Raw genomic sequence first — 115343 nt, 5'->3', positions numbered from 1 at the left:
TGACGCATCGACAGGCCGTCGCCGGTAAAGGCGTACACCGAGCCGAATACGTCACCGAACTCATCGTTGAACGATGGCCCCTGCAAGCCTTGTGGGAAGGTGCCACGGATGTCGTCGATCTTCTTGCGGACCTGGTACCAGATCTCCGGGATGGCCTTGGCGCTGGTGGTGTCCTTAAGGAACACGAACACCGTGGACTCGCCTGGCCGGGTGTAGCTTTTCACGTAGTCGAGAGCGTCGAGTTCTTCGAGTTTTTTCTCAATGCGGTCGGTGACCTGCTTGAGGGTTTCTTCCTGGGTCGCGCCCGGCCACCGGGTCTGGATCACCATGGTCTTGATGGTGAACGAAGGGTCTTCCTCACGGCCCAGGTTCATGTAGGAAAACACGCCCATCAGCAGCGCGACGAACATCAGGTACCAGACGAAGGACTGATGCTTGAGGGCCCAGTCGGATAAGTTGAAGCTCCCTTTCATCGCGGGCTGTCCTCGTCGATTTTGACTTTTTGCCCAGGCTTCAGGCTGTTCACGCCGGCGATAACAATGCGCTCGCCAGGTTTGACGCCGTCATTGAGCAAGGCGCTGTCGGCGTCACGGCTGATCACGCTGATGTCGCGCGTTTGCACGGTCTGGCTGTGAGTGTCGAGCAGCCAGATGCGGGTCTTGCCGTCGACCTCCTGCAAAGCACTCAGGGGGACTTCGATGCGTGGCGCGATGGCCGTGCTCAAGGTCACACTGATCGCCGTGCCGAGGCGGAAAGCGGGCGGCGTTTCCGTCAAGGTCAGGCGTGCGCGACGGGTGCGCGTGGCGCTTTGGGCCTGGGGTTCGGTCTCGCGCACGATGGCGGTGGTGTTCACGCTCGGATCGAGTTGCCCCGCGACCAGAAACACCACATCCGGCGGCAAACGCTCGGCAAGGCCGGCCGGCAGATCGATCACCGCTTCCTTGATATCCGGGCGCGCCAGGGTCACCACTTGCTGGCCGGCACTGACCACCTGGCCGGCCTCGGCATTCCAGGCGGTGACGATACCGGCGTGGTCGGTGCGCAATTCGGCATAGCGGAGTTGATCGTTGGCCTGATTGACTGAGGCTTTCGCCTGGTCGAGTGTGGCCTGGGTGGTTTTCAGGTCAGTCTGGGCGATGTCCAGTTGGGCCTGGGCGCCAACGCCCCGGTTGAACAGCTCCTGCTGGCGGCGGGCGTTGGCCTGGGCGTTGATGTATTGCGCCTGCACGCGGGCCAGGTCGCCCTGGGCCGAACGCAATTGGTTCTGCTGGTCAGTGGGATCCAGGACAGCAAGCAAGGCGCCCTTCTCCACCTCGGCGCCCACATCCACGACGCGGCGGGCAATGCGACCGGGCACGCGGAAGCCCAGGTTACTTTCATAGCGCGCCTGGATGGTGCCGGCGAAGCGGCCGAGGTTTTCCTGATCCTCGGCTTTCACTTCCATGGACAGCACCGGCCGCACGGGCTCCGGCGGCGCGTCTTCCTTGGAGCAGGCCACCAGCAACAGGCTGGCGGCGAGTATCCCCGTCAGGCGCTTCATGGCTGGGCTCCTTGCTGGGCGATCTCGACCCGCATGCCGGGGTGCAGCAATTGCCCGCCGGCCACCACGACTTTTTCGCCGCCCTTGAGGCCGTCGCCAATGATGACTTTGCCGGTGAGGTAACGCGCCACGGTGACCTTGTGCAGTTGCGCCTTGCCGTCGCCGTCGATCAGCCACACGGCGGGCTCACTGAGGTCTTTCGTCAGCGCAGCCCAAGGCAATTCGATACTGGCCTTGGCCGGGCCATTGGCAGTGGCGCTCACCACCGAGCCCAGCTCCATCCCTTTGGGCAACGCTTGCAGGGCGATTTTCACCTGCACGGTGCCGGTATTGGCGGCCACGGCAGGCGTGACCTCACGCACTTTGCCCACAGCCTTGATGCTCGGGTTATCCAACAGGCTGACGGTGATCGGCGCATCCGGTGGCGGTTCCACCAGCAGGGATTCATACACATTGAACACCGCGTCGCGCTCGCCATCGCGGGCCAGGCTGAAAATCGGCACGGTAGCCTGTACCACCTGGCCCACCTCGGCCTGGCGTGCGGTGATCACACCAGGTGCGTCGGCGATCAGCGAGGTGTAGCCGAGTTGCTCGCGGGCATTGGCCAGTTGGGCCTGGGCGGCGGCCAGTGCGCTTTGACTGCTGCGCAGCGCGGCCTGGGCGGAATCGTATTCGCTGCGACTGGTGTAGCCCTTGGGCAGGAGTTTTTCCTGGCGTACGAAGGCGGCGGCGGTTTGCTTGACCCGTGCCTGCTCGGCCACGACCTGGGCCTGAGCGGAGTCGACGTTGGTCTGCAGGTCCTTGGGATCGAGCTTGGCCAGCACTTGCTTGGCGGTCACACGGTCACCCACGTCCACCATGCGCTGGATGATCTTGCCACCCACGCGAAAGGACAGATCGGTTTGCATCCGAGCCTGAATATCGCCGGTGAGCGTGACCGCCGCAGCAAAGTCCGCTGGCTGCACGGTCTGCACAAATACCCGCGAATGCTGTTTGGGTTCAGCCTTCTCCTCGCCACAGCCACTCAGTAGCGTCAGCAGGCCAAGTCCGAAAATACAGGTGAAAATGCGACCGCCCATGCAGGCTCCTTGTGCGTGATGCCGACGTGCCAGTGTGTATGCGACTGTGAGCTTAGTTCAGGGTTCCTTATCTGCATGGAGGCTCCCATACTCCAATGGTTCCCACGCCGACTGAATGCCCATGCTCAAGCCCCTCGCGAGGGACCTGGGCTTTGCTGGCTACGCCATCTACCTGGGGCTGCCGGAAAAGACCCTGTCCTGTTTTGCCCTGGAGCCGGCATTGGCGCGCTTGATCATCCAGGCGTCCCAGCAGTGCCAGGTGTGGGTGGTGTCCCATGCCAGCCGCTTGATTGCGGCGTTGCAGCAGGATGAGGGGTGTAATTCGATTGTGTTGGAGAAGGTGCTGGGGGAGACGCGGATCGTGGGGCAAGGGATTCTGGATGGGCCGGCCTGGCATTGGCCGGAGTAGGTGGTGACTGTACCGGCCTCATCGGGGGCAAGCCCCCTCCCACATTTTGACCTGTGAATACATTCAAATGTGGGAGCTGGCTTGCCTGCGATAGCTCTATCAGCCCTGCCACTTCCCACCTTCGACAATCACACTTTCAGGCTTGGTGTCGTCGCTCAGCTCTTTACGCACATATTGGTCGTACAGCTTGAGCAGGAACTTCTCCTCACCCAACTTCGCCAATTCGGCGTTCACCCAGTCGCGCAGTTCGATGTTGCCCTTCTTAACGGCTGGTGCAATCGGCGCTTCATCACCGAGTTTTTCCTCCAGCACACGGTAGCCCGGGTTCTGCTTGGCCCAGCTGAACAGCACCAGGTTGTCCTGGGCATAGGCATCGCCACGGCCGGCGGACAGCGCCTGCAGCGATTCGGAGTTTTTCTCGAACTTGAGCAGCTTCCAGTCCGGGTGGTTCTTGGTCAGCCAGATATCAGCGGTGGTGCCGGTGGTGACGATGGTGGTGCGGGTGGCCAGGTCATTCAGGCTTTTTACCGCGCTGTCGTTTGGCACCAGGGCTTGCACCGCGACCTTCAGGTTGGGGTTGGTAAAGTCGACTGCTTCCTTGCGCTCAGGCGTCACGGTCATGTTGGCGAGGATCAGGTCGACCTTGTCGCTTTGCAGGAATGGAATGCGGCTGGCCGGTTCGACAGCCACGAACTCGACCTTGTTTTCATCGCCCAGCAGATCTTTGGCGAATTGGCGGCCGATGTCGGTATCGAAGCCGACATAGCGCCCCGCTTCGTTGACGAAACCGAACGGCGGTTTGTCGGTGAAGACGCCAACGATCAACTTGTCCCGCGCCTTGATCCTATCGATAGCGCTGACGGCGGCAGCCGCAGGTTTGGTGGGCTCTTCGGCCTTCTTATCGCAGCCGGCCAGTAACGCAACAGCAAACAGTGGCAGCAGTAACTTTTTCATATCAGCTCCAGTTCCTTGGTTTTTTTGGGCAGTGTTGAAACAAAGGAGAACTTCTCCAGGAACTGCTGCGCGCGTGCGGTTTGCGGGTTCGTAAAGAATGCCTCGGGGGTGTTCTGTTCGAGGATGCGACCGGCCTCCATAAACACCACGCGGTCGGCGACGGCACGGGCGAAGGCCATTTCGTGGGTGACGATCAGCAGGGTCATGCCATCGCGGGCCAGGCCCTGGATCACTTCCAGCACTTCCTTGACCATTTCCGGGTCGAGGGCGGCGGTGACTTCATCAAACAGCATGACCTGGGGGTTCATGCACAACGAGCGGACGATGGCGATGCGTTGCTGCTGCCCACCGGAGAGCTGGCGCGGGAAGGCGTCGCGTTTCTCGGCCAGGCCTACGCGCTCCAGCAGTTTCTCCGCTTGCTCACGGGCTTCGCGCGGATCGCGTTGCTGTACTTTCAGCGGGCCGAGCAGGATGTTGTCGAGCACGCTCATGTGCGGGAACAGGTGATAACTCTGGAACACCATGCCGATGTCCTGGCGCACCTGGCGCCAGTCGGTTTGCTTGTCCAACAGCTCATTGCCGGCAAACCGCAGGCTGCCGCTGTGGGCCACTTCCAGGCCGTTGAGGCAACGCAGCAAGGTGCTTTTGCCGCAGCCACTGGGGCCGAGGATCACCACCACTTCGCCGCGTTGCACGCTCAGGTCGATGCCCTTGAGCACCTGCGCTTCGCCGAAGAATTTGTTGAAACCCTGAAACTCGATCAATGCGCTCATGCTTGCGTCCAGCGCCGTTCCAGCACCTTGGAGGCGGCCGACAACGGGTAGCAGATAAAGAAGAAAAACAGGAACAGCACGCCGTAGATCAACACCGACTCATAGGTGCGCTCGATGATTTGCTGGCCGACCTTGATCACATCCACGACACCGATCAGCACCGCCAGCGAGCTGGTCTTGATGATGCGCGTGTAGACGTTGAGGGTCGGCGGGGTCATGCGTTTCAGGGCTTGAGGCAGCAGCACATAGCCGTAGAGTTGCGGGTCGGAAAGGCCAATCGACAACCCCGCTTCGCGCTGGCCACGGGGCAGCGAATGCAAGGCGCCGCGCACCACCTCGCCCACTTCGCTGGCGCCCCACAGCGACAGCACCAGCACCGCGCACCAGAAGCTCGGAAGGCTCAGACCGAAGAAAATCGGCAGGCCGAAAAACAGCAGGTACAGCCACACCAGCACCGGGATCGCACGGAACAGCTCCAGGTACACCCGCAGCACCGCGTTGATCAGCCGGTTGTTCAAGGTGCGAAGCACGCCGTACAGCACGCCGCCGACGGTGCTGAAAGCGATGCTCAAGAATGAAATAGACAGGGTTTGCGCAGCGCCCTTGCCCAGTTGCGGCAACGACACCCACAACAACTCAAGACCCGAACTGGCCATGCTGGAGCCTCCTTTCCAGGCGGCTGAGCAGCAGCGACAGCGGCAAGAACAGCAGCACGCAGATCAGTGTCAGCACGGCGAGCATTTCATAGGTCTTGTAGTAGAGGGCGATGTAGCTCTTGGTGGTGTAGAGGATCTCCGGCACCGCCACGGCGGAGACCACGGTGGTCTCCTTGAGCAGGAAGATGAAATTGGCGAACAGCGCCGGCAGGCTGAGGATGCCGGCCTGGGGCAGGATCACATGACGCAGCAGCTGCCAGTCCGACAGGCCGATGGACTTGCCCGACTCGACCTGCGCCAACGGCACCGCTTCCACCCCCGCGCGCAGCACTTCGGTGAGGTAGGCGCCGCCGAGGAAAGTCAGGGTGATGATCGCCGCCCAGAACCCGGAGATATTGAAGCCCAGGGCCGGCAGCGCGAAGTACACGAAGAACAGTTGGATCAGCAGCGGCGTGTTTCGCGCCAGCTCCACATAGAGCGCCACCAGGCGCGACAGGTAGGGCGTTCGAAACACCAGCAGCGCCGCGTTGATCAGCGCCACCAACAACGAGGTGGCAATGGCGATCAAGCCCACTTGCAGCGTCACGCCCACCGCTTTGAGAAAGGCCGGCAGGGTGCTGAGGATAAATGCGAAATCGAAGGTCATTTCCAGTCCATGAGCCGCACGGGTAATGCAGCAAGCGCAATCCGATCCGGCGTGGGTAACGCCGGGTAGCGCGAACTTTAAAGGTATAAAAAAGAAAATTTAAATACCCAAATAGCATATTGATATCACCCAAAAAGATAACCCCCGAATTCGCGGGTTTGGCGGGTGGCAGCTATGGTTGGGGGGTCTGAGATTCGAGGGATTGAACCATGAAGGAAGTGAAACCGATGGATCCGCAGGAGTTGATGAAGTGGTTGGTGGCGTTGCGCAGGGCGCTCAATAGCCGCGCTCTGTAATCCAATGGAGATCCAAATGTGGGAGCGGGCTTGCTCGCGAAGGCGGTGGATCAGTCAACCCATCCGTTACTGACAGACCGCTTTCGCGAGCAAGCCCGCTCCCACCGTTTTGATGGTGTTCCAACCATAAAAAACGCCGACGCTAAATAAGCCGTCGGCGTCAAACCTTGAAGGGGGGTTGGGTTACATCAGAACGCAGGCACTACCGCGCCGTTGTACTTCTTCTCGATGAACGCTTTGACTTCCGGGCTGGTCAGGGCCTTGGACAGTTTCTGGATAGCGTCGCTGTCCTTGTTGTCCGGGCGAGCCACCAGGAAGTTCACGTACGGCGACTTGGCATCTTCGATGATCAGCGCGTCTTTGGCGGGGTTGAGGCCCGCTTCCAGGGCGTAGTTGGTGTTGATCACGTCAAGGTCCACCTGATCCAGCACGCGTGGCAGCAGCGCCGATTCCAGCTCTTTGAATTTGAGGTTTTTCGGGTTGCTGGCAATGTCTTTCGGCGTGGACAGGGCATTGTTCGGGTCTTTGAGCGTGATCAGACCATTCTTTTGCAGCAGCAAGAGCGCACGGCCACTGTTGGAGCCTTCGTTCGGGATGGCCACGGTGGCGCCATCTTTGAGCTCGGAAATGTTCTTGATCTTTTTCGAGTAACCACCGATGGGTTCAACATGCACACCGACCACTGTCACCAGGTTGGTGCCCTTGCCCTTGTTGAAGTTTTCCAGGTACGGCAGGGTCTGGAAGTAGTTGGCGTCCAGGCGCTTCTCGGCAACCTGCGTGTTGGGTTGCACGTAGTCGGTGAAGACTTTGATCTGCAGGTCCACGCCTTCTTTGGCGAGGGTCGGCTTGATCAGCTCCAGAATCTCGGCGTGCGGGATCGGGGTCGCGGCAACCACCAGTTTCTCGTTGGCTTGGGCGAAGCTTGCAGTCAGGGCAGCCGCCAGTGCGGTAAACAACAGAACCTTTTTCATGCAGTGTCCTTATCGGAATTCCGGGGCGTCTCTGACGACCGTTTTTATGAGCGGTACCAGCGAAGTGCTATCGCGGCGTGAACGGGACAATACCTAGATTTTTTATTCCCGAACAATATCTTTTATTCACGTTGATATTCCATTTTGTTCATGCAGGAATTTACGCAGCGTTTCCTGCTCGGCGGGGCTGGCACTGTGGAAAATCCGCTGCACCTGTTCCAACGGCGAACCCGCGACCGGCAAGTTCAAATGCTCGGGCAAGATTTCATCGCCGCTGCTCACCAGCAACGCAAAGTGAATGACGTTTTCCAGCTCACGGGTATTACCCGGCCAACTGTGGTGTTCAAGCACCCGCTGGGCGGCGTCGCTGATCAGCGGCACCGGCAGGTCCAGGCGCTGGCTGTAGATACCCAGGAAGTACTCGGCCAGTGACAGGATATCCCCCACGCGCTCGCGCAGTGCGGGCAAGTCCAGCCGCCCTTCGCTCAAGTAATGGAACAAGCGCTCATGGAACTTGCCGGCCGCCACCGCCTGGGCAAGGTCGATGCTGGTGGCGGCGACAAGGCGCACATCCACCGGGCTGGGCTGATGGGCGCCGACGCGGGTGACTTCGTGGTTTTCCAGGGCTGCCAGCAGTTTTACCTGGATCGGCAATGGCAAGTCGCCGATCTCGTCCAGGTACAAGGTGCCGCCATTCGCCGAACCGAACCAACCGGCCCGGCTGCTGGCCGTGCCACTGTGGCTACCGGCCGCGTAGCCGAACAATTCGGCATCGGCGTAGGTCGGGCTGATGGCACCGCAATTGACCGAAACAAACAAGCCGGTGCGGTCGCTGCCGCGGTGGATGTGCCGCGCCAGCAGTTCCTTGCCGCTGCCGGTCTCGCCGCGAATCAACACGGGCAAGGCGCGCGGCGCGAGGCTTTCGAGCTCTTCGCGCAGTTGCCGCGAACGGGGATCGACAAATACCAGCGCCTTGGCGCGGATGCTCAGCGGGCTTTTTTCCGCGTCGGGAAAGGTCAGCAACGGCTGGCCGTAGGTTTCATGCAGACTCATGGCAGGCTCCCGCCCCCAATCCACTTAAGGGACGGGGCGTTGAAAAATGTTCAGGCAGTGCGCCGGGCGTGATGCTCAAGGCGGCTTTGCAGACGATAGAGGTAGGCGAAACCCTGCTCCCAACGCCGGTGGCCGGACTTCACATTGATATGCCCGGCACCGGACAAAATCCCGGCTTCGGCCCCCCAATGGCGTGCCAGCTCCAGAGCCCGAGGCGCGCTGACGGCACTGTCGTTGTCGGAACTGACCACCTGGCTCGGGAACGGCAACAGGTCGGTAGGGATGGGCGCGAAATTACGCAAGGCGGGGGCACACGCCGGGCGTTCGACATCGGCCGGGGCCACCAGCAAAGCGCCGCGTACCTGGCGCAGGAAGTGCACCGGCGCGGTGGCCGCCCAATGCGCCACGGTGATGCAGCCCAGGCTATGGGCGATCAGGATCACTGGCGTGCTGTCGGCGGCGATGGCCTCGGCCAGCGCGGCGACCCAGTCTTCACGGCGTGGGGTCAGCCAGTCGGCCTGCTCCACGCGGGAGCTGTTGGGCAGGCTGTTCTGCCAATGACTTTGCCAATGATCTTCTGGCGATCCTTGCCAGCCCGGCACGATCAGATAACGAATCGACTCGCTGTGCATGGGTGTGCCCTCCTGCAGCGTTTAACGTTGCTGAACAGTATAGGGACGGGAGTTACATTCTTTAAGGAATAAGAAGCTATTTATTAATAACCAAAATCTCATTAACACCAAAGTCCGCTCCAGCGCTTCACCGTTGCCAGGGCGGAAACAACACAACCGATACGCCTGCATGGGAGGCCGTTTTTGAATGCCTTTCCGGCGTAAAAAATTCAGAAAAAGCCATCGCTCAGACAGGGCTGTTCGCACACAAATCAAGCAGCTGGCGTTGCAGGCTCTGCCCCGCCGCACCTAAGCCACTACGGCCATACAGCGCCAGCCGCACGCCTTGCACCCTGGGCAAACCGCTGTCCGGGCCCAGTACGCTATGCCCAGCCTGTACGACCCGACGGGGCAGCAAACTAATACCCAACCCCGCCGCCACCGCTGAACACACACTCGCCAGGCTCGCGCTGGAATACCCGATGCGCCAGCGCCACCCCCCACCTCCAGGTGTTGCAGCATTTCATTGCGGTACAGCCCCCCCACGGGAAATGCCACCAACGGCAAAGGGTCACGTCCCAAGGATGGCGTGTTGCGGCTGTCCACCCAACACAAAGGCTCCGGCCACGAAGCCAGGCAGTCATCACTCTCGCCCATCTGCTTGACCAGCAACACATCGAACTCGCCGCTGCGGTATTGGCGCTGCAACTCGGGGCCAAGGCCGCTGGTGACTTCCAGGCGCACCCTTGGAAAGGCCAGCACAAAGGCCGACAGCAGCGGCATGAGCCGTTCCGACGCAAAGTCCTCAGGTACACCGAGGCGCAGCACGCCGTCGCTTTGCTGGCTGATCAACACGTCGGCGGCTTCTTCATGCAGCGCGAGGATGCGTCGCGCATAGGCCAGCAGGCGCTCGCCTTCTGCTGTCGCCACCACGCGGCGCTGGTCGCGGTTCAGTAGCTGGCACGCCACCGCCTCTTCCAGGCGGCGGATCTGCTGGCTGACCGTGGATTGGGTCAGGTGCAGGCGCTCGGCGGCGCGGGTGAAATTGCCGCAATCCACCACGGCGACAAAGCTGCGCAACAACACGGGATCGAACATGGCAGTCACCATTGCGTTTGCCACTGATTGGCATGGTTATATTTAATTTCAGAATACCTCGACCACTGCCCATACTTCACCCTCCATCCTGCCCAGAGGGGTCTCCATGAGCGACGCTCAACAGCACCTGCCCGACGCGGCCATGACCACGCTGTATCACCCGTGGAAAAACCTGCATGACCCTGAATAAATCCCTCGCCGGCTGGGGGCTGCTGGTGGTCCTGGGCCTTAATCTGCGGCCGATTCTCAGCTCCATCAGCCCGTTGCTCGGCGAGATTCGCCTGGCCACCGGTTTGAGCTTCCAGAGCAGCGCCCTGCTCACCAGCCTGCCCGTGGTGTGCATGGGCCTGGTGGCACTGGTAGGCGTGCGCGTTGAAGCGCAACTTGGAGAGCGGCGTGGCATCGCCCTGGGCCTGATGATGATCCTGCTGGCCTGCCTGGCCCGCTGGTTGATGGGCCAGGGCTCGACGTTGCTGGTGACCGCGTTGCTCGGCGGTGCCGGTGTCGCGTTGATCCAGGCGTTGGTGCCGGCGATGATCAAGCGCGAGTTTCATCACCGCGTGCCGGTGGCGATGGGCGTTTATTCGGCGTCGCTGATGGCCGGTGGCGGGCTGGCGGCGCTGCTCAGTCCGGTGGTGGCCACGCATTTCCAGCAATGGCAGGCCGGGCTCGGTGTGTGGCTGTTGCCGGCACTGGCCGCGCTGCTGTTGTGGGCCTGGTTGCCGCTGGGCGCGGCAAAAAGCGCAAAGGTCATCCCCGCCTTCAAGGGCCTGCGTAACCGCCGTGCCTGGCTGCTGGCGCTGTATTTCGGCTTGGTGAACTGCGGTTACATGAGCATGGTGGCGTGGCTGCCGGCCTACTATCAGCAACTGGGCTGGGACGTGCTGCCCAGTGGCTCGCTGCTGGCCTTCATGACCATCTTCCAGGTGATCGCCGCGCTGTTGATGCCGGTGCTGGCGCAACGCGGGATCGATCGTCGGCCACTGCTGTGGATCAGCCTGCTGGCCCAGACCCTCGGCTATCTCGGCCTGTTAATGGCGCCGCTGCAGTTTCCTCATCTGTGGGTGGCGCTGTGTGGCTTCGGCCTGGGCGCGTGTTTTGCCCTGAGCCTGTTGCTGACCCTCGATCACCACCGCGACCCGCGCCAGGCCGGGCAACTGGCGGCGTTCGTGCAAGGCGTGGGCTTTTTGATCAATGCAATTTCGCCATGGTTGACCGGATGGCTGCGCGAACTCACCGGCAGCTTTGTCAGTGCCTGGGTGGTGCTGACCGTAACGGCGGTGGCGATGCTGGTGGTGACGCGGGTGTTCAGTCCCGCGACCTACCGCACGGCCCCCGCTCTATAACCCCGCTCTATAAATAGGCATTCAAGATCGGCAGTCCGGCGCCATCGACCTGGCTGCCGAAAATGCCTTCGCCAATGGCCAATTGCAGGGGTTGCACGGGCGCAATCTGCCTCATGCAGTGGAGCGCCTCAGCAACCGTTGCGGGATGATCAGCCGCGCTGGGGTGCGTTTGTCGCCTGCGGCGAAGGTGCTGATCGAAACCCTGCTGACGGTGGAAAGCCAAGCCGATTAGCCCGCGCAAACGTCCCGAAATCATTGAAGCGCACCCCCATCTCAGCCATCACCTTGTGGGCCACCTTGGCGGTCATCTGACGGATGTAAAACGGTTCCTTCACCACAAAATGATGGATGCCGTGGGTGCTGCCGAAGTTGAAGCAGAACGCCTGCAACGGCCACATCCACCAGGGGTTCAACACCTGGGTCTGCTGGATCACATTGCCCAGCTCCACATCGCCGTAGTAGTGCATGTTGGAGCTGACAAAGTGCAGGCAAAAGGTGCGCAACACGTTAGGGCCGATGATCACCACGGCAGCGATATCGATCACCTGCATCACCTGCAAAGTGTCGGCGGACCACGCGATGGGGGCGCCGAGCAGACTGGCAATGCCATTGGCGGCATGAAAGCCGAGGAACACGTACCACGCGCCCCAATGCAGCAGCGCCAGCGGTGCATAGACCAGCAGCGAGCGCTTGAGGATGGCCAGTTTGTGCGTCCAGGTCTTGGCCCGCAGGATGCGGATGAAGGCCGACATGACGTTATCACCGACCATCAGCAACCGCGCAACCCCCCAGGGTTCTCCGTTGGTGATGGCGCGCTCTTCCATATCGGTTTCGGTGCCGGAGACCTTGTGATGGTTGAGGTGCAGGTGCCGGCGCACCCACGGGTTGATGGTGCTCGGCCGCGCCAGCCACACCAGGCCCATCATCAGGTTATGGGGCAGGCGCTGCTTGCGAAAGTACATGCTGTGGATCAGGTCGTGTTCCAGCTCGTGGGTCAGCGAGGCCAGGAACGCGTTCAGCAGCAAGCACACCCACCACGCCATATGACCCGTGATGTAGAGCGCCGCCGAGCCCACCATGCCGAGCAGCGCAAACGCCAGAATGCTCGCGCCCAGCGCGTCCTGATGCAGCAGCCAGGGGTGCTGCCGGCGCAGGCGCACGCCTTCGGCCAGCACCACTTCACGGATATGCGCCGAGCGCTGTTGTGCGTTCATCTGCTGGGGACTTGCAGAAGTACCGTCCATGCTTCCATCCTCTGGTGATTGATAGCTGCATCCTGGCTTAAGCGGTCCGCCAGGGCATCAGCTCCACACGCCAACCTGTTGACCGCAAGCGCCAATCGCCATGACCGAACCCACTTCCCTCGCCAGCTGGACCCGCGCCCTGCGCAAGCAGCTCGACGCCCTGGGCCTCGACAGCGGCGCCTTGTGCCTGCAAGCCGGGCTCGACCCGCAGAAGATGGATGATCCCAACGCGCGCTACCCGCTGTCGGCCACCACGCGTCTGTGGGAATTGGCGGTACAGGCCAGTGGTGATCCGGCGATTGGCTTGCGAGTGTCGCGGTTTGTCAGCGCCACCACTTTTCATGCATTGGGGTATGCGCTGGTGGCCAGTGGGAGCTTGCGCGAAGTGTTCGAGCGCATCGTGCGATATCACCAGGTGGTCAGCGATGCCTTGAGCCTGGAGCTGAGCGGCGATGGCGAACGTTATCGGTTCCGCCTGCTGCAACTACCGGGCAGCCCGGCGCCGGCGTTCGAGGCCATCGATGCATTTGCGGCGATCTATGTGCGTACCTGTCGCAACCGTCTGGGCCGCGAGTACGCGCCGCTGGCGGTGTACCTGCGAAGGCCGGAACCTGTTGACCCGAAGCCTTGGCACACGGTGTTTCGCGCGCCGGTATTTTTCGATGCCGAGGAGGACCGTCTGGAGTTCGCCGCCGCGGATTTCGACAGCCACCTGGACGACGCCAATCCCGAACTGGCCGAGCACAACGAAACCGTGCTCAAGCGCACCCTCGCCCAACTGCAACCGCTGACCTGGGAGCGCAAGGTGCGCGCGGCCATCGAGGCGCAATTGCCGGATGGCGAGCCGAGTGCCGAGCGCATCGCCCAGGCCCTGCACCTGAGCCTGCGCAGTTTGCAGCGGCACTTGGCGGATGAGGGCTGTCGGTTCGATGCGTTGCTCAGCGAGTGCCGGGAAAACCTGGCGTTGCTGCACTTGCGCGATCCGCACTGTTCATTGGCCGAGATCAGCCATTTGCTCGGCTTTGCCGATACCAGCAGCTTCAACCGTGCGTTCAAGCGTTGGACGGGGATGACACCGGGGCAGTTTCGGGATGGATTGCGGTAGGCAGATTGGTGCTGGATAGGGAGGCCTCTTCGCGAGCAAGCCCGCTCCCACAGGGGAACGTATTCCATGTGTGGGAACGGGCGTGCGCGCGAAAGCGCAGGTTCAAGCACTGGGCATTTCAGCTCAATCAACGCCCGCGATCGCGCCGCAACACCTTCTTCACCCGCGCCACCAGCGTCTTGGCCTCAAACGGCTTGAGCAAATAGTCATCCTCATGCAACTCCAACCCGCGCAGGCGATCTTCAATCCCGCCCGGCGTGGTCAGGAACAGCAGCGGCGTCTCGCCCTTCTGCCGGATCGCCTGCTGCAGTTTCCAGGCATTGAGCCCCGGCAGCATCACATCCAGGATCACCAGGTCGTACTCGACGCCCTCGACAAACCGCTGCGCCGCCATGCCATTGGCCGCGACTTCCACGCTGTAGCCGGCCTCGTTCAGGCCCTGGGCCATCCGCTGTGCTTCTTCGGATTCATGTTCCACTAACAGCACACGCATAACACACCTCGTTTGATAGGCCTGCAGGCTAACACCCTCAGGTGTGCGCCGCCTGCCGTAGCCGCGGTACGTCGAGGATTTCAATCTCGCCATAGCCCAGACGCACAAGGCCCTGGGCTTGCAGATCCTTGAGCAGCGCGTTGGTGGTCTGGCGCGACAGGCTCAACATCGCTGCCAGGTCTTCCTGGGGTAGATGCAGTACACGCTTTGAATGCTCGGTATCGCCATAACCTTCAACAATCATCAACAAACGATGAGCCAACCGAACCGAGGCCGGCATCAGGCTGAGCTGTTCAAGGCCGATAAAACTCAGGCGCAGCTTCTGGCTCATCAGCAGCGCCAGGTCGCGCCAGTACCGGGGGCTGTCATCGAGTATGTTCAGCAGCGCCTGTTGTGGGACCTGCAGCAACGTGCAAGGCCCGACAGCGCAGGCATCGTGGGTACGTGGCAAGCCATCGAACAGGCAGATCTCGCCGAACCAAAAGGGTGACTCCACCAGGCTGAGAATCGCTTCCTTGCCCTGCTCGTTCACCGCACTGACCCGCAGGGTGCCGTCGAGTACCGCATACAAGCCACAGGGTGGGTCGCCGCGCTTGAACAAGTACTGTCCCGCCGTGAGCGGCCTCAATCGGGCGTGAGCCAGCAAGCTATGCTGAAAAGGCAAGGGCAGGTGACTGAACCAGTGACCGGTGGCCAACCGGGAGCGCCATTGGTCTGCATCCATGTGAGCTCCGAAGATTGTCGCCCAGTTGACAGTACGCCACCGGCTGACAGGGCATGATCAAACATCCTACAGGAGGAATAACAATGAAAAGCCTCGTCGACCATCTCAGTCAATACGCCGCCTACCACCGAGACCCGCGCAACATCGCCAGCCACTTTATCGGCATCCCGCTGATTGTCGTCGCGGTCGCCGTGCTGCTGTCACGTCCGGAATGGGATGTCGGTGGGTTGTGGATCTCACCGGCCGTTCTGCTCGCGCTGTTTTGCGCGTGGTTTTACTTGCGCCTGGAGCTGGCGCTGGGTGTGCTGATGACGGTGCTGATCGGCTTGTCGGTGTGGGCCGGGCATGTGCTGGCGGCGCAGAGCACAATGGTGTGGCTCAGCAGCGGCGTGGGGATGTTTGTGGTGGGTTGGGTGATTCAGTTTGTCGGCCACTATTACGAAGGCAGGAAGCCGGCGTTTGTGGATGACGTGTCGGGGCTGATTGTAGGGCCGTTGTTTGTGGTGGCGGAGCTGGCGTTTCTGCTGGGGTTGCGGCAGGGGCTCAAGCAGCAGATCGAACAGCGGTCGGGGCCTGTGGCGGTGCGCGCGAAAAACGCCACGGTCTGACAGCCCCTAGAGATCAAATGTGGGAGCCGGGCCTGCCCGTCTCCCACAGGGTTTTGCGCTGTCTGGAGGCTTAGGCTTTTTGCCAGACCTTGGGCTTGAAGAACAGGGTCTCGCCGCGCGCCAAACCGGTCAGGCTATCGTGGTCTTTCACCACTTCGGCTTCGATCAGTTCGCTCTGGCCTTCAACTTTCAACGTCACACGCGTGGTCGCGCCCAGCGGGCGAATATCCCGCACTTCGGCGGCGTGATGGTCTTCCAGCTCATGGCGCGACAGCGACACTTCATGGGGACGGAACAGCACGTGTTTGTCTTCACCCAAGTGCAGGCGGTTCGAATCACCCAGGAAGTGGTAGACGAAGTCGCTGGCCGGGTTTTCGTAGACGTCACCCGGTGAGCCGATCTGCTCGATCACCCCCTTGTTCATCACCACGATGCGGTCGGCGACTTCCATGGCCTCTTCCTGGTCGTGGGTCACGAACACCGAGGTCAGGTTGATGTCTTCGTGCAGGCGCGCCAGCCAGCGGCGCAATTCTTTTCGCACCTTGGCGTCGAGGGCGCCGAAGGGCTCGTCAAGCAGCAGCACCTTGGGTTCCACCGCCAGGGCGCGGGCCAGGGCGATACGTTGACGCTGGCCACCGGACAGCTGCTCCGGGTAGCGATCCGACAACCAATCCAGCTGCACCATGTTCAGCAGCTCATGCACCTTGACTGCGATCTGGCTCTCGCTCGGACGCTGGTTCTTCGGTTTCATGCGCAGGCCGAAGGCGACGTTGTCGAACACGGTCATGTGGCGGAACAACGCATAGTGCTGGAATACGAAGCCCACGTTGCGATCACGCACGTCATGGCCGGACACGTCTTCACCGTGGAACACGATGCTGCCGTCATCCGGGGTTTCGAGGCCGGCGATGATGCGCAGCAAGGTGGTCTTGCCGCAACCGGACGGGCCAAGCAACGCCACCAGCTCGCCACTCTGGATGTCCAGATTGATGCTGTTCAGGGCCTTGAAGGCGTTGAAGTTCTTGCTGACATTACGGACTTCGATCGACATGACTTATTCCTCAGCCGCACCGGCGCGCAGGCGGTTAATACGGTTCTCGCTCCACTGCTTGAGCAGCAGGATAAAGAGCGCCAGGATCAGCAACAGACTCGCCACCGCAAACGCGGCAACATGGTTGTATTCGTTGTAGAGAATCTCGACGTGCAGCGGCAGGGTGTTGGTCACGCCGCGAATGTGGCCAGACACCACCGACACCGCGCCGAACTCACCCATGGCCCGTGCGGTACACAGCACCACGCCGTAGATCAGACCCCATTTGATATTCGGCACGGTCACATGCCAGAACATCTGCCAGCCATTGGCGCCGAGCAGACGCGCAGCCTCTTCTTCCTGGGTGCCCTGCTCCTGCATCAGCGGGATCAGTTCACGGGCCACAAAGGGCACGGTGACGAAGATGGTCGCCAGCACGATGCCGGGCAAGGCGAACACAATCTGGATGTCATGGTCCTGCAACCACGGGCCAAAGAAGCCCTGGGCCCCGAACATCAGCACATAGACCAGGCCGGCGATGACCGGCGACACCGAGAACGGCAAATCGATGAGCGTCACCAGGATGCTTTTGCCACGGAACGAATACTTGCTCACGCACCACGCGGCGCTGACGCCGAACACCAGGTTGAGCGGCACCGAAATCACCACGGCGATCACCGTGAGTTTCAGCGCCGACAACGCATCGGGTTCGAGGATCGCGGTGAAGAACGCACCGAGGCCGTTCTTCAGGCCTTGGGTGACCACGATAAACAGCGGCAACAGCAGGAACAGCGCGAACACCAGCCAGCCGAGGCCGATCAGGATACGTCGGGACGCAGCGCTGCCACGGCGGGCGGCGTTGGCCGAGGACGCGGCGGAAATAGACGATTGGGACATGTTCCGCGCCTCCTTATGGACGTTCGATGCGCCGCTGCAACAAGTTGATCAGCAGCAGCAGGACAAAGGAAACCACCAGCATCAGCACGCCGATGGACGTGGCGCCGCGGTAGTCGTATTGGTCGAGCTTGACCATGATCAGCAAGGGCAGGATCTCGGTTTTCATCGGCATGTTGCCGGCGATGAAAATCACCGAGCCGTATTCACCGACGCCACGGGCAAACGCCAGGGCGAAACCGGTCAACCACGCTGGCAGCAACGCGGGTACGAGGATGTGCCGGAACACCTGCAACGGCTTGGCACCCAGGCAGGCGGCGGCTTCTTCGACTTCCCGAGGGATATCGGCGAGTACCGGCTGCACCGTGCGCACCACGAACGGCAGGGTGACGAAGGTCAGCGCCAGGGTGATGCCCAAGGGGGTATAGGCGATCTTGAAGCCCAGGTCGGCGGCGAACTGGCCGACCAGGCCGTTAGGCGTGTACAGCGCGGTCAGCGCGATACCGGCGACGGCGGTGGGCAAAGCGAACGGCAGGTCGATCATCGCATCGATGATCTTGCGGCCGGGGAAGGTGTAACGCACCAGCACCCAGGCGAGCAGCGTACCGATCACGCCGTTGATCAGCGCGGCGTACAGCGCGGTGCTGAAGCTCAGTTGCAACGCCGCCAACACGCGCGGTGCGGAGATGATGTTCCAGAACTGATCCCAGGTGAGTTGAGCGGCGTGTACAAACATCGCCGCGAGGGGGATGAGTACGATCAGGCTGAGGTACACCACGGTGTAGCCCAGCGTCAGCCCGAAGCCGGGTATGACGGGGGAGATACGACGCGACATAAGAGTCCTTGGTTAAGGGAAAACCACTGAAGGCACACACGTCCTGTGGGAGCTGGCTTGCCTGCGATGCAAGCGCCTCGGTATGTCAGTCACACCGCGGTGATGCTATCGCAGGCAAGCCAGCTCCCACAGGGCAAAGCGTGCGCCGCCAGATTGCGTTATTGCGCGGTGTAAATCTGGTCGAACACGCCACCGTCATTAAAGAATTTCGGTTGGGCAGTTTTCCAGCCGCCGAAGTCTTTGTCGATAGTCACCAGGTCCAGTTTCGGGAACTGCTGGGCGTATTTGGCGGCCACTTTTGCATCGCGTGGGCGGTAGAAGTTCTTGGCCGCAATCTCCTGGCCAGCCGGGCTGTACAGGTGCTTCAGGTATTCAGTGGCGATTTCGGTGTTGCCCTTTTTCTCGGCGTTCTTGTCGACCACGGCCACCGGCGGCTCCGCGAGGATCGACAGGGAAGGCACGACGATATCGAACTTATCAGCACCGCCATCTTCTTTCAGGGCCAGGAAGGCTTCGTTTTCCCAAGCCAGCAACACATCACCCTGACCGTTGTTGACGAAGGTGATGGTCGAACCGCGAGCGCCGGTGTCCAGTACGGGGACGTGTTTGAACAGCTCTTTCACGTATTCCTGGGCCTTGGCTTCGCTGCCGCCGGTTTTCAGGCCATAGGCCCAAGCGGCGAGGAAGTTCCAGCGGGCGCCGCCGGAGGTTTTCGGGTTCGGGGTGATCACGGACACGTCTTTCTTGATCAGGTCGCCCCAATCCTTGATGCCTTTAGGGTTGCCCTTGCGCACCAGGAACACGATGGTCGAGGTGTACGGGGTGCTGGCGTCCGGCAGGCGGGTCTGCCAGTTCTCCGGCAGGGTCTTGCCCAGCTTGGCGATTTCGTCGATGTCACCGGCCAGGGCCAAGGTGACCACGTCGGCGCGCAGGCCGTCGATCACGGCACGGCCTTGCTTGCCCGAACCACCGTGGGATTGCTGGATCTTGACGTTGTCACCTGGGTGGGACTGTTTCCAGAACTGGGTGAACTCCGCGTTGTAGTCCTGGTACAGCTCACGGGTCGGGTCGTACGAGACGTTGAGCAACTCGTAGTCCTTGGCAACGGCGGAACCTGCAAACACGGCGCTGGCCAGTGCGGCCAGGGCATAACGGCGAATCGACGACATAGAAGCTCCTGAAATTCTGGGTGTTGGCTTTTTCTTATAGTTGCGGGTCTAGCATGCGAATCGCCGTTCTTGCCTAGCTCGGCTTGTTGCCCGGGTTCTGCAGTCGGAATTTTTCCTTGCGTTCAATCTGTACCACTTGCGCGTTATGCACGGTGATTTCCACCGCACCAAACCGCAGATCGCGCAACGCGCTCTGGATCTCACGCAAAATGGCTGCTTCGTCCTGGCCGTCGACGCTACGTAGAGAGGCGCTCATGGTCTCGCTCCTTAAATGAATAGTGCCTTGCAGTGGCGGCACTGCTTGCGGCGTGAGAGCGATAGTAGATAAGCGCAGATATTCTTAAAAATACTATTTAAGAATGTTTATATAACCAGAAAGAATTTTCTGGTGTGACGTGGGGTTGCGCGCGGGTTCGGTGCCCGAGCACCGAAAATAAAGCCTTGAGAAGATCCATTTTGGCCGCCTTTCACTCTCGAATGGCGGGTGCTTTCGACCAATCGATCTCGCCCGCTGGCACTGGTCGACCAAACCAATACCCCTGCCCCAGGTCGCACTGCTGGTCGAGCAGGAAACGCGCCTGCTCCAGTTGCTCGATCCCTTCGGCGTGCACCTGCATGCCCATGCTTTTTGCCAGGGCGATCACCACGCGCACGATCGCCGCGTCGTCTTCATCCCAAGGCAACCCGGCGACGAAGCCTTGGTCGATCTTGAGCTTCTGCACCGGCAGGCGCTTGAGGCGCAACAGCGACGAGTAACCGGTACCAAAATCATCGATGGCCAGGCGCAGGCCCAGCTCGCGCAGGCGGTGCAGTTGCTCCAGCGCCACCTCCGGGTCCTCCATCACGGCGCTTTCGGTGACTTCCAACTCCAGGAAAGCCGGATCCAGGCCGGTGTCGTGCAGCACCTGGGCCACCTGCTCGTACAACTCGCGCCGGGCAAACAGGCGGCTGGAGACGTTGATGGCGATAAAACTCAGCGGCGTACCCTGCGCCAGCCAATCACACATCTGTCGGCAGGCCTGGTTCATCACCCAGGCGTCGATATCGGCAATCAACCCGGTGCGTTCGGCAATCGGGATAAATTCCCCAGGCGGCACCAGGCCACGCTCCGGGTGTTGCCAGCGCACCAGCGCTTCGACGCCGATCAGGCGGCTGTCGTTGAGGTCATGCACCGGTTGGTAGTAGACGCACAGCTCTTGCTGCTCAAGGGCACGGCGCAGCTCACTGGCGATTTCCACGCGGTTCTGCGCATGGGCGGTCAGCTCTTCGGTGTACAGGGCGTAGCCTTCACGGCCAGCGCTCTTGGCCTTGAACAGCGCTGAGTCGGCATTACGCAGCAATTGCTCCGCGCTCAGGGCGTCGCTGGGGAACAGGCTGATACCAATACTGGCGCTGATAAACAGCTGGTGGCCGTCAAAGATGAAGGGCTGCTTCATCGCGTCCAGCATGCGCTGCGCCAGGCCCGCGGCCTGAGCCACCTGTGGACAACTTTCCGCCAGCACCGCGAACTCATCCCCCCCCAGGCGCGCCAAGGTCACGCCAGGGCCGAACAGCGCCTTGAGCCGTTCGCCGACGAGCTTGAGCAACTGATCGCCGACGTTATGGCCGAGGCTGTCGTTGATGATCTTGAAGTGGTCCAGGTCCAGCAACAACAAGGCGCAGCCACGCTTGTGGGTTTGCGCCGAGGCCAGCGCCTGTTCGGCGCGGTCGGTGAACAACAGGCGGTTGGGCAGGTCGGTCAGCGGGTCATGATGGGCCAGGTGAGCCAGTTCGTGCTCGGAGTCCTTGATGGCGCTGATATCGGAAAACACTGCGACGTAATGGCTGACCTGACCCTGATCATCGTGAATCACGCGAATGGTCTGCCACTGGGGATAAATTTCACCGCTTTTGCGTCGGTTCCAGATCTCACCGCTCCACTCGCCGGTGCGCTCCAGGCTCTGGAACATCTGCTGATAGAAATTCGACGAATGGCGACCGGACTTGAACAGGCTGGGCTGTCGGCCCATGACGTCTTCGCGGCTGTAGCCGGTGATTTCCATGAAGGCCCGGTTGACGTGCACGATCAGCCCCTTTGTGTCAGTGACCAACACCCCTTCACGGGTGCAATCGAACACAGCGGCAGCCTGGCGCAAGCGTTCGCGGTTTTCTTTCAAAGGCTGTTGCAGCTGGTTGGCCCGGGCAAACCGGGCGCAGATCAGGTAGATCGCCAAGGCGCTCAGCGTCACCCACACGTAGCCGCGCACCTGCAGCCACTGGTTCAACTCACTCTGGTTATCGAGAAACTCGATCAATACGCGCTGAGTGACGCCAATCCACAGAACGGAAATCAACAGGTATACCAGCCCCGCACGTAGGGCACCCCGGTATGAAAACGGCATATGGTCAGTAATCCTTACCAAAAAGACAGAGTCGCCCTACAAAGACTGCGGATTATAGAATAAGAAACATCCAGTCACTCCTATCTGAAAGCGCGGCTGGTTTTCTCTGTAGGCTGAGTGATAATGCGTGAGCTGTTCTTTTCTTTATCTGAGGGCCATACAGCCTATGTGGTACAACGGTTTTCTTGACCTGTCAGCCTGGCAACTGGTGGCGGTCACTCTGTTGATGACCCACGTGACCATCGTTGCGGTCACAGTCTATCTGCATCGCTATTCCGCCCATCGCTCCCTGGAGCTCAATGCCGGTCTTAAACACTTCTTCCGCTTCTGGCTGTGGCTGACCACGGCGCAGAACACCCGCGAGTGGACCGCCATCCACCGCAAGCACCACGCCAAGTGCGAAACGGTCGACGACCCGCACAGCCCCGTCATCAAAGGCTTGTCCACCGTGATACGCAAAGGCGCCGAGCTGTACCGCGCCGAGGCCGAAAACCCCGAGACCCTGCGCATCTACGGCAAGAACTGCCCGGATGACTGGATCGAACGCAAAATCTACACCCCCTATCCGCTGCTGGGCGTGGCGATCATGGGTGTGATCGACCTGCTGCTGTTCGGTACCATCGGCATTACCATCTGGGCCATCCAGATGATGTGGATTCCGTTCTGGGCCGCTGGCGTGATCAATGGCCTGGGGCATGCCGTGGGCTATCGCAACTTCGAATGCCGTGACGCGGCGACCAACCTGGTGCCGTGGGGCATCATCGTTGGCGGCGAAGAGCTGCATAACAACCACCACACCTACCCCAACTCGGCCAAGCTGTCGGTGAAGAAGTGGGAGTTCGACCTGGGCTGGGCCTGGATCAAGGTGTTCAGCTTCCTGCGCCTGGCCAAGGTGCAGCGTGTCGCGCCCATCGCCCACCGCGTGGAAGGCAAGGGCCACCTGGACATGGACACCGCCATGGCGATCCTCAACAACCGCTTCCAGATCATGGCCCAGTACCGCAAGCTGGTGATTGGCCCGTTGGTCAAGCAGGAGCTGGAAAAGGTCGATCACTCGGTGCGTCACCAGTTCCATCGTGCCAAGCGCTTGCTGTCGCGGGAAACCAGCTTGCTCGATGACCGCCATCACCTGCGTATCCAGAACATGCTGGAACACAGCCACGCGCTGAAAGTGATCTACGAAAAGCGCCTGGCGCTGCAGCAGATCTGGCTCAAGACCAGTTCCAATGGCCACGATATGCTGGCGGCCATCAAGGAATGGGTGCATGAAGCCGAGGCCAGCGGCATCCAGTCCCTGCGGGATTTCGCTCACCAATTGAAGACTTATTCGCTGCGTCCTGCGGCAGTCTGATGGTGCGGTGGGAGGGCTTGCTCTCCCACCTACCAGCTTTTTGGCGTCATTTACCGGGCACCGGCAATCGGCACTATTGACGGAACTTCACCGCAATTACCCTCTCTCAATGAACACTTCGCCATCATGGTGGCCCCTTGTAGCGACCGCTGCTCCAGCCTGCGGCGCGCCCAGAGAGAGTTGTGCCGATGGTTCACGAAAATCCTTATTTGCCCGATCCTCCCACCGCTGAACATCCGCGTCCGGCTGCGGCTGCGACCCTGTTGGCGCTGGTGCATGCCCAGGGTGAAGTCGAGCGGTTGAGCGAGCGGGAACAACTGCTGAGTTCGATGTTGGTGAGTGTCAACGCCGTGCTCTGGGCCATGGATTGGGAAACGCGCCGGGTGCTCTACGTAAGCCCGGCCTACGAGCGCGTGTTCGGACGCTCTGCCGGCCTGCTGCTGGCCGATCATCGGGAATGGCGCAACAGCATTCACCCCGAAGACCTCGACTATGCCGAACACAGCCTGGCCCGCGTGCTGGAACGGGGCGCCGTGGAGGACCGTGAGTACCGCATCATCACCGCTGACGGGCAGATCCGCTGGTTGAGCGACAAATGCTACATCAACCAGCGGGTCGAGCCCGGAGAACCGTTGATCGTGGTGGGCATGGCCGAAGACATCACCGAAAAGAAACAGATGGAGCTGGAGCTGCATCGCCTGGCCACCACCGATGTGCTGACCCAGAGCAGTAACCGCCGGCACTTCTTCGAGTGCGCCAACCTGGCCTTCGACACGGCCTGTGCCAAAGGAGAACCGCTGGCCTTCCTGCTGCTGGACATCGATGACTTCAAAGACGTCAACGACAGCTACGGCCACCTGGAGGGTGATCAAGTGTTGCGGCGTATCGCCGAGAGCGGTCGCGGGGTATTGCGCCGTGGTGATCTGTTCGGACGCATTGGCGGCGAAGAGTTCGCCGCCGTCCTGCCCGGCTGCGCGCCGGAGATGGCCTTGCAAGTGGCTGAGCGGTTGGGCCGGGAGATTCAGGAACTGAGCTTCAGCTATGAGGGCCAGGCGTTCAGCGTGACCATCAGTCAGGGCCTGGCCAGCCTCACCGAGGCAGATTCGACCCTGGACAGCCTGTTCGCCCGCGCCGATGCCGCCATGTACGAGGCCAAACGCTTGGGCAAGAACCGCGTGGTGGCCGGCTGACGCTAAGCCTTGCGGATCCGCGTCAATTCCGCCAACCCGACCCTGAGCAATCGCGCAGTCTTGCTTCTGGCCAGCTCCTCCAAGCCTTCATGCTCAGTCAAACGCGCCATCTGCGCCGCCAGGTTCACTACCAGCGCTTCCCGGGCATACACGCCGCCCTCCAACGCATAAATCGCCGCGATCAACTGGCGCAGTTCCAGTGGCAAACGCCAACGCGTGCGCAGCGCTGAACCATAGGCCGCGCCAAAGGTGTAGAGAGACTCACCAATCGCTTCGTCATCCAGCGCACCACCGCCCTGGCGCCAGTTTTCCAGGCAGCGCAATAGCGCCAGGTCGCCGAGCCGATGGAGGATGCCGGCGCTGTAACAGCGTTCGTGGTCCAGCTCCAGCATGCGCGCCAGCCGCCGAGCGTAGTCGGCGGTGTCCAGGGACAATTGCCAGTGGCGCTCGGCATAGGCCACCAAAGCCGGGTCCCCCAGCACCACGTTGTGTTTGAGCGCCAGGCCGAGGATCAGGTTCATGCTTTGCCCCGGCACCAGCTTATGCAGGGCAGCGGGCAAGGTTTGCACGGGTGTGCCGTGATGGCCGGCGCTGTTGGCGGCGGCGATCAGCACGGCGGTGATTTGCGGGTCCATGCGCACCTGGTCCTCCAGGCGCTTGAGATCCAGGCCATCGGGGCCGAGGCTGTGTTGCACGGCGGCTTTCACATCGACTCGCAAGGGTGCGCCATCGGACGCTTCGCGGCGGCGCTCCAGGAACACAGGCAAGGTCATGCCGGGCGCCAGCGGCGGAACCTCGCAGTACACCGTTTCGCCTTCGTTGAGCAGCAGGTCTTGCAGGCGCTGGGTCAGGCCTTCCATGTTCAGCGGTTTGGTCAGGTACGCCGTGGGCGCCAGGGGCAAGGCTTCGCGCACGCTGGCGCTGTCATTGCGGCTGCTCAGCAGAATGAACGGCAACGCCGGCGAGCGGCGCTGCTGGCGCACGTTGCGCAGCAGGCTCAGACCATCGACGCCCGGAAGCTCCCAATCGGCCAGGATCAGATCGTAGTTTTTTTCTCGCAGCAACGTCACCGCGTGCTGCCCATCGGCACACACATCCAGCCGCGCGTCGCAGCGCACATTCAACAACACCTGCTTGAGCAGGTCCCGCGACCAGGGGTCCGCCTCGGCAATCAACACGCGGGGTACAGCGGGTAAATCAACAGCAGTCATCCAGCACGCTCCATCGGCAATGCTGCAACCTTAGACAATGCAGACGCCCAGGTACAATGAACACGGCCTGAATGTGCGGCAATGGGCATAAAAAAACCCGCCGAAGCGGGTTTTTTCTGTCGATCAGGTCAATTTCCGCTTACAGCTCGAAGAAGCACTCTTCGATGATCGCCAAGCCTTTGTCCAACTGCTCGTCCGGCGAGGTCAGCGGGACCAGTACGCGCAACACGTTGCCGTAGGTGCCGCAGCTCAACAGGATCAGGCCCTTTTCACGCGCCTTGGCCACCACGGAGGCAACGGCAGCGGCGTTTGGCTTATGGGTGTCGCCGTCGTCAAACAGCTCAACCGCGATCATTGCGCCCAGAGCGCGCACTTCGCCGATCACCGGGTACTTGGCCTGGATCGCTTTCAGACCGGTCACCAGACGCTCGCCGACAGCCTTGCAGCGGTCCAGCAGGTGCTCTTCTTCGAACACTTCCATCACGGCCAGGGCCGCAGCGCAGGCGATCGGGCTACCCGCGTAGGTGCCGCCCAGGCCGCCTGGCGCGATAGCGTCCATGTACTCGGCCTTGCCGCACACACCGGCCAGCGGGAAACCGCCAGCGATGGATTTGGCGAAGGTGGTCAGGTCGGCAGCAACGCCCATCTGCTCCATGGCGAAGAAGGTGCCGGTACGGCCGGCACCGGTTTGCACTTCGTCGGCGATCAGCAGGATGCCGTGCTTGTCGCACAGTTCGCGCAGGCGCTTCATGAAGGATTTGGGCGCGACGTAGAAACCGCCTTCACCCTGCACCGGTTCGATGATGATGGCGGCGATGTCACGCGGCTCGGCATCGTTCTTGAAGATGCGTTCGATGCTGGCGATGGCGTCGTCGTCGCTCACACCGTGCAGTTCGTTCGGGAACAGCGCGCGGAACACGCCACCTGGCATCAGGCCCATGCCTGCCGAGTAAGGCACGACTTTACCGGTGAGGCCCAGGGTCATCATGGTGCGGCCGTGGTAGGCCCCGGTGAAGGCGATCACGCCAGCACGGCCGGTGGCAGCACGGGCGATTTTCACGGCGTTTTCGACAGCTTCGGAACCGGTGGTGACCAGCAGGGTTTTCTTGGCGAAATCACCGGGGACCTTGGCGTTGATTTTCTCGCACAGCTCCACGTAAGGCTCGTAGGCCAGAACCTGGAAGCAGGTGTGAGTCAGCTTGTTCAGTTGCTCGGTCACGGCCGCGATGATTTTCGGGTGCACGTGGCCGGTGTTCAGCACGGCAATACCGCCGGCGAAGTCGATGAACTCGCGACCTTCAACGTCGGTCACGGTGGCGTTCTTCGCGGATTCGGCGAAGATCGGGTGAATCTGGCCAACACCGCGTGGTACAGCGGCTTCGCGGCGCTTCATCAGGGATGCGTTGGTCTTGCTCATAAAGTCCTCATTCGCCACTCATCGGGTGGCGTGGTCCAAGGAATACGTGGCGGGGAGGCAACTACGGCAGCATGCGATGATCGACTGCCACAGCTTTCCCGGCCACTACGAATTACGCGGTGAAACACGCAAAGGGACAGCGCTCTCGTGCCCTCTGCGTTTGCGGCAAACTCGTGCTGGTCAGATGCCCAGGCAGAGGTATTTGATTTCCAGGTAATCCTCGATCCCGTATTTGGAGCCTTCACGGCCCAGGCCCGAAGCCTTGATACCGCCGAACGGCGCCACTTCGTTGGAGATCAACCCGGTGTTGACGCCGACCATGCCGTATTCCAGGGCTTCAGCCACACGGAACACACGGCCCAGGTCGCGGGCATAGAAATAAGAGGCCAGGCCGAACTCGGTGTCGTTGGACATCGCGATCACTTCGGCTTCGTCCTTGAAGCGGAACAGCGGTGCCAGCGGACCAAAGGTTTCTTCCTTGGCGACGGCAGCGTCTTTCGGCACGTTGGTGAGGATGGTCGGCTCAAAGAAGTTGCCTTCCATCACCTTGCCACCGGCCAGCAACGTGGCGCCTTTTTTCAGGGCGTCGGCGATGTGTTCCTGCACCTTGGCCACCGCTTTTTCGTCGATCAGCGGGCCGGTGGTGGTGCCTTCTTCCAGGCCGTTGCCGATCTTCAGCTTGGCCACGGCCACTTTGAGTTTTTCGGCAAAGGCGTCGTACACCGAATCCTGGATGTACAGGCGGTTGGCACAGACGCACGTCTGGCCGTTGTTGCGGTACTTGGAGATGATCGCGCCTTCGACGGCCTTATCCAGGTCCGCGTCGTCGAACACGATGAACGGCGCGTTGCCGCCCAGTTCCAGGGAGACTTTCTTGATGTCCTTGGCGCATTCGGCCATCAGCTGGCGACCGATTTCGGTCGAGCCGGTGAAGGACAATTTGCGCACGATCGGGTTGCTGGTCAGCTCGCCGCCGATGTCGCCGGCACTGCCAGTGACCACACTCAGCACGCCTTTCGGGATACCGGCACGGTGCGCCAATTCAACCAGGGCCAGTGCCGAGAACGGCGTTTGCGAAGCAGGCTTGATCACCATGGTGCAACCGGCGGCCAGGGCCGGGCCGGCTTTACGGGTGATCATCGCCGCCGGGAAGTTCCACGGGGTGATCGCCGCGGTCACGCCGATCGGCTGCTTGATCACGATCAGGCGCTTGTCAGGCTGGTGGCCAGGGATCACGTCGCCGTAGATGCGCTTGGCTTCTTCGGCAAACCATTCGATAAAGGAAGCGGCGTAAACGATCTCGCCCTTGGCTTCGGCCAGCGGCTTGCCTTGTTCCAGGGTCATCAGGCGGCCGAGGTCGTCCTGGTTCTCGATCAGCAGTTCGAACCAGCGGCGCAGCTTGTTCGCGCGCTCCTTGGCGGTCAGTGCACGCCAGGCCGGTAGCGCCTTGTCAGCGGCTTCGATAGCGCGGCGGGTTTCAGCGGCGCCCATCTTTGGCACAGTACCGAGAATCTCGCCCGTGGCAGGGTTATTGACCTTGAGGGTCTGACCGTTGTCCGCATCGACCCAAGCGCCATCGATAAAGGCTTGCTGGCGGAACAACTGGGCATCTTTAAGCTGCATGTCGGCTTTCCTTAACAGCACCGCGCGCACGCGGAGCGAATTAGAGTTGTTGAAAGGCGCCTTGTGGGCTGCCGTCAGGGAAATCAGCCCCAGCGCGCAAGAAAAGTGAAGGAGCGCACGGGAGACAGAGCGTTTGAAATCTCAAACGAATCCTAGGATCAATGGGGGTACAGGGCAATAGTCTGTTCGAAAAAAAGAACGAAAACGGCGCATTTAGCAGATTTATCTGATCAGCGTCGCCGAGCCGGGTTCCCCCGCCCTGATCGGTAGCGCCCGGCTTAGGGCCTCTGTACGGCAAATGCCTACACATGAACGCCCAAAGACCAGCATGGACGCCCAAGGTCGACATGGGTATGATGTCGCCCGCACAAGCATCCGTAGCTCAGCTGGATAGAGTACTGCCCTCCGAAGGCAGGGGTCGTGGGTTCGAATCCCGCCGGGTGCACCATATAGCAGTCTCGGGCTGTCTCAGACAGTCTACAAAACGCCCCAAGAAGCCCGCCCCGTGCGGGCTTTCTTGTTTCTGGCTATCCATCCCTGTCTACCCCTATAACTTCCCGCCGTGTATGCCCACGTGTATGCTTTGAGATTCCTATAACTGGAGGCATACATGCAGTGAAGCGCACTGAAATCAAACGCCGCCCCTTAGCAGACACCACACTTGCAGGGCTGGAGCCGGAGAACGCTACGTATCGTGAGCAGGACGGGAATGGCCTGTACTTCCGAGTGAAACCTAACGGGCAAAAATCGTGGGAGCTGCGCTACAAAAAGCCAGACGGGAAATGGTCGTGGCTGGGCCTCGGCGGCTACCCCGATATCAGTGGCTCATTGGCGAGACAGAAAGCAGCTCAACTGCGGGAAGACGCATCGACCGGCAAAAACCCATTAGTGAGCAAGCAAGCTCGCAAGGTTGCCGACCAGGTTGCTGCCAACAACACTTTTGAGGCGTTAGGCCGTGAGTGGTTTGAAGCCAGACGCACAAGCTGGGAAGCAGGTACGTCCCGACGAGTACTGGGAGCACTGGAGCTTCATGTGTTCCCTGTCTTCGGCAAGCGCGTGTACACGGAAATATTGCCCCTGGAATGGATGGAGTTTCTACGTAGCATGGAGCAGAAGGGGATCATTGAACAAATGGGCCGAGTTCGCGCCTTTTGCAAAGAGATCTATGACCTGGCCCGCGTAACAGGACGAGCCGTCCACAACCCCCTTGAAGGTCTCAGCAAATTCCTGCAATCACGTAGCGCTGAAAACTATGCACACGTTTCGATTGAAGAACTGCCTGCACTACTTCGGGCGATCAACTCCTACCCTCACGCAAAGGACGTTCGCATAGGGCTTCGCTTGCTTTCCTTATTAGCATCGCGCCCGAGCGAGATCCGAGAAGCACGCTGGTCAGAAATTGATCTCTCCAAAAAGCTATGGACGATCCCAGCCGAGCGAATGAAACGTCGTCGCGAACATGTGGTGCCCCTCTCTCGACAGGCGATCGAAGCGCTCACTGAATTACGAACACTTACAGGTGCGTACCCTCTCCTATTTCCAGGCAGGAAAGACAGGACAATCCCTCGTAGTAACACCGTCTTTCTAATGGCGCTCCGCAGACTGGGATATGCCGGTCGGCAAACAGGCCACGGCTTTCGTCACATCGCGAGCACCATACTCAATGAGCAGGGTTTCGATGAGAATCACATTGAGGCCCAGCTCTCTCATGCAAAAGAGGGTATTGCCGGGGTCTATAACAAAGCGGTGTACCTGCCTCAGCGTAGAGTGATGATGCAGTGGTACGCCGATCATCTTGATGCCCTATTGAGTGGAAATGTGGTGCAGGGCCAATTTGGAAAGGCAGTATGAGAGCACATACCCAGCCCCCCTACAAAACCGGTGTAACGGGTGTTACTCGTGTAACGCCACTCGCCAAGCACCCGATTTCATTGGCTTTCACACCCGTTACACAGTTGAGCGACATAGCGTACATCCGATGTAACGCAGCCCCAACGTGTAACGCAAAAGTCAGCGCTCGGGTGCTGCGGGCAGCCGCTTTTCACCCGAGCCTACCAAGCTACCTTCGCTGGCTCCGCCCTTCAAGCGCAGGGCGTGGGACTTTCGGTTACACAGCGCAGGAGACACTTGGCAATGACTGATCGCCAAACCCTACTGCATTCGGCGCTAACCACCGGTCTGCTCAAATCTCTCTCAGCGCAACCGCTCTATGATCTCTGCCGTGGACAGGTCGCTGACGCCTGCCACCTGATCGAACAGTGCTAGCTGCGCAATTACTAAACCGCCGCGTTCACCCTACGTTGCCCCCATATTGAATACACATTGATCGGTCTAGGGGAAAAGTGGTTTTCTTCGTCTAGATAAATGTATAGATAGATACCCCTGTATCCATAACCAGGGGTTATCCATGAAAGACCATACCCGCAAGTACGCAAATCCCACCGAAATCCGCTCTTACGAAACGAGCGATCTGAGCGCCAAGCGAACCAGTCACCCTGCTGCAGATCCTTCAGCGATTCTGATCCGTATGCCGGAAGTAATGGGCATAGTCGGGTTAGCACGTCCAACGATTTACAAACTTATGCAGCAAGCGGATAGCGGCTTCCCAATTCCAGTAAAACTAAGCGGTAGTAGCGCACGTAGCGCTCCCGTCGCATGGGTACTGGCTGAAGTTTTAGATTGGACGCGTGCACGAATCGCAGCTCGAGACAGGGTGGCGGCATGAAAAATCGAGCCGCTAACAACGCCATTTTGCAGCCCTTTTCTGTACTCAGAACTGTCGGATTCTCATCACGCGGTATGCAGCGTTTTGAACGTTACCGCACAGAGCAAAAACGCCTGAACCGGGACGTGATGGTTATGCGATGGAGAGATGGCATCTGGTGCGCATTGTCAGTTCCCTGCCAAGCCCCTCAAGCAATCATCGTCGACGAAGGCCAACAAATCGATGCCTACGAGGATGCGCGCGCGTGCCTCGAAGACGACCTGTTGCCCTTTGTCTCCCTGCGCTGGGACATCCATGCCTGAAACGAAAACGCCCCCGGCGGCAACCGGAGGCGTTGAGGTAAATCTACATGCCTGATCAATTTATGCCGCATCGAAAAAATCCGCAAGTGATCTGCACAGTTGCACTTTCAAAAAACGGGCGTTACTCTCTGGCTGTCGCTGCAAATTCAGCGACCGGGCTTGGTAACCCGACGAAATCAAGGCGCAACAGCGCCCCCATTACGATTGCAGGCGCTTTTTTTGTGCCCGCAGTTACGTGTTATGGCGGCTGTGCGTGGGAGGCATTCGTGCCTGCCGGGTTCCTTGATTCCCGGTTTACCAACCTGCGCACAGCTGCCACCCATTCGCTTGGTAACGAACGTGGCAGCTCCTCAAATCAAGGAGCTACACAGATGAAACACGCCTTCAATCCGTCCAAAATTCGCGCTGCTGCTCATCGAGCAATGGCTCTCGCCGCTTTACACGCCAACTCCAGCCTCGCAACACGCCTTTCACGTTACAACGCCCATATGTCCAAGGCTCGCGCCCTGGAAGCCGCAGGGGGTGCTCAATGAGCATGCTCCCAGGCTTTGCACTGCCCGAGGATCTCCTCTGCGTCAGCCAGGACGCCGAAGCCGGTTTGCCTATCGACGCGATCACCTGTGCGCTCGACCGTGCCGACTCAGTTCTAATGCTGCTGGAAGACCACTTAGACGGAGATAAACCCCTACTCTCCAACCGCGTGCTGTCGTCCGTTATTTGGGACGTGCGCGGCACCTTGGGCTTAATCAAAACACTCACCATGTACGGTGATGCCTCCTCTGTGCCGATGGGCCAGAAAGGCGGTGCGCTGTGACTCACTCCAACACGCTTGGGCACCCCGAGTTTTCCCCAGCCAACGGTAACGGCCAAAACTTATTTCGGGTGAATGCCGGTATCCCGCTGGAAGACGCACTTGAGGCCGTCTCCCAGATTCTGCACCACGCCAATCAACTGATCCTCGACGCCGCCATCAGCGATGCAGGCGAGCGTTTTAGTTGGCCTGCGTTCTACCTCGGCGAGATGGCTAAGGCACTGATCGACGACGTGAACGAGGCATTGCTTGAGTCGAGGAGTACACCATGACTCCGCGCACCGGCAACACCTCAAAACACCCCAGCTTTGCCGACGTAAAAAGCGCTGCGCTGAAGAACATCGACCGTGTGCTTGCTCACTGGCTGCCAAACGGGAAACGTGTTGATGGCGGCAAGGAATACACCGCACCGAATCCCACGCGCACGGACAAACGTGCGGGCTCACTCAAGGTCAATTTGAGCAAAGGCACCTGGGCAGATTTTGCAACTGGCGATAAGGGCGGCGACCTGATCGATTTGGTGCGCTACATCGACGGCGGCACCGACGTTGAGGCCTGTAAAAAGCTGGCGGATCTGCTCAGCGTTTCCGCAGGTTCTGCGACTACCAAAAACGCACCGTCCAAGAGCGCAACGCCGGAGTGGATCGCGATTCAGCCGATCCCGGCCGAGGCCATGAACAAGTGCCCAGCCAGACACCGGCAACACGGTGTTCCGTCCAAAGTGTGGATCTATCGCGATGCACAGGGCCAACCGGTCATGGCGCTGTATCGCTTCGACCTGGGCCCAGATGAAGACGGCAAGCCGCAAAAGGTCTTTGCACCGCTGACTTGGTGCCAGCGCTCCGATGGGCAAACCACACAATGGCGCTGGCAAGGGTTGCCGGAGCCTCGGCCATTACTGCGCCTGGATGAACTGGTACAGCGGGCCGATGCGCCAGTGGTGTTATGTGAAGGCGAAAAGGCTGCTGACGCTGCCGCTGAACTGATGCCCGACCACGTAGCCACGTGCTGGCCGAACGGCTCCAATTCTTGGCACAAAGCCGACCTGACGCCACTCAAAGGGCGAACGGTGCTGCTATGGCCGGATAACGATGCCAGCGGCAAGACCTGCATGGACGCCGTTGAGCTTAAGCTGATTGAGCTGGGCGCCGCGTCAGTGCAACGAATCTCGCTCGACGTTTTCAAGCTCAAACCCAGCAGCAAAGGAGGCAAGCCGACACTCGTCAAAGGTGGAAAATGGGCTGACGGCGACGATGCAGCAGACGCATTAGCGAAAGGCTGGACCGCTGGGCACGTCGCCGAGCTGGTGCGCAGCGGTGAGTTTTTCGGCAGTGCCGCTGAGCCAACTGAACCCCGAGAACAGGCGGCCAAGGCGCCCGCCAAACGCCCCGCGAAATCGAAAAATGATCTGTTGCCAGGCGGCTTTCGCCTGACGCCTGAAGGGGTGTTTTATTCCGGTGACGATGGCGAGGCGCGCCCCGTCTGTTCGCCTCTGGAAATCATCGCTCGCACTCGCGACGACAAGGGCCACAACTGGGGCTTGTTGGTTGAGTTCGATGACCCGGACGGCGCCAAAAAGCGCTGGAACATTCCAGCCCGAACCATGACCGGTGACTTCGGCAAGGACGTACTAGGTCCACTGGTAGACATGGGTTTGCGCCTTGCAGGAAGTCGATCCGGGCGTAACGCACGCAATGATCTGCAGAGTTATCTCGGCGGCTTCGACAGCGCCCAGCGCGCACGCTTGGTAACGCGCTTGGGCTGGCACGACAAGGCGTTTCTATTGCCCGAACAACAGATCGGCTCGCACGCCGAACACCTGCATTTTTATGAGGCCGGTGCGCAGTTGCCACCGATCAGCGAGGCGGGCTCTCTGGAGCAGTGGCAGCAGCAAATCGGCGCGCTGTGCGTTGGCAACCACCGCTTGGCATTTGTCGTTTCTGTGGCGTTTGCAGGGCCTTTGCTGAACCTGCTCGGACATGAGTCGGGCGGTTTCCACCTGTATGGCGACAGCTCTGGCGGCAAGACCACCCACTTGCAGGTCGCTGCTTCGGTCTATGGAGGGCCGCGTCTGGTGCGTTCGTGGCGCTCGACCGATAACGCCTTGGAGTCCATCGCCGCTGCACACTCAGACGGCCTCCTGGTGCTGGATGAAATCGGCATGTGCGACCCTCGCATTATTGGCGAAACGGTCTACATGCTCGGCAATGGCACGGGTAAAGCACGGGCGAATGATCGAGGACAAGCGGGCCGACAGGTGCAGGAGTGGCGCTTGCTGTTTCTCTCGACCGGCGAGAAGACGTTGGCGCAGCACATGGCGGACGCAAACAAGGAGCTGAAAGCCGGTATGGAGGTGCGCATGCTCGCCGTGCCAGCGGATGCCAGCAAAGGCCTCGGCATGTTCGATGTGCTGAATGGTTTTGAGGACGCTGCCGCCCTCTCCGATGCGCTCAAAGCGCGTGTCGCCAAATACTACGGCACACCCCTCACCGCCTTCTTGCACGCTCTGTGTGCGCCTGGGGAAATGCTCAGGTGGTCGGTGATCATTCGCCGCACGGTGGAGCAATTCATCACGCAAAACCTGCCCGCATCAGCCAGTGGGCAAGCCCAACGTGCCGCCCTTCGATTCGGGCTCGCGGCAGCGGCCGGAGAGTTGGCCACAGCCTTCGGCGTCACCGGCTGGCCCGATGGCACGGCCACGACCGCCGCACGGGTGTGCCTGCATGCGTGGCTAGCCGAGCGTGGCGGCGCCGGTAACTTCGAGGGTGATGCGATTTTGGCGCGGCTGAGACAGGTCATCGAACGCTTTGGAGAAAGCCGCTTTACCCGCTGGGAATCCGCCGCCGCCAAGATCGATGAGCACGGTCCACGCACGATTGATCGGTTGGGCTTTCGCAAGACGATGGAACACGGCATGGGTGATGCCCTGCACACCACCAACACCTACTACGTCCTGCCGGAAGCATGGCGCTCCGAGATCTTCCGAGGCATGAACCTAAGTGCGGTCAACAAAGAGCTTTTGCGAAGGGGTGTTCTAGAGCCAGGAAAGGACGGCAAAGCTTCAACCGCAGTACGGCTACCCGGACTGGGCTTGCAACGCTGCTATGTGGTTATCGCAGTGCCCGAACAAGGTGATCACGGCGCCCAGGCGGCCTAAGAACGGCACCGCAATGAGGAGTGCAGGCTCACCTTGGCCTGGCCCGCCAGCGGAAAAAAATCAATCAACCTCTCACCTTTAGGAACTCAACATGAACCAGCTAAAACAGCAACAAGCCGCCCTGATTCAAGAGCTGGAAGCCCTGGAACAAAGCCTTCCACAACTAGAAACCGAGTGGCGTAATGCGCCGCGTGGTTTCAGTGCTATTGGCAACCCAATTGGAAGCCCGGAAGCCAGCGAAGCTGCGGATAAAATATCCAGTGCCGAAGCTCGTATACGAGCGATACCTCACGACTTGGCAGCAATTGACCGGAAGATTCAACACCTAGAACGCCTGGAAAAAAACGATCAAATCAAAGTCGAATCCATCCAAGCAATGACCGATGCAACAGCTGAAACAGAAGCGTTGGGGCGAAAAAGAGCGCACTTGAGTGAGCGGTTTAAGGCGATTCAATCTGAAGCCGATCAAGCACTAGAAAAGGCGCAACAAGCCGAGCGCGACGCTGCAACGTCCTACGCCAAAAGTCTCGCAAGCGGTGATACGGAAGGAGAAAAATCAGCAAGCGGCGAAATGCAAAAGGCCGCTAAGCACCTGGCCACAACGGACGAGCAGGTCAGAAGGCAAGACCTGATACTGGGTGCCTTGCAAGTCGAGCTTGATACTATTGAGGCTCAAATCACGAGTGCCCGCCAACGTTGCGATGAAGCTAAGGCCACAGCATTGAGTGCAGTAGGATTTGCGTTGAACGAGGAGTGGAATGCCGCAACCGAACGTCTGATGGCTTTGGGCGCGCGTATAGTTGCCGTCAGCTACGAAAAAGGGGGAATGGGCGATGCCTTGTCCGGATTGAATTTGCCTCGCTTCGGCCCCTTCCATTCCAAACTTGATCGTTCCGATTTGGCCGCAGTCGCCCGTAACATCTCCCTGGACGACCTGCTCGCCGCCTAGCCAAGAATCAGCCCGCTATCGCGGGCTGTTTACTCCTTCTAGCATTCCACACCTGGTCGAGGTACATAACGAATCATCGTGCGAATACATGGTTTGGGACAATGTTCAACGAGCTAAGCACGACAATGTGTCAAATTTTATTGGTCAATGAACTTGCCAAGACACTTTTGAAAAGCGGTGAAACCCATGGATCATCATCAATTCTGGCGAACGCTGGATCCAAAACGCTACCAAGCTCACGACTCACATCTGAAAGCCTTTGAGCTATCATAAATAAGTCTTGCGACCACTCGGGAATTAAAATTCCTCCTTCGCTGTATTTTACTGAAACAACACTCGACCGCATTAACCGCCCTACCCAATGAATGTAATCGGCAGCTAGTCCTTCTCTGCTTTGCAATGAGCCGGCAGTCGGACTGGCCGCGACATCTAAGGCAATAATTGCCAACATTAAACCGGCTTCGTGCGCATCAAACTCATAACCGTACCGTTGTGTTTCAATCAACGATATTAGTTGGCGCATCCTAGGATTGAATGACCGCAGTAAAAAATTGGTCGCATTGGGCTTCCTAAGTATTGTTGAACTTAGGTTACTAAAAACGGAAGAGCGAGACTCGCTAGGGATAAATGATATTCTTCTTTCGTCCGGCCGAGGCAGACTTTCCAGAAATTGATCAAGCATTTTTTCATCTAGAATACTTGCCACTCTGATTTGGCCTGCACGTCTAAACAAGCTCGAAACTAGTGCGAGGACCGCATCCCTATGACTAGACACCTTAAATAGGGCATCCCCGAATACATCTGTATCGACCCCATCAGGCAAATCGGCTAAAAAGCCCATAACATATTCGTTAATTCTACCCTGGGCCGTGGAGTTCCTTACAACTATTTCCCTAAGCCCCTGTAGAAATTTATTTATTTTCATTATCTGCGGCGGCCTCACTTCGGGCTGAAGCTCTGAAGCCGAAACCTTTACAGCTACCGAATTCAAACTAGTGTTATCCCATACAAGCTCGGAGCTATACTCATTTGAGGTTGAGTTGCTGCGAACAAGCTCAAGAATATACGCGTACACACGCCAAGAGTTAACTTGATTTAGTGCACAAATGGCGAAAGGCCAAACCCCAGCCGCTTTACTTAGGCTATTGGACAGTAGATATACGGACGGGAGACCTTTATTACTGACGATACATATATAGCGATCATGAAAGGCTTGCTTAGTTCCTCCCCCACGCTTTATATGGAAGATAGAAATCTTCCCCGCTAGTTTTTCGCACAGTTCAGAAGCGGTAGACTTTAATTTTTCGAGATAGTCAGAAACCCCATTAGTATCAGTATCATCGGCGGAGTTAGAGTCTGGATTTTTTTGGCCTGGAGAGATAATAATATTAAGTATTGCTGATTGATTTCCCTGTCGAGCAACGACACGACTGAACGCCTCGCTACCTAGAAAGGGATCGACTAGGTATGCTTCGGAGACGCTAGGCTGTTCTAGTTTCTTTTTGATCCAACGAATTACCGCAAGCTGTCCTTCCATACCGCGCTCGAACCATATGTTTTCCAAAACCGCAATTCGAGTGCCTATCAATGAAACAATTTCTGCAGCTTGCTTTCTAAGAGTATCCAGCGCACCTGATCGATTCGCAATAGACGCCGCTTCAAATGAAGATGTCACGATTTTGCTTCTAGCTTCCAAATCAGCAGAGTTTTTCGCTCCGCGAAAAGGTGGCGGCATCAAATCATGCCCACCAAGAACTGAGAGTCCAACATCTATACTCTGAGGAAACTGATTTTTGATTTTATCAACTAGCTCGCCCGACAAATCAAATACGGAAACCTCTATATCCGTAACATGAGCGAACGCAGAAATTTTAGCCTCTTGCTGATCCTCAGCAAAATGAACAAGTTGAGACTTTAGCAATTCATCATAATTTGAAAGCGCAACATGCAGCGTATAACCTTTACTTACCCCCTGATTGCAACGCTTAATTTCAAATTCAATCATTGGATCTCTCGTTCGGAGGCTTGGCCTGTTTGACAATATCTCGAAAAGAGGTCCATCCAATCCATCTACGAAGGTTCTACGGTAAAAAAAGTCTACAACGCCTATTACTTGTCGCGACTCCAGTACTTCCCCAAGCCCTGATAATTCACCAATTTTTAGGATGATTGCCTGCAGAACCTTAGGTAAGGTCCCTTGGACTAGCTGCTCGTTTAGCTCTTTCAATACTTCATTAAATATCTGTTCTCCAGCGATACCTTTCCTGCAAAGACTCCCTACGCCAGTAACACTCGTGCGCTGCGCCCCCTCATCTATAACAAGCGGCCCAAATGGCGCTCCAGTTATAGTATTACCTCCAGCAATAGGGCATTCGTCAGGTATTGATATCTGCCCGCAGCCCATGTCGCTTAAGATGAAAACCTCTTCTTCGCTGGATAATATTTTTTCCCAAACCAAGAGCGTCGCAGAACTATCTGGTAAAGCTGTACTATATGCCTCATTATCTCCAAGCTTTGACGGTAAATGTGGCTTTGGATAAGCACCAGAACCGCGCACGCTTCTCAGCAAAACATAACAAACGATTGGATTTTGTAAGTTTATAGAAACACCAAATACGGTTATTGCGACCGACATACTCTCACGCTCCTTGAGATATTCGCTGCGGAATAAAATGGTAGCTATTGGGAATTACGGCCTGGCACAAAAGTCAGCAACCCGCTAATTAAACACATTGAGATTAGGGGCTAGCTAACTTTCGTCAAGCCGACAGGCCTATCGCAGCTGCTTAATACGTTCTTGGAGAGCCAGGGCGACAGGAATGTTAATGGCAGCAAGTGCTGCCGCTACCTGGATAAGCGCATGCCGCGCCTCAGCATGTTTTGACAGGGCCTGGGCGTCGGAGGTCAATGCAGTCGCCACCAGTCTCACTAATGCCTCGCTCGTATCCTCGCGGTACCAGCGACCTGGAGGCTCGCGCTCCTTCAACATGGCGGCCAGCCAAGTTAGCCCGTCGAGCCGAAGTGGAGCTCCGAACTCTGTCGTCAAGAAGTGGCAGAAACGGGTCACGCATTCTTCGTTGCGAGTCAGGTGTGTAGCGGCCCAGCGATTATAGAAGTCTTTCATTCGCAAAGCCGCGCCTGGGCGCAGCCGGGACAGGGCGTCTTCGTTTCCGAAGCCAAGCAGGTCGCAAGTCAAACGCTCTCCATAGTACCAGAGGCCAGGTTGGGACCAATCGGCTGAGAGGCCGTACTCCGCAATAGCTCGCCAGACACGCTCAAACGCTACCGGGTCATCGCCTTTTCCGAGGCGCAGGAACAAGCTGCGAATGAAGTGCTGCAGTGCGACGTGTGCGGCCGGGCCGTGGACGAGAACTGGCTCCCAAACCGCGCGGTCTTCCCCTTCTGGCGAAGCAAGCGAGAGGGCGCCGAGCTTCTGAAGGATGTCGTAGCCGAGGTCCTGGCTTGGCAAGTCGTACTCGCCATGCTCCTTCGAGCGCGACTTTGCACGCGTGCTGTCGTAATTCCAGATGCGCAGCGCCAAACGCGTATCGAGAGCGTGGTCGCCAGTGCCGTTACCCTCGATGAGCCAGTTAAACAGAACTTCTAGGGTCTGACCATCCAGCGAACCACCTAGTACACGCTCTGGCTTTCCGCGCCAAGTTTGGGAACCCGCATTATAGAGCCGCGTCTGGCGCTGAAAGTCCAAACGTTCTCGGCCCTCGACAACCCGCTTGAAATCGAGCTCATCCGGAGTCGCTTTCGGTCCACGAAGCGGAAAACGCCTCAGCCGCGCGAGCCAAACCTTCCAGACGTGCCCAGCATTGTCGGATTCACCATGACGCGGAGCTAGCAGGATGAGACCAGCCCAAAGGAGCCCGGCTCGGAGCAGCCGCCACCAAGTGGTACCTAGCTGCTCTCGATTGGCGTAGGCGACATCGATCACAACGGCGGTCGCTTTCGTGTTGCAGCTTGTCAGAAGACGCAGGACGGCGGTCTCCCATTCCCGAGCGTTATCTCCACCTGCGAGCCACAGGTGCATGACTGCATAGGTGACGAACTTCAACTCATCATTGGCACTCCCAGAGCGTTGACTGCGAATCTCTTCTACTGTGGACGCGACAGACTCCGTACAGGCGCGCACCACTTCAAGTACGTGCTTCTGTGCTTCGGGGTTCCGGATGAGCCAAACGCCACCCAATACTACGAGTGTAGCGGCAGCAGCGAGACGGCATTTCGACTTCGCGCTCTCCCCTTCATCTTCCGCTCTGGTCTCACACTCCTGAAAAAGATTAAAGAGGTATGCTGCGTCGACGTCGGTGAGCAACTGGCCTCCCCGAAGCAGCTTCTCACAGCGATCCGGTAGTAACAGATATTCAAGAGTTGACGCGCCCTCAGCCTGCCACAACTGCACTGCGAGTCGTAATTCCTCTGGGTAAACAAGCTCCTCACTCTGAGCGCCCGTCGCAGGGTCGGTGATGGTCTGGTAGTTGGCCCGGTCGAGCGCAGCGAATATCAGCTTGAATTCCAACGCCTCCTTCGGATCTTCAGGATGCCCCCAGGTCGGCAACAGCGCTAGAAGACGCTGCGCGACGTCGTCGTGGGTCCGTAGAAGCTCGACAACGACATGGAGGAACATTTTCTGACGATGAGGAGCAAGAATCCAATCACGGGCGAAGTCAAATATCGTCTTGCCGTCCCTGAGCCAGCCCCAGTCAATAAAGTTATGGCCAACCTGTTTCACTCGAATACTGTCCCAATAGAACAGGTCAGGGAACGTAATCAGAGGTGCGAGCGACCCTGTAAGTAGAGACGGCCGATACTTAGCGATGTTGAGGAGCACGCTGACGAGCGCTGCAGAGTTTCCTTCGCGGAATATTTTCTCGATATAAAAGGAAATGTCGGCTCCCTCGTCGAGCCTCATCGTAAGCCAGCGCTCCAATGCATCGAGAGCACAAAACAGCTGTCCACTATGCATCGACTCATTGGACTGCGGCCAGCCGAAAACCTGCCGCCAGCCAGAAAAGGTCTTCTCAGACCTGTCCGCAAATAGCAGCGTAACTCCAGGGGCCTCGTCGGTTTGCCCCCTCATATATTCGGCGCACCAGCGCTCGGTGCAGAAGTTCACCAACGCGATGAGCGAGGTGAGCGCCATTTCAGGAGCCAGATTGAGGAAGTGGAAGAATGGGCTTTTCCAGAAGGCAGTCGGGTAAGCATCCTGGGAGTATTCGAGACCGAGATTCATCCGGAACCGCCCAGAGACGTACTCCTCTTCCGGCCGGTCTTCGATGATAAGTGCAAGCAGTATTTCGGCCGCCAACTTAGGCTGTGTACGCATCAGAGGCTGGAGACCTTTCTCTTTGATGCAGGCTGTCCGAAAATCTATATCTACCTTTTCGCTAGCACCTAGCGGCCAAGGCGGCAATCGCTCGCGACGCGATCCCAGAGCACGCGGCATCTGCTTTCGTTCTATGTATCGAGCCTTATATCCAGCATCTGTCTTCAGGCGCGCAGAGTGTTTCATCGTCTTCTGTAGCAGACCATCGGCAATGCGGCGCGTGACCTCAGCGTCGACTTCTCGACGTCCTGAGAGTTCAAGTGCCCAGTTTCCGACCTCGGTTGGCAAATCGGCCGCTCCAGCCAGTGACGCGGTATACAGCGTCGGCTCATGCGTCAAATACATCACGCCGCACCCCTTCTCAACCTGCACGGTCCGAGCCATGGCCAGCGCCATCTCCGCCATCTCCAGACGAAAAGGCATCAGATTGCCATTACTCAGTCTAAGTGGAGTCTTCGTCAACCAGGTCTCAATAACCTTCGCTAGAGCTGATGAAACCAGCCCCGCCAGACGCTCTCGCTGCACAATGAGGAAGCGTAGAACGGGCAGCCAACGGCCGAGAACAATAGATCGGTACTGCGCTTCAATGTACAAGCCGGCTGAAGCATTCAGTTTCATTCCGCCGCCGGCAGGCACCGTCGCGATGTGGTGGAAGCGCTGGAGCAGCTTGGTGAAGTATTTCGCCCCATCGTCGAGCAGGAGATCGACGTGTTCGGTCAGGAAACGTTCGGCGTCAGAATCCAAGCAGAGCGCATCAAGAAGGATGTTACCTGCTAGGTCGTTCCCCGCGGCTTCCGCAGCCCCAAAAGCGAGGTCCCAGGCGGTGCCAATCTCGGCAGGCTGTCGAAGTAAAAACTGGCCCAGCATCCTGAGTGCGTTCGTCCAGAGCGGATTAGCGGCAAAGGCGGACCACTTCGACGTGTCTGTCCAAATCTGCTTCAAGAACTGGAAGCGCGCCCAATCCGCCGCGAGATCGTGCTCGAACTCGATGCGGTTGGTCCGCGCGTTTAGGCGAAGCGGGAGCTCGTCTGGGCAGGGCGTGAGAGTCGCCGTGTCCGCCGGTTCCAGGTCAGTTAGCGCGAAGCTTCGCTCGAACGATGCTTCTCGCTGGGCGAGCCGCATCATCAAAGCCTTCACATCGGAGCGGTCATTCGTCCAATACTTCCAGAGGCGATCGGCGATGGCAGTGTGAGACGCCAATCCATCAGCGTTACCCCCCAGCGCCGCACCCGCCTTGATGACCCACGCCAATGCCCGCAAGTTCGTCAGCGCCGCGATGGTCTCGTCATGCCCGGCCAACCAGCTCAAGGTGAGTGAAGGCAAAAGCGCTAGCTTTACTGCATCGTGCTTGAGCGTTTCTACCTCAAAAGGATGCGCTTTCCGACCGTCGAGTATCGTCTCTTCGCCCTCGACCCAACTCTGAGTCTGCATGACGATAATGACACGCCACGGCCCCTCGGTCTCTGCGCTATCACTTGGTAAAATAACTCTAAGCAGTTGGCGGATGACAACGAACTCGCGGGCCTCGATACGCTCCGCAGAGTCGATGACCAACACATTATGCGGCTTCACCGTTGCGTTTAGCACCAGCGAGAGTTCGTGCCTCAGAGGAAGAGTGCCGCGGCGCGCAGCACTAAGCGCTGTCTTCAGTTCTTCCGGACCGAACCACACTTGGCTCCAAGACAGATACTCGTCGTCCAACACAGATTTGACCAGTGCTGACTTGCCTGAGCCCGACTCTCCGAACACCACAGTGATTGGCTGTTCGGCGATAGCGGACTGGAGCGACGCCTTCTCCGCTGTTCGTGGGACTGCGTAGCCAGACGGTAACTGCGTCTCTATGCGAGCCTTGTGATCTGCGGTGATGCTGAAGAGTGTCTCCCAATCGCGTTCGAAGTCAGGATGATGACGGAGGCCGAACTGGCCTCGGAGCGAGGACAAAAGGTCCAGGACGGTAATAGTCCCGCTGCGAAGGCGAACCTCCTTCGCGACGTCAACGAGTCCATTCCAAAGAGCCTGCGCTTCGTCATCGCTGCCGGACTCAAGCAAGCGCCGGCATTGCGCTATGGCCTGGAGCTTGTTCTCGGAGTGTGCAAGCTGCAAGTCGGTGGGCAGCACGTGTATGCGGCGAATAAGCTCAATCGTTTCCTCGTCGGACGCGCCGCCCGGTTTTTGGACGCTGTTGAAGACACCCGACTGATTCCTGTTACTGCGGATACGGCTCATAGCAAGCGAAATATCTGTGCCGCTGCACGCGTTCTTCACTTCACGCCAAGCAGGGTCGAATGTCTTTTGGGTGCCTAGAGTGACCAAGGCCAGACCGTCGAATGCGCGGTTGAACAATCCCTGCGGATCACGCCACAGTTCCCAAGCGCGCGTCACGAAGTCAGATGGGAGGCCAGCCGCGGTCACCTGCAAATTACCCTTCGCCGAGATCGCAAGGCGCCGGAGCGCGGTGGTGCCTTGAACAGTCAGCAGCAGATCGTCAATGCCCCACCCTAAGGCAGAGACTTGGGCCTGAACCTGCGTGACCACCCCACCGATACCTGGTGCCTGCTCACCTGACAGGGCCTTCACCAACTGCCATGCGCTTATCAGATCCTCGAACTCGAACCCGGCGCCGCTTGTCGATCGCAGCGTCGCGTAAGAGGGGGTAGCGCTGCCACTGCGAGGTACTTTCGACGTTGATGTCTTCTTAGATGAGGCCATTAGCTTCCGATTGCTTATAGCTGTGCCATATTTGCTGGCAATAACAGGGGTGCAAGCTCGACACAGCTTTAAGTTGAGCTGGAAGCGCCTCGCAGGTAACCGATTGATCGCTCATCAACACTGAGTTTCACTCGCAAAGTGTACAGCCGAGGAGGTACCGAAGCCACCGCGCTGGCAACACCCGGGACAGTCCTCAGGAAAGCCTCCAAAAAGAAAGCGGACGATGCCGAATATCCTTTAGCTCCCCGTCGCAGATGAAAACGAATGGACTGAGAGCGTGCTCATATAGAGATGCGCCAATACTGGGAGCTGTGAGTTCAAATATCCCCTAGTGATGTAACCTCCGCACCGCTTGTAGCACCCTATTGAGATCGAACATCACAGAAACGTAACAATTAAAAGTATATTAATCATATACATAGATTAAATTTTGGCACCTGTAACACCAACTTTTACCCCCCAGCCCCGCTGGTGGATAAACCTTCAGCGATGGACGTCACGGGTGTGCGGTTCCTATTTCAAAATCTCAGGCCCCCCGAGAGAGTTGACTAGGTATAAGGTAGGAACCCGCATTACCGTTTCAGCGGAAAGGTGCCCAACTTAGTGTGCTGTTCACCAGTGCATTTTCATATGACGAGAAACCTTGCTGGGGACCCTAGGTAATTCGGAAAGACACGGGGCATAGAACCCGCGTGATCGTGTCAGCGGAAAGGTGCCCAGCTTAGTGAACAGGTGAACCAGGTGAACTGCTGTTCACCAGTGCATTTGCCCTATGAATCGGAAAGCCGCTGGGGACCCTGGGAATTTCGGATAGACACGGGGCATAGAACCCGCGCGTTCGTGTTAGCGGCTGGATTTTTTAAGTTGGTTGACAGGTTGACGTGGTTGACACCCGTCACCATGGTTGACGCAATGGAGGTGTTCACTATCCGCAACAAATACAGCCACCTTTACCGAAGCTGTAACGATGGCCCTTTTTCTTCAAGATCCTTTCAATTTCAACGATTGAAATTTCAGTAACTTCCGGCACCTCCCACTAACTCGATCCCGCGGGTTTCATGCCCCGTGTGAAGCTAAAGCTCACAGGGTCCCCAGCGTGATTTCCTCTCATCGAAAGGCGGAGCCCGCGAAATTCGCTTGGTAGGCTCGAGCACAACGCGCCTGCCCACAACACCCGGATGCTGACTTTAGCGTTACACGCAGGGGCAGCGTTACATCGGGGGTACGCTATGTCGCTCAACTGTGTAACAGGCATGAAAGCCAATGAAAACGGGCGTTTGGTGAAGGGCGTTACACTCGTAACACCGGTTACACCAGTTTTGGAGGGGGGCTGGATATGTGCTCTCATGCTGCCTTTCCAAAGTGGCCCTACGCCACATTGTTGGTGGCCTCTAGGGTGGGTAATTGCACTCAACCTGACCACCCATTCGCATTGCACTTGCCCACTCATTTGCATTCGACTTGGCAAGTCGTTCGCATCGGACTTGACCAGCACACTGGCTGGCCCTGATTGGCAGAAGTCGACTCGAAGCGGACGCCATAAATTGCAGGCGGGGATAGTTTTCTGATGTCTTGGGGCGCCGTATAGTGGCAATACTTATTCAGTCAAAGGAGTGGCTATGAACCCGTTAAGCGGCCTACCTGTCGGTGTAAACGTCACTACTCACTGCGCGAAAAGGGCAGTTCAATGCGTGCAAGAATGATTTTTGCCGGGATCGGCACGCTCTTGGCGCTGATGTCTGCATCGCCAGCCCAGTCTGCGCCCCTGCCGCCAGGCACTGTCAACAAGGGGGGTATCTCGGTGCAGGTACAAGGTTCGGGCACAGATATCATCTTGATCCCAGGATTTGCGTCGTCCTACGAAGTATGGGCAGATTTGGCCTCCAGATTAAGACTCAGCCACCGGCTCCATCTTATACAGGTAGCTGGATTTGCCGGCTCGCCTGCTGTATCCAATCCGGACGGGAGAGTAGTCGCGTCTACGGTCGAGGCGATCGCTGAATACATCCGCAGCCAGCGCATCGAGTCGCCGGTCATCATCGGGCATTCGTTGGGTGGCGAGGCGGCACTCATGCTAGGTGCTCGTCATCCTGATCAAGTGGGACGCCTGATGATTGTCGATGCGATGCCCTTTTACACCTTGCTCTTTGATCCCTCCGCGACCAGTGAAACGGCGGCCCCGCATGCGGCTGCAATGCGTGATGCAATGTTGGCGGCAACGCCTGAGCAGGCGCAAGCCATGCAGCATGCCTCCATCGCCCGCCTCGCCAAAACTGAAGCGGTCAGGCCAGGCCTGGTCGAGGCGGGGTTAAACTCGGACCGAAAGACCATGGCCGATGCCATGTATGAATTGATGGTCTCAGACCTCCGGCCTGAGCTTGGGCACATTAAGGTGCCGGTTGAGGTCGTCTACGCCTACGATGCGCTTTTCGGCGTAGAAGCGTCCCACGTCGATGCAATGTTCCGTAACGCCTATGCTTCTACCCCAAACATCAGCTTCAGGCGCATTGACGGCAGTTTTCACTTCATCATGCTCGACCAGCCCGAACTGTTCGCCAGTGCTGTCATCAAGTTCCTGAACCAGTGAACGGCAACGGAGTTGCCAGAGTGGTGAGTCGCCGTAAAACGGTACAGGATTCGTAGCCGTGCTTGCAGGTCACCGACCGTCCGCTATTGGCCGTTTGTTGCCGACCAAGGCCACTCAGTGTGATGAGTCAGATCCGATGCAAACGACTGGTCAAGTCGAATGCCTGGATATCCTGGATGAAAATGCAGGATTCATCACACTTGCGCTCGCCTCACTGGCGGCAGAAGGTCGAACGAAGAAGCAACTACTCAGCTGGATGGCAATACATCAGCCACCATTGGGTGTTGCTTTACCCTGCGGGGACACTTCGAAAAAGAGGCCAGAAGGAAGCGCCGTGTATGCCCACGTGTATGCCTAACCGAAGCAACACCAAGCATACCCAATGAATACGGGCTTCTTACTGTCCAGTTCAAACGACGCCGGGCCACCAGATATAACAAGAAAGCCCCAGCTCAAAACACCTGGGCCTTTCTTTCAGTCGACGGCTTAACGTTTCCGCAACGCCTCCAACAACGCCGGCAAGTCTTCCTCAGGAAAACGCTGATGCAACGCCAGCAGCTTCTCATCCGCTGCCTTGCTTTGCCCTGCCGCACGCAGGTTCACAATCTCCTGCAACCCCTCCTCCAACGAAGGTAGCGCCACCGGCGCGCGCTTGCTGAGTCGGGTGCTCGACTCGTCCGCCATTGAGCCCATGACTTGCGCACTCTCGGCTTTGGGCGCGATGGCAAGTCGGGCCACGGGGGCAGGGGCGGACATTGGTGGCGGGGCTGGACGTGCGGCTTGCTCTTGAGGTGCGGAGAAGGTCGCGGTGGAGATTTCGGGTTGCGGCACGGGCGAGCGCATCACTACGCCGATCATCAGTGCCACGCCTGCGACGGTGGCGAATGCCATTTGCCAGCGTGGCCGTTGGCAGGCTTGCAGCCAGCGTTGCCACAGGTTCGGCTGCGGGGCTGGGGCTTCGCGGCGGGCGGCGTTGAGGATGAAGGCGTCGAGGGACGCGGGCGGTTCGCCGGTGCTGTGTTGACGGAAATGCTGGAGCAGCACGTCGTCGGGGTCCGGGGTGTGTCGGGAGTCGGTCATGCGGGTATCTCCTCGGCCAGCAGGCGGCGCAGTTTCTGCTGGGCGTAACGCAGGCGGCTTTTGACGGTTTCCAGCGGGGTGCCGGTGAGGGCGGCGATTTGCGGCACTTCGAGGTCGCCGTGCAGGCGCAGCAGGAAGACTTCGCGCTGGTCTTCGGGCAGGCCTTGCAGCGCTGCATCAAGGCGGGCCTGGTCGCGGCTCAGGCTCAGTTGCTGCTCGGGGCCGGCGCTGTCGTCGGCCTGGGCGTGCAATTGCTCGTCGTAGCTGTCGTGCAGCGGGTTGTGGATGCCGTGCTTGCGCCAATGGTCGATCAGGCGGTTGCGGGCGATCTGGAACAGCCATGTGCGAAAACTCGCCCGGCCTTGTGGCTGGGTGGCGCTGCGGATCAGGCTGAGCCAGGTTTCCTGGTAGATTTCCTCGGCCAGTTCGGCCTTGTTGCTCAGGGATACGAGGAATCGGTACAGGCCCTGGCGGTGCCGCGCATACAGGGCTTCGAACGCGGCACTGTCGCCGGTTCGGTAGCGGGCCAGTAGCGCTTCGTCGCTGGGTGAATCATCGGGTACGGCCATGTAGGTGGCGAACTCCTTTCGATGGATCAATGCAGATGACCTGTGGGAGCCGGGCTTGCCCGCGATGCAGAGGCTTCGGTGTTTCAGTCACACCGCAATGATGCTATCGCAGGCAAGCCAGCTCCCACATTGGATCGTCGTTGCATGGGCAATCAGTGTTTGAGGCTTTGGGCCAGTTCCACCAGTTGTACGAACTCATTGCGCAGGCCGAACGGGTCATTGCCTCGGGCCGAGCGGGCCAGTGCAGCGGTGTCCTGCAGGCTCATGCTACCAGTGTAGCGGCCATCGCCCTTGAGCTGTTGGGCGAAGGCAGCGACGGCGGCGGCGAAACGCAGGTCTTCACTGGCCTTGCCCGAAACAGTGCTGATGGGCCGCTCGATCAACTGGCTGTCACCTCCCGCAGCAGGCTTGTAGCGCACACGCAGCATCGCGAGCTCAGCGGATTTTTCCTCAGGCGCCGGCACGGCCGCGTAACGCAAAGGCTCCAACCACCCCTTCTCGCCCTTCGGCACAATTTCGTACAACGCCGTTACCGTATGCCCTGCACCGATCTCACCCGCGTCGACCTTGTCGTTGTTGAAATCCTCACGCTTCAAGGCGCGGTTTTCATAGCCGAGCAGGCGATATTCGCTGACGCGTGCGGGGTTGAATTCCACCTGCAGTTTCACATCCCGAGCCACGACCGCCAGGGTCGAACTGAGTTGGTCCACCAACACTTTGCGCGCTTCACGCAGGGTGTCGATGTAGGCGTAGTTACCGTCGCCCGCGTCGGCCAGTTGTTCCATCAGGTGTTCGTTGTAGTTATCCACACCGAAGCCCAGGGTGGTGAGAGACACGCCACTTTTACGCTGCTCGGCGGCCATCTGCTTGAGGCTGTCGAAGTCGCTGATGCCCACGTTGAAGTCACCGTCGGTGGCCAGCAGGATGCGATTGATGCCCTTGTCGATAAAGCCTTCGCGGGCCATCTGGTAGGCGAGTTCGATGCCGGACGCGCCCGCCGTGGAGCCGCCGGCAGTGAGTTGGTCGATGGCGTTGCGGATCTTCTGCTTGTCACGACCCGAGGTAGGCTTGAGCACCACCCGGGATTCACCGGCATACACCACCAACGAAACACGGTCCTGTTCACGCAACTGGTCCACCAGCAATTTCAGCGTGCTTTTGACCAGCGGCAAGCCTTCGCGGCGGTCCATGGAGCCGGACACGTCCACCAGGAACACTAGGTTGGCCGGCGCCAACTCTGCCACGGCGCGGTCGGAGGCCTTGATGCCGATGCGCAGCAACTGGGTGCGAGGGTTCCACGGTGTGGCGGCCACTTCGGTGGTCACGCCGAAGGGCGAGCCGTCGGTGGGCAGTGCGTAGCTGTAGGGAAAATAGTTGACCATTTCCTCCAGACGCACTGCGCCTTCGGGCGGCAGGCTGCCTTGGTTGAGGAAGCGTCTTACGTTGGCGTAGCTGCCGGTATCGACATCCACGCTGAAGGTTGAAACCGGCGTTTCAGCCACGCGATGCACCGGGTTGTCCGGCAGGTTTTCGTATTGTTCGCGGGGTTCGCTGCGGTATTCCATCGCGATGGAATCCTGCATCACCCTTTGTGCGCTCATGGGCGCAGGCATGGGCATGCGTTTAACCAATGCGCCTTGTACGGGGACACTTTGCAGCTCGGAGACCGGCGCAGCTTCGGCAGGCTCGGCTGCATCATGGGAAGAGGACAGCCCACAACCGGCCAGCGTCACCAGCAAGGTAACGGCAAAGCCCTGGGCAGCAGGACGCAGGAAGAGCAGAGGACGGGACATGGGCTGAACCTCGTGAATGAATGATCCGTTCACAAGGTCAGACGCGAGAGGCTGGCTGTTCGGGTTAAACCGTTCGGCGGGACAGGAAAACCTGCCCCGCCGAACCGCTCAATCAGTCAGTACCGTATTTCGGGTTACGTGGACCGTACAGGATCCCCGCACGCTGACCCGGCGACAGCAGGCGCGCACTGGTGATACCGGCAATCGGATGCGCCGCGTCGGTGGAGCTGTTGATCACTTGCTTGACCGCCGCAGTGATCAGCATGCCGATGAGGCCGCCGCCGTTGTTGTTGCCTTCCTCGCTGGACGCATGCGCCGAGCCGGTCCACAGGGTGGTGCCGGTGCGCAGGTCGACCAGTTTGGCCGAGGCCGTCACGGAAGTGTCGCTGGAGATCAGCATGTACTTGGTGCCGTAATTGGTAACGGTGATGTACAACGCCGAATCCGCGCCGAAGATGTCATGCAGCTTGGCCGGTGGCACCGCCTGGATATCATTGGCGGTGGTCAGGCCGTTCTGGCGGAAGGTTTCGTCCACCAGGGCGATCGGCAACACGTAGTAGCCAGCTTCGGCCAGCGGGTAGGTCACTTGCGAGACCATGCTGTAGGACGCCTGCACTTCCGGCGACTCATTGATCGGCGGCAGGACCAGGATCGACTTTGGTCGTGCCTGTTTGTATGCCGTGTAATCAATGGTCTTGGGGGCTGCGCAACCGCCGAGCAGGGCCAGGGCCAGCAAGGCGCCCGTGAGTTTCAACAGGCTCATTTAGTGGCGACTCCGGTCTTGGCGTTCTTCAGCAAAAAGTCCATGTACGAGGCAGACTCAGGGAACAGCGCCTTCTCGGTGCGGAATTCCTGCACCATCTGGTCATCCTTGCCCAGGCTCAGGTACAGCATGCCCAGGTGGGCGTGGTAACCCGGCGGGGCCTTGCGGCCACTGGCGTTGATCTTCTGCAGGTCCCGCTCCAGCGCCTCGACCTGCGCTTCCTTGGGCTCGCCCTTGAAGTATTCGTAAACCTGCGGCTGATAACTTTCCCATTGATACAACGGCTGGGGCGCCGTCTGGCACCCGGCGACCGTCGCCACTGCTGTCAGCATCAGCGCCAACTTGACTGCCTTGCTCATCCTTGTACTGCTCCTTGAAGTGCTGCTTGAGGTGCTGCTGATCAGTTGCGTGGGTTCCAGGCGCCAGCGTTGATGCCGTCGACAAGGCGGTTGATGGCTTCACGCATGGCCAGGTCGAGGACCTTGCCATTGAGGGTGGAGTCGTAGCTGGCGGTGCCGCCGAAACCGATCACTTCACGGTTGGACAGCGCGTATTCACCGGCGCCCTGGGTGGAATACACCACTTCGGAGGTGCTGATGTTGACGATGTTCAACGCGACTTTGGCGTAAGCCACTTGGGTCTTGCCACGCCCGAGGATGCCGAACAGCTGGCGGTCGCCGGTTTCTTTGCGGCCAAACTCGGTCACGTCGCCGGTCACGACGTAGTCAGCGCCCTTGAGCTTCTGCACAGTGCCTTTGATCGCGGCTTCCTGGGAGATCTCGCCCATGTTGTCGCGGTCCAGCACGCTGAAGCGGTTGGTCTGCTGCAGGTGGGTGATCAGGATGGTCTTGGCCTGGCCACCGAGGCGATCAACGCCGTCGGAGAAGATGCCGCGCATGTAGCTGGAGCGGTTGTCGAACTTACCGACTGCAATCGGTACCCGCACACCGGAATAGGCGACGTTGGCGCTGGCGACTTGTTCCACCGGCATGGCGCGATTGCTCTCCGTGGCGCAACCGGCCACGGTCAGCAGCGCTGCGGCGGTGAGGCCGGACAGCAGGATTTTGGACAGTGTTTTCACAGGGTGCTCCTAAGTGGGAAATCGGGTGCGGCCGCTGACGCTAGCGGGACGGAATGTCGCGCAAATCGTCAACGATGAATCGGCTCAATAAACCGGTGTAGAAGGTCTCGACGCTGGAGTTGCCAGAGTTGGTCAGCACCCCGGCCATCGTTTTCATGTTCTGCCAGTCGCCCTTGTAGCCGCCTGGCATCAGCCCTTGGCGAGCCTGAGAGAAATGCAGCACTTCGGCGCCGGCTTTCTTGACCTTGACCTGGTAGTTGAAGTCGACACTGGCGAGGATGGTCTTGTCATCGACGATGGCCGTCATGAAACCGCCTTGGGTGTCTTGTATCCGCCGGGTATAGATGACGTTCACATCCAGCAGGTAATCGGCCTTGTCCTTGCTGCTGGCGTAGCGCTTGGCCTTGAGCAGGCGGTCGATCAAATCGACACCGAGCTGCTGGCGCACTTTGTCATCCGACAGGAAGCGTTCGTTCTTGCCCACCACCTCAACATCGAAGGTCTCGAGCCAGTAGGTAGCGGTCTTGGGGATGGCTACCGGCGCCGGGGAGATGTAGTAATCCGGCTTGGAGGCACAGCCCGCCATAAGGCAGGCCGCGAGAAATACGGCAAACACGCGCATGTCTGAATTCGTCCCTGAAAAGTATCGTGCTTTAAACAGTCGCGGCATTTTACGGAGTTGAAAGCCGTTCTCAAGTTGTTTTGAAGCCCGTGTGGCGTCGCTTTACTGACGCTTACGTGCAAACATCCGGTCGCCATGCGCTAAGGCGCTGTCAGTCAACCAAAAAGAGTGATGGCTAATAGCCTTCACCCGGCAGATAAAAAACCTCCGCTCAAGTTATGCCCCTGAAAGACGAGACAGTGGCTTGGTTCATTCATTTATAGGGATATTGCGTGTTGAAAACCCTCCTCCGGGCGGCAACGCTCGTCGCCGCGTTATCGATGACCGGCTGTGTGTCATACACCGTCACCGGCCCCATCGGTGCCCCGCTCCATCCGGCTTCCACCAGCAGCTCGCGCAGTGCGCAAGTCGCCGATGTGACGGTGAATGCCACCGACGTCAATGAAGCCAACAAAACGGCGATCAGCAGTTCCCTAACGGCCCAGATCACCCAGTACGTGCGCACGGCGGGCTATTTCAAGCAGGTGACCGAGTATCCGGTACGCCTGGGCGAGCACGACGTCACCCTCAAATTCAATATGACTTCCCTCAAGGGTCATCGCGCCCCGCACCCGGCGTACGTGCCGGGGGCGCTGCTGACGTTGACCATTTGGATCTGGGTCAACGGACCGATCTACGTGGACAGCTTTGACGTCGCCGGCGACCTGGTCATCGTCGATCGCGATGGCAAGGAGCTGGCGTCGGCGAAGGAGTCGATCAAGTTCGAACATAACGTCGGGTTGTACAGCGGCCAATATTGGGCGCCTTCGATGGGCGGCCAGCAACTGACCAAACTGGTCGCGCAACTGCTCGACACCGCTACCGCCAACCTGGCGAAACCCTAGTTTCAGGAGCAACACATGAAAGGATTGATCAAACACTGCCTGGTACTCGCGGCAGTCTTGCTGACCGGCTGCGTGTCCTACTCACAACACGAACTGCCAGCGGTGCAGACCTGGCCTCCGACAGCTAACGTGCCGGCGCAAAAACCGACGGCGTATGTGCATACCACCGCGCAAAACCACGTAAACGGCGGTCCGGGCAATGCTGCCGTCGGTGCCCCGGTGGTGGTGTGGGAAAAAGCCGTGGCTGACTCGTTGCGCCAGTCCAATCGTTTTTCACGGGTGAGCACTGACAAAGTCGACTCGGACATCTACGTGGATGCCACGCTGCACAACAACGAAGAGTACAGCCCGGTGTCGGCGTTCATCACCGGCTTTACGCTGTTCCTCATTCCGAGCACGGCAAAAAACACCTTCACCCTGGAAACGGTATTCAAGGACAAGGATGGCAAGGAGTTGGCCCGTGTGAAGAAGAGCGAATCGGTACGCACCTGGATGCACCTGGTGCTGATCGTGGGCATCCCGTTCCAGGCGGACACGCGGGAAGTGGTGGAGGCGCTGACGCGCAGTACCCTGGATGAAGCGGTGCAGCGCAAGTTGTTCTGATGAAACCTGTGGCGACGGAGCGGGCTCCCTCGCCACAGGCAAAGCGTATGACCTTAACTGTGCTTAAAACGCATAGCGCGCCTTGAGCATCACGCCATCGGCGTCAAACCCACTGCGCGCCTGACGGGTGTAACTGGCGCCCACGGTGAAGTCAGCAACCTGGTAGTTCACACCCACACTGGCTTCATAGCTATCCCGTGCCACTGACGCGCCGGTCACAGTGAATGCCGAACCGCCGAGCATGTAGCTGGAAGTTTGCGCCACGCGATCGCCCATCAGGTCGTGATACGCCATCAACGTCGCTTCCGGCTGCAGGCTGCCTGCGCCCATTGGCAGGTTGCCAGCCAGACGCACGCCAGCGCCCAACTCGCCCACTTCATAACGCTGCGAACCTGTGCTCAGGGCGGCCGACGACCCTTTCTCGTCGTAGCCCTCCATGCGCACGTTGGAGTAGCGCGCAGCCACACGAGGCTCGATCACGACGGCCTGGGACGGCTTGAAGCTGTAGCCGCCGATCACGCTGGCCGACAATACGTTGCTGTCGTAACTGCCCTTGGCCGTAGTGCCTGCGATATGGCGCTTGCTGTCGTTGTCGTTATGGCCGTAGCTGAGACTGCCGTCGACAAACCAGTTCTGCAGCGACCAATTGCCGTACAGCGACAGCGCATGACCCTCGACATCGGTCTTGTTGCCGAGGTCGGAATGGATGTTGGAATTGAGGTAGCTGTACGCCACGCCCAAGGTGGTGGTGTCGTTCACACGACTGTCCACACCCACCGCCATGCCGCTGCTGTTGGCCGAGTAACCGTTGTCACCGCCACGGCCGTCCTGGTCCATGTTGCTGCTCAGACCCTGCACCCACACGCCACCGGCCTGGCGGCTTTCGCGTTGGTCAGTGAGGCGATTGAAGATCGCGCCGTTGATCACGGTTTGCCCGGACAACGCCACATCCAGGGCGCCACGGTTGACGTCCGGCTTGAGCTGGTCACTGATCTGGGCCAGTTGCTGCGCCGTACCGGCGTTGGCCAGGGCCTGGAACACCTGATCGTTTTGGCTGAGCTGGCTCAGTACGCCATTCTTGAAGGTGTTGACCGCTGTGGCTGAAGCCGCGCTGGCGCCCACTCCGGCCAGCGCTTGCTGGACTTGCTGATTATCTTTGACCGCCACCACGGCCTTGACTGTCTGCGCGTCGGCCGAGTAGCTGAGCACGTTCAGCAGCGCCGAAGAACTGGCCACCGACAGGCCGTTATCTTGCACGCTGGTGGCTTGCAGCAGGGTGTATTGAGTGCCGCTGTTGGTGCTGGCGAAATCACCTGGGTTGGCACTTACCGTCAGCTTCGAGGCTTGGGCAAAGTTGGCGGCACCGTTGACGGTCAGGTACGGCGTGGTCGGCACCACGCTGTCGGAAAGGTGCATATCAATGCCGGCGCCGCTGGCCACGTTGAGGTTGCCGGTAATGGCAGTGCCTGGCGCGGAGAGGTTCAGTGAACCTGAGTTGATCGACACCGGCGCGATGATGCGGCGGCCCGTGAAGCCCGCCTGGCCGTCGATGTTCACCGCGTTCAGGTTCAGCACATCACCGATGATGTTGCCACCCGTCCAATTCAACGTCGCGAGGTTGGCTGCATCAATCGCGGTACCGGAATTGCTGCGAATCTCGCCGGCCTGCTGGTTGATTTCAAACGTCGAGACCTGGTCGGCCGGGTTGACACTGATGGCTGTGCCGTCAGCGCGGATGATCCCGCGGTTGACGATACCGCGTGAGCCCGTCGCGCTGTTTTGCACAAAGTCGGCACCGGAGAATTCGAAAGCCCCCGCATCGGTGCCCACGCCTTCGATGGTGCCGGTATTGAGGATGTAATCGAAGGTGCCCTGGTACACCAACATGCCACGAGCGCCCAGACCATTGGCCGAGACCAGGCCACTGTTTTCGATACGCAGCGGGCTGGTCTCGGTTTCAACTTCGATGCCCCAGGCGCCTTCGCCCGTCGCCTTGACGGTGCCGGAGTTGAGGATCTTGCCGCCGATGGTGGTCGGGGTATTGTTGTCACGGTCCAGAATGATGCCGATCGCGCCTTCACCCGCCATGTCGATCAGGCCAGTGTTGGAAACATCCCCGGCGATGGTGGTGCCATGCAGGTAAATACCCTCGCCCCCACCGATGAAGGAGGGAAACGGTGCCGGTGTCGAAGGGGGTGTCGAACGGATCGTGCCGGAGTTGATCACACTGCCGCCAATGACCGTCTTGCCGATCTCCATACCTTCGTCGCCGCCATTGTTCATCGAAATGATACCGGCCTGCTCGACGTTACCCGTGACAGAACCGGGGCTCAGGTTCTGAGGACCGGTCCAGTACATCGGGTCCAGCGCAATGCCACGGATGGTACGGCCATCGGCATTCAGCGTAATGTCCGCGCGGTTGATCAACGAGCCCTGGATGTGGGTATTGGCGACCCCCAGCCCCGCAGCGGCCGTGCTGTTCTGATCGACCACCTGGGTGGTCTGCCCGGTGAGCACCAACGACTCATTGTAGGTTTCGCTGATGAACATCGTTTTGCCTGCGCCAAGGTCGACATCCACCGCCAGCACCTGGGTGCTGATTGCGCCGACCATGACTGCCAACAGGCTTTTCTGGAACTGCTTGCGCTTCATTTCTAACTCCATGAACTACAGATCAAAGCCGCCAATAGGCCCGGCGGCCGCAGGTGTACTGAGCGAAGGATCAAAGGATCCGAGTGCATACCCTTGTCGCGCGTGCCGGATGCGCAGGTGCAACCCTTCGCACCGCGAAAGGCAGTGACGAGGCAGGGAATAGGGGGGAAGGCTCACATTAATCCTTAATGCTGTTGAAAACGTTGCAGTCCATGCAGCCCAACCGGATGGGGTTGGGCGGGGTAAAGACATTGGGATCCACGAAAAGGTTCGGGGCTGTATCGGCAAGATCCGTAGTCGAGCACAGAAATCAATATCTACGCGCGTCGCCATCACACCACACCCGTGTGTCCGACTTTTTTCTAAAACAGGTAGCAACTGGAGTTGGCTTTATTGGCTGGAGCACCCACTGGTTATAACGCCGTTAATAACTTCAGAACCGTAGGCGCAGACTGCTTCCAAGAATTTCTGACGAACCGCCTATATCGAAAATGGGGACGCGAAAATGGGGACGGATTTATTTAAGCTTGGCGCTGACCGGCCAGTAATCACTCAATAAACCTGTATGCTTTCTCTCCGCTCAAGACAGCCGTTAAAAGACATAACATCCTTTTACGTTAGACGTTTCGTATCTCCATGACTTTATTATCCGATCCGCAGCGACAAAAACCGAATATCGACAATCTCTAATCCAAGTTATGTAATAGCGTTTGCCTCCGCTTTCATCAACAACCTTATCAAACGTCTTGTTCTCATTTACAGGCGACCAATATGAGTCGCCACAGCCTCGCGTGCAGTCCTTGTAAAGATGGGAATCAAAATGAGTACCTACCCAGAGATTCATTCCATTTTCCCAATTGGAATGGGAAGGTGCGCACCCCGCCAAGGCCGACAATAATACGATTAAAAGCCATTTATTAATTTTCACGCTTTTTCTCCGATTCAATGGCTGGGCGGTACTTATCGTACAGGGCTCCATAATTCACAATCAGAGCAGGCGGCATGCTGCCCAAATTTTCAAAAAGCGACATATCCGCTTTTTTGTAGGCTTCCAAATTAATCATCCAGCCATCGTGCAATGTAGCAAACCCATTAAACCCTGGAACTTGATTTAATATATTGCTGACTGGAGTACCGTGACAAACAGAATAAAAGCTACCACAGTCTGTTGTACGGTTAAGACCAATATTTTTCCCCTCTCTTATCACGCCACCCTCATCAACTTGTGGGACATAGCCGCCGCTGAGCGGGTCATATTTTGCCCCTCCGTCTCTGTCCACGCCTGGTCTTACATCCGGCCCACGGCCAGCAGAGTATTCATACACTTCGGTCAGCGCCCCCGTGCCCGCGATGGTCAGCCAAGACTTTTTATCTTTGCCACTCAACACGCCTTTCAGTGCGGTATTCGCGGTATAAGCCTTGACCCGCTCGGCATAACTCACCGTCTTGTAGTTACCGTCCGATGTTAATTCACGCCCCCAACCGTTGGTGAAGGCCGCACCAAAACCGGCAATCGCCGCGCCCGTGGCGTAGCCTTTCAGGGCATCTGCGCTGGTCACATCGTCAAACACCTTTCCAAGATTACCCTTGTTATTGATCGTGCTTGCAGCCGCCGTGCCTGCCATTGAAGAGAGTGCCGTTGTAATCATCACGTTACCCCAGCCTGCCGCCGCCACACCTGACGCTGTGCCCGCCGTCACCATCGCAGAACTGCCCGCCGCCGCCATTGCCGTACCCGACCCGGCACTGGCCCCGGCCGCAGCACCCAGTGGGCCGCTTGCAGCTCCCGCGGTCAGTGCCGTCACGACAATAATGATGGCCAGCATCGCGCCCTGGCCCAGACTCGAATGGCTGTACTTAAAGGAGTCATGCACCTCTTGAACCTGGCGCCAGTCGACATCGCCGCGTTTCTCGGCATCCTTCAACCACGCCAACTGCGGGTCCGCCTTGACCATCACATCAATGGTCTGGGCAACCGTTTTCTGGTCGATATGGTTGATATCAACCTTCAAGCCATCGACGGCCTGGATCGCGAACTTGCCCTGTGCAACGATTTGAGTCTGGCGAAGGGTTTCATCGGTGTTGCCGCGCCCTGATGAGCTCGTCCAGGCCAAATCGCTTTTGCTCTTGGTATGGCTTTCTTGATGCAGGTCTTTGACCGCCTCGAACGTCACCGATCCACCACTGAGGATGTTGACGTCTTTGCCACTCGTCAATTTGGCGCGCTGGTAGAGTTGGTCACTGCCACTGATCAAGCCGATATCGCCACCTGCATTGATTTCACTGCCGACGTGCGTCACGCGGGTCACTTCATCGCGACGGGTTTGTTTACTCCCCCAGCCACTATTTTTCTTCATGTCATAGAGTGTGTAGGCGCTGTTTTGCCCCGCCAGCAGGCCCAAGCGCCGATCGCTGTACAGGTACGCCTCATTCCCCGCACTGATCTTGCTGGCGACGAGCGTCGTGTCACGCCCGGCCTGGCTGGTAAAGTCCCTGCCAGCTGTCAACACACTCGCGACTTGCGTGGTTTGCTCGTCCGAGGTCTTGATGCGTTTCTTGCCATCCTTTTCCCGGCCCTCGACGTTGTGCGTATCACCAACGGAGACAACGTTGAAATCGCGTACAGCCTGCACGTTCATGTCTTTGCCAGCAGTAGCGTTGCTGCCGATGATGTTTACATCCTGCCCGGCCTTCATGTTCAGATTGCCCCCCGCCGTGACGGAGGCGGCAAGGTTTTTGACGTCGGTGGTGATGCTGGATTTGTGGCCGCCGTCGCTGAATTCATGCTTGACGCTGGTATCGCTGGCGGCAACAAGGTTGAGGTCGCGGCCGGCGACGAGGCTGGCGTCGTTACCGGCGACCAGGGCGCCGCGGTTGGTGAGGTCGCGGTGGGCGTCCATGGCCAGGTTTTCGCGGGCGACGATGGTGCCGGCGCCGCTGTCCCTGAGGGTGCGCATGCCGGCGCCGTCACGCACCTGGATGGCGGTGGTGTCGTTGGTGATGTCGCCTTTGAGCGTGGCGAGGCTGACTTGCTTGCCGCGAATTTCGCCGGCCATGGCGTTGCGGATGCTGTCGTCGGCCAGCAGGCTCAGGTTGTTGCCGGCTTCGATCAGGCCGCCGGTGTAAATGCTACCGCCCGTGCTGGCGGCAGAGAGATTGTTGCTGGCGCGCAGGGTGCCGACGTTGACCAGGTCGCCGCCGGTGACCAAGTTCAGGTCGCGCCCCTGAATCAGGCTGTTGCCGCGTACGTTGCGCGATTCGGCCTGGGCCAGGTACAGCACCGGGACGAGGACTGTCTGGCCGTCGACTACGCGGTTTTCCATCCACACAATGTCGTGGGTCAAGGCGCCGACCTGCTGGCTGGTCAGCGTGACACCGACACTCAGACGCAGGGCGTCTTTGCTCGCGAGGGCGTTGTCCATCAGGTAGCGGAATTGGTCGGCGTCGCTGTACAGGCCGCCAGCGAGGAAGCGTTGGCCGGTCTGGGCGAGCACCGCGTCGCGGATCAGGCGGGTTTCGTACTGGCCGTCACCGAGGCGACGCCAGGCGTTGTCGGCGCTGTAGCCGAGTTTGCCGAGCATGTAGTCGGAGCTGAAGAAGCCCTCTAACGAGGTGAACTCGGGGTTGGTTTCGATCAAGTAATGGCTGGTAGGGTCGACGTTTTTAACGAACAGACCGTATTCGCCCTTGGGCAACTGGAAGTTGGGCGCGGTGGTGGGGTCGACCGGCGCGAACGGCGTGCCCGTGTAGTCCACAGGCACGAATCCGCCGCCGGGTGCGACACCGGCCACTGGCAGCACGGTGCCGGGCGACTGGGCGCTGACGTCGTTGGCGTGCTTGCTCAGGTTGATGTTGATGCCACCGACAGGGATGCCGGTCTGGTCATCGCCCAAGGTGCCGGTCAATTGCGCCAGGGTGTTTTCGTGCAACGTGCCGTTTTGCAGGGTGCGGGCGACGTTGAGGTTGACGGTGCCGCCGGCTTGCAGGGTGGCGCCATAGCCTGGGCCGGTGTTGTCGGTCCAGGTGGTGACGTTACTGACCTCAGCGAAACGGGCATCCGAAGAACGCGCCTTGAGTGCTTCGAAACGCGCCAGGTCAAAGTTACCGGCCGCGACCGCGGCGTTGAACGCCGGGATATCGACGTACTCCATCTGGTCCCAATAGCCAAGGTCGATCCTGTACGGCGTACCGATGACGATGGTGTTTTGACCGGTGCGCGTACCCGCGCCCTGGTTGAGCAGGTCATTGGCGACGATGCCCAGGTTGCCATTGGCGGCCATCAGGCTGTAGCGGTTCTGCACCATATTCGCCTGGATCAGCAGATCCTTGCCTGCTACAAGGCGAGCGGGTGCCGAGTCCTTGACCGCTGATTCGAGGTAGGTCTGGTAGATGTTGATTTGGCCACGTTTGAACGAATCATGCCCGTCGCAATGCTGGCCACATAACCACTCCACACGCCCACCCTGCAGGGTTTGCCCGAGTTCGAATTCGGCCTTGGCGTTTTCCACAAACGCCGCATTGATGCTGATATTGCCGGTGCTTTCGACGGTGCCGGAAAGGTTGCTGAAACCGGCGGCAGGCCCGCCATCAATGGCGGCAAAGCTGAGGTTGCCCTGGCTGTACACGTCACCGTAGGTATTGCTGAAGTTGTTGCCACGCAAAATCATATTGCCGCCACTGAACAGCAGCGAATCGGCAGCATTGGTGAAACCGTTCGACGCCAGCAGGTTCACGGCACCCTGGGCGCCCAGGGTTCCTCGGTTATTGATCTGGGTCGCCGCAATGTCCAGTTGCTGACGTGCGGTAAGAAAGCCAAGGTTATCCAGCGTACCGCCCAGGTTCAGTTGAGTGTGGCTGCCCGCCAGGCGTCCGCCGTTCTGGCTGAGGTTATTCGCCGTCACGCTGAGTTTTTGCAAGGCCGACACACGACCACTGTTGGTGATGTCGCCGGTGGTGGTGATGCTCAAATCACCATCGCTGAGCAATTCGCCGCCGTTGTCGAGGCTGGCTACGTCGAGGATCAACCCCTTGCCACTGGCCATGCGGTCGCCGGCCTTGAGGGTCAGGCCCTGGGCGCTTTTGTAGGTAAGGACTTCGTTGAGTTGTACACGGCCGAGGCTGACGACTTTACCGAATGCCCAGTCAGCGGTGCCCATGCCCTGGATATTGCCTTGGCTGCCAGTAAGGCCGGCAGTGTTGATATGGAACAGGCCACTGCCGGCGTGCTGCAACATACCGCCCTGGTTGTTGAGGTTCGCGGTGTCGAGGCGCAAGGCCTGGCTAGCGAACTCCAACGTACCGTTCTGGTTGTTTAGCTGGTCGCTGAAGTCGAGGCTGCTGTTGGCGCCGCCCAATGCACGCACTTGGCCGCCGGCACTGTTGTCGAGGTTGCCGCCGACGAGGGTCAGGCCTTGGTTGGCTTCGATCAGGCCCCCCTGGTTGGTGAGGGTAGCGCGTGAGGTCAGGTTGAGCACATTGCCGCTGATCTGGCCGCTGGCGCTGTTGTCGAGGGTCGCGCCGCTGACGGTGACCTGTTCTTTACCGAACAGTTTGCCGCCACGGTTGGTCAGGGCTTCGACCGTCAGTTGCAGGTCGCCCAGCAAGCTCGCCATCAGGCCACCGCTGCCGTTGTCGGCCTTGTCGGCGGTGACGGTCAAGGTATCGCCTTGCACGGTGCCGCCCTGGTTATCCAGGCTTGCGGTGTCCAGTTCGGTGTGCGCCCCGCCGCTGAGGATCAGGCCTTTGCGGTTGGTCACACTCTGGCCGCTGTAGCCCAGGCCCAGGTTGCCGGCCAGCAGTTGGCCGTTGTCGTTGTTCAAATACTGGGCGGCGATGTCCAGACGCTTGCCGCGCAGGGTGCCGCCGTCGTTGTTGAGGGTGGTGAGGGCCTTGACCAGCAGGTTGCGCTCGCCGGCGTCGATCACGCCATCGACGTTGGTCAGCAGGTCACTGACGTTGAAGGTGATGTCGCCGCCATCGCTGACCAGCGCGCCCTTGTTGCTGTTGGTGAAGCGCTGGGCGGTCACGTCGACCGTTTTGCCGAGCAGGATACCGGCGCTGTTGTCCAGGCGCTCGCCTTGCAGTTGCAAGAGGCCTTCGCTCTGGATGCGGCCTTGGGCATTGAGCAACTGGCCCGGGCCTTTGAGCAGCAGGCTGACGCCTTCGGCACCACCGGCCAGCAGGCCGGCGTTGCGGTTATCGAGGCCGGAGGCGCGTACGTCGAGCTTGTCGCCGAGCACACGGCCGGCGCGGTTGTCGATGTCCCCTGCGTTGACGTCGAGCAGCAGCTGCTTGCCGACGATCACGCCGCTCTGGTTATCCAGGTTTGCAGCGTGCAGCTCGACATTGCCCTGCCCGGCCTGCAAGCGGCCTTGAGCGTTGTTGAGCTGTTGGGCAGTCACGAGAGTGAGCTTGCCGGTGTTGGCGCTCAGCACACCATTGGCGTTGCTGCTAAGGGTGCCGGCGTTGAGGCTGAGGTCGGTGCTGGCCTGGGCGAAACCCTGGTTGTTGTTGAAGGCGTTGGCGACGGTGAGATTCAACGCGCCATTGTCGGCCTGGATCAAGCCTTTAAGGCTGTTATCGAGGTTGGTGGCGTTGACTGTCGTCACGCCAGCCAGCAGCACGCCGTTCTGGTTGTTCAGGTTGCCCGCGTTGACCGTCAGTTGGTTGGCGACGACCTGCCCGCCGTTGTTGTTCAGCTCGCGGCTGTCGAGCACCAGGCTGCCGCCGGCCATTTCGATGCGGCCTTGGCGGTTGTCCAGGGAGGCACTGGTCAGCGTGGCGGCCTGGCCGTCACCAAAGCGGATCAAACCGCCGAGGTTGACAATGGCCGGTGCGTCGACGGTCAGGGCCTGCTCGCCGAAAAGACGTGCAGTGGCGCCCTGGTTGGTCAGTTTGGCGCTGCTGACGCTGACGCTCTTGGCCTGGATGATTGCGCCCTGGTTGGTCAGCGCTTGCGCGGCGGTGATCGCCAGGGCTCGACTGGCCAGCAAGTTGCCGGTGGTGTTGACGGTTTGCGCATCGACGACCAGGTCGCCGGTGGTGTTTCGACTGTTATCGGGCGCGACACCCGCTTCGATGATGCCTGGGTTGGTGACCGTGGTCGCCTTGATTTCGATGCGTTGGCCGGCGGCCACACTCTTCTGGTTGACCAGTGCCTGGGCGCTGGTCACTTGTACGTTGCCGGCGGCGTAGACCTTGTCGGTAAGGTCGACGTTCTGCGCCGTGACCTTGACGTTACCGGTGGCCTGCGTTTGCGCCATGCTCAGGCGTCCATTGGCATCGATCTGGATATCGCCGCCGCTGGCCGCGAGCGTGCCGTCGAGTTTCACGCCCACACCGGCTTCGGTACCCACCAGCTTGATCGCGCCGGCATACATACCGCCCAAGGCCGACGAATCAATGGCCAGCTCAGGCTTGGTGCTGCCGTCATCGGCGCGTGGGGTGGCGTTCAGCGTTCGCGCGTCCACGTCATTGCGACCGGCGATCACCGTCAGTTCGCGCGCGTTGATCTGCGCGTTGATCTTGGCCGAGCGGGTGATGATTTCGAAGCGGTCGACGTTGCTCGCGTTCAAGCCCTGGCCATCGATGGTCACGGCGCCGCCATCGACCTGGTAGCGCTGCAACTGGCCGTTCGCGTCGAGCACCGGTTTACCGGTGGTCAGGGTGACGTTTGGCGTGTTGATGAAACCACAGCCGCTGCAAGTGACGCCGTAGGGGTTGGCCACGATGACCTTGGCCGATTGCCCCGCCACTTCGGTGTAGCCGCGCAGCTGGCTGGGGCTGCCGCCGTTGACTTCGTTGAGGATGACGCTGGCTGCGCCGCCCTTGAGGTTGGGGTTGCCGACGATATAGCCGCCCAACTGGGTGTTGGTCACCGCACCGTTGGCATTGTTGAGGATCACACCGTTGGGACCCACGTTGTAGTCCTTGAACTGGTTGTGGGACAGGCCACTGCCGTTAGGCGTCGCGATGTTCACCACGGGCACGCCATTACCCGCCGCGCCAACGGTGGTCCCCGGCGCACTGACCACGATGCCGTCGGCCCAGGCCAGCAGCGGCTGCCAGAACAACGCGTTGGCCAGTATCAGCACCAGCCCGCGCTTGGGCAGGCCGAGGAACGAGTTACGCGGCATCAATGCCGCGGAAGGTTGGCGGGCCAGAAAGGCAAATTGGCGAACATCCATTTTCAGATTCTCGTTGCTGCGGGGCGTTTAATTACAGGAAGAAATCCATACGGAAGTAGATCGGCGCTTCGCGCTCGCTCATCACTGCCGGGCGTTCCAAAGAATGCGCAAAGGTCACACTGGTGCTCAGGTTCTTGCCACGGGCGAACAGCTCCAGGGAGTTGCTCGAAACCCGGCCGTGCACACGGTCGTTATAGCGATCATTGCTGATCGCGCCTTGGTCATAGCCGACGCTGGCGCCGTATTCAGCAAAAGCCGGGCGCAGCCAGTCGACGGTCACCGCACGGGCCCAGCGCACTTCGTTGCGCCAGTAGCCGCCGCTATCGCCGATCAACTGCTGATCCTTGAAACCACGCACCGAGGCAGAACCACCCAGGCTCATGCGCTGCGGGCTGAACAGAATGTCTTCACTGCGTTGGCCGGTGGCGAGGCTGGAGAAACTGAACGACTCGCCCCACAGGGCGAACGGCTGCAGGTAGCTGACGGTGGCGGTGTATTTGCGGTAGCGTGAATTGGGTTGGCGATTACCGAACGGGTCGCGCTCCTCTTGAGATTGTGCGTCGAACATGCCGATGCCGTTCTGCATGCCCAGGTCGACGTTGACGAATGCGTTGCCAATACGGCGCCCGTGGTTGATGCCCAGTTGCAGTTCGCTGAGGCGGTTGCTGCTTGTGCTTGTACGGGTGTCGAGGATGTAGTTATTAGTGCGCAGGTGCGCAAGGCCCACGTTCACCGATGTCTTGCTCACGTCGTCACGGTGGACCACCCGCTCAGCGCGCAGTTGGTGGTTCTGGTTGTCGCCGTTCTGTTTGAATTTGAAGTCGTTGAGCATGCCATAGGTACGGTAGTCGCTTTCGCTGTAGGTGTAGCTGAAGTTCCACCAGCCCCACGGCACGTTGTAGTAGAGCATGCTGTTTTTCGAGGTTTTCTGGTGGTCACTCACGGCGTCGTGGCCGCCGCGCAGTACCAGGTGATCGGCCAGGCCCAGGGGGCTGTCCCACTCAAGGCCTGCCCCCCACTGCTGTTCGCCGGTGCTTTTCTGCCCATCGTTATTGCGCGACAGGCTGGCGCGCCAGGGTTTTTGCGGGGTGTTCTTGACCACCACTTCACTGCCGCCGATCTGCGTACCGGGGGTCAGTTCCATCTGCGCCTGCTTGGAGGGCAAACGGTTGAGCTGGTCCACCAGTTGCTCGACTTCACGCAGGTTGAGTGCCTCGCCCACCTTGCCGGGAAAGGCCATCGCCAACTCACGGTCGGTGACGGTACTGCCTGGGGCGCTTTTCAAGGCTTCGAGCTTGCCTTCCACCACCAACACTTGCAGGTGGCCGCTGGAAAGGTCTTGCTGCGGCAGATAGGCACGGCTGGTGACGCGGCCTTTGGAGAGGTAGAAGTCCGTGATGACCTTGAGCAGTTCATTGAGCTGTGAAACGCCCAGGCACTGGCCTGTGTAGGGTTTGAGCAAGCCAGCGCGGTCGTCGGCAGACAGACTGTCAGCGCCCTTGAGTTCGATGTCTTTGATCGGGAAGCAACGTGTGTCGGCAGGCGTCGCCGGGGCCGTGGGCCTGGCTTCTTTACCGGGCAGGTCCTTGAGTTCTTCGAGGCGCCGGCGCTGCTCTTCAAGCAGGCGGTTCTGCCGATCGCGGATCAGGTCCTGATCCCCGGGCGTAGGGGCGGCGGTGGCACTGTTCAGGCCCAAATAAGCGAGCATGAAAGTGCACAGCAATAACCGAGTCCGTGGCAATAACAAAGACATATTCGATCCATCGAAAATCAAGTGGCGCAAACTAACACCTAACTTCCTACAACTCAAAAAGCCGAGCTAGTTGGAACTTAGTACTAATTTTTCACGCAACGCATTGATTTATAACAACTAAAAATCATCATAGGTAGAAGCCTTCTGATCATGGAATTTTTATTCCGACCAGCGGCAGCACCCTTGATGGCGATTCATCGGAGAACTTACAGATAGCCATTAATTGGCCATCAATTTCTTACCGAGATAACTTAGTATCGGAAATAGCAGAAAAGTTCGCGGCATTTTTGTGAATTGGATCCCATTTGTCGGGATTAAGCCCGATCGTCCCCACGTTGCATGGGAACGATCTTGCAAAGCGCTTCCTTAGCTCGCGTCTTTGTTCTGATCCTTGCCGGGCACCAGCGTCAGCCCTGGCTTCTCCACATCGCGGGAGACATGGGATTTGACTTCCGCCACGCCACCCTCCTCGTCGTTATGGATCACCAGCACCCCAGGCCGACGCAGCTGCTCCAGATCCCCTTCGCCTAGGCTGAAACTCTCGCTCAGGTTCTGGTCGCTCAAGGCCTTGGCCTCGGCGCGACGCTGGGCGAACTTGCGGCCCCGGCGCTGCTGGTAGCGCGCCCAGCTGATCAGGATCAGGGCGTTGAACAGGGCGATCCACAGGTAGATCTGCAGGGTGTTGAGCGCTGCAAAGATCGGCGCCTCAATCCGAGGGCCACCGTGGGTCTCCAGCATCGAGTTGATCCCACGTGCCAGCAGCCAGATCAAGCCGGCCCAGGCCATCAGGGTAAGCAGCACGTCAATGATCCACATCACCATACGTTGGCGGGTTCTGACCAGTTTCATGATCACGCCTCCTCTTCAGTAGGTTTGATGCCGCGATCCGGGCTGACCCAGCGCGCCCGCTTCCGGTGCTGGTTGAACAGCACCTTGGGAAAGCTGACCAGGGTGGTGAACAGGCTGACCAGCCAGAACACCATCGGGTACCACACGGTCCAGAACAGGGTCTTCCACAGGTCCTTCTCGTAGCGGCGGTCGATCATGATGCTCACTGCAAACTGCACCAGACACACCATGGCCAACACCAGGCCGGTAAACGCGGGCGGAACCAGGGAGTCCACCGTGATCGCCGGTGGCAACACCATGAACTTGCCAAGCACGTAGAAAATCACCGACAGCAGGAAGGTAAACGCCCAACCGGTGGACAGGCAGTATTCGAACAACAGCGGCCACAGGTAGCGATGACGCCATTGCCAGATGCCCCGGATATTCTTGAACAGCACCTCAGCGCCACCCTGAGCCCAACGCAGGCGCTGCTTCCAAAGGCCACCGACCGTCTCGGGCATCAGGATCCAGCACAGGGCACGGGGCTCGTAGAAGATGCTCCAGTGATCGAGTTGCAGCTTCCAACTGACATCGATGTCCTCGGTGATCATGTCGGTGCTCCAGTAGTCGATACGGTCCAGCGCCTTTTTACGGAACGCGACCACCACACCCGACACCGTAAAGATCCGGCCAAATACCCGTTGCGTGCGCTTGATCAAGCCGATGATCGAAGAGAACTCGCCGACCTGCACGCGGCCGATCAAGGTCGAACGCGTGCGGATGCGCGGGTTGCCGGTCACCGCCCCCAGGCGCGGGTTATCCAGCATCGGCGCGACCATGTAGGCCGCCGCGTTTTTATCCAGCAACGCGTCGCCGTCGATGCACACCAGGTACTCACTGCGCGCCGCCACGGCGCCCATGCGCAAGGCCACCGCCTTGCCCTGGTTCTGCGCCAGGTGCAGCACGCGCAGACGCGGGTGCTCCAGTGCCAACGCATCGAGCACTGCGGCGGTGTTGTCTGTGGAGCCGTCGTTTACCGCGATCACCTCAATGTTCGGATACAACTGACCCAGCGCCGCCTGCATGGTATCGGCGGCGTTATCCCCTTCGTTGTAGCAAGGGATGATGATCGAGATCAGCGGGTTGCCGGCCAAGGTGGGCGCCGGAGTGTCCTCTTCCCACGGCCAGTGGCGTTCCCAGTGCAGCCAGAAATACAGGCCGCCTGCGATCCACAGCGCCGACATGAACAGCGGGTAGAAAAACACAAAGTCCATCAGGAACTGCCCGGTGACCAGGAAGATCAGGCCCAGGGGCACACCCAATACCAATGCCAGTACGAATAAAGCCAGGAGTCTGTCGAACATGGTCAAGGGTTCCATTGGTTGGAAAGGGCCGGACGCACCGTTTTCAGGTCCGGGGAGTTTTCCAGGAAGTTGTCCGGGTAGTAGCCAAAACTCGTGACACCCTGGCGCTTGAGCACACCCATCCATTCAGCCATCTGCGCGCTGTCGATATCCGGCGCGGCCTTGGTGCGCCAGTCTTTGGCTTGCAGTTCGAATACCGTGCGCTCCATGGCGCCGGGACGCGCCTTGACCGTGGCGACCAGCTTCTCCAGCCAGGCATTGGAGTTGCTGTACTCCTGGCCTTCCATCAACGGCATGGCCATGGGCGCGGTCCAGTCGTAGGTCTGGAGGAAATCGTCGAGATTCTGCGCGAACCAGGCTTCGCTGCCTGGGTTGAGCATGGGCTCGGCGAAGATATTGCGCGCCGTCTGCACCTGCGGCCCACCGATGGCGCGGACCTTGGCGGTCAACTCTTTGGTGAAGTCGATCAGGTAGCGGCTCTTGAAACGGGTCCAGCGCTGCATCACGGCGGGGTCGGCACGCAGGGCCTCGATCGTAGCCGGCAGGCCGGCGGCGGCGTAAGCCTTGAGCGCGGCGGGGCTAGCATCTTCAAAATCGTTGAACACCGCATCGTCGTGGTACAGCACGCCGTCGATGGCATTGTTGCGCGCCAGGTCCTCGTAGATCTCACCGATAATCTTGCGCACTTGCGGGTCAAACGGCGACAGGCGTTTGTACTGGTCAGGGTCGAGGCCGACCTTGCCGGTTTCCGGGTCCCACCGTGTGACGCGCGGCAGCTTGGGGTCGAGGGCGAAACTGAGTACCGGCATCCACGCATACACGCTGGCATGGGCACGGGTGTGCAGCTGCCAGGAGACGCGGTTGAACAGGTCGGCGCGCACCGGCAAGTGACGGTTGGGGAAGTACAGTTCATGCACCAGGCCGTCACCCTTGGGGTCGGCGAAGGCTTGCAGGAATACCGTGCCTGCCCCCATGTCCACCACCCGCTGCACGAGTTGGTCGAGGTTGCGGGCCTGTTGGGCCGGGTCGGGGTCGTAGACGTTATCCAGGTCCACATGCAGTACGCGCATCGGCGCCTTGGCTTGCACCGCGACCATGCTGTTGGCGAAATGCTCGCCGTCCGGATCGGAGGCCACCAGGAAGCGTGGGCTGTTCATCAGGTCACTGGAACTGTCGAGGCCATCTTCCAGGGTCAGGGCCATCTGGTAGCCCTGCTCGCCAATGATCGCCAGCGAGGTGCCTTTGGCTGCACCGTAAGGCCATACCCACACGCGTGGTTTCTTGCCGGTGACCGTTTGGATCTTGTTGGAAATCGCTGCAACGTCAGCACGCATGCGCGCCTCGAACTGCGCCTGGGTTTCATAGCGCCCGGTGGCCGGATCAAAACGCAGCGAGGTCGCCGCCGGCTCCAGGTTGCCCTGGGGGTTGGCCAGGATGCCTTTGTGGCTGTTGTCGGTGTGCGCGGCGATTTCCACCAGGCCCGACTGGGACACTTCGCGGATCTGCTGCCAGGTCAGGAATTCGCCGCGCGGCCGTGGCTGGCCGGCAAAGTCCACCGGCTGGTTCATGGGCGTATCGATCCAATAGCCCACCGGCGCCAGCAAGGCCGGCCAGTGATAGGCACGCAGGATCGGCATCACCCGCGTGTAAAAGCTGGAATAGCCATCATCGAAGCTGAGCATGATCGCTTTGGGCGGCAACTCAGGCCCACCGTTGCGAGCCGCCAGGATCTGGTCAACGCTGACCGCCTTGTAGCCGTTCTCGCGCAGCCAGGCCAACTGCTCGATCAAACGCTCGGTACGCACCGCCACCACCGCCTGATCGGGATCGCGATCCTCGACGTCGTGATAGGCAATGCCAAGGAAATGGTTTTTCGGCCACGGCGCTTCGTTGGCCGGGGTCGGCCGCTCGGCGGGTGGAGTGAAGGGCGCGGGTTGCTGGGCACAGGCACTGGCCAGCATTACGCCCAGGATCAACAAGCAACGGCTGAGGACGGTCATGGTCAGGCTCTTCTAGAAACGGTAAGTGAGGTCGACGAGCAGACGCAGATCGCGTTCGCGATCGCCGTCGTAAGGTCGGCTGATCAGGCTCAGGTTGGCGCCGGCTTCCAGGACATCGTTCCAGCGATAGCGTTGGCCGTAGCCGACCAGACCAATGCCACCGGTGGAATAATCCTGCTGGCTATACGTACCCGCACCGACCTGGAACTGCTGACTCCACTGGGTCTCGTAGCGGTGATAGAGCACATGGTTGATGTTGAGGACAGGCAACACGGTGAAGTCCGACTTCGGGTTGAAGTAGACCGTATCTTCCTTGCTGTTACGGCTGGCGCCGACTTCCAGGCCCAGGTCCACTTGCACTTTCGGCGAGCTGTAGAGGCCTTCGCGGCCGCTGAGCAAAGCTTCGAATCGGTCGTTGCCGTCGCTGAAATGGGAGGGGCTGAGGGTCAGTTTCCACTCGCGGCTTTCATTGGCGCGCCAGCGGATGAAACCGCTGCCGCCGTTGGCGGTGATCCCGTCATTCAACGCGCGCAATGGCGTGGTGGACAGGAGGTAGCCGAGGCTACCGCCGTACTGCCAGTTGTCGTTGATGTCGCGCGCAATCGACACGGCGGCACCTTGTTTTGAGCCATCGCCGTAGGAATGGTTGGAGACCTCGGCTTCAATGGTCATGTCACGGGTACGCCGCTCCACGCCGACCACTTGCCAACGGTGATGGCCAGTGCCTTCTTCAAAGTCGGCCGTCGCATAACCGGCACCGGCGAACAGGCGCCAGTCTTCGTCGATCGGCGGCGTGTAGAGGCGGCTTTCAATGCCCCAATCCCGGCTACCCGAGACGGCACCGGCATCGCCGTTGTTACCACCGCCAAAGCTTTTACCGGTGTAGGCCTCGACGCGCAGCTCGGCCATATCATGCACATCACGCAGGCGTTTGAGACGCTGCACCTGGCGGTTGTCTGGGTTACGGGCGACCACATCGTCGGTGAGGATGTCGAGTTGACGCCATTCCTGCAGGTCCAGGGCCGTGAAGCCTTGGGACATCTCCAGGCCGATGTCACGCGGGCTTTGCGTTTCGGTTTCCTTGAGTGAGCGCTCGGCGCGCCGTGGCCAGTCGCGGGCTCGGTACATCTCGGCTTGCGCCAGGCGCAGGCCGATGCTGCCAGGCGCCTTGCCGACCAGTTCTTCCAGGGCTTTTTCGCTGGACGGCAGGTCGGAACCATAGGTGCCGGCCTGGGCGGCCAATTGTTGGGCGTCCATCCACTCGTCGTTTGGGTTGCCGATCGGTAGCCCCTTCAGTTCAACACGAGGTTTCTGGCTGTCGGCCAAGTTCTTGGCGACCGCCCGCGCTTCGTCCACCTGATCGTTTTCGAGCAAGGCGTAGAACAGTGCGGTGCTGTCTTCAACACGATCGCCCACATCCGCATCGGGAGCGCTCAGCGCTTGGCGATACAAGGGCGCAGCCTTTTCCGGCAGGCGCTGGTCGAGGTAGGACGCGGCCACCCAACGCACCGCATAGGTGGGCAACTGCACACCTTCGGCTTGGAGGGTTTCGTACTCGCGGATCACCTCGGCGGTACGCGCCCGCGCCTTGAGCGCACCCAGGCGGTCGATGCGCCAACGCACCACATCGTCTTTGGCCGTGGGGTCCGGGGTCCAGCGGGCGAGGAGTTGATCGTAGCCCTGCAAAGCGCGATCAGCGATGACATAACGCTCTTTCTCGGTACGCGTGGCGAACTCGGCCATGCGCACGCGCTCGGCGGCCAGGTCGCCTTCGAGACGACGCTGGGTCACGGGGTCGACAAGACCGGGACGCTGGGCGGACAGGCGCAGTGCGGGCTCGGGCAGACGCGCTTTTTGCAAGGCGACGATGTATTCGCGAGCCACTTCCGGTTTGTCGCCGGCGCGGATAAACGCCTGGTCGAATTCGTGCAGTGCGTCGTACTGCAAACCCGCACGGGTCAGCGCATAACCCAGGGCCATGCGTCGATTGGGATCATCCGGTTTGCCGGCCACCAGCGCACGAGCGCGTTGCACCGCTTCGTTGGTTTTGCCGCCGTCAGCCTGGGTCAGTGCCAGGCCCAGTTGCAGGTCAACATTGTTCGGCTCACGCAGCAGCGCTTTGCGATAGACCGCCTCGGCCCGCGCCCACTGCTTCTGGTTGCGATAGGTGCGCGCGACCGTCGCCAGCGCCTGGGCGGTCAAGTTGCGATTCTGACCCTGTGCCTCGTACACCTTCAGCACTTCGGCATCCTGGCCGGCCCAACCGGCGATCACCAGGTGATCGCTGATCTGCCCCGGCGTCTGGCGCTCGGCGGGCATTTGGCGAAGTTGAGTCAGGGCGGGTGTGAAGTTGCCGTTGCGCGCCTGGATGATCAGGGCGTCATAGGCCGGGTCGGCCATGGCGAAGGTGGGCATCAGCAACTGGCTGCACAAGGTTACCCCGATGAGCAGCCGTAACCGGCCTGAGGCACTGAGTGGAATGTGTCGCAGCATATCGTGAGCTTCCTTACACACGGAAAGCTGTAACGATAGGTGGTCCTGAGCAATCTGCATCAGGGTGTCGGCGTCTCGTGACCCGACCTAGCTTTCCTGTATGAACTATCCCCGACGCGCCGATGAAAAAGGGCAATCAATAACAATTGTTCAGAATTGCCCATCAAATCTGAAATACCAATGGGGGAGCGGGCTTGCCGGCGATAAGGGGGTACCGGCCAACACACGCGCCGACCGTTTGACCCCTATCGCGGGCAACCCCGCTCCCCCATTATTTATTTCTGGGCGATGGCGAAATATTTACTGCGCGCCGCCCACCGCACCCATTTTGGACATCACGAAGCCAATGAATTGCTCGACGGTCATCTTCTGGCCGTTGAAGGTCACTTCATTGTTGGCGTAATGCAGCTTGGACACTACGTCGCTGCCGACCAGGGTTGCCAGCTGCGTGCCTACGGCCATGCCACTGACCATTTCGCTCGCCATCTGGGATTGCTGCTCGATGGCTTTAGGGTCGGTCACACCACCGACCTGCGCCTGCAGGGCGGCAACGTCGGCGATCATCGGCTTGGACAGGGTCAGGTTGGCGTCCAGCAGCGAGACCATTTGCTTGCCCAATTCAACCGGAGGCAGCTCCATGGAGGTCGGCTTGGCCAGGTCCACTACCAGATTGAACTTGCTTTCGCCGTGGGTGGTTTTCAGGGACAGGTTTTCCAGCGCCAGGTGCGGCTTGGCAGCCAGCAATTGGTTGACGTTGGCTTCAGCAAGGGTTTGCTCGGCTTCGGTCAGTTGCAGCTCAGGCACTGGTTGGCCGGCAGCGGCAGCGGCTTGTACCGGCTGCATCTTGTCCTGATACAGCTTGGTCAGCACCAGACCGGACGGCACATCGATGTTCTTCAAGCTCAGGGCCATGGCAGCAGAGCCGACCGGCTTGCCCTGGTAGCCAATCTCGTCGATCTTGTAGTCGACGCGGCCGGACATGTTGTTGTCCTTGATTTCGCTGGTGTCTTTCTGCTCGAAGCCCTTGAGGGTCATCACGGCTTTCTGCGGGCCGAAGGTGAGCTTGGTGTCGCTCAGCTCTACGGTGTTCTGCCCGGTGTAGAAGCCGAAGGTGGATTTCTCCAGGTTGCTGGCCACGGTCAGACCGGCGAGTTCGACGTTGAACGGCGCGCCATTGGCGTCGACTACGTCCAGCTTGAGGCTGTTCATATAGCCTTCAACCTTGACCTTCTTGCCCTCCGCGGTGCTGTCGAAATCCAGGTTCACACCGGAGAAGCTCACCGAGGATGTCTCGTCCTTGAATTCCAGCGGCAGCAATTCGAGGTTGCCGGTGACCGAACGGCTGTAGCCGATATTGGCCACGCCTTTGAGCGGCGGCACGTCTTTGGCGGCGGCGAACCATTTTTCGGTGGTGGGGTTTTTTTCCAGCGCATAGTGACTGGTGGCCATGACCGGCAGCCACTTCAACGACACCAGGCGCGAGAACGGCAGCGGGCCGTGTTCGATATGGTCGACAAACAGCAGCTCAGGGTTCGGGTTCTGCTCGCCGAAGAACGAGCCTTGCCCCTTGAGGCGATAGTGCGCGGTGCTGCTGAACAGGCCACGTTCCAGGGACACCAGCTCCAGGTTAACGGTGCCGTCGACGCCGGCCATGGAACGTTGCAGTTCCTTGTTGGCATCCTGCACGGCCGTTTGCAGCACCGGCTCCAACTGCTTGCCGGTGTACCAGGCACCGCCTGCACTGACGACGCCCACGGCGACAACGAAACCCAAGAGAACTACGGCTGGCTTATTCATGAAGTGACCTGATCAAATCCTGTGAGAAGTGGGCTGTCTTCCTTGAACCCCAAGGGGGATTGGCTCAAGCCCGCCGAAAACGGGGGAAGATTAGCACTGGCGGCTGCGAACGGCCCAGCTTTTCAGAGGCCTCAGTTCAGGACTGGTTCAGGAATACTCCAGCTCTATTTCATCCAACTGGTGGTCGAAACTCTTCAGGCGCGCCGTCCAGGTGTACACCAGCACCTCAAACTCGCGGTGTATCACGGCATTGCCGGGGGTGTCGGCCTTGGGGTCGCAGAAGTCCAGTTGGTAGCGTTCGCGGGCCATTTGCGTGGCCACGTCGGACAATTCCCGCGCGTTGTTCAGCCAGTGCCTTCCGTCGGCCACTTGCCGGTCGAGGGCCACGCACTGTTTCTTCAGGACTTCGAGGCTTTTTTCCAGGGGTGTGCCAGTGAGGTCACCCATGACCTCCTGGAAGGTCCGCCCCGGCTGCCAATAGCTGCCCCAGAAATAGCGGTCGAACACGGTCTCGACCCGACGCAGCGCGACCTTGGTGTCCCAGATCGCCACGCGGGTCTTGCCTTGTTCGAGGAGTTTTTTCTTCACCCGTTGATTCTGGTAAGAGGCCCAAGCCACTACGCCGATGGACAGGGTGCCGATCACCAGGCAGGCGCTGTCGAGAAACACCATCGCCTTGTCGAGTTGGTGAGCCAGCATGACGCCGTAGAAGTAGGTAGCCGACAACAATACCAGTGCGAAACACACGCACCAGAAAGCGGGAGCATAAGGGTTTTTCATTATTGGAATCCCCATGAGCAAACGCGAACAGTGACAGGCAGAGCGTCACGGCTCTCCACCTGTCAAAGCATAGTCATTCGCTCAGGGTTTGCTGGGCTGAGACGCTTGCGTTCGTCCGCTTTCCCAACCACCGCCCAGGGCCAGGAACAGATCGATCTGGCTCATGGCAACCTGAGTGTTGGCCGCGGCCAGTTGCGCGCGCACATCGGTGTACGTGCGGGTGGCTTGCAGGTCGGCCAGGAATGAGGCGCGTCCCGCCTGGAAGAAACGGTGAGTCTGCCCTGCTGCTTCCTTGGCCGACTCGCCGGCTTCGGCCAAGGCATCGCGGCGTTGCAGTTGCGCGGTGTATTGCGCAAGGCCGGTCTGGGTTTCGCGGATGGCATTGAGCACCACCCCGTCAAAGTGCGCCAGGGCGCCCTGGGTTGCGGCTTCGGCCTCGTGGACGCGCGCGCGGGCGCCGTTGGTCGGTACAGTCCAACTGATCATCGGGCCAAAGCCCCAACGGTTGGTTGCAGGCTGACCAAGGTTGTCGAGCAGGCCAACGGTGCCCACGGTGGCGCCGATGCTGATATCCGGGTAAAGCGCGCCAGTGGCCACACCGATACGTGCGGTGGCTGCGGCCAGTTGACGTTCGGCCTGGCGCACATCGGGACGGCGTTTGAGCAGTGTCGCACCATCGCCGACCGGCAACAGTTGGGCGATATGGGGTAATTCAGCGCAGGTGCCGGTGCCCGCCGGCAGTTGGTCAACCGGCTTGGCCAGCAGCATCGACAAGCGGAACAAACCAGCTTGGCGCAGCGCTTCGTAGCGCGGCATGTCGGCGCGCAAGGATTTGTATTGGGTTTGCGAACGGGTCACCTGGGTTTCATCACCACGCCCGGCGTCACGCAGGCGTTGGGTCAGTTGGGTGCTCTGGGCTTGCAAGTCGAGGGACTCGTTGGCAATCGCCAGTTCTTCGTTTGCCGCACACACTTGGGTGTAGGAGCGCACGACATCGGCCACCAGCGTGATGCGGGCGATATCGGCAGCGGCCTGGGCCGCATCGGCGCTGGCCTGGGCGCTCTCGATGCCGCGCTGCAAGGTGCCGAACAGATCGAATTGATACGAGGTGGTGATCCCCACACTGCCGATGTTGCCCACCGGGACTTTGTCGGCCAGCAAAAACGCTTCGCCGGACTCTTGCAGGCGCTGGGCCTCCGCCTTCGCGCCGAGGCTCCAGCCGCCTGCGGATTCAGCTTGCTGGGTCTGATAGCGCGCACGCTGCAAGTTCGCGGCGGCCACGCGCAAGTCAGTGTTCGAGGCCATGGCCTGGCGCACCAGCTCATCCAGGCGCGGGTCTTTGTACAACTTCCACCAATCGGCCGGCACCGGCGCCGACACTACGTTATTGCCCTCGCCCGCAATGTGCCCTTGCAGGTCGCCACGGTTGATGGCGGCTTTATCTGGCAGCGAGTAATCCGGCCCCACCACTTGGCAGGCCGACAGCAACAACCCCAACGCAGCGGTGGCCAACAGCTGCTTCATGGTTTGTCTCCGTCTTTAACCTTATCGCCGATGATCGAGACGGTGGCTGTACGGCCGGCGATCATGCGGAAGTCGGCCGGCACATCATCAAAAGCGATGCGCACCGGAATCCGCTGGGCCAGGCGCACCCAGCTGAATGCCGGGTTGACGTTGGGCAACAGGTTGGAGCCGCTGCTGCGGTCGCGGTCTTCGATACCGGCGACGATGCTCTGCACATGGCCGTGCAGACGGGCGTTGTCACCAATCACACGGATGTCCACACCCATGCCGACGTGGATGCCGTCGAGTTTGGTCTCTTCGAAATAACCATCGATATGGAAAGAGTTGCTGTCCACCACCGACAACACCGGGCGCCCGGCGGTGACAAACTCCTGGGTACGCGGCGCACGGTCGTTGACGTAACCGTCCACGGGGCTGCGGATTACCGAGCGATCGAGGTTGAGCTGGGCAGAATCCACCGTCACCTGAGCCTCGGCCAGGGCCGACTGGGCACGGGCCACGCGGGACTGACTTTCTTCCAGTTGTTCGCTGGGCACCAGGTTGCCAAGGCCGCGGTTACGCTTGTACTCGCGCTGGGCCTGGGCCAGGGTTTCCTGGCGGTCGGCCACGGCGGCCTGGGCTTGGCGCAACGCCAGTTTGAAGCGGTCCTGGTCGACGGCAAAGAGCACCTGGCCCTTGGTCACCAACTGGTTATCGCGCACGTCCACGCGCTGGATCAGCCCGGACACGTCCGGGGCGATCTGCACGATGTCGGCACGGATGTGGCCGTCACGGGTCCAGGGGGCAAACATGTAGTACATGACCATGCGCCACACCACGACGACCGCAAACGTCACGATCAACAGGGTCAGGACGACACGGCCGATGGTCAAAAAAGGTTTTTTCATGTCATCAGGTATCGACTGAGTGAGTCCACCGCGCCCAGCAACAGCGCGTAGAGCCCCACATTGAACAATGCCCGGTGCCAGACCAGGCGATAGAAGTGGAGCCGGGTCAACAACCCGTGCACCACCAGGAACAACACGTACGTAATGCCCATCAGCACCAGCAGCGTGGGCAGGAAGACCCCGCTGATATCCAGATCACCGATCATAAAGGCGCTCCATCAGGCAGCGGCGCTTCCATCTCGGTGCCGCCAATAAATTCCACGCCCGGTAGCAGTGACAGGCGCAAGCCAGCCAGCGCGTGCAAAAGGTGCAGGCGAGTGTCGTCTTCGTCTTGCAGGCCCTGGCCGTTGAGGGCGCGGCGGGTGCGGTCCAGGGTCATCAGCAGACCGCTCGGCGCAGGCAAGCGTTCACCGGCCTTGAGGCACGCCTTGAAGTAACCGCCTACGCCTTCGACGACTTGGTTGAGCAACACCCGTGGCACACCGAGGATGCGCGGCGAGTAGGCCAGCAGATCGAGCAGATTCAGCGCCACGCGCAAATCGCGCAGGGCGGTGCCGGTGTCTTGGTTGATCAGGGCCAGGCGCGGCAGGTGCTGCATCAGACGGTCGAGCATCTGCGCAGCCATGTGCCGGTGTTCGGCCAGGGTCGCGGGCTCGGTGAGGCTGACGATGTCGCGCCAACTGAAACGGGTCAGGCGCTTGGCCGCCAGTTCAGCACCGAAGGGCCGCGCGATCAGTGTCCACACAAAGGCAAACAGCAAGCCCACCGGCCCCGCCAGGTTGACGTTGGCGAAATTGAGGAAGTCGGCGTCATAGGCGCCCTGGATGCTGATAAACGACGAGGTGTTGACCAGCGTCAGCAGCATGCCCAGGTAAAAACGCGGCTGCACCGTGAGCGTGCCGATGCAGATAAACGGCACGGCGAACGCCAGCACCAGCATCGGAAAGTCATGCAGGTTGGGCAGCACCAAAAACAGGTAAAGACTGGCGAACAGCACCGACATGGCGGTCCAGAAAAAGAACCGGTAGATCTGTGGCGCCGGGTCGTCCATCGAGGCAAAAAAGCTGCAGGCGACGGCGGCCAGGATCACCGCGCTGCCGCCGTCGGTCCAACCGAGCAGGATCCACAGCACCGAGGCAACGATGATCGCGGTGACGGTGGAAAACGCCGAGTAGAACATCAGGCCACGGTCGAGGAACGGCGTGAGCCGGCCCAGGCGCCAATGGCGGTACACGGCGCGCCAGGTGTCCTGGCTTTCGCACTGGATGGCGGCTTGCAGGCTGCGGCAGTCTTGCCACAGGTCGATCCATTCGCCCAGGCGGTACAGCGCGTTGGAGAACAGCAATGTGTGACGATCGTCCAGCGCTTCACCTTGAGGTTGCAAGGCATCGACCTGATCGCGCAAGGCGCGCCAGCTTTCCATCGGCGCAGCGTCTTGGGTGCCTTCCAACCATTGGCGGGTCGCCTGCAGCAGCGGCGTGATCTTATCGAGGAATTCCGGCGCGCGATGCTCGATGGCATACAACGCATCATCGAGCGCATCCACCACCGGCAACAGGTGAATCATACGCCCGCGCAGTTCCTTGGTATTACGTACCGTCTGGGGGCGCGCGCCTTCGTGGGGCAGTTGGCCGATCATCAGTTCAAGGGTATTGAAGGTGGCGACCATGCCACCGCGCAGCGTGCTGATTTCGTCAGGCTCAACGTTGCGCGTCAGAAAGCGCTGGCTGTAGACCTGGGCATCGGCAAACCACTTGGCCACCGAGCCATCAAACACCGGCATCAGCCGGCGCGGCCAGAACATCGCGCCCACCACGGCTGCCACCGCGATGCCAAGGAAGATTTCCTCGGTACGCGCCTCGGCCACGTCCCACACTGCCAACGGGTTATCCACCACCGGCAGCGCGATCAGCGGCAAGGTGTAGCCGGCCAGCATCAGCGCGTAGTTGTTGGCGGTGCGCAGGTGCATGGACAGAAACAACAACGTGCCCGTCCACAAGGCAATCACCACCACCAGCATGTAGGGCGATTGCACGAACATCGGCACAAAAATCACCGCCGCCGCCGCGCCCATGAAGGTGCCGATGGCGCGGTACAACGCCTTGGAACTGGTGGGGCCGACAAACGGGCTGGAAACGATATACACCGTGGCCATCGCCCAGTACGGACGCGGCATTTGCATGAGCATGGCGATGTACAAGGCAATCATCGAGGCCGCAAAGGTGCGCACCCCATAGAACCAATCACGGGCGGGCGGGAAACCGGTAAAAAATCCGTTCAAAGCGAAGCCGCCTCGAAGGCGCGCAGCACACGCAGCGCGGCTTCCATGTCGCTCCGGGGAATGTCTGCCAGCACTTCCTTGCGCAGGCGCACCAACTGCCCTTCCACCGCTTGCACCAGTTCGCGGCCGCGCTCGGTCAGGCTCAGGGCCTTGGCGCGACGGTCATGGATGTCTTCGGTGCGGCACACGTAACCATCGGTGCACAGGCGGTCGAGCAAGCGCACCAGCGACGGGCTTTCCATCCCTGAAGCCTGGGCAACTTTGACCTGGTGCACACCATCGCCCAAGCGGCCGATCATCAACAACGGCACGGCGCAGGCTTCGGAGATGCCATAGCTCACCAGCGTGGTCTGGCAGATTTTGCGCCAGTTACGGGCGCCCACCACCATGCTGCTGCTGAGGTTCATCTGGAGTTGTTCGGGAGAATGAGGCACTGGATAGTTCGCATACAGTTAGTTTGCTAACTATCAATATGGTGGATGGATCGAAATGCGTCAAGTTTTGAAACAATTTAGCGGATGGGTGGTGGTAGGGGTAAGTAAAGCGGGTTTGGGGGCGGATGCAGCATTTTCTGACGCTGCAAAATGCCTGTGTGGGCTTGCCTACGATGGCGCGGTCCAGTCGAGATAGACGTCGACTGAAACTTCGCTATCGCAGGCAAACCACACACACAGTTTGATCAGTTTAGGTTTCAGGTCTGCTGTTCGGCCTGGCCATCCAGGCGGCGCTGGATTTCGCCCATCATCTCCAAGCCGTCGCGCAGCGAGACCAATGTAGCTGTAACCAGATGATGGAGGATTCGTACGGGCGCTGGCACATAGCGCAGCGAAAATGCACGTTCAGATAAAAGCATCAGCATTTTTTGCTCCATCGCCACACGCTCCAGATTTTTAGAATCTCCGATGCGCCAATCAATCCAAGCATTAACGGCACGCTGTAATGCGGGACAATTCGCGCGCCTATAAAAAGAAGTGAAACAGACGGAATAACAAACACAAGCCGTAAAGGCGCTTGAAAAAAAACAAGCCACCAAACTGTTTTTTTTTGGAGAAGAAACATCGCGCACGATGCAAATATTGACAGCTGTAAAACTAACGCCAACACAAACATATATTGCTGCACAACACTGTGCTCCTGCAAAATAGCTGAAGCGTTTACCACGTCACTTAAATACGGAATTCTGTTATTTAAAAAACTATTGATTGAGTACCAAATGAGATAAATCGCATCCATCGCCCCCCACAACAGCCAAATTCTACGACGGCTCATTTTGTTCCACCCTTTATCTCATACGCCTCATCTTGCGTAACTGGCTGCCAATGCCACGATTTTCCCCCAACCTGCCACTTGTCCTCTCCCTCCAGAAACCGTTGCGGGGTATGCCGCAGCTCGCCATATCGACGTATGGCAGAATCCGCGATGCGGTGCTCCTCGAAATCATTAAGTGGTACCCATTGCTGAATGAGTGTTCTGGTCGTGTTTGCTAAATCTTTACCGTCAGAACCAAATACTCGACCTTGATCACCCATAGACCCTAATCGATTGACGGCTATAATCGCGGTGTTTTTCACTCCGTCATAATCGATGCTAAAAAATGCCCATTTTCCCGGCCCTGCCACCTCCTCGCCCTCAAGCTGGCGAGGAGAGAATCCAATAGGGATACATCGCCTGGCACCTGCGTCATTTAAAGCGCCCAACCGCTCTGAAATAAGTAGCCACTCTCCACTTTTAACTTTCTCAAGTATTCCTTTTCGCTCATTCCTCCCTACACACGAACTCAAACGTACAAGTTCAGACAAACCAAATAAATGGGCAGTAGAGGAAAGTTGAGACTCAACAATTGATGTCGCAAAAATAGGGCTTACAAGTTCAATCGTCGAGGGATCAAAATTTTGTAGTTGTCTACGCGGAATTAGTTTTTGCATGTCGCATCTCTTGTCAATAGGAGGTCCTCCCTTTGATAAGAAAAAACGTCTGCCGCGACCATCGTCCGTTTCCTTTAAAGAAATAGGACATTTCCCATATTCTCCACAAAATTTCAGAACCGCCCTATTACTCCTCGATTAACCTCAGGGTCTCCTCCTCGATAAACTCAAACACCTCCTCCGCCACGCTGTACTGAAACTGCTTGCGCCGATGCTTCGAAACCTTGCCCGCGTTATCCAGGCACATCATCACCAGCTTCGACAGATCACTGCCGCGCACGTCATAACGCTGGTTCACGGCCTTGATCACGCGGTCGTAGCGGTCGAGGAATTCGGTTTCTTCACGCAGTTCCACTTCCAATGCGCGTCGAGCCATTTGCAGGGTGAATTCGACACAGCGGGTGGCGTCCCAGTAGCGGTAAATCGACGGGTGGCCGATGAACTCGAAGGCCATTTCATCGCCGTCCAGCCAAGTCACGCTCCAGAATTCCCGCGTGGGTTGGGAGAACGCCTTGAGCGCCTCCAGATAGGCCGCCTCTTCGTGCTTCATCGCAACGGAAACAGGCAGCAGCAGTCCGTTCTCCAGCGCGCCGTAGTGGCAGAGTGTTTGGTGGATCAGGAAGCGAGACAGGCGCCCATTACCGTCCATGAACGGATGCAGGAACACAAAGCCGAAAGCAGTGACGGCCGCCGCCACCAATGGATCAACCTCTCTCACAGGCTGATTGGCGAACGCCATCAATTCTTCCATCAGGTCCTGACAGAGTGCCGGAGCAGGCGGCACATAGCTGACACCCGCTGCACCACGCAGGCCGTTGTGCAGGTGGTTTTGTTCATGGCGGAATGCGACGGCTTTGTCGAACGGGTTGGAGACGGTGCTGTTTTGCAGCTCGACCAAGTAGTCCTCTGTCAGCAGCCGCCCTTCGTGGGCCTGGCGTAAAAGCTGGACAAAGCGTCGGGATTTTTCTTCACTGGGTTGTTCTTTTTCGATAGCAAATGAATCGCGGGTTTCGTGGAGATAGGCCCACTGGATCGCGCGGTCCATCATTTCTGGAGGCAGGGTTGCCATGAAAGATCTGGCGCGACCCAACACATCAAGCGCCAACAACGTCTCTAACTCAGGCGTTCTCTCCACAGTCGCGCAGTAATGCAGAGAGCCCAGGCCATTAAAATCAATTCGCCAACGACTGTTGCGGATGCTTGGGCCAGTCACATAGCGCTCGGGATCAAACAAGGCAACAACACGCCCCCGAACAGGTAGTGCGTAATCAAGCACTCGCCCGGTAAATCCTTCCCACAAATAACAGGCTTTACGGATAAAGGCGCCATGGGGAGATTCCGCCAAACCGGCCAAAAGTGGCTCCGGACCAAGACGTTCAAAAACCTGGGCAAGTATGGCGAGATTCACACCCTCATGCTTGAGTGCGAACAGCACGTGCTCAAACAGGACATGTTGCGCAGGTGCAACGGCATGCGGAACCGCCAGGCAGTTGCCGATCAAGGTGATTCTGGTCACGGGTTTAATCATCGCGACGCGGTGAGGCGGGATGACCTTTAAATCCAGCGACTCGCAGAGATGTGCATATCCGACTGTCGCCAAGGTGAGCTTCCCCAGAAAAAATTCACTTGAGCGATTAAAGCCCAGTTTTTTTTACCTCTCACCATTTTTTTTTACATTATCGTGTTTCAGCAAAGTTTTTTTTACACCCCTCGCCCACCCCGCAACATCAAATTCAGCTCATCCACCACCTCAGCCCAATCTGCATCCTCCAAAATCTCCTCGCGCAAAAACGCCTTCTGGCTGTCCGTCCAGAAAAACGCATCCGCCAGTTTCAACTCCGGCTTGAGCGGCGAATGAACCGCCACAAATTGCTCGATACTCACCGGGTCATCCGGCAGGCCCAGCTGTTTGAACAGTGACGGCAAGCTATGCACGGGCGATTCCATGGCGGGCTCCTGAAAGAAATGAATTAACCCAGTCTAGCGGCAGCCCTCGGGTTGCGCCGACGGTGCGTTGCACACCACAAACAATCGCGCCCTCGCGCCGCCGCCATCCTGGCGACTGAGTTCGCGCCAGCCTTCAGGCAGCGGGGCGAAATCGTCCGGTGCTTCGTTGCTGCTGATCAGCCAAACGCGGCGGGTGTCGGCGGGCAGTGCAGACAGATGGTCCAGGTAAATACGCCCGCCGTCCTGGTCCACCAGGGTGCCGAAGCCATAGGCATTCGGCCGGGTGGGCGTGCCATCAGGTTTGGGCGGGGTGTAGAGCTGCAGTTGGGCGTCGGTCTGGTCGTAATACACGTAGCTGAGGTACCACATCATGTCGCTGAGGACGATGCGGTCGTCTTCCTGGTAATTGCGGTTGACGAACTCCACCGGCACGTTGAACTGGTCGTGTTCGTCCACGGTGAAGTTGTTCTTCAAGCCCACCAGTTCCACGCCGACAAACAGCACGAACAACGCCGCCCCCAACAGCGAAAACCGCGACGGCAAGCGGTCGATGGCCATCGCCAGCAGGATCGGCAAGCTCAAGGCGTATACGGTCAGGTAACGTTCGATAAACACCGGGGAAATAAACGACACGCCGTAGACCAGCAGCAGTGGCAACAGGAAAAGCAGCGCCAACAGGCTGGCGGGTCGATGGCGCTCGCGGTCACGCCAGGCCGTGATGACCACGACCGCTACCAGCAGCAACGGGAACAACCAGAACAGCGGCGCCCAGAAGCCGACGCCTTCATCCTGCAGCACGAACTGCCAGATCATCGACGGCAGGGAGAACAGGTTGACCGGTTCTTCCCAACCAATGTCGCCGCCCACCTTGAGCTGGTCGACGTGCTGCACCAGGTCCAGCAGATTCGGCAACCACGGCAGGTACATCAACACAATCGCAGCGTTGGCCACCCACCAGGCCGGGCGCGTGATCAGCCGTTGGTCTCGCGGCATCGCGCCACTCAGCACGCCCAGGTAGGCCCAATGCACCAGCACGCACAGCGCGGTGAAGTAATGGGTGTAGAAGCCGGCACTCATCAACACCCCGTACGCCGCCAGATACCGCGAGCGCTCGGGGTGACGCACCCAGTACACCAGCGCCAGCGTGGCGCCCAGCAACCACACGCCCAGCAGCGAATACATGCGCACTTCCTGGCTGTAGCGCACCGCTGTCGGCAACAATGCCAGCAGGATCCCCGCCAGCAATGCCGCACGACGAGTGGACAATTGCCGCGTGAGCCAGATGCCCAGGCCCACGACGATCACGCCGGGAATGGCGCTCATGGCGCGAATCGACCAGATGCTGTCGCCGAACAATTCGATCCAACCGCGCAACAGGAAAAAATACAGCGGGGGGTGCACGTCGTGCGCGGCGTGGAACCACAGGTCGCCCAGAGCATATTCGCTGAGCAACAGGCTTGAGCCCTCGTCGCCCCAAATCGCCGCCGACGTCAGGTGGTAAAAGCGCAGGGCCATGGCCAGCGCCAGGATCGGCACCCACCAGAGACGGTTGATCCAACCGGCACCTTCCCAACTGAGGCGGTTAAGTGCGGGTAACGTCCCGACCTTTTCGTTTTGCTCTACCACAGACCGACGCACCTCGATTCCCCTGATTGCCCAAGCGCAAACACCGCCACTCTAGGACAAAAGATCCAGGCTGGCTGCTGGAATCGGACAAATCAGCAATTTGTGCAGGGCCTCTCCGAAGTAAATGCAGGAACACGCTATTATTGCCCTCCTCCAAGGACTCAGGATCAAGGACACGTCATGCGCATCGGTTTTTTGTCACCCCTCGCACTAACATTGCTGGCGGCTATGACCCAGCACGCTCAGGCAAGCTCTGACGACTCGTGTTATCCCGATTGGCGCGTCTCGCATGACAGCCTCGATTCATGCAGCAACCTGCCCTTCCTGAGCCCCGGTAACGACAGTCGCGTGAACCTGCGCCTGCTGCTGGCGGACAAAAAGGCCGCACCGCTTACGCCCAATGCCTTGAGTGAAGACGATTTGGCCCAAGGCTTCGGCCCAGTGCCCTTCCCGGTCTATCGCCTGGTGCCTGTCCCCGCCACCAGCGACGAGCCCGACACCAAACCGGACGACTCGCGCACCGCCGAACTCGACACGCTGCTACAGCCGCTGGGCATCAAACGTGACGAGTACAAGACCGCAGGCGAAGCGTTTCTGAATGGCGAGGGCAGCCGTTGCCGCAGCAACGATGATGACAGCGCCACTGCGTTCATCAGCCAGGTGATCAAGGCCGACATGCCAGCGACCGAGCGTGAGCTGCTGATAAAGGCGCGCTTGCAACTGCTCACGGCCTGTTCGTGGGACGGCCAGGTGGTGGACGCCCAGCAGATCCAGTCCAGCGACGGCCAACTGTTCCGTACATACCTGCAAGCCGCCGCCGACTTCTACAGCGGTCGCTTCGGTGACGCTGAGCGCGGTTTTGCCGCTGCCAGCTCCAGCCAGGTGCCTTGGCTGAAGGAAACCGCGCTGTACATGACCGCGCGTACATCCTTGAACCAGGCCCAGGCTGAAGCCTTTGACGAATACGGCATCCCGCAACTCAAGCATGTGGATAAGTCCGCCCTGGGGGATGCCGAAGAAGGCTTTCTCGGCTACCTGAAAACTTATCCACAAGGCGAATACCTGGCCTCCGCCCGTGGCCTGTTGCGCCGTGTTTATTGGTTGGCAGGAGATAACACCAAACTCGCCGAGGCCTACGCCTGGTCGATGACCGAAGCGACAGACGCGCAGCGCAATGTGTCGGTGGATGAACTGGTGGAGGAAGCCGACCTCAAGCTGTTGATGGTCAATAGCGAGACCGTCACCACGCCGATGATCCAGCTCGTCAGCGACCTGATGGTGATGCGCGGCGGCAACCAACCCGCCCTTTCCCGCGCGGACCTGGAGAAGCAAAAAGCAGCGTTCGCCAGCGCGCCGGAACTGTACGACTACCTGCTGGCGGTGTGCGCGCTGTACATCGAGCAGCAACCGGACGCCGCGTTGAAGCAATTGCCCCAGAGTGTGCCGTCGAGCCTCAATTACTTCGCCTTCAGCCAACAGACCCTGCGCGCCCTGGCCCTGGAAGCCAAGCAGGACTGGAAAGGCGCCGAAGCGCTCTGGCTGCAATTGCTGCCGCTGGCGAAGTTACCGCTGCAACGCGATCAGTTGGAATTGGCCCTGGCCATGAACTACGAGCGCAGCGGCCAATTGGCCAAGGTGTTTGCCGCCGATTCGCCGATCAGCGCCAAGCAGGTGCGCTACATCCTGCTGCGCAACGTCGCCGGTCCCGAGTTGCTGCGCCAGCAGATCGCCCAGGCCAGCGACCCGCTGGAGCGCCAGACTGCGCAATTCGTGCTGCTCTACAAAGACCTGCTGCGCGGCCAGTACGCAACGTTCGCCGACGACCTCAAGCAACTGCCGACCACCGCCCCGGACGACAAACTGGGCACCAGCCTGGGCTACGTCTACAGCGCCAGCCAGACCTTGAAGCTGTTCCAGTGGAACGGCGACAAAGCCGAGTCCGGCTACGCCTGCCCGAGCATCGCGCAAACCGCCGCGACCTTGCAGGCCGATGCGAAAAACCCGCAGGGCCTGAACTGCCTGGGTGAGTTCATCCTGCGCAACGGCCTGGACGGCATGCCGTTGGAGCAGGCCCGCGCCGCCGGCAGCCTGGGCAGCACCGCATCGGACTTCAAGGGGGAAACCTTCTCGCGGCTGGATGGCTACAAACAGGTGATCGGCAACGCCAAGGCGCCGAAAAATGACAAGGCCTACGCACTGTTCCGTGCGGTCAACTGTTACGCACCGTCGGGCTACAACAGCTGCGGCGGGCAAGACGTTGAACCTGCCGTGCGCAAAGCCTGGTTCCGCCAGCTGAAAAGCAGCTTCGCCGACACCCAATGGGGCAAATCGCTGCAGTACTACTGGTGAAGCAGCTGTGGTTAGGCTTGCTGTTGTTGGCAAGCCCGGCCTTCGGCGCCGTCGACGCCCGCGACTATGACGCCTTCTGGCTGTGGAGCGGCGTCACGCCACAGCCGGTGCTCAAGCAGGCGAAAACCCTGTACGTCCTCCAGGGCCAGATCAACTCCACGCGCCGCGCGCCCCAGCGCGGCGTGCAGATGATCGCCCAAGGCGTCAGTGTGCCGCGCCTTACCCAGGGCGACATCTGGATCGTCTACCGCGCCCACACCCTGCACTGGCCCGAGCAGGTCTACCGCCAACTGTTCGGTCAGGTGCAACGCTGGCGCGACGCGGGCAACCCGGTGGTCGGCATCCAGATCGACTTCGACGCCCGCACCCAATACCTGCATGAATACGCCAGCTTCCTGCGCGACCTGCGTCAACGCCTGCCCGCCGACCTGCGCCTGAGCATCACCGGCCTGATGGACTGGAGCAGCAACGCCGACCCAGCCGTCATCGCCCAACTCAAGGGCGTGGTGGATGAAGTCGTGGTGCAGACCTATCAGGGACGGCACAGCATCCCGGATTACGCGGCGTACTTGCCGCGGATGAACCGGCTGGGGCTGCCGTTCAAGATTGGCTTGATCCAGGGTGGGACGTGGGAGGAACCGGGGTATTTACAGGGGAGTGATTGGTTTCGGGGTTATGTGGTGTTCTTGCAGAACCCTTAAGACTTCAACCACGACCTGCAGGAGCGAGCTTGCTCGCGAAAGACGTCAACGATAACGCAGCGCTATCAGGTAGCGGCGCGTGCTCCATGCGTTTTTCGCGAGCACGCTCGCTCCTACCGTATGCGGGCAGTTACCAATCGTAGGTCAGGCTCGACACCACCGTGCGTCCTTCACCGTAATAGCAATCCAGGTTACTGGTGCACTGCGAGACGTAGGTCTTGTTGGTGAGGTTCTGCACGTTCATCGCCAGTTTCACGCCCTTGAGTTTGAGTGGCGAACGGCTCAGGTCGTAGCTCAGGCTGGCGTCGTAGACACTGTAGGACGGCACACTGAAGGCGCCCTCGTAGTAGTCGCCCAGGCTTTGGCGCGCATAGCGCACGCCCAGGCCTGCGCCGAGGCCGGCCAGCGGGGTGTCGCCGAGCACGCTGTAGTTGACCCACATTGACGCGGTGAGCGGTGAGATGCCGGCAGGGTGACGGCCTTCGCGGCCATCGTTGTCCTTGGTGTATTTGATGTCATTGCGCGAGGCCGAAGCGACGATGTCCCAGGCATCGCTGAGAACGGCCTTGGCTTCCAGCTCCACACCGCGTGAGCGCATGGCGCCGCTTTGAGTACTGAAGGTGGTGTCCACCGGGTTGGTGGTGAGCACATTTTCCTGGTCCAGCTGGTAGACCGAGACCTGCACGAAACTCTTCTGGCCAGGCGGCTGGTACTTCACGCCGACTTCATATTGATTGCCCGTCGATGGCTTGAATGGCTTTTGGTTGGCGTCAGTGCCAGCCAGCGGCAGGAAGGATTCGGTGTAGCTGACGAAGGGGGCCACGCCATTGTCGAACAGATACACCAGGCCCGCACGCCCCGTGAATGCCTGGTCTTTGCTGGCGAAGCGGGTGTCGGTCAAGGGCTCTTTGTTCACCACATTGGCCCAGTCATAGCGGCCGCCCAGTACCAACGCCCATTTATCCAGCTTGATCTGGTCCTGCACGTACAGGCCGGTCTGGGTGATGGTGCGGTCCCAGCGGTACGGCTGGCCAAAGTTCAGGCGCTGGCCGTAGACCGGCTTGAACAGGTCGATGATCGGTGGGTTGCGGTCATACAGGCCATGGAACAGCGAGTTGGAATGGTAGTAATCCAGGCCGAAGATCATCGTGTGAGACAGCGCGCCCGTGTCGAATTCAGCCTGGGCGATGCTGTCCACGCCAAACACTTTGTTGTTCTGCGCCCAGTCCACGCCGAAGCGTTGCAGGTAGCGTTGGTCCTGCACGCCGGAGACCGGGTTGGCGACAAAACGGTAGCCGTGCAGCGGCGCGGTATAGCGGTCGTCGACCTCGGCGTAACGCGCGTTTTGCTTGAGGGTCCAGGTGTCGTTCAGGCGATGGGAAATCTCGTAGCCCAGTGCGTATTGCTCGCGGTTGTACTGGTTGACGCCCGGTTCGCCGATAAACACGTCACGCTTGATCTTACCGTTCGGGTTGTCCCACAGAGTGCCGGACGCCGGCAGGCCTTGGGCTTCGGGTACACCTTTGTCTTTCTGGTATTGGGCAAACACCATCACGCTGGTTTCATCGCTAGGCCGCCAGGTCAGGCTGGGGGCGATGAACTGGCGTTTGTTTTCGACGTAATTGATTTCGTCCTGGCCGTCATTGGCCAGGCCGGTGAGGCGATACAGAAATTGCCCTTGCTCATCCAGCGGGCCGCTCAGGTCGATGGCCGCGCTTTTGTGCTCGTAGGTGCCCGCTTCCAGTACCACTTGGTGGATCGCTGTTTCGCTGGGGCGCTTGCTGACCATGTTGACGATGCCGCCGGGCTGATTCTGCCCGTACAGCACCGAGGCCGGGCCTTTGAGCACTTCGATACGCTCCAGGGAGTAGGGCTCGATCTGCAACGCACCGCCAGTGCTGCCGCCGCCGTAAGGCAAGTGCAGACCGTCGAGGTACAGGGGCGTAGGCGAGAAGCCCCGGGACGTCGGCTCATCGAACAACTTGACCCGGTCGGCGAAACCACCCGCCGTCATGCCGGGGGTGTAAAGCAACGCCTGGGTGACGCTTTGCGCGCCGCGCGCCTTGATCTCGGCGGCGGTGATCACGTTGATGGTCTGGGGAATTTCCACCAGCGATGAGTCCGTCTTGCTGCCGGAGGCACTGCGCGTCGCCACAATGCCGTCCACCGGGCCCCAGGCACTTTCCTGGGTTTGCTGGCCGCTGATCTGGGTGGCGCCCAGTTGCAAAGGCCCGCCATTGGACACCGCCTGCAACGACCACCCGCCCTGGGATTGCATCGCCATCAGGCCGCTGCCCATCAGCAGCCGCTCCAGGCCCGACTCGACCCCATAGCGCCCCTGCAAGCCCGCGCTACGCTTGCCTTCGGTGAGCGAGGCATCGACCGACAGCAAAATGCCAGAGGCGCTGGCAAAGCGGTTCAGTGCCTGGTCAAGGTTGCCGGCCGGGATGTTGTAGCTGCGCTGCGCCTCGGCACTTTCTTCGGCATAGCCCAGCGTCGGCACCATCGGCACCGTCGCCAACAGGCTGACAAACAAGCCACGGCGCAGGGCGCGGGCCAAAGGTTGAATTGGGTGGTGCGGCATTGCAGGACTCCCCGTGAGAACGCTTCTTGATTGGCTTTCAAGAGGTATCCCGAGCGGGAAGCAAAAACCGACAAGCACGGATGAAAAAATGTTCAGACTCGCGCCTTGATCGTCACCCAGTAGCGCGTGACCGCGTGTACGTGCACCGGTAGCGAGCGCTCCAGTGCCGCTAGGATTGCATCGGTATCGTTCAGCGGAAACACGCCAGTGAGCAGCAAACCCGCCACCGCCTGGTCACACCGCAACAGCCCCGGACGATAGCGACTCAGTTGCGCAACAAACTCGCCCAGCGGCTGGCGCTCGGCGATCAGGCGGTGTTCGGTCCAACTGCTGGCGTTGGCGCTCACCGCCGCCAGCGACGCGCTGTGACGCGCGTCGAACCACAGGCTGTCACCGGCCTTCATCTGCACGGCTGCGCCATGGGTCGGCGTTACGCGGAGGCGGCCTTCGTACAGGTCGACACGGCTGCCATCGGCCAGTTCGCACACGGCAAAACGGGTGCCCAGCGCCTGCACGACGCCGGCTGGGGTCTCGACGATCAACGGGCGGATGGGGTCGTGGCCGCTGGTCAGCAGGATCTCGCCGCGGATCAGGCGGATACGCCGCTCGCGGGGGCTGAAACGCAGGTCGACTGCGCTGTCGCTGTTGAGGTCAAGCCGCGTGCCGTCACTGAGGGTGACGTGGCGAATCTCGCCGGTGCGGGTGCGGTATTCGGCGAAGGCGGCTTGCCAGGGCTCGCTGCGTTGCACCAGGTAGCCACTGCCGCCGGCCATCAACAGCAGGCCGAGCAGCTTGAGTGCAGCGCGGCGTTGGGTGTCGGGTGTGTCGCGCAATACGGCGCGGGCGCTGTCGGCGGGCACGCTGCCGAGGGTTTGCTGCAGCTGCTGCAAACGCTGCCAGGCACGGCGATGCTCAGGGTCGGCGGCCTGCCAGCGGGCAAAGGCCTGGCGTTGTTCGCCTTGCAGGGCGCCGCCCCATTGCAGCATCAGCCATTCGCTGGCCTGCTCGACAACCGCCGGGGCGATGGGGGCGTCGTGTCTCATTCTTCGTAGGCCACCTGGTAGCAGGCAACAATCGCGCGGGTCATGTACTTCTGTACCGAGCTGACAGTCACCCCCAAGCGTTCGGCGATCTGTGCGTAACTCAGGCCTTCGAACTGCGACAGCAAAAACGCCTGGCGCACGTTGTCGGGCATGCGGTCGAGCATGGCGTCGATCTGCATCAGGGTTTCGAGGATCAGCGCGCGGGTTTCCAGGGACGGCGATTCCGGCTCGGGCAGGTGCGCGATGCTTTCCAGATAGGCACGCTCGATGCGTAGACGCCGCCACTGGTCGATCACCAGGTTGCGTGCGATCTGCGCCAGGTAGCTGCGGCTTTCCTTGTCACCCGGGAATCGTCCGGACACCAGTAGGCGCAGGAAAGTGTCCTGCGCCACGTCAGCCGCGTGCTCGCGGTCGCCCAGGCGCCTGCGCAGCCAGCCTTGCAGCCAGCCGTGATGGTCGCGGTACAGGAGATGAAGCTGTTGCTGGCCGTCAGTCGCGGTGTCCATGAAAAGCTCAGGCGTACTATTGAGAGCAATTATCATTACACCTTATTTCGCGACTGACAAAAACTCTTTGTCGATCAGCGCCCAACGGTTTGCAGCGGGTAGACAGATTCCCAGCCCCCGCCCAACGCTTTGTACAGGCCAACCATCGCCAGCGACACGCCGGTCGAACTGTCCACCCACTGCTCCTGCGTGGCCAGCAGCGCGCTTTGCACGGTGAGCACGTTGACGAAATCCACCACGCCTTCCACGTACTGCTGCTGCGCGGTGCGCAGGGCAATCTGGTTCTGACGCACGGCTTCGGCGAGGCTGTCGCGGCGCAGTTGGCTGGCGTTGTAGCGGGTCAATTGGTCGTCGATCTCATGCCAGGCACGCAGCACGGTTTGCTGGTACGCGAGCGCCGCTTCCTGTTGCTGGGCTTCGCGCAGGTTCAACATGCCTTGCAAACGCCCGCCATTGAACAGCGGCAGGCTGAACTGCGGGCCGAAGGCAAAGGCACGGGAGCCCCAGGAACCGAAATCCGAGAGTTGCATGGCCTGGGAACCGAGGCTGCCGGATAAGGTGATGCGCGGGTAGAAATCGCCCTTGGCCACGCCGATGCTCGCGGTGGCGGCATGCAAACGCGCCTCGGCCTGGCGGATATCCGGGCGGCGCTCAGCCAGCTCCGACGGCAGGCCAATCGCGACCTGGCGCTGGGTTTGCGGCACGGCGGCGTCCTTGGACAGTTGCGCATGCAGCGCCTGCGGCGGTTCGCCCATCAACAGGCTGAGGGCGTTGATGAGTTGGTCCTGACGCTGTTGCAGATCCGGCAGTCGCGCTTCAATAGCGGCGACCTGGGCGGCGGCTTCGGCGACGTCCAGGTCGGTCGCCACACCGTCAGCCAGGCGCAACTGCGAGAGCTTGAGGCTGTGACGGGCGACGTCGAGGTTCTGCTCGGTGACCGCGCGGGTGTTTTGTACACCGCGCAGTTGGATGTAGTTCTGAGCGGTCTCGGCCAACACTGACAACAGCACGGCACGGCGGTCGTTTTCGGCGACTTGCAAGGTGGCGTCGGCGGCTTCGGTTTCGCGTTTGACGCGGCCCCAGAAGTCCAGCTCCCAGGACGCGGAGAAACCCATGTCCCACTGGTTGAATGCCGAACGGCCGTTGTTGCCGGACGGGTCGCTCAAGCCTTTGCCACTGTTGCGTTTGCGCTGGTAATCACCGTTGGCGTTGACGTTGGGATAACGCTCGGCCGTGGTCACCTGGCGTACGGCCCGGCTTTGTTGCAGGCGACTGCTGGCCAACTTCAGGTCGAGGTTATCGGTGAGCGCACGGCGTGTAAGGGCCGAGAGTTGCTCGTCGTGGAACACATCCCACCAACGTTCCTGCAACGGATCGTTGACCGCACGGCTGGCCGCCTGGCGGCCCTGGGGCTCGCTCCATTGCGTCACTTGCGGGCCCTGCGGCCTCTGGAAGTCTGGACCGACCGTGCAGGCACTCAGGCTGATGAGGCTCAACGTGAGCCAGGCAACTCGCTTCATTGCTGGGCTACCTCACGCGTCTGCGCGACCGACTGGGTGTCGACGCTGGCTTCCACCGACATGCCGACCCGCAGGCGCTCGGTGTGTGCCTGGTTGGGTTCGAGGACGATTTTCACCGGAATGCGCTGCACCACCTTGGTGAAGTTGCCGGTGGCGTTATCCGGTTTGACCGAGGCAAACGTCACGCCCGTCGCGGGCGCAAGGCTCTCCAGATGACCGTTGAGCAATTCGCCGTCGAGGCTGTCAACACGCACCTGCACGGCCTGGCCGGCACGCATATGGGAGAGTTGGGTTTCCTGGAAGTTGGCCACCACGTACGCCTCTTCCAGCGGCACGACCGCGAGGATCTTGCTGCCCGGCGTGACATACGCGCCCACCCGCACCGCACGCTCGCCGACCATGCCATCCACCGGCGCGACGATGCGCGTGTACGACAGTTGAAAGCTGGCCAGTTCCAGCGCGGCTTGGGCGCGTTTGAGCCCGCCCTCGGCGGCATCGCGCTGGGCGGTGAGGATTTCCACTTGCTTGCGTTCGGCCGCCAGCACCGCCGTGGCATTCGCCAGCCGCGCGGTGGCCTGGTCGATACGGGTCTTGGCTTGCTGGGCGTTCTGCACAGTGCCCGCGCCGACACCGGCAAGGTGGTTGTAGCGATTGAGTTCGTGTTCGGCGAAGGCCATTTCGGCGCGATCCGCCGCGACGGTGGCCTGGGCCTGGGCGATGACCGAGCTTTGGCGTTCCAAGGTGGCGGTGGCATTTTTCAGCTGGGCCTGCGCCACCAACGTATCGGCATCAGCCGCTTGGGCGGCAGCGCGGAAGTCGCGGTCGTCGATCAATGCCAGCAGTTGCCCGGCTTTGACACGCTGGTTGTCTTCCACCAGCACTTCCTTGATAAAGCCGGCCACGCGCGGCGCCACCAGGGTGAAGTCAGCGGCGACGAACGCGTCATTGGTGGTCTGGCGCTTGCTGCCCAGCACGCCCGGCGCGACCAGGTACACCAGCACGCCGACGGCAAACACGGCGATGACGGAGACGGCAATTTTGTCTTTGCGTTTCATGAACAGTCCTTTCTATCAAGTCGGTGCGCGAGGCGGAAAGATCCGCGTGGGCATCCAGAAAATCAGCAGGATCAACGCCACCGCGACCGCGGCCATGACGTAATAGAGATCCGAAGAGGTCAGCACCACGGCCTGCTCATGCAGGCGGTGCGCCAGGCCCGGCGCATCGCCGTCGGCCAGGGGGAATTGCCCAGGCGGTCGACCAACATGGTCGAGTGAAAATGCAGGCGCTGGGTGGTCAAGGTATCGAGCACGCCAGTGGCGATCACGGCGGCCAGCCCCTTGATGGTGTTGAACCAGGCTGAGGCGAACGGACCATCCATTGGCTGGATACTGCCGGTGGAAAGCATCAGCAACGGCAACACGGCCATCGGTTGCCCGAAGATCTGCAGCAGGTAGAGGCCGTAGAAATCGTCGCGAATCCATTCCGAAGTCAGGTGCGCGCTGCCCACGCAGCACAGCACCAGCATGCCCAGGCCGATCCCCAGCACCCATCGGCAATCGACCCAACGCAGGTTGCACAGCGCCGCCACCAGCGGCAGCGCAATCAACTGCGGTATCGCCATCAACAGCATCACGGGCGCGGTTTGCAGCGGACGGTAGCCCTGGACCTGAGCGAGAAAACTCGACGGGATGATGATCACCGAGGTCAGCACCATCAGTACGCCCGCCAGCACAATCAGGGCGAACGACAGGTTGCGCAGACCGAGCATCTGCAGCTTGAAGAAGGGGATGGGCTGCGACCATTCATTCACCATGAACAGCACCAGCAACACGCCACCGCCCCCTAACAGGAAGGTGATCAGGCCCGACTCGAACCAGTCCAGGCGGTTGCCTTGCAGAATGCCGATGACCAGCATGCAGATCGCCGGGAAACCCAGCAGCAAGCCGCGCCAGTTGAACTGCTTGAAACGCTCCAACCGAATCGGATCCTGCGGCAATCCGTAGGCCACGGCGATCATGGCCAGCAGGCACGGCGCGACGATCTGCCAGAACGCCCACTGCCAGCCAACATACTCGGTCCATAGCGCCGCCAGCGGCGTGCCCAGGCTCGGGCCGAAGGTGGCGGTGAGTGCGTAGCCGGCCAAGCCGTACAGCTTGACGTTGGCCGGCAAGAACCGCAGAGCCACGGTCATCAGCATCGGCGGCAGCGCACCACCGGCCAGGCCTTGCACAGTGCGCAGCACCAACAGGCTTTCGTAGTTCGGCGCGAACGGACACAGGATGCCCAGCGCAGTGAACAGGCCGATGGCGCACAAGGTGAAACGGCGCAGGGAAAAGGTCACCGAACACCAGGGCGCAAACGCCATGGCCGCCACGGAAGTCGCGGTGTACGCCGCGACCAGCCAGGTGCCTTCGTCAAAGCCTATGTACAGCGCACCGCGAATGTCCGCGAGGGCCACTTTGGTGACCATCTCGTTGAGGCCAGAGACCAGCACCGCCAGCAACACGCCGACCAGCCCGATGATGATGCGCGGGCCGAATACGGGTGGGGTCATCGCGGTGGGTTTGGCTGCGGCCGCAAGGGTGGGGGCAGCGAGGGAGGTCATGAACAGGTAACTCGGGATGTTGAATACCTGAGCAGTTTAATCAGGCACAAACATGACAAAAAGTTACTTGTTGGAAGGGTATAAGTGCACCAAACGCAACGATCAAACAGGCTGTGCTTCAAGCCAAGTGGCGTGACAACTCTCGCGCATGGTTTCACGCAGCCATTTGTGAGCAGGGTCTTTATCGAATCGCGGGTGCCAGGATTGGGCAAGCACCAGCGTCGGCAACGAGATCGGCAGGGCGAACGAGCGCAGGGGCAGTTTCAGGCGATTGGCGCTCAACAGCGCTTCCTTGGGCACCGGCAGCAGCAAGTCGGAATCGGGCAGCATGAACATCGCGCCGTGAAAGCCTGGGGCGATCATTGCCACACGACGTTCCAAGCCCTGAGCACTCAGCGCGGTGTCGATCGGCCCACGGGCAATGCCGCGCCGCGAGATGCTGATATGGGAGTAACTGGCAAAGCGTGCGGCGGTGATGTCTTCGTCGAACAACGGATGGTCTTCCCGTGCCAGGCCGACGAAGGTGGTGGAGAACAGGTTCTGCACCTTCACTTCGGGAGTGACCGGCATGGTGTTGCTCACGCGCAAATCCAGGCGACCTTCACGCAGGGCCTCGTCGTCGGTATCGCCTTCGGGCACGAAGCACAGCTCGCACAGCGGCGCCATGCGTTCCATGGTGTCGAACAGTCGACCGCCGTACACGCCGATGAAAAAGTCGTTGGCGCGCACGCTGAAACGACGGCGCAACGTACTCAAATCCACTTGGTCCGCGGAACGGAACAACAGCGCCGCTTGTTCCACCACGTTGCGCACCTGGCCTTGCAACTGCAGAGCCTTGGGCGTTGGCACCAGGCCGCGACCGGCGCGCACCAGGATCGGGTCGCCGACGGCTTCGCGGATACGCGTGAGGGTGCGGCTCATGGCCGCCGGGCTGAGGTTCATGCGGCGCGCGGCGCCAACCACACTGCCCTCGTCGAGCAAGGCGTCGAGGGCGACCAGCAGGTTCATGTCCGGTAATTGCATGCCAAGCACTCGTGACCAATGGGGAGTGAACTGAGCGCAATCGTAGCAGGCTTTACAGGTAGCGCTTCAGGTTACGGGGCAGGTAGTCCGCGTAGGTGGCTTTGGGATGAGCTTGGCACTTACGCACGATTTCCGGCAGGGCGTTTTCCAGTTCGTCGGCACGGGTCAGGCCTTCGTTGTAATCGCTTTTACCGCTTAGCGCCGGGAACATCACTGCTACCCGGGTAATGGCAAAGCTCTTCATCGCGATCAACGGGCGGGCGGGATGGTCGCGACGGAACTGGCTGACTTCTTCGGTCAGTGCGCTGCAGGATTGGTAAGTGGTTTGCGTGAAGGTCAGTTGAGTCGTTTCCTTCCTTGGCGCTTCGGGCGTGAAAATCATATCGTTCTGCGCGTCGAGTACCGCAGGCCGATCGCCAGTTACCGTCCAAGGCTTGAAGCGCCAGAGTGTGGCCGCAGCGACGGCGGCTGCACCAAACGCCGGCTTGGTGGCGCTGAGCGCTTTGACATCGCTGACCGTACCGTCGTTGTGAATATTCAGGCTGATACGCGCATGCCCTTGTGTGAAGGTCAGGTTGCTGGGGTAAAGCGGCTTGGGCATGCTGACCGGCTCGGGCACGAACTCCGCGAAAACCGAGGTCGACAATAGCAAGGCCGCTGCCAAGACAAAAAACCGCATCGTTGTAAATCCTTTTACGAGGCACACCTGACGCCAGGGCGGCGCCAGATTCCGCCGGCATTATCGGCTTCACGGCGGACAAAGAGCAATCATTCGTGTTTAGCGCTGCATACCCCAACGCTTCACGGTCAGGCGCTCAAAGGTGTCAAACACCAGGTTTTCCACGAGCAGGCCGATCAGGATCACGACTGCCAGACCGGCAAACACCTTGTCGGTGTACAGCTCGTTACGATTCTGGAAGATGTACCACCCCAGGCCACCCTTGCCGCTGGTGGCACCGAACACCAACTCGGCGGCGATCAGGGTGCGCCAGGCAAATGCCCAGCCGATCTTGAGGCCCGCGAGGATCGACGGCAGCGCCGCCGGGATCAGGATGAACAGCACAAAACGCATGCCCTTGAGGCCATAGTTGCGCCCAGCCATACGCAGGGTTTCGGACACGCCGAGGAACCCGGAATACGTGTTGAGCGCCAGCGCCCACAGCACCGAATGCACCAGCACGAAGATCAGGCTGTTCTGCCCCAAGCCAAACCACAGCAGCGCCAGCGGCAGCAATGCAATGGCCGGCAGCGGGTTGAACATCGAGGTCAGGGTGCTCAGCAGATCGCGGCCCAGTTGGGTCGATACCGCCAAGGTGGTCAGGGCAAACGCCAGTACGATGCCGATCAAGTAACCCTTGATCAGCACCACCAGCGAGATGCTGACCTTGCTGAGCAACTCGCCGCTGAGCAAGCCGTCGTACAGCGCATGAAAGGTCTGCAAGAAGCTCGGCAACAACAGGTCATTATTCTGGTAGCGCGCAACGACTTCCCAAAGGATCGCGAGTACCACCAGGATCAGGCCCTTGCGCAGCCAACCTTGTTGCCACAGGCGTTGGCGCAGGGGCAGTTCGCGCTCCACGGGGACGCTGATCAGCGGTTCTAGGGTGATTTCATATTCCTGGCGCATGGATGCTCCCCTTAATACGCGATGCGGATATCAGCGAAACCCAACTCACGTTCGGCCTCGGGCGCTTCATCGAACAGCAAGCGATGGATACGCCGCGCCGATGCCTGGAACTCCACGCCACCGAGACTGTGCAGGTCATATTGGTGGCTGTGGATTTCCGCGCGCACGCGCCCCGGATGAGGCGACAGCAACAGAATGCGATTGCCCACCACCAGCGCTTCTTCGATGGAGTGGGTGACGAACAACAGGGTGAAACGCACCTCTTCCCAGAGCAGCAGCAATTCTTCCTGCATCTTGCGCCGGGTCAGGGCATCGAGAGCAGCGAAGGGCTCGTCCATCAGCAGGATTTTCGGCTGCATGGCCAAGGCGCGGGCGATGGCGACACGGGCTTTCATACCGCCGGAAAGCGTGTGGGGATAGGCATCGGCAAACGCCGTGAGGCCGACTTTGTCGAGGTAGTGCAGCGCGCGTTCTTCGGCTTCGGCGCGCTTCAAGGTTTTAGAGGCCAGCAATGGGAACATCACGTTCTGTTTTACGGTTTTCCACGGTGGCAGTTGGTCGAATTCCTGGAACACCACGATGCGGTCCGGGCCCGGTTCGTCGACCTTTTGCCCCAACAGACGGATCTCGCCTTCGCACGGTTTGATAAACCCGGCGATAGACTTGAGCAACGTTGATTTGCCGCAACCGGAGGGGCCGAGCAACACGTAGCGGTCGGCAGGATCGATCTCGAAACTGACTTGATGGGTTGCCCGCACTACGCGCTCCGGGGTGCGGTATTCCAGGCTGACGTGATCCACCGCCAGCAACGGCGCGGTGGTGTGCAGGTTGCTGGCCGTGTGGCCTTGCAAGGGCGCGTTCATCTCAACTTCCTTGCAGGGGCTTGGCGTCCTGGAAGAAGTAGTCCTTCCACGATTCAGGCTTGTTCTTGATGGCGCCGACGCGGTAGAGGAATTCCGCCAGCGGGTAGGTGTTTTTTGGCGTAACGCTGAATTCGAATTGCGGGTTGTCGATGATTTTCAGCAGCTCGGCACGGTCGATCTTGGCTTTGGTCACGCGGATGTAGGTGTCAGCCGCAGCGCCTTTATCGTGCTGGGCGAACTGCGCGGCTTCGGTCAACGCTTCCACGAACGCCGTGTAGGTTTTTGGATTCTCGTTGCGGAATTTTTCGGTGGCAAACAGCACGGTCGGCGAGTTCGGGCCAAGCAGGTCGTAGGTGTTCAGCACCACATGCACGTTCGGATTGGCCAGGGCCTGGTCCTGGAACGGCGGGTTGGAAAAATGCCCGGTCAGCTCGGTACCGCCAGCGATCAGTGCTGCAGTGGCATCCGGGTGCGGGACGGCGACGGTGTACTTGTCGAGGCGATTGAATTCCTTGTCGCCCCATTGCTTGGCCGCGGCGTATTGCAGGAAGCGCGACTGCACCGACACGCCCACCGCCGGCACGGCAATGCGGTCCTGCTCGGTGAAATCGGCGATGGTCTTGACCTTGGGATTGTTGCTCACCAGGTAGTAAGGGAAGTTACCCAGGGACGCGACGGCCTTGACGTTCTGCTTGCCGCGGGTGCGGTCCCAGATGGTCAGCAGCGGGCCGACACCGGCGCCGGCGATGTCGATGGAACCGGAGAGCAGCGCGTCGTTGACGGCGGCGCCGCCGGACAATTGTGTCCAGTCGACCTTGATGTCGATGCCTTGCTGCTTGCCGTATTTTTCAATCAGGTTCTGCTCGCGCACCACGTTGAGCAACAGGTACACGATGCCGAACTGTTCGGCGATGCGGATCTCGCCTTCGGCCTGCGCGGCTGTCGGCGCAACAAGGCTGCCAGCCAGCAGGCTGACACCCAGGCCGACAGTCGCGGCCAGCCGTGCGAATGGAGTTTTGCTGGACATGCTTGTGCTCCGAATCAGAAAGGCGCGTCGCCCTGAATGGTGGTACGAAACAGCTTGCGGCGTAGATGGCTTGGGCAACCGGCAGCCAGGTGAATCAGCGAGCGGTTGTCCCAGAACACCAAGTCGTGGGGCTGCCATTGATGGCGGTAGATGTTTTGCGGCAACACGCTGTGGGCGTAGAGTTGGGCCAGCACGTCGCGGCTTTCGTCTTCGGGCAGCCCGACGATTCGAGTGGTGAAGCCTTCGCTCACGAACAGCGCTTTGCGGCCGTTTTCCGGATGGGTACGCACGATGGGGTGCACGACTTCCGCAACCTGGGCAAGCTGCTCTGGGGTCAGTGTGGGGCGCCAGTTGCCTTCGAATTTGGTCTCGCTGTAGCGCGCGGTGTAGGAATGCGCGGCACTGCGGCCTTCAACGGCCGTGCGCAGGTGTTCGGGCAATTGGTCCCAGGCTTTGTGCATGTCGGCGAACAAGGTGTCGCCACCTTCGGAGGGCAGTTCCTGGGCGTGCAGCATCGAACCCAGGCTCGGCAGTTCCTTATAGGACAGGTCCGAATGCCAGAATTTGCCCGCGTCTCCCAGACCGATGGACTGACCGTTTTCAATGATGTTGGAGACGATCAGAATTTCCGGGTGGTTGGCCAGCAGGAACTGTTTGAGCACATGGATCTGCAGCACGCCGAAACTACGGCTGAAGGCGATCTGCTGCTCGGGGGTGATGCGCTGGTCACGGAACACCACGACATGATGGTCCAAGTGCGCGCGGTGAATGCGCGAAAAATCCTCGTCGTTGACCGGTCGCGACAAGTCCAGGCCAATGATCTCGGCGCCGACGCTGCCGGGCAGTGGACGAATCTCGAAGGATTGGACGGTAGCGGTCGCTGTTGGAACAGTAGAGGTGGCGGACATGAGGTCACTCCCGGTCAGACAGGAGATTGACTTTATAGATATAAGAACGGCTATTTAAATACCGTTAATGAATAACGATATGCGGGAATGTTTCGGCTCAACCCCAAGCCACTTGGCCCAGGGCAATAAACCACAGCGGTAAAGTGTTCAGTCCATAACACCTGATGCTGCATTGTCGGCGCTTGAAGCAGGTTTGATGAACCTGCCTGTGTAAGGCGCCATAAATGCTGGCTGTGGGCGCTGGGAGCCCTATGTTGAAACGCTTACAAGCCGAAACTGTGCCCGTTTGACAAGCTTACGGGCAGTCTCTAGTGTGCATTGGATCCAATTAGCCACGCCCATTCTAATAAGGAGGATAGCGTAACCGTGACGCAGAAGCCGACCCCTTTGAACAGCATCAAGATCAGCGGACCTATTCCCGCCCATCTCGCTCGCTCCGTGATTGAAGAAACCTTGCGCAACGCCATCCTGGATGGTCGGTTGCCCTGCGGTACTGCCATGCGCCAACAGGAGTTGGCCAGCCTGTTCGGGGTCAGTCGCATGCCGGTGCGTGAAGCCTTGCGCCAACTGGAGGCCCAGTCACTGCTGCATGTGGTGACCCACAAGGGCGCCGTGGTTGCACCGTTGATCGAAGACAATTCAGCCGAGACCTATGAACTGCGGATGTTGCTGGAGTCTGAAGCGCTGCGCCTGTCGATTCCCTTGCTCACCGAAGCCGATATCGAGGAAGCCGAGGCGTTTATTTGTGCCCTCGAACAGGAAAAAGACTACACCGAGATTGGACGCCTCAATCGCCTGTTCCACATGGCGCTTTATGGCAAGGCCCCCAACCAGCGGCTGCTTAAACTGGTGGAGCACGGTTTGAACGAGGAAGAGCGATTCCTGCGTTACAACCTTGAGGCCATGGGGCTGGGCGAAACGTCCCAGGAGGACCACCGCGAACTGTTGAACTTGGTAGCGCAGAAGAAAACCCAGGAAAGCATCTTGACGCTGCGCAATCACTTGATGCGAGGCATGGAGGTGATCACGGCGTACCTGAATGGCTTGGATGCCCACGGCAAGAAAGTTACGCCATAAAGTATTGCGTTCTCCTGTCCCGTCCTTCCAATATTACGGGGGCCACTCACTCAGTGTAGTGCCTCCCGCTAAAGAAACTTCCCACTACGCCCCAAGCAACCAACTTACAACATATATTATTTAGAAAAACTTCTATTATATTTGTATGCGCGCCAACCTATTTAATACGCTTATCATCTTTTATTACTAAACCACTCCGCTCGGCGTTGCAGCGCCTATCGTCGAGCATTTCTGCGCGCCGGTAGTCGGCTTATGCCTGCGCGCGCCCTGACCATTACAAACTCATCGCTGTTTCCCAACAGCAGCCGCAACAACTTATAGGCATCAACCATGCATCAACCTTTACTTGAAACAGCAAAACTGCAGTTATGCAGCCATTCGTTATTTTTAGAAATAACTTCCCTGCGCAAGTTACAACTTTTTATGGAAAGTCATGTGTTTGCAGTCTGGGACTTCATGACCCTCGCCAAGCGCCTGCAACAGGACCTGACCTGCACTCGCTTGCCCTGGCTACCCGCTGAAGACCCGCAGGCAGCGCGGCTGATCAATGAGATCATTCTGGGTGAGGAGTCAGACGAACACCCCGTGCAAGGCTATTGCAGCCATTTCGAACTGTATTTGGAAGCCATGGCGGAAGTGGGCGCCAGCACCTCGGCCATCAGCCACTTTGTTGCGCTGCTACGCCAAGGCCTGGGAGCCACGGCAGCCTTGCACCAGGTCGAGGCTCCTCCCGGCGTGAGCCGCTTCGTCGACGCCACCTTGCACCTTGCGTTGAATGCGCCTACCCATTGTGTGGCGGCCACATTCCTGTACGGTCGCGAGCATGTCATCCCGGGGATGTTCGAACGCATCCTGCAATCTGATGAGTTCATTCATCGCCAAGCGCCTACCTTGTGCGCTTACCTCAAGCGCCACATCGAATTGGACGCCAAGGAACACGGGCCAGCGGCGGAGCAGTTACTCAATCGCCTGGTCAGCGCAGACCCTACGTATCCGCAACAGGCCCACGACGCCGCAGTCGCTGCGATGCAAAGCCGTGTCGCGTTCTGGGATGAGCTTCGGGCCTCGCTGCAAGAGGTGCACCCATGAACGCCGGCGACTACCAAGCCATCGCCGATGACTGGGAGCGCCGCGCAACCATCCGCACACGGCCTCGGCGCTTGCTGGAGAGCGATGACAAACTGATCTTCCCGCTGTGCCGTCAGCCCTTGGTGCTCTGCGCGGCATTTCTTGAGCACTGCCCTCAGTGGCGCGATTTTGTACTGGTGCAGAGCTTTTACAAGTTCATCAACGACGTGGTGATATTCGAGACCGAGATCGTCAACAAGACTGCACGCAGCATCGCCAAAAATCGCTTCGCTGTGCCCTTCCCGCTGACCTGCCGCGTGGATGCGATGACCGTCGTCGTGGACGAGGATTACCACGCATTGGTTGCGCTGGATTTCCTGCAGCAAACCGTGGCCATGACCGGCATACAACCGCTGGAACTGCCCACAGAAATAGAGCTGAGCCGTGCGCTGCCCACGGCACAGGCGTTGGCGCCCGCTCATCTACGCGATGCTGTCGCACTGATTGGCGTGGCAATCGCTGAAAACACCGTGACCCAGGATGTGGCGGCATTCTCCAAGGACACCAGCGTGAAAGCTTCCATCCGTGGCTTGATGGCCGACCACCTGTTTGATGAGGGCCGCCACGCCCAGTTCTGGATACGGCTCGTACGCCTGTATTGGCAAACCGCGAGCGAGGGGGACCGCAATGAAATCGCCAAGGTGCTGCCGGTTTTCCTGGCTCAGTACCTGACGAACGACCTGCAAAAAAACTTCGACTTGAACTTGATCCAACACCTCGACATCAGCGCCAGCCTACGCGGTGCGTTACGCGCTGAAGTGGCGGCACAGGCCTTCCCTATCACCCGCCAACATCCATTGATGGGCAATATCCTTGGCTTTCTGCAACACAGCGGTTTGCTGCAAACGCCGAGCGTGGCGCATGCGTTGAACGATTACCTGCCAGTGTCCGGGAGGGTGACATGAGGCGGCTGAGCATTGGATTTTCCGGCGCCAGCAGCGCCTTGGAGGCGGTCAGGCAAGAGCTGGAACAGTATGGGCATATCACAGGCAACGAGGGCGTCGACCTGTGCATCGATGACGGCGATCAGTCGGTGCAGGGCAACGCACGCCCGATTCCAAAATTGAGCCTGCGCCTGGGCGTCGGCCCCATCACCGACTACGGGTTGCCCGCGCTGCAACTGCGCGCCTATAGGCCAGACCGAAAGCTGTTGGCCGTACTGGACATCGCCGACGAGCTCAGCGGTAACGGTCAACGACTGCGCCGGCGAGTCATCCGCGAATTGGTGGAATGGACCGCGCTGCACATCAGCGGCTTCTCGCGAGACCCTGGATACTTCGAATTGAAGGCGGTCGCCAATGGCTGGCCCGAACACTGCCTGGATGCGCTTGAGGCGCTGGCATTCACCCACCGGTTCAACCGCTCCGCCGACCCTGACGTGATAGAGGCAGCCCGAGTGCCACTGATCAATCGGTTGCAGGCAAGCTTTCATACATTTGCCGACCGGCCCGCATTGCATATCGGTGCCAGCGAAGTGACCTATCGTCAGCTGCATGCTCAAGCATTGGCAATCCAGCAGCGCTTGCACCCCTTGTTGGTAACGGGGCAAACGCCCGCAGTCGTCGGGATCTGCCTGGAAAAAACAATCGGCTTGTACGCCAGTATCCTTGCCGTGCTGGGCAGTGGAGCGGTGTACCTGCCGTTGAATCCGGACCAGCCGCCTCACTGCCATCGGGCCATGCTCGAAAGCGCAGGAGCCCAGGTATTGCTGGACGCCGGTCAGCATCCATTAAGAGCGTGTTTCAGCTCACTGGATGTCAGCGGCCACGCTCTACACGACGTCGACCTCACACAGCCGTTGGCGCGCCTCCACCGTCATGCCGATGCGCCCTGCCTGATGCTCTTTACCTCGGGCACCACCGGGCAACCCAAAGGCGTGTTGCTCAGCCAAGCCAACCTGGCGCATTTCACGGCCTGGTTCAGGTCCTGTGTGAACCTGGATGAACAGAGCCGCGTCTTGCAGTTCTCGCCATTGAGCTTCGATTCATCGCTGATCGATATTTTCCCCGCCTTGGTAGCGGGTGCTCAGTTGATCGTCCCCAGCACAGAGCAACGACAAGACCCTCAACAGCTGCTGGACCTGCTTCACCGGCAGCGCATCACCCATGCCTTTCTTCCGCCTGCGCTGCTGAGTATCCTGCCGCTCGATCAACCGCTGGGCCTCACGCATCTGCTGACCGGTGGAGATGTGTGCGAACCCCATGTGATCGAACGCCTTTCAGCGCAGTGCCAGTTCCATAACCTCTATGGGCCGACGGAGGCCACGGTGTTGGTCACCCATCGGATGCTGCGCCCCAATGACAGCAATCGCAACGTCGGCCGCCCCATCGCCAACAGCCAGGTGCTGATCCTCGATGAACACCTGCAACCGGTGGATGAAGGGGTGATGGGTGAGGTGTATATCGTCGGCCCCGGAGTGAGCCTGGGGTACGTGAACGCACTATCACAGGCTTCCAGTTCTTTCGTGGAGCTGGCAGTGCCAGGCGAACTGCCGTTGCGGGCCTATCGCACTGGCGACCTGGCGCAGTGGACTGCCGACGGGATCGTGCTGGGAGGACGGCGAGATGATCAGGTGAAGATCCGTGGTTTTCGGGTAGAGCCCCTGGAGATTGAGCAGTGCCTGCGCAGCAGTCGGCTGTATCGACAGGTGGCAGTGGTGATCGACCGTGATCGCAGGATCCGTGGCTTTGTCGCGCAACCCGAACCGGGAGCAAGCATGACGGCGCTGCAACACCATGCACGGCAGTGGCTACCGGACTACATGCAGCCCGGCGTCTGGGATGAGCTGCCACGCATACCGTGTTCCAGCAACGGCAAAATCGACCGTGCGGCGTTGCTGGCAGTGCCGATCCAGCCCACGTTGCCGACAGCCTGCAGCGCGGCACAAACCCCGCTTCAGACTCAATTGACCCACTTGTGGATCGAACTGCTAGCGTTGCCCACGGGTGAGTTGTCTATCGATGAAAGCTTCTTCGACCTCGGCGGCCATTCGATTTTGCTGTCGACCCTCTTGCTGCGTTTTCGCGAACAATTCGGCCGTAGTTTTTCGCTGAACCACTTCATCGAGGCGCCGACGATTCGTACGCTCGCAACATTGGTGGAACAAGGAGAACGACCCGATACATCCGCCAGCCAAGCGGTTCGTGATGCGCATCGGGAGCGGATATATAACACGCTGCCCGAAAACTGCGTGGGCGATCCGCACAAAGTGATCGTTACAGGGGCCAACAGCTTTGTAGGGGTCCATATTGTCGAGGCACTGCTGGCCAAGGGTGCTACAGCAGTAGCATGCCTGGTGCGCGAGAAGCCGGGGCAGTCGGCGATGGCGCGATTTACCCAAGCGCTGCGCGAGTATCGCCTGGAGCATCTGGACCTGAGCCGGGTGCAGGTATTCGCCGCAGATGTCAGCCTGCCTCGACTGGGTTTGACCAGCAATGCCTATGAGACCCTCGCCAAAGAGTTCGGTGTGCTGGTACATAACGCTGCCAGGGTCAACCATGTATTGGACTATGCGTCGCTGACCAGGGACAACGTTGACCCCGTACTCGAATGCCTACGCCTGTGTGAGACGCACTGCAAGAAGGTCCTCAATTTTGTCTCGACGCTCTCCGCGTCGAGCAGTGTCGATACTCAAGGCTATGTCCTAGAAGCGCCCGCCGCGGCCACGCTGCCGCTGTACATCAAGAATGGCTACAACTTGTCCAAGTGGGTCGCCGAACGGCAACTGGCGCGTGCGGTGGAACGTGGGGCCTGGGTGAATATCCATCGACCCGGCAACATCAGTTTCAACAGCCTCACGGGCGTTTGCCAGCCGCAAAAGAATCGTCTGATGCTGATGCTCAAGGGGTCACTGCAAATGGGCCTGCTCCCGAAGTTGGCGTTGAACTTCGACCTGATGCCGGTGGACTTCCTGGCGCGCTTCATCGCGTTCCACTGCACCCGCTTTCAAGCCGGTAGCAGTGTGTTCAACCTGCACAATCCGCAGCCGTTGAGCTGGGCCCACTACTTGGATGGCTTCAGCCAGGCGGGTCACCGTTTCAAGCGGGTCAGCGTTGAGCAGTGGCAACAGTCGCTACACACGATCAGCCATGACAATGCACTGTTTGGCGTACTGGGTTTTTATCTCGGCCGTCTCGACGAAGACATCGGCGACACCTCGATGATTCGCTACGACAACGCGCGACAGGCTGTCCAGCAAATGGGCGCACAGTACCCCGAAAAGGACCCGGCGCTGTTGAGTAAAGGCTGCGACTACCTCAAGGCCACCGGCTTTCTTTGAATGCCTCAGGATAACCTTATGAAACCGCTGCAACCCGATACATTGATTTGCAACCCGAATGGCCGGCCGATAGTTGCGTCTGTTTTGGTCGACTGCCATGCCACTCGCCTGTGGGACATAGTGGGGCAATTCGCAGGCTTCGATGCGTTCATTCCTGACCTGACACATATCGAAATGACGGGCACAGGCGTGGGCGCCTTGCGAACAAAATTCTTCCGCGATGGTAATTGTGTGGTGGAGCAACTCAATAGCCGCGACGAACAGGCCATGCACATGACCTGGACCACAATCTACAACACCCTCGGTGTAGCCAGGCTGTGGGCGGCGATCCGTGTGGAGGCCCTTGGCGCAGACTGTTCCAAAGCAACATGGACGATCATTGCCGAGCCCATCGACCGTGCAAACACAGGATTTGAACAATTTGTGCAGAGCTTCGCCGATAGCGCCTTGGAAAATGTTCGTCGGCTAGTCGGCTAAGCGGCAGGGGCGAGAGGACTCGCTCCTGCCCGATCAATCAGCGGGTCAGATCTTGAAACTATCGACCAGTTGTTTCAATCGATTGGCCTGCTGCGACAGCGCGTCGCAATCCTTCAGGGTTTCGTTGAGATTGGCCACGCCTTGCTGGTTCAGCAGGTTGATCTGATTGATGTCGACGTTGAGCGTTTCCACCACCGCCGTCTGTTCTTCCGTGGCTGCGGCGACGGACTGGTTCATGCCGTCGATCTCGACAATCCGCTGCGTTACGCTGACCAAGCGCTCACCAGCCTGGTTCGCGACCTCAACACTTTCTTCGCTGGAGGTTTGGCTGGCGTTCATGGTGGTCACCGCTTCACGCGAGCCCACTTGCAGAGACGTGATCATTTTGTGGATCTCTTCGGCCGACTCCTGAGTGCGGTGAGCCAGGTTACGCACCTCATCGGCGACCACTGCAAAGCCTCGACCGGCCTCACCAGCACGTGCCGCTTCGATGGCGGCGTTGAGTGCCAGCAGATTGGTTTGCTGGGAGATGCCTTTGATCACATCGAGAATGTGGCCGATGTTGTCGGTGCTGGCGTTGAGGGTCTCGATCTGAGTGCAGGACAGGCTGATCTTCTGCGACAGTTCCGACATTGCAAGGATGGTTTGCTCCACCACCTTGCGCCCATCGTCGGCTTGTTCACTGGCGCCGCTGGCGTGCTGTGAAGCATCGGCGGCGTTACGTGCGATTTCCTGGGTAGCAGCGCCCAGTTCGTTGATCGCTGCTGCCACGCTGTTGGTACGCGCGCTTTGCTCATCGGAACCGATGATAGAGGCATTGGACGAGGCCATTACACGCTGGGAGAGATCGTGCACCTGTCGGGTTGCCGAAGACACCTCCGAAATCGAGGCGTGGATACGTTCTACAAACTGATTGAACGCGCTACCGACTTCGCCGAACTCGTCCTTGCTGGTCACAACGAGGCGGCGGGTTAGGTCACCTTCGCCTTGGGCAATGTCCTGCATCGCCACGCCCATGGTGGTGAGGGGTCGCAGCAAGACCTGAATCAACAGGCTCAGGAGCACCGCAATCGCGACTACGGCGATCAACATGGCAATCAAGGCGGAAGTACGGAACTTGCCCAGCGGTGCGTAGGCTTTGTCTTTATCAATCGACAGACCGATATACCAATCTGCGCCGGGTAAGCCACTGATAGGGGTAAAGGACAGGATGCGGTCCTGACCGTTGAGGACGACATCCTGGCTGACCTTCTCGATACGCACCTGGGTGCCAGGGTAGATGTCCTTGAGGTTCTTCATCACCTGGTCCTGTTCAGGACTGACGATGACTTGCCCGTCGCTACTGACCAGGAACGCATGGCCGATACCGCCGAAGTCCACCGAATTGATAATCTTCACCAGGGTCTGCAGGCTCAGGTCGCCACCGACTACACCGAGCAATTCACCATTCTTCTTCACCGGCATGGCGATGGTCACGATCTGCCCGCCTACTGCGGCCATGTAGGGCGGGGTAAGCATGGGTTTGTCCGCGGCTACTGCCTGCTTGTACCAGGGACGCTGACGAGGGTCATAACCATCGGGCATTTTTGCGTCCGGACGCTGAGTGAAAACGCCGTTGGTTTGGCCAACGTAGGTGAACTGGAAGTTCGAGGTGAATGCCGGTTGATCGACCAGACCTGGAAGGTCAGCACCACTGCCCTGGTGGGCTACGTTTTGCGTGAGGCTTTCGAGTACCAGTATTCGCCCACTGAGCCAGTTCTGCACACTGCTGGCGGTGAGCTCACCGGATTGCTGGATGGACGATTCCAGGTTCTGCTTGATGGTGCTGCGTTGCAGGTAGTCGTTATAGAGGGTGAACAACGCGAAGGCCAAAACCACGACGCCTGACGCGGCCAACAGAATTTTATGACTGAACTTAAGATTCATTTCATCGACTTCTTTTGCCAAAGGGGGGTGAGCGTGCCGAGTGGAACATTCCATGTAGCGGTATAGGCAGCTTCTCCGGCCGCTCTATTTCGGTGCACGCATGGCTCGTCAGGCTTTCGGCCAACGCTTGGCAAATCTTAGGAATTTGTGAGGTATTTCCTGTTTTTATGTGGGAAACAGACCAGCGGTACACCTAGGCGATGGGGGTTACGAAACGTGGTGATTTAAGGCCCTAAACGACAAAACCCCTGTCTGCGTTAGCAGACAGGGGTTTCGGAATTCAATCTTGACGATGACCTACTCTCACATGGGGAAACCCCACACTACCATCGGCGATGCATCGTTTCACTGCTGAGTTCGGGATGGGATCAGGTGGTTCCAATGCTCTATGGTCGTCAAGAAATTCTGTGTATCGGACCGTTGCGCTAGCAACGTGCCGATGAAATTCATGGACTTCTACATAAACAAAACCCCTGTCTGCGTTAGCAAACAGGGGGTTCTGGAATTTAATCTTGACGATGACCTACTCTCACATGGGGAAACCCCACACTACCATCGGCGATGCATCGTTTCACTGCTGAGTTCGGGATGGGATCAGGTGGTTCCAATGCTCTATGGTCGTCAAGAAATTCGGGTACTGAGTCGTGACCTGATGGCCTCGCTTCAGCAAATTGGGTATGTGACAGATCGGTGTTTTGTGAGATATCGAACTTTCGGTTCGTATCATCTTCACACACCGCAATCTGATGCTCGTTAGAGTAGTCAAATTGCTTGGGTGTTATATGGTCAAGCCTCACGGGCAATTAGTATTGGTTAGCTCAACGCCTCACAGCGCTTACACACCCAACCTATCAACGTCGTAGTCTTCGACGGCCCTTCAGGGAACTCAAGGTTCCAGTGAGATCTCATCTTGAGGCTAGTTTCCCGCTTAGATGCTTTCAGCGGTTATCTATTCCGAACATAGCTACCCGGCAATGCCACTGGCGTGACAACCGGAACACCAGAGGTTCGTCCACTCCGGTCCTCTCGTACTAGGAGCAGCCCCTCTCAAATCTCAAACGTCCACGGCAGATAGGGACCGAACTGTCTCACGACGTTCTAAACCCAGCTCGCGTACCACTTTAAATGGCGAACAGCCATACCCTTGGGACCGGCTTCAGCCCCAGGATGTGATGAGCCGACATCGAGGTGCCAAACACCGCCGTCGATATGAACTCTTGGGCGGTATCAGCCTGTTATCCCCGGAGTACCTTTTATCCGTTGAGCGATGGCCCTTCCATACAGAACCACCGGATCACTAAGACCTACTTTCGTACCTGCTCGACGTGTCTGTCTCGCAGTCAAGCGCGCTTTTGCCTTTATACTCTACGACCGATTTCCGACCGGTCTGAGCGCACCTTCGTACTCCTCCGTTACTCTTTAGGAGGAGACCGCCCCAGTCAAACTACCCACCATACACTGTCCTCGATCCGGATAACGGACCTGAGTTAGAACCTCAAAGTTGCCAGGGTGGTATTTCAAGGATGGCTCCACGCGAACTGGCGTCCACGCTTCAAAGCCTCCCACCTATCCTACACAAGCAAATTCAAAGTCCAGTGCAAAGCTATAGTAAAGGTTCACGGGGTCTTTCCGTCTAGCCGCGGATACACTGCATCTTCACAGCGATTTCAATTTCACTGAGTCTCGGGTGGAGACAGCGCCGCCATCGTTACGCCATTCGTGCAGGTCGGAACTTACCCGACAAGGAATTTCGCTACCTTAGGACCGTTATAGTTACGGCCGCCGTTTACCGGGGCTTCGATCAAGAGCTTCGCGTTAGCTAACCCCATCAATTAACCTTCCGGCACCGGGCAGGCGTCACACCCTATACGTCCACTTTCGTGTTTGCAGAGTGCTGTGTTTTTAATAAACAGTCGCAGCGGCCTGGTATCTTCGACCGGCATGAGCTTACGGAGCAAGTCCTTCACCCTCACCGGCGCACCTTCTCCCGAAGTTACGGTGCCATTTTGCCTAGTTCCTTCACCCGAGTTCTCTCAAGCGCCTTGGTATTCTCTACCCAACCACCTGTGTCGGTTTGGGGTACGGTTCCTGGTTACCTGAAGCTTAGAAGCTTTTCTTGGAAGCATGGCATCAACCACTTCGCTAACTAAAAGTTAGCTCGTCATCAGCTCTCGGCCTTAAGATCCCGGATTTACCTAAGATCTCAGCCTACCACCTTAAACTTGGACAACCAACGCCAAGCTGGCCTAGCCTTCTCCGTCCCTCCATCGCAATAACCAGAAGTACAGGAATATTAACCTGTTTTCCATCGACTACGCTTTTCAGCCTCGCCTTAGGGACCGACTAACCCTGCGTCGATTAACGTTGCGCAGGAAACCTTGGTCTTTCGGCGTGGGTGTTTTTCACACCCATTGTCGTTACTCATGTCAGCATTCGCACTTCTGATACCTCCAGCAAGCTTCTCAACTCACCTTCACAGGCTTACAGAACGCTCCTCTACCGCATCACTTACGTGATACCCGTAGCTTCGGTGTATGGTTTGAGCCCCGTTACATCTTCCGCGCAGGCCGACTCGACTAGTGAGCTATTACGCTTTCTTTAAAGGGTGGCTGCTTCTAAGCCAACCTCCTAGCTGTCTAAGCCTTCCCACATCGTTTCCCACTTAACCATAACTTTGGGACCTTAGCTGACGGTCTGGGTTGTTTCCCTTTTCACGACGGACGTTAGCACCCGCCGTGTGTCTCCCATGCTCGGCACTTGTAGGTATTCGGAGTTTGCATCGGTTTGGTAAGTCGGGATGACCCCCTAGCCGAAACAGTGCTCTACCCCCTACAGTGATACATGAGGCGCTACCTAAATAGCTTTCGAGGAGAACCAGCTATCTCCGAGCTTGATTAGCCTTTCACTCCGATCCACAGGTCATCCGCTAACTTTTCAACGGTAGTCGGTTCGGTCCTCCAGTTAGTGTTACCCAACCTTC

At 59.5% G+C, this 115343-nt stretch carries 86 protein-coding genes, 1 tRNA gene, 3 rRNA genes and 3 pseudogenes (2 of these 93 running past the window's edge); 25 read left to right on the top strand and 68 right to left on the bottom strand.

The features are described 5' to 3' along the window. The 3 genes in view from AB4N92_RS13260 to AB4N92_RS13250 are tightly spaced (each overlapping or abutting the next) and all read right to left on the bottom strand, a layout consistent with a single transcriptional unit that may run on beyond the window. On the bottom strand, positions 1 to 473 hold the beginning of the coding sequence (locus AB4N92_RS13260; RefSeq protein WP_010214129.1) for an efflux RND transporter permease subunit. Its footprint begins 2593 nt before the window's first position; 473 of the gene's 3066 nt are visible here — the first part of the coding sequence; it begins with the start codon at positions 471 to 473; the stop codon falls past the left edge of the window. After that, positions 470 to 1540: an efflux RND transporter periplasmic adaptor subunit gene (locus tag AB4N92_RS13255; protein ID WP_236266974.1), complete on the bottom strand. Its 1071-nt coding sequence runs from the start codon at positions 1538 to 1540 to the stop codon at positions 470 to 472. Before AB4N92_RS13255 ends, AB4N92_RS13260 begins: the two co-directional genes overlap by 4 nt. Further along, positions 1537 to 2619 (bottom strand): efflux RND transporter periplasmic adaptor subunit, encoded by a 1083-nt coding sequence (locus AB4N92_RS13250; protein ID WP_236266973.1) that lies wholly within the window; start codon positions 2617 to 2619, stop codon positions 1537 to 1539. Before AB4N92_RS13250 ends, AB4N92_RS13255 begins: the two co-directional genes overlap by 4 nt. A 208-nt stretch (positions 2620 to 2827) precedes the next feature. Between AB4N92_RS13250 and AB4N92_RS13245 the strand changes: the two are divergent. Then, positions 2828 to 3028 (top strand): annotated as a pseudogene (locus tag AB4N92_RS13245) (AAA family ATPase); the annotation flags it as partial. 99 nt (positions 3029 to 3127) lie between these two features. Here AB4N92_RS13245 and AB4N92_RS13240 read toward each other — a convergent pair. The 8 genes and pseudogenes from AB4N92_RS13240 to AB4N92_RS13205 all read right to left on the bottom strand — a co-directional run bounded on the left by AB4N92_RS13240 (position 3128) and on the right by AB4N92_RS13205 (position 10086). Next, the gene (locus AB4N92_RS13240; RefSeq protein WP_010214137.1) at positions 3128 to 3982 is read right to left on the bottom strand and encodes a transporter substrate-binding domain-containing protein; all 855 of its coding nucleotides are present in this window, start codon (positions 3980 to 3982) and stop codon (positions 3128 to 3130) included. After that, positions 3979 to 4755, bottom strand: coding sequence for an amino acid ABC transporter ATP-binding protein (locus AB4N92_RS13235; RefSeq protein WP_010214139.1), 777 nt, complete (start codon positions 4753 to 4755; stop codon positions 3979 to 3981). Before AB4N92_RS13235 ends, AB4N92_RS13240 begins: the two co-directional genes overlap by 4 nt. Beyond that, entirely contained in the window at positions 4752 to 5411 is a 660-nt protein-coding gene (locus AB4N92_RS13230; RefSeq protein WP_010214141.1) for an amino acid ABC transporter permease, read from the bottom strand. Before AB4N92_RS13230 ends, AB4N92_RS13235 begins: the two co-directional genes overlap by 4 nt. Further along, positions 5392 to 6057 (bottom strand): amino acid ABC transporter permease, encoded by a 666-nt coding sequence (locus AB4N92_RS13225; protein ID WP_010214144.1) that lies wholly within the window; start codon positions 6055 to 6057, stop codon positions 5392 to 5394. The genes AB4N92_RS13230 and AB4N92_RS13225 overlap by 20 nt, the downstream gene beginning before the upstream one ends. 484 nt (positions 6058 to 6541) lie before the next feature. Beyond that, positions 6542 to 7324: a MetQ/NlpA family ABC transporter substrate-binding protein gene (locus tag AB4N92_RS13220; RefSeq protein WP_010214145.1), complete on the bottom strand. Its 783-nt coding sequence runs from the start codon at positions 7322 to 7324 to the stop codon at positions 6542 to 6544. 126 nt (positions 7325 to 7450) lie between these two features. Beyond that, complete coding sequence (locus AB4N92_RS13215) at positions 7451 to 8377, bottom strand: sigma 54-interacting transcriptional regulator (RefSeq protein ID WP_038452520.1); 927 nt, start codon at positions 8375 to 8377, stop codon at positions 7451 to 7453. Positions 8378 to 8427: 50 nt separating this feature from the next. Then, positions 8428 to 9009, bottom strand: coding sequence for an alpha/beta hydrolase (locus AB4N92_RS13210; RefSeq protein ID WP_010214150.1), 582 nt, complete (start codon positions 9007 to 9009; stop codon positions 8428 to 8430). Between the two features lie 226 nt (positions 9010 to 9235). Continuing rightward, a pseudogene (locus tag AB4N92_RS13205) lies at positions 9236 to 10086 on the bottom strand (LysR family transcriptional regulator). A 176-nt stretch (positions 10087 to 10262) separates the two neighbouring features. Between AB4N92_RS13205 and AB4N92_RS13200 the strand changes: the two are divergent. Next, on the top strand, positions 10263 to 11432 hold the full coding sequence (locus tag AB4N92_RS13200) for a CynX/NimT family MFS transporter (RefSeq protein WP_047544215.1): 1170 nt from the start codon (positions 10263 to 10265) through the stop codon (positions 11430 to 11432). Positions 11433 to 11581: 149 nt separating this feature from the next. On the opposite strand, the gene AB4N92_RS13195 is transcribed toward AB4N92_RS13200, so the two are convergent. Further along, a complete protein-coding gene (locus tag AB4N92_RS13195; RefSeq protein ID WP_042571300.1) occupies positions 11582 to 12676 on the bottom strand; it encodes a fatty acid desaturase in 1095 nt (364 codons plus the stop codon). 100 nt (positions 12677 to 12776) lie between these two features. Here AB4N92_RS13195 and AB4N92_RS13190 point away from each other — a divergent pair, with 100 nt between their 5' ends. Further along, a complete protein-coding gene (locus AB4N92_RS13190) occupies positions 12777 to 13781 on the top strand; it encodes an AraC family transcriptional regulator (protein ID WP_021491630.1) in 1005 nt (334 codons plus the stop codon). Between the two features lie 127 nt (positions 13782 to 13908). Here the strand turns inward: AB4N92_RS13190 and AB4N92_RS13185 are convergent, their stop codons facing one another. Both AB4N92_RS13185 and AB4N92_RS13180 read right to left on the bottom strand, forming a co-directional pair. Beyond that, positions 13909 to 14274 (bottom strand): response regulator, encoded by a 366-nt coding sequence (locus AB4N92_RS13185; RefSeq protein ID WP_010214162.1) that lies wholly within the window; start codon positions 14272 to 14274, stop codon positions 13909 to 13911. 37 nt (positions 14275 to 14311) lie between these two features. Continuing rightward, positions 14312 to 14998: a Crp/Fnr family transcriptional regulator gene (locus AB4N92_RS13180; RefSeq protein WP_044286458.1), complete on the bottom strand. Its 687-nt coding sequence runs from the start codon at positions 14996 to 14998 to the stop codon at positions 14312 to 14314. Between the two features lie 83 nt (positions 14999 to 15081). Here AB4N92_RS13180 and AB4N92_RS13175 point away from each other — a divergent pair, with 83 nt between their 5' ends. Continuing rightward, positions 15082 to 15606 carry an Mpo1 family 2-hydroxy fatty acid dioxygenase gene (locus AB4N92_RS13175; protein WP_021491631.1) on the top strand — a complete coding sequence of 175 codons (525 nt, stop codon included), beginning with the start codon at positions 15082 to 15084 and terminating at the stop codon, positions 15604 to 15606. 70 nt (positions 15607 to 15676) lie between these two features. On the opposite strand, the gene AB4N92_RS13170 is transcribed toward AB4N92_RS13175, so the two are convergent. From AB4N92_RS13170 to dibA, 6 genes are all read right to left on the bottom strand, one after another. After that, a complete protein-coding gene (locus AB4N92_RS13170) occupies positions 15677 to 16657 on the bottom strand; it encodes a sulfate/molybdate ABC transporter ATP-binding protein (protein ID WP_034101869.1) in 981 nt (326 codons plus the stop codon). A gap of 3 nt (positions 16658 to 16660) precedes the next feature. Next, positions 16661 to 17533 carry a sulfate ABC transporter permease subunit CysW gene (gene cysW / locus AB4N92_RS13165; protein ID WP_010214166.1) on the bottom strand — a complete coding sequence of 291 codons (873 nt, stop codon included), beginning with the start codon at positions 17531 to 17533 and terminating at the stop codon, positions 16661 to 16663. Positions 17534 to 17546: 13 nt separating this feature from the next. Then, positions 17547 to 18365 (bottom strand): sulfate ABC transporter permease subunit CysT, encoded by an 819-nt coding sequence (gene cysT, locus AB4N92_RS13160; RefSeq protein WP_010214167.1) that lies wholly within the window; start codon positions 18363 to 18365, stop codon positions 17547 to 17549. Positions 18366 to 18523: 158 nt separating this feature from the next. Then, positions 18524 to 19534, bottom strand: a complete 1011-nt coding sequence (locus tag AB4N92_RS13155) for a sulfate ABC transporter substrate-binding protein (protein ID WP_021491633.1) — start codon at positions 19532 to 19534, stop codon at positions 18524 to 18526. Positions 19535 to 19607: 73 nt separating this feature from the next. After that, entirely contained in the window at positions 19608 to 19790 is a 183-nt protein-coding gene (gene oscA / locus AB4N92_RS13150) for a sulfur starvation response protein OscA (protein WP_003170956.1), read from the bottom strand. Between the two features lie 211 nt (positions 19791 to 20001). Further along, positions 20002 to 21915: a phosphodiesterase DibA gene (gene dibA, locus AB4N92_RS13145; protein ID WP_183703039.1), complete on the bottom strand. Its 1914-nt coding sequence runs from the start codon at positions 21913 to 21915 to the stop codon at positions 20002 to 20004. Positions 21916 to 22081: 166 nt separating this feature from the next. Between dibA and desA the strand changes: the two genes are divergently transcribed. Beyond that, positions 22082 to 23266 (top strand): delta-9 fatty acid desaturase DesA, encoded by a 1185-nt coding sequence (gene desA / locus AB4N92_RS13140; protein WP_236266971.1) that lies wholly within the window; start codon positions 22082 to 22084, stop codon positions 23264 to 23266. Positions 23267 to 23454: 188 nt separating this feature from the next. Then, positions 23455 to 24456, top strand: a complete 1002-nt coding sequence (locus tag AB4N92_RS13135; protein WP_010214174.1) for a GGDEF domain-containing protein — start codon at positions 23455 to 23457, stop codon at positions 24454 to 24456. Between the two features lie 2 nt (positions 24457 to 24458). On the opposite strand, the gene AB4N92_RS13130 is transcribed toward AB4N92_RS13135, so the two are convergent. From AB4N92_RS13130 to gabD, 3 genes are all read right to left on the bottom strand, one after another. After that, a complete protein-coding gene (locus tag AB4N92_RS13130) occupies positions 24459 to 25667 on the bottom strand; it encodes an HDOD domain-containing protein (RefSeq protein ID WP_010214176.1) in 1209 nt (402 codons plus the stop codon). Between the two features lie 139 nt (positions 25668 to 25806). After that, positions 25807 to 27084: a 4-aminobutyrate--2-oxoglutarate transaminase gene (gabT, locus tag AB4N92_RS13125; RefSeq protein WP_236266970.1), complete on the bottom strand. Its 1278-nt coding sequence runs from the start codon at positions 27082 to 27084 to the stop codon at positions 25807 to 25809. 180 nt (positions 27085 to 27264) lie between these two features. Further along, on the bottom strand, positions 27265 to 28707 hold the full coding sequence (gene gabD, locus AB4N92_RS13120; RefSeq protein WP_010214182.1) for an NADP-dependent succinate-semialdehyde dehydrogenase: 1443 nt from the start codon (positions 28705 to 28707) through the stop codon (positions 27265 to 27267). A gap of 371 nt (positions 28708 to 29078) precedes the next feature. Between gabD and AB4N92_RS13115 the strand changes: the two genes are divergently transcribed. The 9 genes from AB4N92_RS13115 to AB4N92_RS13075 all read left to right on the top strand — a co-directional run bounded on the left by AB4N92_RS13115 (position 29079) and on the right by AB4N92_RS13075 (position 36651). Next, a tRNA-Arg gene (locus AB4N92_RS13115) sits at positions 29079 to 29155 on the top strand. A gap of 167 nt (positions 29156 to 29322) precedes the next feature. After that, the gene (locus AB4N92_RS13110; RefSeq protein WP_460130261.1) at positions 29323 to 30558 is read left to right on the top strand and encodes a tyrosine-type recombinase/integrase; all 1236 of its coding nucleotides are present in this window, start codon (positions 29323 to 29325) and stop codon (positions 30556 to 30558) included. A 556-nt stretch (positions 30559 to 31114) separates the two neighbouring features. Then, complete coding sequence (locus tag AB4N92_RS13105) at positions 31115 to 31432, top strand: helix-turn-helix transcriptional regulator (protein WP_082463571.1); 318 nt, start codon at positions 31115 to 31117, stop codon at positions 31430 to 31432. After that, entirely contained in the window at positions 31429 to 31734 is a 306-nt protein-coding gene (locus tag AB4N92_RS13100) for a hypothetical protein (RefSeq protein ID WP_256823162.1), read from the top strand. The genes AB4N92_RS13105 and AB4N92_RS13100 overlap by 4 nt, the downstream gene beginning before the upstream one ends. A gap of 47 nt (positions 31735 to 31781) precedes the next feature. After that, on the top strand, positions 31782 to 32267 hold the full coding sequence (locus AB4N92_RS13095; RefSeq protein WP_133257337.1) for a hypothetical protein: 486 nt from the start codon (positions 31782 to 31784) through the stop codon (positions 32265 to 32267). Beyond that, complete coding sequence (locus AB4N92_RS13090; RefSeq protein WP_017846196.1) at positions 32264 to 32548, top strand: hypothetical protein; 285 nt, start codon at positions 32264 to 32266, stop codon at positions 32546 to 32548. The genes AB4N92_RS13095 and AB4N92_RS13090 overlap by 4 nt, the downstream gene beginning before the upstream one ends. Further along, on the top strand, positions 32545 to 32817 hold the full coding sequence (locus tag AB4N92_RS13085; protein ID WP_460130256.1) for a DUF3077 domain-containing protein: 273 nt from the start codon (positions 32545 to 32547) through the stop codon (positions 32815 to 32817). Before AB4N92_RS13090 ends, AB4N92_RS13085 begins: the two co-directional genes overlap by 4 nt. Then, entirely contained in the window at positions 32814 to 35702 is a 2889-nt protein-coding gene (locus AB4N92_RS13080) for a DUF927 domain-containing protein (RefSeq protein ID WP_460130254.1), read from the top strand. Before AB4N92_RS13085 ends, AB4N92_RS13080 begins: the two co-directional genes overlap by 4 nt. A 91-nt stretch (positions 35703 to 35793) precedes the next feature. Continuing rightward, positions 35794 to 36651: a hypothetical protein gene (locus AB4N92_RS13075; RefSeq protein ID WP_460130252.1), complete on the top strand. Its 858-nt coding sequence runs from the start codon at positions 35794 to 35796 to the stop codon at positions 36649 to 36651. Between the two features lie 130 nt (positions 36652 to 36781). Here the strand turns inward: AB4N92_RS13075 and AB4N92_RS13070 are convergent, their stop codons facing one another. Both AB4N92_RS13070 and AB4N92_RS13065 read right to left on the bottom strand, forming a co-directional pair. After that, positions 36782 to 39286, bottom strand: a complete 2505-nt coding sequence (locus AB4N92_RS13070; RefSeq protein ID WP_460130251.1) for a VPA1262 family N-terminal domain-containing protein — start codon at positions 39284 to 39286, stop codon at positions 36782 to 36784. A gap of 138 nt (positions 39287 to 39424) precedes the next feature. Beyond that, complete coding sequence (locus AB4N92_RS13065) at positions 39425 to 44695, bottom strand: P-loop NTPase family protein (protein ID WP_460130250.1); 5271 nt, start codon at positions 44693 to 44695, stop codon at positions 39425 to 39427. A 1687-nt stretch (positions 44696 to 46382) separates the two neighbouring features. Here AB4N92_RS13065 and AB4N92_RS13060 point away from each other — a divergent pair. Next, a complete protein-coding gene (locus AB4N92_RS13060; protein ID WP_460130249.1) occupies positions 46383 to 47282 on the top strand; it encodes an alpha/beta fold hydrolase in 900 nt (299 codons plus the stop codon). A gap of 486 nt (positions 47283 to 47768) precedes the next feature. Here the strand turns inward: AB4N92_RS13060 and AB4N92_RS13055 are convergent, their stop codons facing one another. The 7 genes from AB4N92_RS13055 to AB4N92_RS13025 all read right to left on the bottom strand — a co-directional run bounded on the left by AB4N92_RS13055 (position 47769) and on the right by AB4N92_RS13025 (position 53190). Beyond that, positions 47769 to 48362, bottom strand: coding sequence for a hypothetical protein (locus AB4N92_RS13055; RefSeq protein ID WP_044286442.1), 594 nt, complete (start codon positions 48360 to 48362; stop codon positions 47769 to 47771). Then, positions 48359 to 48931 (bottom strand): RNA polymerase sigma factor, encoded by a 573-nt coding sequence (locus tag AB4N92_RS13050; RefSeq protein WP_010214223.1) that lies wholly within the window; start codon positions 48929 to 48931, stop codon positions 48359 to 48361. The genes AB4N92_RS13055 and AB4N92_RS13050 overlap by 4 nt, the downstream gene beginning before the upstream one ends. A gap of 152 nt (positions 48932 to 49083) precedes the next feature. After that, on the bottom strand, positions 49084 to 50724 hold the full coding sequence (locus AB4N92_RS13045; RefSeq protein WP_236267443.1) for a vWA domain-containing protein: 1641 nt from the start codon (positions 50722 to 50724) through the stop codon (positions 49084 to 49086). A gap of 112 nt (positions 50725 to 50836) precedes the next feature. Continuing rightward, complete coding sequence (locus AB4N92_RS13040) at positions 50837 to 51487, bottom strand: DUF799 domain-containing protein (RefSeq protein ID WP_010214226.1); 651 nt, start codon at positions 51485 to 51487, stop codon at positions 50837 to 50839. After that, positions 51484 to 51846: a DUF4810 domain-containing protein gene (locus AB4N92_RS13035; RefSeq protein ID WP_010214227.1), complete on the bottom strand. Its 363-nt coding sequence runs from the start codon at positions 51844 to 51846 to the stop codon at positions 51484 to 51486. Before AB4N92_RS13035 ends, AB4N92_RS13040 begins: the two co-directional genes overlap by 4 nt. Before the next feature lie 41 nt (positions 51847 to 51887). Continuing rightward, positions 51888 to 52568, bottom strand: a complete 681-nt coding sequence (locus AB4N92_RS13030) for a CsgG/HfaB family protein (protein ID WP_010214228.1) — start codon at positions 52566 to 52568, stop codon at positions 51888 to 51890. A 40-nt stretch (positions 52569 to 52608) separates the two neighbouring features. Then, a complete protein-coding gene (locus AB4N92_RS13025; RefSeq protein WP_236267441.1) occupies positions 52609 to 53190 on the bottom strand; it encodes a hypothetical protein in 582 nt (193 codons plus the stop codon). A 272-nt stretch (positions 53191 to 53462) separates the two neighbouring features. Between AB4N92_RS13025 and AB4N92_RS13020 the strand changes: the two genes are divergently transcribed. Both AB4N92_RS13020 and AB4N92_RS13015 read left to right on the top strand, forming a co-directional pair. Continuing rightward, positions 53463 to 54074: a hypothetical protein gene (locus AB4N92_RS13020; RefSeq protein ID WP_198832354.1), complete on the top strand. Its 612-nt coding sequence runs from the start codon at positions 53463 to 53465 to the stop codon at positions 54072 to 54074. 15 nt (positions 54075 to 54089) lie between these two features. Beyond that, entirely contained in the window at positions 54090 to 54677 is a 588-nt protein-coding gene (locus tag AB4N92_RS13015) for a hypothetical protein (protein WP_021491656.1), read from the top strand. Positions 54678 to 54740: 63 nt separating this feature from the next. Here the strand turns inward: AB4N92_RS13015 and AB4N92_RS13010 are convergent, their stop codons facing one another. The 20 genes from AB4N92_RS13010 to AB4N92_RS12915 form a co-directional block, all read right to left on the bottom strand. Continuing rightward, on the bottom strand, positions 54741 to 57329 hold the full coding sequence (locus AB4N92_RS13010; protein ID WP_236267440.1) for an autotransporter family protein: 2589 nt from the start codon (positions 57327 to 57329) through the stop codon (positions 54741 to 54743). Positions 57330 to 58246: 917 nt separating this feature from the next. Further along, positions 58247 to 65515 (bottom strand): two-partner secretion domain-containing protein, encoded by a 7269-nt coding sequence (locus tag AB4N92_RS13005; RefSeq protein ID WP_236267438.1) that lies wholly within the window; start codon positions 65513 to 65515, stop codon positions 58247 to 58249. 31 nt (positions 65516 to 65546) lie between these two features. Further along, on the bottom strand, positions 65547 to 67268 hold the full coding sequence (locus tag AB4N92_RS13000) for a ShlB/FhaC/HecB family hemolysin secretion/activation protein (protein ID WP_329605895.1): 1722 nt from the start codon (positions 67266 to 67268) through the stop codon (positions 65547 to 65549). 366 nt (positions 67269 to 67634) lie between these two features. Further along, positions 67635 to 68117, bottom strand: coding sequence for a poly-beta-1,6-N-acetyl-D-glucosamine biosynthesis protein PgaD (gene pgaD, locus AB4N92_RS12995; protein WP_010214236.1), 483 nt, complete (start codon positions 68115 to 68117; stop codon positions 67635 to 67637). A 2-nt stretch (positions 68118 to 68119) separates the two neighbouring features. Next, positions 68120 to 69460 (bottom strand): poly-beta-1,6-N-acetyl-D-glucosamine synthase, encoded by a 1341-nt coding sequence (pgaC, locus tag AB4N92_RS12990; protein ID WP_010214237.1) that lies wholly within the window; start codon positions 69458 to 69460, stop codon positions 68120 to 68122. A 2-nt stretch (positions 69461 to 69462) separates the two neighbouring features. Beyond that, a complete protein-coding gene (gene pgaB / locus AB4N92_RS12985; protein WP_010214238.1) occupies positions 69463 to 71460 on the bottom strand; it encodes a poly-beta-1,6-N-acetyl-D-glucosamine N-deacetylase PgaB in 1998 nt (665 codons plus the stop codon). Between the two features lie 12 nt (positions 71461 to 71472). Then, entirely contained in the window at positions 71473 to 73953 is a 2481-nt protein-coding gene (gene pgaA / locus AB4N92_RS12980; RefSeq protein WP_236267436.1) for a poly-beta-1,6 N-acetyl-D-glucosamine export porin PgaA, read from the bottom strand. Positions 73954 to 74253: 300 nt separating this feature from the next. Further along, positions 74254 to 75750, bottom strand: coding sequence for a YdgA family protein (locus AB4N92_RS12975; RefSeq protein WP_010214241.1), 1497 nt, complete (start codon positions 75748 to 75750; stop codon positions 74254 to 74256). Between the two features lie 147 nt (positions 75751 to 75897). Further along, the gene (locus AB4N92_RS12970) at positions 75898 to 76530 is read right to left on the bottom strand and encodes a hypothetical protein (protein WP_010214242.1); all 633 of its coding nucleotides are present in this window, start codon (positions 76528 to 76530) and stop codon (positions 75898 to 75900) included. 81 nt (positions 76531 to 76611) lie between these two features. Next, positions 76612 to 78054, bottom strand: a complete 1443-nt coding sequence (locus AB4N92_RS12965; RefSeq protein WP_010214243.1) for an efflux transporter outer membrane subunit — start codon at positions 78052 to 78054, stop codon at positions 76612 to 76614. Next, on the bottom strand, positions 78051 to 78941 hold the full coding sequence (locus tag AB4N92_RS12960; protein WP_010214245.1) for an efflux RND transporter periplasmic adaptor subunit: 891 nt from the start codon (positions 78939 to 78941) through the stop codon (positions 78051 to 78053). Before AB4N92_RS12960 ends, AB4N92_RS12965 begins: the two co-directional genes overlap by 4 nt. Further along, a complete protein-coding gene (locus AB4N92_RS12955) occupies positions 78938 to 79147 on the bottom strand; it encodes a DUF1656 domain-containing protein (protein WP_010214247.1) in 210 nt (69 codons plus the stop codon). Before AB4N92_RS12955 ends, AB4N92_RS12960 begins: the two co-directional genes overlap by 4 nt. After that, positions 79144 to 81222 carry an FUSC family protein gene (locus AB4N92_RS12950; protein ID WP_010214248.1) on the bottom strand — a complete coding sequence of 693 codons (2079 nt, stop codon included), beginning with the start codon at positions 81220 to 81222 and terminating at the stop codon, positions 79144 to 79146. The genes AB4N92_RS12955 and AB4N92_RS12950 overlap by 4 nt, the downstream gene beginning before the upstream one ends. Beyond that, complete coding sequence (locus tag AB4N92_RS12945) at positions 81219 to 81629, bottom strand: MarR family winged helix-turn-helix transcriptional regulator (protein ID WP_010214249.1); 411 nt, start codon at positions 81627 to 81629, stop codon at positions 81219 to 81221. Before AB4N92_RS12945 ends, AB4N92_RS12950 begins: the two co-directional genes overlap by 4 nt. A 284-nt stretch (positions 81630 to 81913) precedes the next feature. After that, complete coding sequence (locus AB4N92_RS12940) at positions 81914 to 82081, bottom strand: hypothetical protein (RefSeq protein WP_021491665.1); 168 nt, start codon at positions 82079 to 82081, stop codon at positions 81914 to 81916. Next, the gene (locus tag AB4N92_RS12935; RefSeq protein WP_080938467.1) at positions 82075 to 82491 is read right to left on the bottom strand and encodes a hypothetical protein; all 417 of its coding nucleotides are present in this window, start codon (positions 82489 to 82491) and stop codon (positions 82075 to 82077) included. The genes AB4N92_RS12940 and AB4N92_RS12935 overlap by 7 nt, the downstream gene beginning before the upstream one ends. After that, positions 82488 to 83147, bottom strand: a complete 660-nt coding sequence (locus tag AB4N92_RS12930; RefSeq protein ID WP_144410405.1) for a hypothetical protein — start codon at positions 83145 to 83147, stop codon at positions 82488 to 82490. Before AB4N92_RS12930 ends, AB4N92_RS12935 begins: the two co-directional genes overlap by 4 nt. Before the next feature lie 127 nt (positions 83148 to 83274). Beyond that, entirely contained in the window at positions 83275 to 84747 is a 1473-nt protein-coding gene (locus tag AB4N92_RS12925) for a Fic family protein (protein WP_031290698.1), read from the bottom strand. 101 nt (positions 84748 to 84848) lie between these two features. After that, positions 84849 to 85094: a DUF2789 domain-containing protein gene (locus AB4N92_RS12920; RefSeq protein WP_021491669.1), complete on the bottom strand. Its 246-nt coding sequence runs from the start codon at positions 85092 to 85094 to the stop codon at positions 84849 to 84851. Between the two features lie 33 nt (positions 85095 to 85127). Next, positions 85128 to 86732: a glycosyltransferase family 39 protein gene (locus AB4N92_RS12915; protein WP_021491670.1), complete on the bottom strand. Its 1605-nt coding sequence runs from the start codon at positions 86730 to 86732 to the stop codon at positions 85128 to 85130. Positions 86733 to 86900: 168 nt separating this feature from the next. Here AB4N92_RS12915 and AB4N92_RS12910 point away from each other — a divergent pair, with 168 nt between their 5' ends. Both AB4N92_RS12910 and AB4N92_RS12905 read left to right on the top strand, forming a co-directional pair. Then, positions 86901 to 89069 carry an outer membrane assembly lipoprotein YfiO gene (locus AB4N92_RS12910; protein WP_154974334.1) on the top strand — a complete coding sequence of 723 codons (2169 nt, stop codon included), beginning with the start codon at positions 86901 to 86903 and terminating at the stop codon, positions 89067 to 89069. Continuing rightward, entirely contained in the window at positions 89066 to 89770 is a 705-nt protein-coding gene (locus AB4N92_RS12905; RefSeq protein WP_236267470.1) for a DUF3142 domain-containing protein, read from the top strand. The genes AB4N92_RS12910 and AB4N92_RS12905 overlap by 4 nt, the downstream gene beginning before the upstream one ends. Positions 89771 to 89900: 130 nt before the next feature. Here AB4N92_RS12905 and AB4N92_RS12900 read toward each other — a convergent pair whose 3' ends face one another. The 12 genes and pseudogenes from AB4N92_RS12900 to AB4N92_RS12845 form a co-directional block, all read right to left on the bottom strand. After that, the gene (locus AB4N92_RS12900) at positions 89901 to 92354 is read right to left on the bottom strand and encodes a TonB-dependent siderophore receptor (RefSeq protein WP_236267472.1); all 2454 of its coding nucleotides are present in this window, start codon (positions 92352 to 92354) and stop codon (positions 89901 to 89903) included. A gap of 92 nt (positions 92355 to 92446) precedes the next feature. Beyond that, positions 92447 to 93397, bottom strand: coding sequence for a FecR domain-containing protein (locus tag AB4N92_RS12895; RefSeq protein ID WP_069672882.1), 951 nt, complete (start codon positions 93395 to 93397; stop codon positions 92447 to 92449). Continuing rightward, a complete protein-coding gene (locus AB4N92_RS12890) occupies positions 93394 to 93903 on the bottom strand; it encodes a sigma-70 family RNA polymerase sigma factor (protein WP_010214259.1) in 510 nt (169 codons plus the stop codon). The genes AB4N92_RS12895 and AB4N92_RS12890 overlap by 4 nt, the downstream gene beginning before the upstream one ends. A 74-nt stretch (positions 93904 to 93977) precedes the next feature. Further along, the gene (locus AB4N92_RS12885; protein WP_010214260.1) at positions 93978 to 95423 is read right to left on the bottom strand and encodes an efflux transporter outer membrane subunit; all 1446 of its coding nucleotides are present in this window, start codon (positions 95421 to 95423) and stop codon (positions 93978 to 93980) included. After that, on the bottom strand, positions 95420 to 96478 hold the full coding sequence (locus tag AB4N92_RS12880; protein WP_010214261.1) for an HlyD family secretion protein: 1059 nt from the start codon (positions 96476 to 96478) through the stop codon (positions 95420 to 95422). The genes AB4N92_RS12885 and AB4N92_RS12880 overlap by 4 nt, the downstream gene beginning before the upstream one ends. A 15-nt stretch (positions 96479 to 96493) precedes the next feature. Next, positions 96494 to 98028, bottom strand: a pseudogene (locus tag AB4N92_RS12875) (MFS transporter). Between the two features lie 102 nt (positions 98029 to 98130). Beyond that, the gene (locus tag AB4N92_RS12870) at positions 98131 to 99051 is read right to left on the bottom strand and encodes a LysR family transcriptional regulator (protein ID WP_010214263.1); all 921 of its coding nucleotides are present in this window, start codon (positions 99049 to 99051) and stop codon (positions 98131 to 98133) included. A 52-nt stretch (positions 99052 to 99103) separates the two neighbouring features. Further along, positions 99104 to 99730, bottom strand: coding sequence for a TonB family protein (locus AB4N92_RS12865; protein ID WP_236267475.1), 627 nt, complete (start codon positions 99728 to 99730; stop codon positions 99104 to 99106). A 99-nt stretch (positions 99731 to 99829) separates the two neighbouring features. After that, positions 99830 to 100678, bottom strand: coding sequence for an ABC transporter permease (locus AB4N92_RS12860; RefSeq protein WP_010214267.1), 849 nt, complete (start codon positions 100676 to 100678; stop codon positions 99830 to 99832). Between the two features lie 11 nt (positions 100679 to 100689). Beyond that, positions 100690 to 101541: an ABC transporter ATP-binding protein gene (locus AB4N92_RS12855; RefSeq protein WP_236267477.1), complete on the bottom strand. Its 852-nt coding sequence runs from the start codon at positions 101539 to 101541 to the stop codon at positions 100690 to 100692. Between the two features lies 1 nt (position 101542). Continuing rightward, positions 101543 to 102568 carry an ABC transporter substrate-binding protein gene (locus AB4N92_RS12850; protein WP_236267478.1) on the bottom strand — a complete coding sequence of 342 codons (1026 nt, stop codon included), beginning with the start codon at positions 102566 to 102568 and terminating at the stop codon, positions 101543 to 101545. A 14-nt stretch (positions 102569 to 102582) separates the two neighbouring features. Beyond that, positions 102583 to 103476, bottom strand: coding sequence for a TauD/TfdA dioxygenase family protein (locus AB4N92_RS12845; protein ID WP_236267479.1), 894 nt, complete (start codon positions 103474 to 103476; stop codon positions 102583 to 102585). 366 nt (positions 103477 to 103842) lie between these two features. Between AB4N92_RS12845 and AB4N92_RS12840 the strand changes: the two genes are divergently transcribed. The 5 genes from AB4N92_RS12840 (at position 103843) to AB4N92_RS12820 (ending at position 110437) form a co-directional block, all read left to right on the top strand. After that, positions 103843 to 104553 carry a GntR family transcriptional regulator gene (locus tag AB4N92_RS12840; protein WP_010214271.1) on the top strand — a complete coding sequence of 237 codons (711 nt, stop codon included), beginning with the start codon at positions 103843 to 103845 and terminating at the stop codon, positions 104551 to 104553. A gap of 330 nt (positions 104554 to 104883) precedes the next feature. Further along, entirely contained in the window at positions 104884 to 105642 is a 759-nt protein-coding gene (locus AB4N92_RS12835) for a DUF3050 domain-containing protein (RefSeq protein WP_236267480.1), read from the top strand. After that, positions 105639 to 106586, top strand: coding sequence for a diiron oxygenase (locus AB4N92_RS12830; protein WP_236267481.1), 948 nt, complete (start codon positions 105639 to 105641; stop codon positions 106584 to 106586). The genes AB4N92_RS12835 and AB4N92_RS12830 overlap by 4 nt, the downstream gene beginning before the upstream one ends. Continuing rightward, positions 106583 to 109960, top strand: coding sequence for an amino acid adenylation domain-containing protein (locus tag AB4N92_RS12825; RefSeq protein ID WP_154847803.1), 3378 nt, complete (start codon positions 106583 to 106585; stop codon positions 109958 to 109960). The genes AB4N92_RS12830 and AB4N92_RS12825 overlap by 4 nt, the downstream gene beginning before the upstream one ends. An 18-nt stretch (positions 109961 to 109978) precedes the next feature. After that, positions 109979 to 110437, top strand: a complete 459-nt coding sequence (locus AB4N92_RS12820; protein WP_010214276.1) for an SRPBCC family protein — start codon at positions 109979 to 109981, stop codon at positions 110435 to 110437. Between the two features lie 45 nt (positions 110438 to 110482). Here AB4N92_RS12820 and AB4N92_RS12815 read toward each other — a convergent pair whose 3' ends face one another. From AB4N92_RS12815 to AB4N92_RS12800, 4 genes are all read right to left on the bottom strand, one after another. Then, complete coding sequence (locus tag AB4N92_RS12815; RefSeq protein WP_010214278.1) at positions 110483 to 112363, bottom strand: methyl-accepting chemotaxis protein; 1881 nt, start codon at positions 112361 to 112363, stop codon at positions 110483 to 110485. Positions 112364 to 112647: 284 nt separating this feature from the next. Continuing rightward, positions 112648 to 112763 (bottom strand): 5S ribosomal RNA (gene rrf, locus AB4N92_RS12810). A gap of 110 nt (positions 112764 to 112873) precedes the next feature. Further along, a 5S ribosomal RNA gene (rrf, locus tag AB4N92_RS12805) occupies positions 112874 to 112989 on the bottom strand. 156 nt (positions 112990 to 113145) lie between these two features. Continuing rightward, a 23S ribosomal RNA gene (locus AB4N92_RS12800) occupies positions 113146 to 115343 on the bottom strand; it runs 694 nt beyond the window's last position.

This window comes from Pseudomonas sp. S3_A09 (genome assembly GCF_054668065.1).
Note: the sequence above shows the minus strand (reverse complement) of the source record. Positions and strands in the feature narration are given on the sequence as shown.

Coding starts and splice junctions, on each gene's coding strand:
- AB4N92_RS13100 (WP_256823162.1), top strand. CDS start 31,429: ATGAAAAATCGAGCCGCTAACAACGCCATTTTGCAGCCCTTTTCTGTA.
- AB4N92_RS13060 (WP_460130249.1), top strand. CDS start 46,383: ATGCGTGCAAGAATGATTTTTGCCGGGATCGGCACGCTCTTGGCGCTG.
- AB4N92_RS13070 (WP_460130251.1), bottom strand. CDS start 39,286: ATGTCGGTCGCAATAACCGTATTTGGTGTTTCTATAAACTTACAAAAT.
- AB4N92_RS12855 (WP_236267477.1), bottom strand. CDS start 101,541: ATGAACGCGCCCTTGCAAGGCCACACGGCCAGCAACCTGCACACCACC.
- AB4N92_RS13050 (WP_010214223.1), bottom strand. CDS start 48,931: ATGGCCGTACCCGATGATTCACCCAGCGACGAAGCGCTACTGGCCCGC.
- dibA (WP_183703039.1), bottom strand. CDS start 21,915: ATGCCGTTTTCATACCGGGGTGCCCTACGTGCGGGGCTGGTATACCTG.
- AB4N92_RS13105 (WP_082463571.1), top strand. CDS start 31,115: ATGAAAGACCATACCCGCAAGTACGCAAATCCCACCGAAATCCGCTCT.
- AB4N92_RS13255 (WP_236266974.1), bottom strand. CDS start 1,540: ATGAAGCGCCTGACGGGGATACTCGCCGCCAGCCTGTTGCTGGTGGCC.
- AB4N92_RS12825 (WP_154847803.1), top strand. CDS start 106,583: ATGAGGCGGCTGAGCATTGGATTTTCCGGCGCCAGCAGCGCCTTGGAG.
- AB4N92_RS12955 (WP_010214247.1), bottom strand. CDS start 79,147: ATGATCGGTGATCTGGATATCAGCGGGGTCTTCCTGCCCACGCTGCTG.
- AB4N92_RS13155 (WP_021491633.1), bottom strand. CDS start 19,534: ATGTCGTCGATTCGCCGTTATGCCCTGGCCGCACTGGCCAGCGCCGTG.
- AB4N92_RS13220 (WP_010214145.1), bottom strand. CDS start 7,324: ATGAAAAAGGTTCTGTTGTTTACCGCACTGGCGGCTGCCCTGACTGCA.
- desA (WP_236266971.1), top strand. CDS start 22,082: ATGTGGTACAACGGTTTTCTTGACCTGTCAGCCTGGCAACTGGTGGCG.
- AB4N92_RS13215 (WP_038452520.1), bottom strand. CDS start 8,377: ATGAGTCTGCATGAAACCTACGGCCAGCCGTTGCTGACCTTTCCCGAC.
- AB4N92_RS12940 (WP_021491665.1), bottom strand. CDS start 82,081: ATGCTGATGCTTTTATCTGAACGTGCATTTTCGCTGCGCTATGTGCCA.
- AB4N92_RS12815 (WP_010214278.1), bottom strand. CDS start 112,363: ATGAATCTTAAGTTCAGTCATAAAATTCTGTTGGCCGCGTCAGGCGTC.
- AB4N92_RS12890 (WP_010214259.1), bottom strand. CDS start 93,903: ATGGACACCGCGACTGACGGCCAGCAACAGCTTCATCTCCTGTACCGC.
- pgaA (WP_236267436.1), bottom strand. CDS start 73,953: ATGCTGCGACACATTCCACTCAGTGCCTCAGGCCGGTTACGGCTGCTC.
- AB4N92_RS12885 (WP_010214260.1), bottom strand. CDS start 95,423: ATGAAGCGAGTTGCCTGGCTCACGTTGAGCCTCATCAGCCTGAGTGCC.
- AB4N92_RS13075 (WP_460130252.1), top strand. CDS start 35,794: ATGAACCAGCTAAAACAGCAACAAGCCGCCCTGATTCAAGAGCTGGAA.
- AB4N92_RS12935 (WP_080938467.1), bottom strand. CDS start 82,491: ATGAGCCGTCGTAGAATTTGGCTGTTGTGGGGGGCGATGGATGCGATT.
- AB4N92_RS13195 (WP_042571300.1), bottom strand. CDS start 12,676: ATGGACGGTACTTCTGCAAGTCCCCAGCAGATGAACGCACAACAGCGC.
- AB4N92_RS13240 (WP_010214137.1), bottom strand. CDS start 3,982: ATGAAAAAGTTACTGCTGCCACTGTTTGCTGTTGCGTTACTGGCCGGC.
- gabD (WP_010214182.1), bottom strand. CDS start 28,707: ATGCAGCTTAAAGATGCCCAGTTGTTCCGCCAGCAAGCCTTTATCGAT.
- AB4N92_RS13040 (WP_010214226.1), bottom strand. CDS start 51,487: ATGAGCCTGTTGAAACTCACGGGCGCCTTGCTGGCCCTGGCCCTGCTC.
- AB4N92_RS13230 (WP_010214141.1), bottom strand. CDS start 5,411: ATGGCCAGTTCGGGTCTTGAGTTGTTGTGGGTGTCGTTGCCGCAACTG.
- AB4N92_RS13175 (WP_021491631.1), top strand. CDS start 15,082: ATGAAAAGCCTCGTCGACCATCTCAGTCAATACGCCGCCTACCACCGA.
- AB4N92_RS13180 (WP_044286458.1), bottom strand. CDS start 14,998: ATGGATGCAGACCAATGGCGCTCCCGGTTGGCCACCGGTCACTGGTTC.
- AB4N92_RS13250 (WP_236266973.1), bottom strand. CDS start 2,619: ATGGGCGGTCGCATTTTCACCTGTATTTTCGGACTTGGCCTGCTGACG.
- AB4N92_RS12945 (WP_010214249.1), bottom strand. CDS start 81,629: ATGAACCTCAGCAGCAGCATGGTGGTGGGCGCCCGTAACTGGCGCAAA.
- AB4N92_RS13010 (WP_236267440.1), bottom strand. CDS start 57,329: ATGAAGCGCAAGCAGTTCCAGAAAAGCCTGTTGGCAGTCATGGTCGGC.
- AB4N92_RS13025 (WP_236267441.1), bottom strand. CDS start 53,190: ATGCGCGTGTTTGCCGTATTTCTCGCGGCCTGCCTTATGGCGGGCTGT.
- AB4N92_RS13005 (WP_236267438.1), bottom strand. CDS start 65,515: ATGGATGTTCGCCAATTTGCCTTTCTGGCCCGCCAACCTTCCGCGGCA.
- AB4N92_RS12900 (WP_236267472.1), bottom strand. CDS start 92,354: ATGCCGCACCACCCAATTCAACCTTTGGCCCGCGCCCTGCGCCGTGGC.
- AB4N92_RS13200 (WP_047544215.1), top strand. CDS start 10,263: ATGACCCTGAATAAATCCCTCGCCGGCTGGGGGCTGCTGGTGGTCCTG.
- AB4N92_RS12965 (WP_010214243.1), bottom strand. CDS start 78,054: ATGAAGCAGCTGTTGGCCACCGCTGCGTTGGGGTTGTTGCTGTCGGCC.
- AB4N92_RS12835 (WP_236267480.1), top strand. CDS start 104,884: ATGCATCAACCTTTACTTGAAACAGCAAAACTGCAGTTATGCAGCCAT.
- AB4N92_RS12820 (WP_010214276.1), top strand. CDS start 109,979: ATGAAACCGCTGCAACCCGATACATTGATTTGCAACCCGAATGGCCGG.
- pgaB (WP_010214238.1), bottom strand. CDS start 71,460: ATGACCGTCCTCAGCCGTTGCTTGTTGATCCTGGGCGTAATGCTGGCC.
- AB4N92_RS13000 (WP_329605895.1), bottom strand. CDS start 67,268: ATGTCTTTGTTATTGCCACGGACTCGGTTATTGCTGTGCACTTTCATG.
- gabT (WP_236266970.1), bottom strand. CDS start 27,084: ATGAGCAAGACCAACGCATCCCTGATGAAGCGCCGCGAAGCCGCTGTA.
- AB4N92_RS13035 (WP_010214227.1), bottom strand. CDS start 51,846: ATGAGCAAGGCAGTCAAGTTGGCGCTGATGCTGACAGCAGTGGCGACG.
- AB4N92_RS13170 (WP_034101869.1), bottom strand. CDS start 16,657: ATGTCGATCGAAGTCCGTAATGTCAGCAAGAACTTCAACGCCTTCAAG.
- AB4N92_RS13185 (WP_010214162.1), bottom strand. CDS start 14,274: ATGCGTGTGCTGTTAGTGGAACATGAATCCGAAGAAGCACAGCGGATG.
- AB4N92_RS13225 (WP_010214144.1), bottom strand. CDS start 6,057: ATGACCTTCGATTTCGCATTTATCCTCAGCACCCTGCCGGCCTTTCTC.
- pgaD (WP_010214236.1), bottom strand. CDS start 68,117: ATGAAACTGGTCAGAACCCGCCAACGTATGGTGATGTGGATCATTGAC.
- AB4N92_RS12930 (WP_144410405.1), bottom strand. CDS start 83,147: ATGCAAAAACTAATTCCGCGTAGACAACTACAAAATTTTGATCCCTCG.
- AB4N92_RS13135 (WP_010214174.1), top strand. CDS start 23,455: ATGGTTCACGAAAATCCTTATTTGCCCGATCCTCCCACCGCTGAACAT.
- AB4N92_RS13045 (WP_236267443.1), bottom strand. CDS start 50,724: ATGTCCCGTCCTCTGCTCTTCCTGCGTCCTGCTGCCCAGGGCTTTGCC.
- AB4N92_RS12880 (WP_010214261.1), bottom strand. CDS start 96,478: ATGAAACGCAAAGACAAAATTGCCGTCTCCGTCATCGCCGTGTTTGCC.
- AB4N92_RS12865 (WP_236267475.1), bottom strand. CDS start 99,730: ATGCGGTTTTTTGTCTTGGCAGCGGCCTTGCTATTGTCGACCTCGGTT.
- AB4N92_RS12970 (WP_010214242.1), bottom strand. CDS start 76,530: ATGAAAAACCCTTATGCTCCCGCTTTCTGGTGCGTGTGTTTCGCACTG.
- AB4N92_RS13065 (WP_460130250.1), bottom strand. CDS start 44,695: ATGGCCTCATCTAAGAAGACATCAACGTCGAAAGTACCTCGCAGTGGC.
- AB4N92_RS13080 (WP_460130254.1), top strand. CDS start 32,814: ATGACTCCGCGCACCGGCAACACCTCAAAACACCCCAGCTTTGCCGAC.
- AB4N92_RS13235 (WP_010214139.1), bottom strand. CDS start 4,755: ATGAGCGCATTGATCGAGTTTCAGGGTTTCAACAAATTCTTCGGCGAA.
- oscA (WP_003170956.1), bottom strand. CDS start 19,790: ATGAGCGCCTCTCTACGTAGCGTCGACGGCCAGGACGAAGCAGCCATT.
- AB4N92_RS12870 (WP_010214263.1), bottom strand. CDS start 99,051: ATGCAATTACCGGACATGAACCTGCTGGTCGCCCTCGACGCCTTGCTC.
- cysT (WP_010214167.1), bottom strand. CDS start 18,365: ATGTCGCGTCGTATCTCCCCCGTCATACCCGGCTTCGGGCTGACGCTG.
- AB4N92_RS12895 (WP_069672882.1), bottom strand. CDS start 93,397: ATGAGACACGACGCCCCCATCGCCCCGGCGGTTGTCGAGCAGGCCAGC.
- cysW (WP_010214166.1), bottom strand. CDS start 17,533: ATGTCCCAATCGTCTATTTCCGCCGCGTCCTCGGCCAACGCCGCCCGC.
- AB4N92_RS12910 (WP_154974334.1), top strand. CDS start 86,901: ATGCGCATCGGTTTTTTGTCACCCCTCGCACTAACATTGCTGGCGGCT.
- AB4N92_RS13015 (WP_021491656.1), top strand. CDS start 54,090: ATGAAAGGATTGATCAAACACTGCCTGGTACTCGCGGCAGTCTTGCTG.
- AB4N92_RS12975 (WP_010214241.1), bottom strand. CDS start 75,750: ATGAATAAGCCAGCCGTAGTTCTCTTGGGTTTCGTTGTCGCCGTGGGC.
- AB4N92_RS12960 (WP_010214245.1), bottom strand. CDS start 78,941: ATGAAAAAACCTTTTTTGACCATCGGCCGTGTCGTCCTGACCCTGTTG.
- AB4N92_RS12845 (WP_236267479.1), bottom strand. CDS start 103,476: ATGTCCGCCACCTCTACTGTTCCAACAGCGACCGCTACCGTCCAATCC.
- AB4N92_RS12830 (WP_236267481.1), top strand. CDS start 105,639: ATGAACGCCGGCGACTACCAAGCCATCGCCGATGACTGGGAGCGCCGC.
- AB4N92_RS12850 (WP_236267478.1), bottom strand. CDS start 102,568: ATGTCCAGCAAAACTCCATTCGCACGGCTGGCCGCGACTGTCGGCCTG.
- AB4N92_RS13090 (WP_017846196.1), top strand. CDS start 32,264: ATGAGCATGCTCCCAGGCTTTGCACTGCCCGAGGATCTCCTCTGCGTC.
- AB4N92_RS13190 (WP_021491630.1), top strand. CDS start 12,777: ATGACCGAACCCACTTCCCTCGCCAGCTGGACCCGCGCCCTGCGCAAG.
- AB4N92_RS12920 (WP_021491669.1), bottom strand. CDS start 85,094: ATGGAATCGCCCGTGCATAGCTTGCCGTCACTGTTCAAACAGCTGGGC.
- AB4N92_RS13210 (WP_010214150.1), bottom strand. CDS start 9,009: ATGCACAGCGAGTCGATTCGTTATCTGATCGTGCCGGGCTGGCAAGGA.
- AB4N92_RS12860 (WP_010214267.1), bottom strand. CDS start 100,678: ATGCGCCAGGAATATGAAATCACCCTAGAACCGCTGATCAGCGTCCCC.
- AB4N92_RS13095 (WP_133257337.1), top strand. CDS start 31,782: ATGCCTGATCAATTTATGCCGCATCGAAAAAATCCGCAAGTGATCTGC.
- AB4N92_RS13055 (WP_044286442.1), bottom strand. CDS start 48,362: ATGACCGACTCCCGACACACCCCGGACCCCGACGACGTGCTGCTCCAG.
- pgaC (WP_010214237.1), bottom strand. CDS start 69,460: ATGTTCGACAGACTCCTGGCTTTATTCGTACTGGCATTGGTATTGGGT.
- AB4N92_RS13130 (WP_010214176.1), bottom strand. CDS start 25,667: ATGACTGCTGTTGATTTACCCGCTGTACCCCGCGTGTTGATTGCCGAG.